Source organism: Streptomyces sp. RKAG290, assembly GCF_023701695.1.
In the GTDB taxonomy this organism is placed as follows: Bacteria; Actinomycetota; Actinomycetes; order Streptomycetales; family Streptomycetaceae; genus Streptomyces.
Genome location: NZ_JAJOZC010000001.1, coordinates 1723474 through 1838816 on the forward strand (window position 1 = coordinate 1723474; position 115343 = coordinate 1838816).

At 71.6% G+C, this 115343-nt stretch carries 59 protein-coding genes, 7 pseudogenes and 1 riboswitch (2 of these 67 only partly in view); of the genes and pseudogenes, 25 read left to right on the forward strand and 41 right to left on the reverse strand.

Features of this window, described 5'->3' with window-relative positions; all coding sequences use genetic code 11:
* Both LNW71_RS07340 and LNW71_RS07345 read right to left on the reverse strand, forming a co-directional pair.
* Positions 1–159 carry the 5' portion of an enhanced serine sensitivity protein SseB gene (locus tag LNW71_RS07340; RefSeq protein ID WP_250967489.1) on the reverse strand. Its footprint begins 612 nt before the window's first position, so the window shows 159 of its 771 coding nt (coding positions 1–159); it begins with the start codon at positions 157–159; the stop codon falls past the left edge of the window.
* A 79-nt stretch (positions 160–238) separates the two neighbouring features.
* Entirely contained in the window at positions 239–925 is a 687-nt protein-coding gene (locus LNW71_RS07345) for an AAA family ATPase (RefSeq protein WP_250967490.1), read from the reverse strand.
* A 155-nt stretch (positions 926–1080) separates the two neighbouring features.
* Positions 1081–1174, forward strand: a riboswitch (glycine riboswitch).
* Positions 1175–1263: 89 nt separating this feature from the next.
* Here LNW71_RS07345 and gcvT point away from each other — a divergent pair.
* From gcvT to LNW71_RS07395, 10 genes are all read left to right on the forward strand, one after another.
* Positions 1264–2430 (forward strand): glycine cleavage system aminomethyltransferase GcvT, encoded by a 1167-nt coding sequence (gene gcvT / locus LNW71_RS07350; RefSeq protein WP_374119361.1) that lies wholly within the window; start codon positions 1264–1266, stop codon positions 2428–2430.
* Positions 2431–2531: 101 nt separating this feature from the next.
* Positions 2532–2909 (forward strand): glycine cleavage system protein GcvH, encoded by a 378-nt coding sequence (gene gcvH, locus LNW71_RS07355; protein WP_250967492.1) that lies wholly within the window; start codon positions 2532–2534, stop codon positions 2907–2909.
* Between the two features lie 19 nt (positions 2910–2928).
* Positions 2929–4188 (forward strand): serine hydroxymethyltransferase, encoded by a 1260-nt coding sequence (glyA, locus tag LNW71_RS07360; RefSeq protein ID WP_250967493.1) that lies wholly within the window; start codon positions 2929–2931, stop codon positions 4186–4188.
* Positions 4189–4342: 154 nt separating this feature from the next.
* Entirely contained in the window at positions 4343–5725 is a 1383-nt protein-coding gene (locus tag LNW71_RS07365) for an L-serine ammonia-lyase (RefSeq protein WP_250967494.1), read from the forward strand.
* 249 nt (positions 5726–5974) lie between these two features.
* Complete coding sequence (locus tag LNW71_RS07370) at positions 5975–6247, forward strand: hypothetical protein (RefSeq protein ID WP_250967495.1); 273 nt, start codon at positions 5975–5977, stop codon at positions 6245–6247.
* Positions 6244–6636 (forward strand): PIN domain-containing protein, encoded by a 393-nt coding sequence (locus tag LNW71_RS07375; protein WP_250967496.1) that lies wholly within the window; start codon positions 6244–6246, stop codon positions 6634–6636. Before LNW71_RS07370 ends, LNW71_RS07375 begins: the two co-directional genes overlap by 4 nt.
* Before the next feature lie 324 nt (positions 6637–6960).
* Positions 6961–7974: an alpha/beta hydrolase gene (locus LNW71_RS07380; RefSeq protein ID WP_250967497.1), complete on the forward strand. Its 1014-nt coding sequence runs from the start codon at positions 6961–6963 to the stop codon at positions 7972–7974.
* A 627-nt stretch (positions 7975–8601) separates the two neighbouring features.
* Complete coding sequence (locus LNW71_RS07385; RefSeq protein WP_250971924.1) at positions 8602–9582, forward strand: terpene synthase family protein; 981 nt, start codon at positions 8602–8604, stop codon at positions 9580–9582.
* Positions 9583–9868: 286 nt separating this feature from the next.
* Positions 9869–11374, forward strand: a complete 1506-nt coding sequence (locus LNW71_RS07390; RefSeq protein WP_250967498.1) for a carboxylesterase/lipase family protein — start codon at positions 9869–9871, stop codon at positions 11372–11374.
* A gap of 317 nt (positions 11375–11691) precedes the next feature.
* A complete protein-coding gene (locus LNW71_RS07395) occupies positions 11692–12144 on the forward strand; it encodes an STAS domain-containing protein (protein WP_250967499.1) in 453 nt (150 codons plus the stop codon).
* A 49-nt stretch (positions 12145–12193) separates the two neighbouring features.
* Here the strand turns inward: LNW71_RS07395 and LNW71_RS07400 are convergent, their stop codons facing one another.
* A complete protein-coding gene (locus LNW71_RS07400) occupies positions 12194–12409 on the reverse strand; it encodes an EF-hand domain-containing protein (protein ID WP_250967500.1) in 216 nt (71 codons plus the stop codon).
* Between the two features lie 141 nt (positions 12410–12550).
* On the opposite strand from LNW71_RS07400, the gene LNW71_RS07405 reads away from it, so the two are divergent.
* Positions 12551–13189, forward strand: coding sequence for a GNAT family N-acetyltransferase (locus tag LNW71_RS07405; protein WP_250971925.1), 639 nt, complete (start codon positions 12551–12553; stop codon positions 13187–13189).
* Between the two features lie 31 nt (positions 13190–13220).
* On the opposite strand, the gene LNW71_RS07410 is transcribed toward LNW71_RS07405, so the two are convergent.
* From LNW71_RS07410 to LNW71_RS36450, 14 genes and pseudogenes are all read right to left on the reverse strand, one after another.
* Positions 13221–14411, reverse strand: coding sequence for a YncE family protein (locus LNW71_RS07410; RefSeq protein ID WP_250967501.1), 1191 nt, complete (start codon positions 14409–14411; stop codon positions 13221–13223).
* Positions 14411–15205, reverse strand: a complete 795-nt coding sequence (locus LNW71_RS07415) for a polysaccharide deacetylase family protein (protein ID WP_250967502.1) — start codon at positions 15203–15205, stop codon at positions 14411–14413. The genes LNW71_RS07410 and LNW71_RS07415 overlap by 1 nt, the downstream gene beginning before the upstream one ends.
* A 401-nt stretch (positions 15206–15606) precedes the next feature.
* On the reverse strand, positions 15607–16122 hold the full coding sequence (locus LNW71_RS07420) for an ATP-binding protein (protein ID WP_250967503.1): 516 nt from the start codon (positions 16120–16122) through the stop codon (positions 15607–15609).
* Positions 16123–16373: 251 nt separating this feature from the next.
* Complete coding sequence (locus LNW71_RS07425) at positions 16374–17141, reverse strand: enoyl-CoA hydratase/isomerase family protein (protein ID WP_250967504.1); 768 nt, start codon at positions 17139–17141, stop codon at positions 16374–16376.
* A 211-nt stretch (positions 17142–17352) separates the two neighbouring features.
* Positions 17353–17790: a cold shock domain-containing protein gene (locus LNW71_RS07430; RefSeq protein WP_250967505.1), complete on the reverse strand. Its 438-nt coding sequence runs from the start codon at positions 17788–17790 to the stop codon at positions 17353–17355.
* 310 nt (positions 17791–18100) lie between these two features.
* Positions 18101–19006 carry a proline iminopeptidase-family hydrolase gene (locus LNW71_RS07435; protein ID WP_250967506.1) on the reverse strand — a complete coding sequence of 302 codons (906 nt, stop codon included), beginning with the start codon at positions 19004–19006 and terminating at the stop codon, positions 18101–18103.
* A gap of 148 nt (positions 19007–19154) precedes the next feature.
* The gene (locus tag LNW71_RS07440; protein ID WP_250967507.1) at positions 19155–21293 is read right to left on the reverse strand and encodes a type I polyketide synthase; all 2139 of its coding nucleotides are present in this window, start codon (positions 21291–21293) and stop codon (positions 19155–19157) included.
* A 45-nt stretch (positions 21294–21338) separates the two neighbouring features.
* Positions 21339–21611 (reverse strand): annotated as a pseudogene (locus LNW71_RS36860) (hypothetical protein); the annotation flags it as partial.
* Positions 21497–26461 (reverse strand): type I polyketide synthase, encoded by a 4965-nt coding sequence (locus LNW71_RS36425; RefSeq protein WP_374119364.1) that lies wholly within the window; start codon positions 26459–26461, stop codon positions 21497–21499. The pseudogene LNW71_RS36860 and the gene LNW71_RS36425, both read right to left, overlap by 115 nt.
* Before the next feature lie 32 nt (positions 26462–26493).
* Positions 26494–30425: pseudogene (locus LNW71_RS36865) on the reverse strand (type I polyketide synthase); the annotation flags it as partial.
* An 8-nt stretch (positions 30426–30433) separates the two neighbouring features.
* Positions 30434–31219 (reverse strand): beta-ketoacyl reductase, encoded by a 786-nt coding sequence (locus LNW71_RS36440; protein ID WP_308294561.1) that lies wholly within the window; start codon positions 31217–31219, stop codon positions 30434–30436.
* A 66-nt stretch (positions 31220–31285) separates the two neighbouring features.
* Positions 31286–35760 (reverse strand): annotated as a pseudogene (locus LNW71_RS36445) (type I polyketide synthase); the annotation flags it as partial.
* Between the two features lie 162 nt (positions 35761–35922).
* Positions 35923–37344, reverse strand: a pseudogene (locus LNW71_RS36870) (beta-ketoacyl reductase); the annotation flags it as partial.
* A complete protein-coding gene (locus tag LNW71_RS36450; protein WP_374119512.1) occupies positions 37233–41204 on the reverse strand; it encodes a type I polyketide synthase in 3972 nt (1323 codons plus the stop codon). The gene LNW71_RS36450 and the pseudogene LNW71_RS36870, both read right to left, overlap by 112 nt.
* 78 nt (positions 41205–41282) lie before the next feature.
* Here LNW71_RS36450 and LNW71_RS07465 point away from each other — a divergent pair, with 78 nt between their 5' ends.
* Positions 41283–41432 (forward strand): hypothetical protein, encoded by a 150-nt coding sequence (locus LNW71_RS07465; protein WP_250967508.1) that lies wholly within the window; start codon positions 41283–41285, stop codon positions 41430–41432.
* A gap of 44 nt (positions 41433–41476) precedes the next feature.
* Here LNW71_RS07465 and LNW71_RS07470 read toward each other — a convergent pair whose 3' ends face one another.
* The 5 genes and pseudogenes from LNW71_RS07470 to LNW71_RS07490 form a co-directional block, all read right to left on the reverse strand.
* Positions 41477–42940 (reverse strand): beta-ketoacyl reductase, encoded by a 1464-nt coding sequence (locus tag LNW71_RS07470; protein WP_250967509.1) that lies wholly within the window; start codon positions 42938–42940, stop codon positions 41477–41479.
* Positions 42853–46146, reverse strand: coding sequence for a type I polyketide synthase (locus tag LNW71_RS07475; RefSeq protein ID WP_250967510.1), 3294 nt, complete (start codon positions 46144–46146; stop codon positions 42853–42855). Before LNW71_RS07475 ends, LNW71_RS07470 begins: the two co-directional genes overlap by 88 nt.
* A gap of 147 nt (positions 46147–46293) precedes the next feature.
* Positions 46294–46506, reverse strand: a complete 213-nt coding sequence (locus LNW71_RS07480) for a hypothetical protein (protein ID WP_250972260.1) — start codon at positions 46504–46506, stop codon at positions 46294–46296.
* Between the two features lie 117 nt (positions 46507–46623).
* Positions 46624–46884, reverse strand: a pseudogene (locus LNW71_RS07485) (acyl carrier protein); the annotation flags it as partial.
* 242 nt (positions 46885–47126) lie between these two features.
* Positions 47127–57014 (reverse strand): annotated as a pseudogene (locus LNW71_RS07490) (SDR family NAD(P)-dependent oxidoreductase); the annotation flags it as partial.
* A gap of 600 nt (positions 57015–57614) precedes the next feature.
* On the opposite strand from LNW71_RS07490, the gene LNW71_RS07495 reads away from it, so the two are divergent.
* The 4 genes from LNW71_RS07495 (at position 57615) to LNW71_RS07510 (ending at position 62153) form a co-directional block, all read left to right on the forward strand.
* A complete protein-coding gene (locus LNW71_RS07495) occupies positions 57615–57851 on the forward strand; it encodes a phosphopantetheine-binding protein (RefSeq protein WP_250967511.1) in 237 nt (78 codons plus the stop codon).
* Positions 57852–57860: 9 nt separating this feature from the next.
* Positions 57861–58913: a helix-turn-helix domain-containing protein gene (locus LNW71_RS07500; RefSeq protein ID WP_250967512.1), complete on the forward strand. Its 1053-nt coding sequence runs from the start codon at positions 57861–57863 to the stop codon at positions 58911–58913.
* A complete protein-coding gene (locus tag LNW71_RS07505; RefSeq protein ID WP_250967513.1) occupies positions 58882–60429 on the forward strand; it encodes an AMP-binding protein in 1548 nt (515 codons plus the stop codon). Before LNW71_RS07500 ends, LNW71_RS07505 begins: the two co-directional genes overlap by 32 nt.
* Positions 60430–60560: 131 nt before the next feature.
* On the forward strand, positions 60561–62153 hold the full coding sequence (locus tag LNW71_RS07510) for an MFS transporter (protein WP_250967514.1): 1593 nt from the start codon (positions 60561–60563) through the stop codon (positions 62151–62153).
* Between the two features lie 71 nt (positions 62154–62224).
* Here the strand turns inward: LNW71_RS07510 and LNW71_RS07515 are convergent, their stop codons facing one another.
* From LNW71_RS07515 to LNW71_RS07580, 12 genes are all read right to left on the reverse strand, one after another.
* Positions 62225–62986, reverse strand: a complete 762-nt coding sequence (locus tag LNW71_RS07515) for a TetR/AcrR family transcriptional regulator (protein ID WP_250967515.1) — start codon at positions 62984–62986, stop codon at positions 62225–62227.
* A 186-nt stretch (positions 62987–63172) separates the two neighbouring features.
* Positions 63173–64375: an NAD(P)/FAD-dependent oxidoreductase gene (locus LNW71_RS07520; protein ID WP_374119513.1), complete on the reverse strand. Its 1203-nt coding sequence runs from the start codon at positions 64373–64375 to the stop codon at positions 63173–63175.
* Between the two features lie 76 nt (positions 64376–64451).
* On the reverse strand, positions 64452–69644 hold the full coding sequence (locus LNW71_RS07525) for a type I polyketide synthase (RefSeq protein WP_374119514.1): 5193 nt from the start codon (positions 69642–69644) through the stop codon (positions 64452–64454).
* Between the two features lie 28 nt (positions 69645–69672).
* Positions 69673–86010: a type I polyketide synthase gene (locus tag LNW71_RS07530; protein ID WP_285802062.1), complete on the reverse strand. Its 16338-nt coding sequence runs from the start codon at positions 86008–86010 to the stop codon at positions 69673–69675.
* A gap of 118 nt (positions 86011–86128) precedes the next feature.
* Entirely contained in the window at positions 86129–87511 is a 1383-nt protein-coding gene (locus tag LNW71_RS07545; protein WP_250967518.1) for a methylaspartate mutase, read from the reverse strand.
* Positions 87508–88008 (reverse strand): cobalamin-dependent protein, encoded by a 501-nt coding sequence (locus LNW71_RS07550; protein ID WP_250967519.1) that lies wholly within the window; start codon positions 88006–88008, stop codon positions 87508–87510. The genes LNW71_RS07545 and LNW71_RS07550 overlap by 4 nt, the downstream gene beginning before the upstream one ends.
* Complete coding sequence (locus LNW71_RS07555; protein WP_250967520.1) at positions 88005–89267, reverse strand: type III PLP-dependent enzyme; 1263 nt, start codon at positions 89265–89267, stop codon at positions 88005–88007. The genes LNW71_RS07550 and LNW71_RS07555 overlap by 4 nt, the downstream gene beginning before the upstream one ends.
* Complete coding sequence (locus LNW71_RS07560; protein WP_250967521.1) at positions 89264–90799, reverse strand: AMP-binding protein; 1536 nt, start codon at positions 90797–90799, stop codon at positions 89264–89266. The genes LNW71_RS07555 and LNW71_RS07560 overlap by 4 nt, the downstream gene beginning before the upstream one ends.
* A gap of 179 nt (positions 90800–90978) precedes the next feature.
* Complete coding sequence (locus tag LNW71_RS07565) at positions 90979–91185, reverse strand: ferredoxin (protein WP_250967522.1); 207 nt, start codon at positions 91183–91185, stop codon at positions 90979–90981.
* Positions 91186–91196: 11 nt separating this feature from the next.
* Positions 91197–92426 (reverse strand): cytochrome P450, encoded by a 1230-nt coding sequence (locus LNW71_RS07570; RefSeq protein ID WP_250967523.1) that lies wholly within the window; start codon positions 92424–92426, stop codon positions 91197–91199.
* Between the two features lie 49 nt (positions 92427–92475).
* Positions 92476–93339 (reverse strand): sugar phosphate isomerase/epimerase, encoded by an 864-nt coding sequence (locus LNW71_RS07575; RefSeq protein ID WP_250967524.1) that lies wholly within the window; start codon positions 93337–93339, stop codon positions 92476–92478.
* 116 nt (positions 93340–93455) lie between these two features.
* Positions 93456–94322: an ACP S-malonyltransferase gene (locus tag LNW71_RS07580; RefSeq protein ID WP_250971928.1), complete on the reverse strand. Its 867-nt coding sequence runs from the start codon at positions 94320–94322 to the stop codon at positions 93456–93458.
* A gap of 500 nt (positions 94323–94822) precedes the next feature.
* On the opposite strand from LNW71_RS07580, the gene LNW71_RS07585 reads away from it, so the two are divergent.
* The 4 genes from LNW71_RS07585 to LNW71_RS07600 all read left to right on the forward strand — a co-directional run bounded on the left by LNW71_RS07585 (position 94823) and on the right by LNW71_RS07600 (position 98208).
* Entirely contained in the window at positions 94823–96433 is a 1611-nt protein-coding gene (locus tag LNW71_RS07585) for an acyl-CoA carboxylase subunit beta (RefSeq protein ID WP_250967525.1), read from the forward strand.
* A gap of 20 nt (positions 96434–96453) precedes the next feature.
* Complete coding sequence (locus LNW71_RS07590) at positions 96454–96687, forward strand: acyl-CoA carboxylase epsilon subunit (RefSeq protein ID WP_250967526.1); 234 nt, start codon at positions 96454–96456, stop codon at positions 96685–96687.
* A gap of 109 nt (positions 96688–96796) precedes the next feature.
* The gene (locus tag LNW71_RS07595; protein ID WP_250967527.1) at positions 96797–97561 is read left to right on the forward strand and encodes an alpha/beta fold hydrolase; all 765 of its coding nucleotides are present in this window, start codon (positions 96797–96799) and stop codon (positions 97559–97561) included.
* Positions 97562–97938: 377 nt separating this feature from the next.
* Positions 97939–98208 carry a PqqD family protein gene (locus tag LNW71_RS07600; protein WP_250967528.1) on the forward strand — a complete coding sequence of 90 codons (270 nt, stop codon included), beginning with the start codon at positions 97939–97941 and terminating at the stop codon, positions 98206–98208.
* Between the two features lie 89 nt (positions 98209–98297).
* On the opposite strand, the gene LNW71_RS07605 is transcribed toward LNW71_RS07600, so the two are convergent.
* Positions 98298–98912 (reverse strand): TetR/AcrR family transcriptional regulator, encoded by a 615-nt coding sequence (locus LNW71_RS07605; protein ID WP_250967529.1) that lies wholly within the window; start codon positions 98910–98912, stop codon positions 98298–98300.
* Positions 98913–99175: 263 nt separating this feature from the next.
* Between LNW71_RS07605 and LNW71_RS07610 the strand changes: the two genes are divergently transcribed.
* From LNW71_RS07610 to LNW71_RS07620, 3 genes are all read left to right on the forward strand, one after another.
* Positions 99176–101884: an AAA family ATPase gene (locus tag LNW71_RS07610; protein WP_250967530.1), complete on the forward strand. Its 2709-nt coding sequence runs from the start codon at positions 99176–99178 to the stop codon at positions 101882–101884.
* A gap of 307 nt (positions 101885–102191) precedes the next feature.
* Complete coding sequence (locus LNW71_RS07615; protein ID WP_250967531.1) at positions 102192–102854, forward strand: 4'-phosphopantetheinyl transferase superfamily protein; 663 nt, start codon at positions 102192–102194, stop codon at positions 102852–102854.
* Between the two features lie 438 nt (positions 102855–103292).
* The gene (locus tag LNW71_RS07620) at positions 103293–104246 is read left to right on the forward strand and encodes a hypothetical protein (RefSeq protein WP_250967532.1); all 954 of its coding nucleotides are present in this window, start codon (positions 103293–103295) and stop codon (positions 104244–104246) included.
* A gap of 269 nt (positions 104247–104515) precedes the next feature.
* On the opposite strand, the gene LNW71_RS07625 is transcribed toward LNW71_RS07620, so the two are convergent.
* Positions 104516–105766, reverse strand: coding sequence for an Ig-like domain-containing protein (locus LNW71_RS07625; protein WP_250967533.1), 1251 nt, complete (start codon positions 105764–105766; stop codon positions 104516–104518).
* Positions 105767–106032: 266 nt separating this feature from the next.
* Entirely contained in the window at positions 106033–107265 is a 1233-nt protein-coding gene (locus tag LNW71_RS07630; RefSeq protein ID WP_250967534.1) for an Ig-like domain-containing protein, read from the reverse strand.
* Between the two features lie 299 nt (positions 107266–107564).
* Between LNW71_RS07630 and glgX the strand changes: the two are divergent.
* Positions 107565–109696 (forward strand): annotated as a pseudogene (glgX, locus tag LNW71_RS07635) (glycogen debranching protein GlgX).
* 12 nt (positions 109697–109708) lie between these two features.
* On the opposite strand, the gene LNW71_RS07640 reads toward glgX, so the two are convergent.
* Genes LNW71_RS07640 through LNW71_RS07655 form a run of 4 tightly spaced genes read right to left on the reverse strand, consistent with a single transcriptional unit; the run spans position 109709 to position 113440 of the window.
* Positions 109709–110359 carry a response regulator transcription factor gene (locus LNW71_RS07640; protein WP_250967535.1) on the reverse strand — a complete coding sequence of 217 codons (651 nt, stop codon included), beginning with the start codon at positions 110357–110359 and terminating at the stop codon, positions 109709–109711.
* A gap of 48 nt (positions 110360–110407) precedes the next feature.
* A complete protein-coding gene (locus LNW71_RS07645; RefSeq protein ID WP_250967536.1) occupies positions 110408–111688 on the reverse strand; it encodes a sensor histidine kinase in 1281 nt (426 codons plus the stop codon).
* A gap of 23 nt (positions 111689–111711) precedes the next feature.
* Positions 111712–112500 carry an ABC transporter permease gene (locus LNW71_RS07650; RefSeq protein WP_250967537.1) on the reverse strand — a complete coding sequence of 263 codons (789 nt, stop codon included), beginning with the start codon at positions 112498–112500 and terminating at the stop codon, positions 111712–111714.
* A 1-nt stretch (position 112501) separates the two neighbouring features.
* On the reverse strand, positions 112502–113440 hold the full coding sequence (locus tag LNW71_RS07655) for an ABC transporter ATP-binding protein (protein WP_250967538.1): 939 nt from the start codon (positions 113438–113440) through the stop codon (positions 112502–112504).
* A 228-nt stretch (positions 113441–113668) separates the two neighbouring features.
* Between LNW71_RS07655 and LNW71_RS07660 the strand changes: the two genes are divergently transcribed.
* Positions 113669–115343, forward strand: the 5' portion of a protein-coding gene (locus LNW71_RS07660) for an ABC transporter ATP-binding protein (protein WP_250967539.1). 194 nt of this gene lie beyond the right edge of the window; the window shows 1675 of its 1869 coding nt (coding positions 1–1675); the start codon lies at positions 113669–113671; its stop codon lies beyond the right edge, outside the window.

Genomic DNA, 115343 nt, shown 5'->3' on the forward strand with positions numbered 1-115343 from the left:
GCCGTTGGGCAGGGGCACCCAGAGGTGGCTGCGGCCGAGCACCTCGATGAGCCGGCCGCCCGCTTCCGGGGTGCCGAGCGAGGCGCCCAGCACTTCTTCGAGCTCGTTGGCCGGCCATCCGCCCTGCGGATGGGTGTGGCCCTGTGCCGGAATGTCCACTGCTTCCCTCTCTCGCCCCATGCCCTGAGCAAGAGATTAACGCCGTGCCCCTGCTGTCCAGCCATCGGACAGCTGTCGCTCAGCCCTCACTCTGTGCGTCTGCGAATGTGATCCGCTTCAGCAGCGCCGCGGCCTCACGGTCCAGCAGCACCGCCGAGGCGCAGCCGAGCGGCAGCGTGCCGGTCTCGGTGTTCCGCAGCAGCTGCCGGACCGCCCTGCGGTGCCGGGCGAACGCGTATCCGGAGACGCCGCGCCCCCGCTCGCGCTGGCCCGCCCTGGCCGCCTGCGGGGTGACGTCGAGCAGGACGAGGTGCAGGATGCGGCCGCGCCGCCGGGCGTCGCGCGCCAGCCAGCCGCGCACCCAGGACTGGGTGCCGCAGTCATGGACGACGACGGACTCACCGGAGCGCAGCACCCGCCACAGCCCCCAGTAGTGGGCGACGCGGACGAGCGGGCGGTAGAGGGCGTACGGGACGGGGCGGGGCAGCAGTCCGGCCCAGCGGTCCCTGGTGTCCTGGGAGTCGATGGAGTGCGCGGACACGGCCCGCCTGATCAGGGTGGACTTGCCGCTGCCCGGCAGTCCGGAGACCACCACCACGTCACCCGCCGTGAAGTGCAGACTCCGCGGGCTGCATCCGGCCCGGTCCCGCAGGTCCCGCACGACGGGTGCGTGCGGGCCGAGCATCTCCCGGACCGGTGCACCCGGCTGTGCGGGAAGCGCGCCGTGCGCGACCCCCGCTGTCGTCGCGTACCGCTGCAACGTCATCGCCTCCCCTGCCGACTGACTCACACCTGCCCCTGAAGTGTAAAGAAAAGGTAATGCGATACAACGGTCCGACCCGCCGGATTCGGTGGGGTACCGGCGTCCCACTGTCCCGCAATGCGTGCGATGATGACCCGGCCAACTGCATATAGGCCGCTTGAATCCGCGCGGGAGAGTTCCGGCCACTGGGCCGGGCGCCGAAGGAGCAAGATCCTCCCTTGAATCTCTCAGGCCCCGTACCGCGTGGATGAGGCAGATCTGAAAAGCGAGTCGCTCTGCGGCTCCACCCAAGGTGCAAGCCGAACCCCTGCGGGGCCTCTCGGCGAACCTCTCAGGTTCCGATGACAGATGGGGAGGGATCGTCCTCGTCGTCATGCCCTGGGAGCCTTATCCATGAGCACCGCCCCCGCCTCACCGCCCTCGACGCGCTGCACCGTTCGCTGGGTGCGACCATGACCGACTTCGCGGGCTGGGACATGCCGCTGCGGTACGCCAGTGAGCGCGACGAGCACAACGCCGTGCGCACGAAGGCCGGCCTCTTCGACCTCTCCCACATGGGCGAGATCACCGTCACCGGCCCGCAGGCCGTGGACCTGCTGAACTTCGCACTGGTCGGCAACATCGGCACCGTCTCCGCGGGGCGGGCCCGCTACACGATGATCTGCGCCGAGGACGGCGGCATCATGGACGACCTGATCGTGTACCGGCTCGGAGAGACCGAGTACATGGTGGTCGCCAACGCGGGCAACGCCCAGATCGTGCTGGACGCGCTGACCGCCCGCGCCGGGGGCTTCGACGCCGAGGTGCGTGACGACCGGGACGCGTACGCGCTGCTCGCGGTGCAGGGCCCCGAGTCCCCCGCCATCCTGGCGGCCGTCACCGACGCCGACCTGGACGGGCTGAAGTACTACGCCGGCCTGCCGGGCACGGTCGCCGGGGTCCCCGCGCTGATCGCCCGCACCGGCTACACCGGCGAGGACGGCTTCGAGCTGTTCGTCGCGCCCGGGCACGCCGAGCAGCTGTGGCGGGCGCTCACCGAGGCGGGCGCCTCCCGCGGCCTCATCCCCTGCGGGCTCTCCTGCCGCGACACGCTGCGCCTGGAGGCGGGTATGCCGCTGTACGGGCACGAGCTCACCACCGGGCTGACCCCGTTCGACGCCGGTCTCGGCCGGGTCGTGAAGTTCGAGAAGGAGGGCGACTTCGTCGGGCGCAAGGCCCTGGAGGCCGCCGCGGAGCGGGCCGAGACCGCCCCGCCCCGCAAGCTCGTCGGGCTGGTCGCCGAGGGCCGCCGGGTCCCGCGGGCGGGCTTCCCGGTCACCGCGGCCGGCCAGGTCATCGGCGAGGTCACCTCGGGCGCCCCGTCGCCCACGCTCGGCAAGCCGATCGCCATGGCGTACGTCGACGCCGCGCACGCCACGCCCGGCACCGAGGGCGTCGCCGTGGACATCCGGGGCAGCCACGAGCCGTACGAGGTCGTGGCGCTGCCGTTCTACAAGCGCCGGAAGTAGACCACAGGCGGAGCACGGCACCGCGTACGTGACGCAGTCCTGTCTCACACCGTAAGACCATCGTTCATCAGCACTCCCCCGCGTACAGGAGAATTCAGGTCATGAGCAACCCCCAGCAGCTGCGGTACAGCAAGGAGCACGAGTGGCTGTCGGCCGTCGAGGACGGTGTGGCCACGATCGGCATCACGGAGTACGCGGCCAACGCGCTCGGTGACGTCGTCTACGCCCAGCTCCCCGAGGTCGGTGACACGGTGACCGCGGGCGAGACCTGCGGTGAGCTGGAGTCGACCAAGTCCGTGAGCGACCTGTACTCGCCGGTGACCGGCGAGGTCACGGCCGCGAACGCGGACGTCGTGGAAGACCCCTCGCTGGTGAACTCCGCACCGTTCGAAGGCGGCTGGCTGTTCAAGGTACGCATCGCGGAGGAGCCGAAGGATCTGCTCTCCGCCGACGAGTACACCGAGTTCTCCGGCAACTGAGACCCCAAGGGACCACCTGATGTCGCTTCTCAACTCCTCCCTCCACGAGCTGGACCCGGACGTCGCCGCCGCTGTCGACGCCGAGCTCCACCGCCAGCAGTCCACCCTCGAAATGATCGCCTCGGAGAACTTCGCTCCGGTCGCGGTCATGGAGGCCCAGGGCTCCGTCCTGACCAACAAGTACGCCGAGGGCTACCCCGGCCGCCGCTACTACGGCGGCTGTGAGCACGTCGACGTGGTCGAGCAGATCGCGATCGACCGCATCAAGGCGCTCTTCGGCGCCGAGGCCGCGAACGTGCAGCCGCACTCCGGTGCGCAGGCCAACGCCGCCGCGATGTTCGCGCTGCTGAAGCCGGGCGACACGATCATGGGCCTGAACCTGGCGCACGGCGGTCACCTGACCCACGGTATGAAGATCAACTTCTCCGGCAAGCTCTACAACGTGGTCCCGTACCACGTGGACGACACCGGTGTCGTGGACATGGCCGAGGTCGAGCGTCTCGCCAAGGAGTCCAAGCCGCAGCTGATCGTGGCCGGCTGGTCCGCGTACCCCCGCCAGCTGGACTTCGCCGCCTTCCGCCGCATCGCGGACGAGGTCGGCGCGTACCTGATGGTCGACATGGCGCACTTCGCCGGTCTGGTCGCCGCGGGCCTGCACCCCAACCCGGTGCCGCACGCCCACGTCGTCACGACCACCACGCACAAGACCCTCGGCGGTCCGCGCGGTGGTGTGATCCTCTCCACCCAGGAGCTCGCCAAGAAGATCAACTCGGCGGTCTTCCCGGGTCAGCAGGGCGGCCCGCTGGAGCACGTGATCGCGGCCAAGGCGGTCTCGTTCAAGGTGGCGGCGACGGAGGAGTTCAAGGAGCGCCAGCAGCGCACCCTGGACGGCGCCCGCATCCTCGCCGAGCGTCTGGTGCAGCCGGACGTCACCGAGGCCGGCGTCTCGGTCCTGTCCGGCGGCACGGACGTGCACCTGGTCCTGGTGGACCTGCGCAACTCCGAGCTGGACGGCCAGCAGGCCGAGGACCGGCTCCACGAGCTGGGCATCACGGTCAACCGGAACGCCATCCCGAACGACCCGCGGCCGCCGATGGTCACCTCGGGTCTGCGGATCGGCACGCCGGCCCTGGCCACCCGCGGATTCCAGACGGAGGACTTCACCGAGGTCGCGGAGATCATCGCGTCCGCCCTGAAGCCGTCCTACGACGCGGACGACCTGAAGGCCCGCGTCGTCGCGCTGGCCGAGAAGTTCCCGCTGTACTCCGGTCTCAAGTAGTCCGACCGGCGCGTTTGCGTATCGGGGAGGGGCACCGCGCACACTGAACAGTGAGCGCGGTGCCCCATCCCTTGTCCCCCGCTCTTCGGGCCCACCCCGCCCGTACCGCAGCACCCGGCAGACAACGGCGTCTACCAACCCTTAGGAGTCACCCGTGGCCATCTCGGTCTTCGACCTGTTCTCGATCGGCATCGGCCCGTCCAGCTCCCATACGGTCGGCCCCATGCGCGCCGCCCGTATGTTCGCGCGCCGGCTGAAGAACGAGGGCCTGCTCGCCCACACCGCCTCGATACGCGCCGAGCTCTTCGGCTCGCTCGGCGCCACCGGCCACGGCCACGGCACCCCCAAGGCCGTCCTGCTCGGCCTGGAGGGCGAGTCCCCCCGTACCGTCGACGTCGAGACGGCGGACGACCGGGTCGCCGCGATCCGCGCCACCGGCCGGATCAACCTCCTGGGCATGCACGAGATCCCCTTCGACGCCGACAAGCAACTGGTCCTGCACCGCCGCAAGAGGCTGCCGTACCACGCCAACGGCATGACCGTCTTCGCGTACGACCACGAGGGCGCGCCCCTCCTGGAGAAGACGTACTACTCGGTCGGCGGCGGCTTCGTCGTGGACGAGGACGCGGTGGGCGAGGACCGGATCGTCCCCGACGACACGGCACTCAAGCACCCCTTCCGCACCGGCGACGAGCTGCTGCGGCTCGCCCGGGACACCGGCCTGTCGATCTCCTCCCTGATGCTGGAGAACGAGCGGGCCTGGCGCACCGAGGACGAGATCCGCTCCGGCCTGCTGGACATCTGGCGCGCCATGCAGGCGTGCGTGTCGCGCGGCATGTCCCGCGAGGGCATCCTGCCCGGCGGCCTCAAGGTCCGCCGCCGCGCCGCGAACACCGCCCGCCAGCTGCGCGCCGAGGGCGATCCGCAGACCCACGCGATGGAGTGGATCACCCTCTACGCCATGGCGGTCAACGAGGAGAACGCCGCGGGCGGCCGCGTCGTCACCGCCCCGACCAACGGCGCCGCGGGCATCATCCCGGCCGTGCTGCACTACTACATGAACTTCGCGGCCGGCGGCGCGACCGAGGCGGAGAAGGACGACAGCATCGTCCGCTTCCTGCTGGCGGCCGGGGCCATCGGCATGCTGTTCAAGGAGAACGCCTCCATCTCCGGCGCCGAGGTCGGCTGCCAGGGCGAGGTCGGCTCCGCCTGCTCCATGGCCGCGGGCGCGCTGGCCGAGGTGCTGGGCGGCACCCCCGAGCAGGTCGAGAACGCCGCCGAGATCGGCATGGAACACAACCTGGGCCTGACCTGCGACCCGGTCGGCGGTCTCGTCCAGATCCCGTGCATCGAGCGCAACGGCATGGCGGCGGTCAAGGCCGTCACGGCGGCGAAGATGGCGCTGCGCGGCGACGGCAGCCACAAGGTCTCCCTCGACAAGGTCATCAAGACCATGAAGGAGACGGGCGCCGACATGAGCGTGAAGTACAAGGAGACGGCCCGGGGCGGGCTGGCGGTGAACATCATCGAGTGCTGACGCCGTAGGCCCTGACCAGCGCGTTTCCATCTTTCAGCGCGGTCAGGGCCTTCCCTGCCGGCACGGCGGAAAGTCCCTGGAATCTCCCCCGGGACAGACGTGAAAGGTCCCGAACAGTCCCTGGCGGGTCCCCCGCTGATGGGCGCATGACCTGCAGGTTCGCGAGACCCGCGCAGCGATGATGCCCTCGGGCACAGCGGATCGAACAGTCACCCCATCCAATAACAAGAGTCTTGTTAAACTGGGCCCATGGCTACCTCCCCGGCGCCCGGCGAAGGACCCGTCCGGCCCGTATCGGTCTCGCTCCACGAAGGCACCATCGCTGCCCTCAAGGCACGTACGGGCAGGCGAGGCATGTCTGCCTACGTCGAGTCCCTCATCCAGCGCCAACTGGAGCGGGACCGACTGCGCGAACTCATCGAGGACGCGGAAGCCGCGCATGGCCCGGTCGACCAGTCGGCCGTCGACGCCAAACGTGCGATCCTCCGCGGCGAGACGGCCGGCTCGGCGGACGCCGCGTGAGCGGCACGCTCGTCCTGGACTGCGAAGGCCTGTCCAAACTTGTACGGCGCACACCTGAGATCACCGAGTGGCTGACGGCAGCCGACGCCGAAGACATCCGCGTCGTCACCAGCTCCGTCACCCTCGTCGAAGCACGCGACCCCAAGGTCAGCCAAGCCCGCTTCGACTACGCCGTCTCCCGCGTGAACATCATCCCGCCCAACGAAGCCATCGCCCGCCATGCGAGCAGGCTCCTGGCCGCGGCCGGACTGCACGGCCACAAGTACGCCCTCGACGCCATCGTGGCCGCCACCGCGCTCACCTCGCCGACCCCAGTGACCGTCCTGACATCGGACCCCGAAGACCTGCTGATGCTCTACGGCCCCCGCGTCCGCATCATCAAGGTCTGACCGCGAGGGCGCGCCTCGATCCACCCCCTTGCGCGGATCAGAGCGCTCGTGCGAAGTACTGAGGAGACGGCCCGGGGCGGGCCGGCGGTGAACATCATCGAGTGCTGACGCCGTAGGCCCTGACCAGCGCGGTCGTGACGTTCTGCGCGGTCAGGGCCTTTCCTGTCCACGCGGCGGAAGGCCACTGGAACTTCCCGGATATCGGCCCGCCTGTTTGCCGAACCGGCAAGCGGACTCGCGGCGGATCCGGTGGGCGCTGCATGATCGGGGCCGAAGCCGGAACTGCGCGGCAGGCCGGCGCCGACCGACAGCGGTGGAGGAAACATGTCGCAGCCCGACCGGACCCCGGACGCCACAGACCGGCCGGCCCCCTCGCCGGCCGTCACACACCGCACGGTCCCCTCACCGGCCGGCCGGATCCACCTGGTGGAGCAGGGCACCGGCCCACTGGTGCTGCTGGTGCACGGCTTCCCGGAGTCCTGGTACTCCTGGCGCCACCAGTTGCCGGCGCTGGCGGCTGCCGGATACCGGGCGGCCGCCATCGACGTCCGCGGTTACGGCCGTTCCTCCCGGCCCGTGGACGTCGCCGCGTACCGGATGCTCGAACTGGTCGAGGACAACGCCGCCGTGGTGCACGCGCTCGGGGAGCGGAACGCGGTGATCGTCGGCCACGACTGGGGGGCGACGATCGCGGCGAACTCCGCACTGGTCAGGCCCGATGTCTTCCGCGCGGTCGGGCTGCTGAGCGTGCCGTACGCCCCGCGCGGCGGTCCGCGACCCAGCGAGATCTTCGCGCGGCTGGGCGGGGACGAGGAGTTCTACGTCTCCCGGTTCCAGGAGCCCGGCCGGGCCGAGGCGGAGATCGAGCCGGACGTGCGCGGCTGGCTCGCGGGCTTCTACGCGGCGTTCTCCGCCGACACCATGCCCGCGCCCGACGCCCCGGACCCGCACTTCGCCGCCCGTGGCGGAACGCTGCGAGAGCGGTTCCCCGAGCGGCGTCCGGGCTGGCTCGGCCCACGCGAACTCGACTTCTACGCCGGGGAGTTCGAGCGGACCGGGATGAGCGGCGCCCTCAACCGCTACCGCAACATGGACCGGGACTGGGCGGATCTGACCGACTTCGACGGCGCGCCGATCACCCAGCCTTCGCTCTTCCTCGGCGGATCGCTGGACGCCTCGACCACGTGGCTGGCCGATGCCGTCGCGGCGTACCCCACCACGCTGCCCGGTCTGGTCTCCTCGCAGATCCTGGACGGCTGCGGCCACTGGATCCAGCAGGAGCGCCCCGCGGAGGTCAGCCGGATCCTGACGGACTGGCTCGCCTCACTGTCCGCCTGAACTCGCCCCGCGGAAAGCCGAATCGGCCATCCGTACGCCAGCTGTCCTACGCCCCGATCAACACAGGAGTGCACCAACTGCTCATAACTGAGCAGGTGTTCATGGCGATCACGCATTTTCGGTCACAAGCCGCTTCCCTCGCCCGCATACTGGGAGTTCACTGGTTGTGACAAGTGGTGACGCGGTCGCCGTGCACGTCAGGCGGTCCGCTGCCATGGGGTGCCCGGGACCCGGCTCCGACGCCCGGGCCCCGGCGGAGGAAAGAGGACAGCGATGACAGCCGCCCCTCCCGTGACGCATCCCAGACGGGATCCGGCCGTCCGGTCCCGCCATGCCGTCCGAAGAGAGCCGGGCCCGCCGCGTACCGGCCGGCCGCCCCGCCGGCCCTGATCCGCTCCTGCGACGACCGCCGCCGCAGCCGGTTCGAGGTCTCACCGCACATGGTCGTGCCGGCGCGGCCGGCTGTCCCCGATGGCGCGGCCCCGCCGAGGCGCCGATCGGCGAAGCCGCGTTCACCGCTCACCGCACCGGCACCTGCGTGCGCGACTCGTTTCGCGCATCCCCTTCCCTGTTCGTATCGTCTCGACGAGGTGCACCATGAGCAAGATCGCGCTTCCAGAATTCCACATGCCGTTCGAGAGTGCTGGATGTAATCCGGGAATTGAGAAGACCAGGCAGGCCGCCTGGGAATGGGCCGAGTCCAGTGATCTCGTCCTGTCACCGGTGGCTCAGAAGAAGATGATCCGAACCCGCCCCGAGCTCTGGATCTCACTGATATTCCCCAGGGCCTCGCAGAAACATCTCGACCTGTTCTGCCAGTGGCTGTTCTGGGCCTTCCTCGTCGACGACGAATTCGACGACGGCCCGGCCGGCCGCGACCCGCGGCTGTGCGAAACGGCGATCGCACACCTGGTGGACGTGCTCGACGGCGCCCGGGCGCCCGTCGGCCCCATGGAGCACGCACTGGACGAACTACTGGTCCGGACCTGCACGGACAGGTCCGCGCGCTGGGTCCGGCAGTTCCGCCGGGACACGGCGGCCTGGCTGTGGACGTACTACGCCGAGGCTGTCGACCGGGCCGCCGGCCACGTGCCGAGCACCGCCGATTTCGTCAAGCACCGCCGCGATTCGGTGGCCATGCAGCCGTTCCTCGATCTGCACGAGATCACCGCCGGAATCGACCTGCCGGAATCCGCCCGGAGCCTTCCCGCCTATATCGCACTGCGCAATGCGGTGGCCGACCACTCGGGGCTCTGCAACGACATCTGTTCCTTCGAGAAGGAGGCCCTGCTCGGTTATGAACACAACACCGTGCGGCTGATCCAGCGGGACCGCGGAGGCACGCTCCAGGAAGCGGTGGACGAGGCCGGAATCCTGTTGGCCCGCATCGCCGACCGCGTGCAGCGGGCCGAGAAGGAACTCGTCGAGGAGCTGGAGGCAGCCGGGATCGAGGGGCTCCCCCGAGTCGCTCTGGAGCGGTGCGTCCAGGACTACCGGGGGCTCGTCCGCGGGGACTTCGACTACCACGCGCGGGCCGAGCGCTACACCCGGCCCGACCTCGTGGAGATCGACGAACAGGACTCCATGTCGCGGAACTTCGCCGCCTGACCGGCAGCCCGGCACGGCCCGAATGGACACCGTCGGCGGCGCACGGGCCGGGCAAGGCAGCGAATGACGCCGGAATGCGGGCCCACGGCGTCGATTTCCGGACATTCGTCACCGCACCTCAGTGGGTATCCGGCCGCCCCGTCGGCGGCCGGAAACCCGCGTTACCTGAAGTGGCGCTCCCCCGCACCGCAGACGGGAGGTCCGGCGTCCCACGAATGGTCGGCCGCTCCCGGCCGTGATCTGCTGGTGCACACGCCCGACGACCGCGGAAGGGCCGGAACCTCTCATGACAGCCGCACCTCCCCCGATATCCGCAGCCGGATCCCCCGCGAACCGGACCGCGCCGCTCGCCGGCACGGCTCACGGCACCGTCCGCGGCAGCCACGAACAGGGCGTCGCCGTCTTCCGCGGCATCCCGTACGCCGCCGCACCGGTGGGCGCCCGCCGGTTCCGGGCGCCGGAGCCGCCGGAGCCCTGGGCGGGGGTACGGGAGGCGGTGGCCTACGGTCCGACGGCACCCAAGCGGCCCTACGCCCCGCCGCTGGACCGGCTGCTGCCGGACCCCGACGTGCCCGGCGAGAACTGCCTCAACCTCAATGTGTGGACACCGTCGCCCGCCCGGACCGGGCTGCCCGTCCTCGTCTGGATCCACGGCGGCTCGCTGCTGCACGGCTCCTCCGCGGTGCCGCTGTACGACGGGACGGCCTTCGCGCGGGACCGCGTGGTGCTCGTGTCGGTGAACTACCGGCTCGGCATCGAGGGGTTCGGGGTGTTCCCGGACGCGCCGGCCAACCGGGGGCTGCTCGACCAGCTCGCGGCGCTCGGCTGGGTGCGGGACAACATCGCGGCGTTCGGCGGCGATCCGGACCGGGTGACGGTGTGCGGCGAGTCGGCGGGCGCGATCAGCATCGGCGCGCTGCTCGCCGCACCGCGGGCCCGGGGCCTGTTCCGGCGCGCGGTGCTGCAGAGCGGGGTCCCGGCCGCGCTGTCCGTGGCGGCGGGGCGCCGCACGACCGAGCTGATCGCGAAGCGGCTCGGGGTGGCGGCGACGGCCCGCGCCCTGGCCGCCGTGGACCCGGCCGCACTGCTCACCGCACAGAGCGAAGTGACCGCAGGCGGTTCCCCGTTGACCGGCGGGAACTCCTTCCAGATCGTGGTGGACGGCGACCTGCTGCCGCGTGATCCGGCCGAGGCGCTGCTGGCCGGCGCCGCGGCCGGTGTCGATCTGCTGGTGGGTTCGAACACCGAGGAGTACCGGCTCTGGTTCGTGCCCAGCGGGCTCACCGAACGGCTCTCCCGCACGAAGCTCCGGCTGGCCCTGCTGAAGTTCAAGGTGCCCCGCGCCACGGCCCGTACGTACCGCGCGAACCGCCCGGGGGCCACCCCCGGCGAGCTGCTCGGCGCGCTCGCCACCGACCTGCTGCTGCGCGTGCCGCTGAACCGGCTGGCCGATGCCCGCGCCGGTGCCGCCGGCAGCACCCACTTCTACGAGTTCGGCTGGCAGTCCCCCGTACTGCGGCTCGGCGCCTGTCACGGGCTGGAGATCGGCTTCGTCTTCGACAACCTGGACCGGCCGGACGCGGTGGCACTCGCGGGCGAGGCCGCCCCGCAGGAGCTGGCCGACGCGATGCACGCGGCATGGGTGCGGTTCGCCGGGACCGGCGACCCGGGCTGGCCCGCGTGGGACGAGTCGCGCCCGGTGATGCGCTTCGGTCCCGGCGCGCCCGCGACGGTGCGTGCCCCGCGCGACGACGAGCTGCGCGGCTGGGCGCCGTACCGCGAACATCGCTGAGCTGGGCGGCGGCCGGGCAGCGGGGCCGATGCGGTACGGGCAGGGCGCAGCGGCCGGGTGACGCGCGGGCGGCGCGGGTGGGCGCGGCCGCGTGCGGGATCACCGCTCGCCCTCCGGCCGGTCCTGCACACGCAGACGGCCTCCCAATGTGCATGCCAATGCCGGACGTTCACCCGGACGGGGCATTAGGGAAGGCGCGAACGTTTCTGCAGCACCGCTCGGCGGGACCCTCGGGTTAGGTTCACCGACTGTCACCTCACTGACGGCCACCCAGGCGCGGGTGCCTCCGTGCATCCGGCGCTGCGAGGAGAGGCACCATGACCGAGAGGCTGTCCCCCACGGCGTCCCCCGCGCTGGTCCCGCTGCCCGAACCGTGCGGCCGGGTGTACCGCAGGGACGGCCGTACGGTGGTGGCGCTGCGCGACGAGATCGACATCGCGACCGCGACCCTCATCGCGCCTGCTCTGGACGTCGCGACGTCGGACGGTTCACCGCATGTGGTGGTCGACCTGACCGAGGTGAGCTTCCTCGACTGCTCGGGGCTGACGCTGCTGCACCGGGCCCGGCGGCGCGCCCTGGACCGGGACGGGCGGTTCTGGCTCGTCTGCGACTGCCCGAGGATCCTGCGCCTGCTGCGGGCCGGCCGGCTGCACGACCTGTTCCGCCCGGTGGCGACGCCGGACGAGGCCTTCCGCGCAGAGGGGCCCCAGGACCCGTCCGGCTCGGGAGCGGGGGCGTGCCATCGGCCCCCGGACCCCTCCGGTTCCTGAGCGGGGGCGGGTCCTCGGCCCCCGGCCCGCCGGCCGGGGGTCCCGGACGTCAGCCCTTGTTCTGCGCGGCCCAGAACTCGTCGAACGTGAGGAGACCGTCCGCGTTCGCGTCGTGGGAGTTGATCACGGCCTGCGCGATCGGCTCGCTGACGTAGGGGTCACCCAGCTGAGCCATGACGCTCTTGTACTCGGCAGCCGAGATCAGCCCGTCGCCGTCCAGGTCGAACCGCTCGAATGCCTTGCGCGCCGACTCGATGTCCGCCACTGTTCCGCCCCTTCGTATACCTATCTGACGAAGCCAGATTAACGGGCGTGACGGATGGCCTCGGCGGCGGCCGGTAGTCGATCATGGGTGGGCCCGTCCGCCGCCCGGCGGCCGGTGATCCACGACTGGGAGCAGCTCGCGATGACCGAGGCACTGGCAGCGATCCTGGCAGCCGCGGCGCACGGACGGTTCCCGCCGCCGGACGGGTCCACGACGGTGGTGGGACAGCCGAACGCGCGGGATGCCGGGGTGCTGGCGTTCACCGCGCACTCGGTGGTGTTCACGGACGAGGACCCGCGGTGGGTACGGTCCGTCCTGGCCGCCACTCCCGGCGACGCGCTCGCCGCGACGATGAACCCGCACTTCCTGGGCGCGCTGCTGGCCCGCACCGGCCGGCACATGAACACGATCGACCTGCTCACGGTCGCGTCCGCGCTGCCGGGCGCGCCCGGACTTGAGCTGCGCGAGATCCGGGACCCCGGTCACCCTCGGGTGGTGCGGGCGATGAGGTTCCGCGACGAGGTACGGGTCTGGGGCACCGCCGGCGGGGTGCTGATCCTCGGCCGCGGGGTCGCGGGGCGCTGGGAGACCGCGATCGAGGTGGCCGAGGAGGCACGCGGACAGCGGCTCGGCGAACGGCTGGCACGGGCGGCCCGGCACCTGGTGCCGGACACGGTGGTGTGGGCGCAGCAGTCGCCGGGGAACGCCCGCAGCGTGCGGACGTTCCAGGCGGCGGGCTACCGGCCGGTGGGCTCGGAGGCCCTGCTGATCGAGGGGTGAGCCGCCGGCCGTCGCGGCGGGGACCTCCTGCTCAGCGGAAGACGCCGGTGTGGCCCAGCGAGTAGCGTCCAGGCTGCGGATAGACGGCGAGGCCGTGCGGCCCGTTGCCCACCGGGATCCGGGCGAGCTGCTTGCCCGTGGAGGTGTCGATGGCGTACACCTCGGCGTTGTAACGCCCGGACAGCCACAGGACCTTGCCGTCCGCCGAGACCCCGCCCATGTCGGGGCTGCCGCCGTTCGGCAGGTGCCACTTCTTCGCCAGCTTGTTCCGCGCGAAGTCGAAGACGGAGACGGAGCCCTCACCGCGGTTGGAGATGTACATCTCCTTGGCGTCGCGGCTGACGTAGAGGCCGTGGCAGCCCTTGCCGGTGGGCAGCAGCTTCGGGGTGGTGAACTTCTTTCCGTCCAGCACCCATACGCCGTTCGCCACCATGTCCGCGATGTAGAACGTGCCGCCGTCGGGCGACAGCTTCACGTCCTGCGGCATGGCTCCCTCGAAGGGCAGCTTCTGCTGTGCCACGACCTTCATCTTCGCGGTGTCGACCTTGAGGAGGTCGCCGGAGAACTCGCAGGAGACGATGAAGTACCGGCCGTCAGCCGAGAAGTCGGCGTGGTTCACGCCCGCGCAGCCGACCGGGACGGACTTGGCCGTCTTCATGGTGTGCGCGTCACGGAAGACCAGTTCGCGGTCCATCGAGGCCATCACGACGGCGTACTTGCCGTTCGGTGTGAAGTAGAGGTTGTACGGATCGGAGACGCCGACCGTCTTCCCCGCCTTCCCGGTCGCCGGGTCGATCGCGGTGAGGCTGTCGCCGACGTCGTTGTTGACCCAGAGGGTCTTCAGGTCCCAGGACGGGACGACGTGCTGCGGCTGCCGCCCGACCGGGATGGTCTCGATGACCTTGTACGTGGCGGGGTCGATGACCGACACCGTGTCGGAGTTGGTGTTGGGCACGTACACCCGGGACGGGAAGCCCTTCACGGCCGGTGACAGCTTTCCGGCACCGTCGGCCGCGTACACGTTCGCGGGATCGAGCACCGGCGGCATCCCGGCCAGTCCGGGCGGCGCGGGCGGGGTGACGTGCTTGGGTCGGGCCGGTGGCGCGGCGGCCTCGGTCGCGGCGTCGGACCCGTCCCTGGTGGCGGGGGTGGCGCAGCCGGTGAGCACGGCGAGCAGGACGCCCCCGAGCAGGGCCGCGGTGCGCGTGGTGGAGGGAAGCATCAGGTCAACAGCTCCGTGGTCGTCACCGCACGCAGTCCGCGGCGGTCGAGTTCGGTGAGAAGGAGGGGCAGCGCGGCGACCGTGTCCGCGTAACCGAAGTGCATGCTCACCACCGATCCGTTACGGACCTCCCCGGCCACCTTGCGGGTGACGGCCGTGGCTCCGGGCGAGGTGAAGTCGAGGGAGTCCACGTCGTAGGAGAGGACGTGCGGGTAGCCCGCCCGGACGGCGAGCCGCTGGACGAGTGGGGTGGCGTACTGGGTACGGGAGGGGCGGAACCAGGTGCCGATGGAGCCGGTGAGCCGGCGCAGCCGCTGGGCGCAGCCGGTGATCTCCGCGTAGGCCTGCGCCTCGCCCATCGAGGAGATGTCGATGTGGCGCTGGGTGTGATTGCCGAGGTCGTGGCCGCCGTCGAGGATCCGGCGGGCCATCCCGGGGTGCTCGTCGAGCCAGCTGCCCACGGCGAGGACGGTGACCCTGGCCCCGGCCCGTTCGGCCTCGGCCAGCACGGACCGGGCGACGGCGGGGTCGCCCTGGCCGTGGAAGGTGAGGGCGACGCGCGCCCGGTCGCGGGGGCCGTGGTCGATCTGTCCGGGCAGGCCGGGGAAGCGGTGCGGGGCGGGCGCGACGGCGGTGGCGGCCGGCTTGGTCGGTGCCGGGTGGGTGAGGGTCTTCGCCGATGTCCCGGCGGGGTCCCGGTCCCCGCAACCGGCGGCGAGGGCCGCGGTGAGGGCAGCCCCGGCTCCTGCGCGCAGGGCGCTGCGGCGGTGCACCGGTGGGTCGGAGGCGTTCATGTGCAGAACAGTAGGGGCGAAATGTCAGGAAAATAACAATTGACCCCAGGCGCGACTTTCACAGGTCACACGGATGCGCATCACCCACTCTTGCGGCGATCGATGAATCACCCGAGGAAGTTCGTTGATGCTCATGGATTTCCAGGCGAGTGACCCAGCCCACCTATGATTCATCGAAGAAACGTACAGGTATTACACGGATTGGGCGTTTTGTGGCTTTGGCGATGGAGTCGTCCGTCTGCCATAGTCGGGGACACGACCCCCATCGACCCGGGCCAGGTCGTCACAAGCGGCCGTGAACACACCCCCCACTTTCACGGCCCCCACCCAGCAGCCCCCGCAGTGCCGCACCACGGCAGACCGGGGGCTTCTGTGGATCCGGGCCCCTGAGGGGCGGCCGTTCAGCGGTCGGAGATCCGCATCTCGAACCAGGTGGTCTTGCCGCGCGGCAGCAGATCGACGCCCCACCGGTCGGAGAGCTTGTCGACGAGGAAGAGACCCCGCCCGCTGATGTCCATCGCCTGGACGGGCATGAGACACGGCAGTCCGCGCGAGGGGTCGCGCACCTCGATCCTGATCCAGCCGCGCCTGCGTAACATCCGCAGGCCGAAGACCCTGGCGCCGGTGTGCCGTACCGCGTTGCCGACGAGTTCCGACACGAGCAGCACGGCATGTTCGGCGGTCTGCGGGGAGAGTGCCCACTGGCGCAGCACCACGCACGAGGTGAGCCGCCGCGCGGTGGCCGCGGACTCCGGACGGGAGGGCAGCCGGACCTCGTCCTCCGTCGGGTTTCCGAACAACTCCAGCGCCTTGAACGCCTGTTCGTCCTCGACGGCCGGCATCCTACGTTCCGCTGTCGCGCTGCTGCGCTGTCGCGGCTGCTCCACACCCTCCAGGCCCGCCATGGACACCATCATGGCCGCAAGGCGAGCGCTCCGGGGCCGTTCCGGTGGAATCCCTGACCCGGAATCAGCAGTTCCGCAGATGCCTGCTGGCATATGCCGTTGGCAGAATGCGGCCGCGCACACCCCTTCGGACCTGCGCGAACACCCGCCCTGGGCGGGTTTGCCCGGGCCGGTGCGGTGCTGGGCCTTAAGGTTGCCTTAAGGCCCAGCTAATCCGCCCGCACGGATGAACGCGCCCCGCTCTGTTCCCAACTGGCGTTCGGTCAGAGGAATTTGGCCTTGCCGGGCCCTTCTTCCACAAAGCTGCGCATACCGCGCTCCCGGTCCTCCGTGGCGAAGAGCCCGGCGAACCAGGTCCGCTCGATCGTGAGGCCGGTGTCGATGTCCGTCTCCAGTCCGGCGTCGACCGCTTCCTTGGCGGCCCGCAGGGCGAGGGCCGGGCCCTTCGCCAGCTTGGCCGCCCAGGCGTGCGCGTGCTCGTACACCTCGGCGGCGGGCACCACACGGTCCACCAGGCCCATGATGAGGGCCTCGTCGGCCTTCACGTGGCGGCCCGTGAAGATCAGGTCCTTGGCCTTGGCGGGGCCGACCAGGCGGGCGAGCCGCTGGGTGCCGCCCGCGCCCGGGATCAGCCCGAGCATGATCTCCGGCTGCCCCAGCTTGGCGTTGTCGCCGGCGATCCGGAAGTCCGCACAGAGGGCCAGCTCGCAGCCGCCGCCGAGCGCGTAGCCGGTGACGGCCGCGACGACGGGCTTGGGAATCCTGGCCACCGCGGTGAAGGAGTCCTGCAGGGCCTTGGACCGTACGACCATGGCCGGGTGGTCCATCGCCTGCATCTCCTTGATGTCCGCGCCCGCCGCGAACACCTTCTCGCCGCCGTAGAGCACCACGGCGCGCACGTCGTCGCGCACGGAGGCCTCTTCGGCGAGCTCGCGCAGCCGGTCCTGGGTGGCGACGTCCAGGGCGTTCATGGGCGGCCGGTCCAGCCGGATCGTGCCGACGCCGCCGCTTACTTCGAGGGTTACGGTCATGGGAGGCAGGTTAACCGGCGCTAACGCGGGGCCGGACAGGCCCGGGGCCGGTGCCGTTCGTCACAGCCGAGGGTGACGGGGCCCGCGGCGGCCGCCGGACGGCGCGAGTGCCCGCACGCATCGTGTCGCGCGTCGGCCTGCCGGACCGGCAGAGGAGGCCGCATGGCCCGGGTTCGGTACCCGGGCCATGGCGCAGGGCGGCGCTACCTGCTCAGCCCTCGACCCATCCGTGATTCTTGGCGAACTGCAGCAGCCCTTGGCGTACCTGAAGGATGTGCGTCGCGGTGAGGGCCGGCGCAGATTCCAGCAGGACTTCCGTGACGTCGCGCACGAACTCGTCCGAGTTGAGCACATCGCACAACACGTCGTCGCCGTCCACGACCTGCCTGCTCGGGGACTCGGTGCGCCCCGGGAACACGGCGGCCGGACCCTCCGTCGCCCCGCTGCCGGGGGCGAGTCGCACCGAGGACGCCTTCAGACCCCGGTCACCCTGCTCGATCTCGAACTCCACCATCAGACCGGGCCTGAGGGCGGCCTCGGGAATCCGAAGGTCGTTCACGTGCAGGAAGACGTCCTCGCCGCCATGGTCGGGGGTGATGAACCCGTAACCCTTCGCGCTGTCGAACCGCACCACTCGACCGACGACCATGTGAACCACCCTCTCAACGAGTCCCGGACCCGTGCCCGGGACATACCCCTGCGCCGCGGCAGGCGGCCCGGACTTCGTACACCCACTCCGGACACGCCTCGCGACCACCTGACCACCACCGGCCCAGCCGTCATCGCCACAGGCGTGACACCTGGGCCTGCGCACCGGTGGCTCGGCATGTCGGCAGCACTCTATGCAACCCGCGCGGCGCAGGCCCGCTGTCCCACGAACCGCTCGGCCACCGGCCCCGAGGAGCTGCCCACCGCCGGGGCCGGACACCCCGGCTTCTCCCGCCTCTCCGCGTCGGGAGTCAGCGGGGGTCCACCTCCTGGAGGAACGACCGCATGACCTCACGGAAGCGGTCCGGTTCCTCCAGGTGCGGCAGGTGGCTGGACTCCTCGAAGATCTCCCAGCGTGCTCCGGGAATCAGGTCCTGGAACGGCTGCACCGTCGCGGGGGTGGCTTCGTCATGGCGCCCGGAGATCAGCAGGGTGGGCACGTCGACGTCGGGGCAGAGGTCGGTGACCGACCAGTCCCGCAGGGTGCCGTTCACATGGAACTCGCTCGGGCCGTTCATCGCGTAGTAGACCGTGGGGTCGTTGTACACCTCGTAGAACGACGCCAAGTAGTCGCGGGGCCAGGGCGTGAGGCGGCAGACGTGGCGCTCGTAGAAGGTGCGCATGGCCGCGTGGTACTCGTCCGTCTCGGTGGTCCCCGCTGCCTCGTGCCGGAGCAGTGTGTCGTTGACGCCCGGCGGCAGTCCGTCCCGGAGGATCTTGGCCTCCTGGAGCCAGAGCGGGTAGGAGGCGGGCGAGTTGGCGATGACGAGGCCGCGCAGGCCAGCCGGGCGTGCCGCGGCGTGGTGGGTGATGAGCATGCCGCCCCAGGACTGGCCGAACAGCACGTAGTTGTCCGCGATCCCGAGACCCGTGAGCAGGTTGTCGAGTTCGGCGGCGAACAGGTCCACCGTCCAGAAGTCCGCTCCCCGGTCGGGCAGATGGGTCGAACCGCCGTTCCCGATCTGGTCGTAGTGCACGACGGACCAGCCGTCCTCGGCCAGGTCGGAGAGGTTCTGCAGGTAGTCGTGGGTGGATCCCGGACCGCCGTGCACGACGACGAGAGTGGGCCGGTCGGAGCGGAGGTCGCCCGTCACCCGGTACCACGTCTCGTGCTCGCCGAACGGCAGGGTCCCCTTCGCGCTGGGTGCCACGGTCACGTCTCTTCGCCTCGCTTCGCGTCGCTCACGCTGTTTTCGGATGGGAGCTGTGGGTCTTGCGCTCTGTCGCCGCGGCCCGTCCCGGCGATCGGGTCCGGCCCCTGTGGTGCTGCGGCTCGGCCGGCCCGTCGGGGCCGGACGCCTTCGGTCATTCGGTCGCTACGGCGTCGGCCGCCGTCTCGTTCGAGGCCAGCCACTCGTCGATGACGTGCGCGGTCTCCTCGGCACGGTCCTCGACGAGGGTGAAGTGGTTGGCGCGCACGGTCCGCAGGCTGTGGGTGGGCTCCCAGGGCTCTGCACGGCCACTGACCAGGTCGGGGGACGCGTCGTCCCCGTCCGGCACGAACGACTGGGTGCACTGGACGAAGAGCACGGGGGCCTCGACCGGGGTGAGGGGGAGCTGCGGGACCAGTTCGACCCAGCGGCCCATCGCGGAGAGCCTGCTGCTGTCGAACCGGCCGAACACCGCTTCCTTGTCGAACATGCCGAGTGCGAGGCCGTCGAGGGGGACGCCGTCACTCCCGCCGTCGTGGACCTTGAACGTGTCCAGCAGGATGACGCCCGCCGGGCGCACCCCGCACTCCCGTTCCAGGTATCCGGCGGTGGCGTAGGCGAGGGTGCCTCCGGACGAGTACCCGAGCAGGAAGAACGGTTTCCCGTCCGCCGTGTCCAGCACGCTCTTGGCGAGTGCCTGGACGGCCGCGGTGGACGAGGTGGGCAGGCTCTCGCCCGCGTGGAATCCGGGGACGGGCAGCGCGGAGATCTTGTGCCTGCCTCCGAAGTGGGACACCAGACGCGCGTGCTGGTGGACACCGCCCGTGGCCATCGGTGTGCTGAGGCAGATGAGATGCGGCCCCTCGGCGGCGTCCGCGAGACGGACCGCCGCGGGCAGCCGGTCGATCTCGTCCACCGAGCCGAAGCCGGGCCGGACGTCGGCGGCCGCCTGGAGGAGCGCGAACCCCTTGTCCGCGCGGCCCGAGACGACGGCGGAATGGAACAGGTCGCGGAGCGTCTCGGGCTCCCGGCCGGCCGAGGCTCCCCCGGCCCCGCCGGGTACGCCTCCGCTCTCCGTCCCGCGGGGCCCCTCGGGCGCCGCCGCTGCGGAGGACCTCGCCGCGTCGGCGTCGTCGGCCGGGACGGGGCCTGCCGCCAGGAGTTCCGTATGAAGCAGCCGGGCGAGCTCCGCCGGGCTCTTGCTGTCGAAGACCACCATCGGAGGAAGGCGCAGTCCGGTGTCCTTCATCAGCGTGTTACGGAGTTCCATCGCGCTCAGCGAGTCGAATCCGGTCTCCAGGAAGTCCCGTTCCGCGTCGAGGGCGTCCGCGCTGCTGTGGCCGAGAAGCGCGGCCGCGCGCTCCATGACGAGCGTCCTGAGGAGTGCCTCCTGCCCGGCCTGATCGGCCTGCGCGAATCGCTGCCGCAGAGACGTCGCATCCGTCCTGCTCCCGGCACTGCGCCGCCTGGTGGCGGTGGGGGCGAGGTCGCGCAGGAGTGCGGGGATGGTGTCGGTACGGGTACGGAGTGCGGCCACATCGATCGGCAACGGGACCAGAGCGGCCCGGCCGGAAGCCAGCCCCGCATCGAACAACGCCAGACCCTGCGCCGGCTCCAACGCCGGCAAACCCTGACGCCTCATCCGCTCAAGATCAGCCTCACCCAACCACTCCCCCATCCCCGCACCAGCCCACAACCCGTAGGCGAGAGACGTGGCCGGCAGACCTTCCGACCGGCGCTGCACGGCCAGCGCGTCCAGGAACACATTCGCCGCCGCATAATTCGCCTGCCCCGCCGCCAGGACCGAACCACCCGCCGACGAGAACAACACGAAGAACGCCAACTCACGCCCACGCGTCAACTCATGCAAATACCACGCACCATCCGCCTTCGCACCCAACACCCGATCCAACCGGGCCCCATCCATCGACCCCACCAAACCGTTGTCCCCGGCGCCAGCCGCATGCACCACACCCACCAGATCCGCACCCACACCCTCCACCAGACCGGCCACCGCGTCACGGTCGGACATGTCACACGCCACCACCGACGCCTCGGCGCCCAACTCCGCCAGTTCAGTGAGTAGTTCATCAACGCCGGGGGCTCCCAGGCCGCGACGGCCCGCCAGCACCAGACGCCGCACCCCATGCGTCTCCACCAGATGCCGGGCCACCAGGCCACCCAAACCGCCCGTACCACCCGTCACCAATACGACACCCTCGCCCACACCAGCCGGCAGCGCCTGCGCCTTCGTGTCACCCGCGGGCACCTCCACGAGACGCGGAACCAGCACTTCACCTCCACGCACCGCGACCTCAGGCTCACCCGAAGCCAGCACCACACCCGCAACATCCCCGAACACACCACCCGCAGGATCCACATCCACCAGCACGAACCGCCCCGGATTCTCCGCCTGAGCCGCCCGCACCAAACCCCACACCGGCGCCACACACACATCCACACCCGTGTCCGTGCCCACCGACACACCACCCCGGGTCACCACCACGAGTGGGCCGTCCCCAGCCTTCTCATCAGCCAGCCACCCCTGCACCGCCTCAAGCACCCCACCCAACACCGACCGCACACCCACCACCGGATCCACACCCACCACCGGCACCTCAAACACCACCGGCTCCACCACACCAGCACCCTCAACCGCCCCAACCCCGGCCGCCACCAAAGGCCGCCACACCACCTCATGCAACCCACCACCCCACCCGACCCAGCCAACTGCTCCACCGACACCGGACGCAGTGTCAGTCCGTCAACCGACAGGACCGGTGCTCCGGCGGCGTCAGCCATCGCCAGGGACACGGTGTCGACGCCGGACCCTGTGAGGCGTACGCGCAGCGCGGTCGGACCGGACGCGAAGAGGCGGACGCCCTCCCAGAAGAAGGGAAGCGCGGGACGGTCGTCACCCGCCGAACCGGATTCGAGCTCGGCCGCTCGGAGTCCGAGGGCATGCATGGTGGAGTCGAGAAGCGCGGGGTGCAGCCCGAACCGCTTGGCATCCGCGTGTGCGGAGTCGTCAAGTTCGACCTCGGCGAAGATGTCCTCTCCGACGGTCCAGGCCGCCTTGAGCCCCTGGAACACCGGCCCGTAACCGTAGCCACGCTCGAACAGGAGGTCGTACATGTCGGCGACCTCCACCCGGGTCGCGCCGGGCGGGGGCCATTCGGTGAGGTCGAACGCCGGCACCGACCCGCCCGAACCACCACCCAGCACACCATCCGCATGCAACATCCACCCCGCACCCGCCCCAGCACTCTCCCGACGCGAATGCACCCGCACCGAACGACCACCCACCTCATCCGGACCACCCACCACCACCTGCAACGCCACCCCACCACGCTCCGGAAGCACCAACGGCGCCCGCAACGTCAACTCCTCCACCACCCCACAACCCACCTCATCCCCAGCCCGCACCACCAACTCCACAAAAGCCGCACCCGGCAACAACACCGACCCCAACACCACATGATCCGCCAACCACCCCATCCCCTCCACCGACAACCGACCCGTCAACACCACACCACCCGAATCCGGCAACGCCACCGCAGCCCCCAACACCGGATGATCAACCACCACCTGACCCAAACCACCCGCATCACCACCACCCACACACTCCAACCAAAAACGCTCACGCTGAAACGCATACGTCGGCAGATCAACGCGACGCGCACCCGAACCCTCGAAGAACCGGGCCCATTCCACCGGAACACCGCCCACGTGCAACTGACCCAGCGCCGTCACGGCCGTGGCCACCTCGGGACGGCCCTTGCGCACCAACGGCACGAAGAGAGCTGACTCCGAGCGTGCGGACTGCTGCGCCATTCCGCTCAGGACACCATCGGGGCCGAGCTCGACGTAGGAGGTGACGCCCTGGTCCTCCAGGAAGCGGACCGCGTCCGCGAACCGCACCGCTTCCCGGACATGCCGCACCCAGTACGACGGCGTCGCGACCTCCTGCGACACCTCACCCGTCACGTTCGACACCACCGGAATCGACGGGGCACCGAACGACAAGCCGGCCACCACCGCCCCGAACTCCGCCAACATCGGTTCCATCAAAGGCGAATGGAAGGCGTGCGACACCCGCAGCGTGCTCGTCCGACGGCCTTGGTCCACGAACGTCGCAACCAGCTCGGCAACCGCCCGCTCCGTACCCGAGACAACCACCGCACGCGGACCGTTCACAGCAGCCACGGCGACGCCGTCATTCAGCAGCGGAAGCACCTCGGCCTCCGTCGCCTCGACCGCCACCATCGAGCCACCAGCCGGCAACGCCTGCATCAACCGACCACGCGCCACGACCAGTTCAGCGGCGTCCGCCAGGGGCAGCACGCCTGCCACGTGCGCGGCCGCGATCTCACCGACCGAGTGACCCACCAGGAAGTCCGGACGCACGCCCCACGACTCCGCCAGCCGGAACAACGCCGTCTCCACCGCGAACAACCCCGCCTGAGCGAACATCGTCCCGTTCAACAGGTCAGCGTCCTCGCCCCAGACCACGGCACGCAGTGAACGCCCCAACCGGGCGTCCAGCTCGCCGACCACCGCATCGAACGCCTCCGCGAACACCGGAAACGCCTCGTACAACTCCCGGCCCATCCCCAACCGCTGCGCACCCTGCCCCGTGAACAGGAACGCCATGGCACCCGTCGGCCGCACGGAGCCCCGCACCACCGACGGCGACGGCTCGCCATCGACCAGCGCGGTCAGGCCCCGTATCAGCTCCTCACGATCCGCCGCCGCGACCACCGCACGATGCTCCAGCACCGCACGCGACACCAACGACGAGAAACCCAGATCCAGCAGCGAAGAGGAAGCCCCTATCTGCTCCAGCAACTTCCCGGCCTGCGCCGACAGCCCGGCCTCACTCCGCGCGGACAACACCACCGGAACCACCGGCAGCTCAGCGACGGTCACCGCCTCCGGCTCCTCCAGCACCGGAGCCTGCTCCACGATCACATGCACGTTCGTCCCACTCAGCCCGAACGACGACACACCCACACGCCTCGGCCGATCCCGCTCCGGCCACACCCGCGACTCCGTCAACAACTCCACCGCACCCGCAGCCCAATCCACCTGCGGCGTCGGCACATCCACATGCAACGTCCTCGGCAACACACCATGCCGAATCGCCTGCACCGCCTTGATCACACCACCCACACCCGCAGCAGCCTGCGCATGCCCCAGGTTCGACTTCAACGACCCCAGCCACAACGGATCACCCTCAGGGCGCCCCTGCCCATACGTCGCCAGCAACGCCTGCGCCTCGATCGGGTCACCCAACCGGGTCCCCGTCCCATGCGCCTCCACCAGATCCACATCGGCGGACGACAGCCCGGCACTCTCCAACGCCGCACGGATCACCCGCTGCTGCGACGGACCATTCGGCGCCGTCATGCCATTACTCGCCCCGTCCTGGTTGACGGCGCTGCCCCGCACCACGGCCAGGACTTCGTGCCCGAGCCGCCGGGCGTCCGACAGCCGCTCGACCAGCAGCACACCGACACCCTCGGACCACGCGGCACCGTCCGCGGCACCCGCGAACGACTTGCACCGGCCGTCCTTCGCCAACCCGCGCTGACGGCTGAACTCCACGAACATGTCCGGGGTGGACATCACGGCCACACCGCCTGCCAGCGCCATCGAGCACTCGCCCGAACGCAGCGCCTGAGCCGCCAGATGCAGCGCCACCAGTGACGACGAGCACGCCGTATCGACCGTCAGAGAAGGCCCTTCAAGGCCCAGCGTGTAGGAGATGCGACCGGACACCAGGCTGCCGCCCATGGTCGCGGCGGCCTCCGTTCCCTGGCCGTAGTCGTGGTACATGAGGCCCGCGAAGACGCCGGTCCGGGTGCCCTTCAGGGAGCGGGGATCGATCGCCGCGCGTTCCAGGACCTCCCATGACGCCTCCAGCAGCAGCCGCTGCTGCGGGTCCATGATCAGGGCCTCGTTCGGGCTGATACCGAAGAACGCCGGGTCGAAGTCGCCGGCCTCGTAGAGGAAGCCTCCCTCGTTCGCGTAGGTCTTGCCCGGCACACCCGGCTCGGGGTCGTACACACCCTCGACGTCCCAGCCCCGGTCGCGCGGGAAGCCCGAAACCGCGTCGCGGCCTTCGGCGACCAGGTCCCACAGGTCGTCGGGCGAGGTCACTCCGCCCGGGTAGCGGCACGCCATGCCCACGATGACGATCGGCTCGTCGTCCAGTTCGCGGGCGGCGGGACTGCTGCTCGGCTGCTCGGCCTCCCGCGCCCCGCTTCCGTCGAGCTCGCCGTCGATGTACCCCGCCACGGCCCGTGAGGTCGGGTAGTCGAAGACCAGCGTCGCGGGGAGCCGGAGCGCGGTCGTCAGGTTCAGTTCGTTACGGAGTTCCACCGCGCTGAGCGAGTCGAAGCCGAGCTCCTGGAAGGGCCGATCCGCCTCGATGGCATGGGCCGACGCATGGCCCAGCACCTTGGCCACGCGGCCGCGGACCATGTCGAGCAGCTTGCGGGACCGCTCGTCGTCCGCGAGCCCCGCCAGACTGCGCAGCAGCTCCTGCCCGTCACCGGCTCCGGCCACCGCACGCACAGCGGGTCGCCTGCTGGTGGGGGCGAGGTCGCGCAGGAGTGCGGGGATGGTGTCGGTACGGGTACGGAGTGCGGCCACATCGATCGGCAACGGGACCAGAGCGGCCCGGCCGGAAGCCAGCCCCGCATCGAACAACGCCAGACCCTGCGCCGGCTCCAACGCCGGCAAACCCTGACGCCTCATCCGCTCAAGATCAGCCTCACCCAACCACTCCCCCATCCCCGCACCAGCCCACAACCCGTACGCCAGAGACGTGGCCGGCAGACCTTCCGCGCGGCGCTGCACGGCCAGCGCGTCCAGGAACACATTCGCCGCCGCATAATTCGCCTGCCCCGCCGCCAGGACCGAACCACCCGCCGACGAGAACAACACGAAGAACGCCAACTCACGCCCACGCGTCAACTCATGCAAATACCACGCACCATCCGCCTTCGCACCCAACACCCGATCCAACCGGGCCCCATCCATCGACCCCACCAGACCGTTGTCACCCGCGCCCGCCGCATGCACCACACCCACCAGATCCGCACCCACACCCTCGACCAGACCGGCCACCGCGTCACGGTCGGACATGTCACACGCCACCACCGACACCTCGGCACCCAACTCAGCGAGCTCGGCCAGCAGTTCCTCGACCCCGGGAGCCTCCAGGCCGCGACGGCCCGCCAGCACCAGACGCCGCACCCCATGCGTCTCCACCAGATGCCGGGCCACCAGACCACCCAGACCACCGGTACCACCCGTCACCAGCACCACACCGTCACCCACAACGGCCGGCAGCGCCTGCGCCTTCGTGTCACCAGCGGGCACCTCCACCAGACGCGGAACCAGCACCTCACCCCCACGCACCGCAACCTCAGGCTCACCCGAAGCCAGCACCACACCCGCAACATCCCGAACACACCACCCGCAGGATCCACATCCACCAGCACGAACCGCCCCGGATTCTCCGCCTGAGCCGCCCGCACCAAACCCCACACCGGCGCCACACACACATCCACACCCGTGTCCGTGCCCACCGACACACCACCCCGGGTCACCACCACCAACGGACCGTCCCCAGCCCTCTCATCAGCCAGCCACCCCTGCACCACCTCAAGCACCCCACCCAACACCGACCGCACACCCACCACCGGATCCACACCCACCACCGGCACCTCAAACACCACCGGCACCTCAAACACCACCGGCTCCACCACACCGGCACCCTCACCAACCCCAACCCCGGCCGCCGCCAAAGGCCGCCACACCACCTCATGCAACCCACCACCCCCACCCGACCCAGCCAACTGCTCCACCGACACCGGACGGGAGACCAACGCCCCGACGCTGAGAACCGGCCGGCCTGCCCCGTCGGCCACCAGGACCGACACGCTGTCCTGCCCGGCCGGCGCGATCCGTACGCGAAGAGCCGATGCCCCCGCCGCGTGAAGAGCCACGTTGGTCCAGGCAAAAGGCAGCACGGTCGACTCGTCGGTACCCGAACCGTCATCGATGAGCGCCACGTGCATGGCGGCGTCGAGCAGAGCGGGGTGCAAGCCGAAGCGACGGGCGTCGTCGTGCGCCGAGTCCGGCAGTGCGACCTCCGCGTACAGCTCCTCGCCTGAGGTCCAGGCGGCCTTGAGCCCCTGGAACACCGGCCCGTAGCCGTAGCCGCGCTCAGAGAGGAGGCCGTAGGCGCCCTCGACGCTGATCGCCGTAGCGCTCTTCGGCGGCCACTCGGACAGGTCCGCGACCGGCGTCTCCGCGCCCGTGGCGAGGATGCCTTCCGCGTGACGGGTCCACGGTCCGTACCCGGCGCCGCCGCCGTCGCCTCGTGAGTACACGCCGACCGAACGTCGCCCCGTCGGATCGGCTGCGCCGATCGCCACCTGAATCGCGACGCCGCCCTGCTCGGGAATCACGAGTGGCGCCTGCAACGTCAGCTCTTCCAGGAGGTCGCATCCGACCTCGTCGCCTGCTCTGACCGCCAGCTCGACGAAGGCTGTGCCGGGCAGCAGCACGCTCCCCAGCACGCCGTGATCGGCGATCCAGGCCTGGGTGGCAAGAGAGAGCCTTCCGGTGAGCACCATCTCGTCGGCTTCCGCCAGAGCGATGGAGGCACCGAGGAGCGGGTGATCAGTGATGCCCAGGCCGAGCGAGCCGGCGTCGAGTCCGCCGAGTTCCGCTTCCATCCAGTACCGCTCGCGCTGGAAGGCGTACGTCGGCAGCTCGACGCGGCGCGCACCAGAGCCCTCGAAGAACCTGGCCCAGTCCACCGCGACGCCGCCCACGTGCAACTGACCCAGCGCCGTGACGGCCGTGGCCACCTCGGGACGCCCCTTACGCACCAACGGCACGAAGACCGTCGCCGACTCCGGGTCCACCGACTGCTGCGCCATCCCGCTCAGCACACCGTCCGGACCCACCTCCACGAACGACGTCACACCCCGCGACACCACGAACGAGACCGCGTCCGCGAACCGCACCGCTTCCCGCACATGCCGCACCCAGTACTCCGGCGTGCCCCAACCCTCCGACAGGTCCCGGACACACCCGACACCACTGGGATCGACGGGGCACCGAACTCCAGCCCGGCCACCACCGCCCCGAACTCCGCCAACATCGGCTCCATCAAAGGCGAATGGAAGGCGTGCGACACCCGCAGCGTGCTCGTCCGACGGCCTTGGTCCTCGAACGTCGCAACCAGCTCGCGAACCGCGGACTCCTTGCCCGAGACGACCACGGAACGCGGACCGTTGAGCGCCGCAATGCCCACCTCGCCACTCAGCAGCGGAAGCACCTCAGCCTCCGTCGCCTCCACCGCCACCATCGATCCACCGACGGGAAGCGCCTGCATCAACCGGCCACGCGCCACGACCAGTTCAGCAGCATCCGCCAGAGAAAGCACGCCTGCCACGTGCGCGGCCGCGATCTCGCCGACCGAGTGACCCACCAGGAAGTCCGGACGCATGCCCCACGACTCCGCCAGCCGGAACAACGCCGTCTCCACCGCGAACAACCCCGCCTGAGCGAACATCGTCCCGTTCAACAGACCGGCGTCCTCACCCCAGACCACGTCACGCAACGAACGCCCCAACCGGGCATCCAACTCCACGAGCACCGCATCGAACGCCGCCGCGAACACCGGAAACGCCTCATACAGCTCACGGCCCATGCCGAGTCGCTGCGCACCCTGACCCGTGAACAGGAACGCGACCTTGCCCGTCGGCCGCACCGACCCGCGCACCACCGACGCCGCGACACCACCCTCCGCCAGCGCCGTCAGACCCCGCACCAACTCCTCACGGTCCGCCGCCGCGACCACCGCACGATGCTCCAGCGCCGCACGCGACACCACCGACGAAAAACCCACATCCAGCAGAGAGGGAGAGTTGGACTCTCCCAGCCGGGCCAGCAACTTCCCGGCCTGCGCCGACAGCCCCGCCTCGCTCCGCGCCGACAGCACCACCGGAACCACCGGCAGCTCAGCGACGGCGTCCACCTCCGGCTCCTCCACCACCGGAGCCTGCTCCACGATCACATGCGCGTTCGTCCCGCTCAGCCCGAACGAGGACACACCCACCCGACGCGGCCGATCCCGCTCCGGCCACGCACGCGACTCCGTCAACAACTCCACCGCACCCGCAGCCCAATCCACCTGCGGCGTCGGCACATCCACATGCAACGTCCTCGGCAACACACCATGCCGAATCGCCTGCACCGCCTTGATCACACCACCCACACCCGCAGCAGCCTGGGCGTGACCCAGGTTCGACTTCAACGAGCCCAGCCACAAGGGATCGTTCTCCGCCCGGCCCTGCCCATACGTCGCCAGCAGCGCCTGCGCCTCGATCGGGTCACCCAACCGCGTCCCCGTCCCATGCGCCTCCACCAGATCCACCTGATCCGACGAAATCTGCGCATCAGCCAACGCCGCACGAATCACCCGCTGCTGCGACGGACCATTCGGAGCCGTCAGCCCATTACTCGCCCCGTCCTGATTCACCGCGCTGCCCCGCAGCACGGCCAGCACCGGGTGGCCGTTGCTGCGAGCGTCGGAGAGCTTCTCCAGGAGCAGGACGCCGGCCCCCTCCGACCAGCTCGTGCCGTCGGTGGACCCAGCGAAGGACTTGCAGCGGCCGTCCTTGGACAGGCCGCCTTGCCGGCTGAACTCGACGAAGACCTCAGGCGTCGACATGACCGCCACGCCGCCTGCCAGCGCCATCGAGCACTCGCCGGAACGCAGCGCCTGAGCCGCCAGGTGCAATGCGACCAGCGACGACGAGCACGCCGTGTCCAGCGTCATCGACGGCCCCTCGAAGCCGAAGACGTACGAGACACGGCCCGACGCGATGGAACCCGTAGCGCTGTTGTGGACGTAGTCGTGGTACATCATCCCCGCGAAGACGCCGGTCTTGCTGCCCTTCAATGTGGCGGGGTCGATTCCGGCCCGCTCGAACGCCTCCCACGAGCATTCCAGCAGCAGCCGCTGCTGCGGGTCCATGATCAGGGCCTCGTTCGGACTGATGCCGAACGGAACCGGGTCGAACGTGTCCGCGGAGTGGAGGAATCCGCCCTTGTTGACGTAACTGGTGTTCTGTCGTTCGCCGTCCGGATCATAAAGAGAACCGAGGTTCCAGCCGCGGTTCTCCGGGAACTCGGAAATGGCGTCCATGCCGTCGTCCACCAGCTGCCACAGAGCCTCCGGTGATTCGACACCGCCGGGAAAACGGCAGCTCATCGCGACGATGGCGATGGGTTCGCGGGCCGCGGACGACAGTTTCCTGTTGTGGGCCCGCAGACGGTCGTTCTCCTTGAGCGACGCCCGCAGCGCGGCGACCAGTTTCTCGTCAGAATTACTCATCGGGGCACTCACATTCCCTGCGTCGCGTCGTCAAGGCCGGAACCGTCGAGCGCCATGCTGATCAGGCTCTCGGCATCCATCGAGTCGATGGATTCGGGCGAAGGATCATCCATGCCCACTGTCGGATTGACCGGCTCGTCATGAGCGCCGGCGAGTTCGAAGAGGACTTCCATCAGTCCCGCGTCCCTGAGCCGGCTCAGCGGAATTCCCTGCAGAATGCGTCGGACCCGCTCCTCCCCCACCGCCTCTTCGTCCGTGGGGGAATCGGGACGCAGTTCGTCCGCGAGGTACTGGGCGAGCGCGCGCGAGTTCGGATAGTCGAAGACCAGCGTGGCCGGTGGGCGCAGCCCTGTGGCCTGGGCCAGGCCGTTACGGAACTCCACCGCCGCCAGCGAGTCGAACCCGAGCTCCTTGAACGCCCGGTCCGGCTCGATGGCCGAGGGGCCCGCGTACCCGAGAATGGCGGCCGCGTGGGCGCGTACGAGGTCGAGCACCTGTTCCGCGCGCTCGTTGTCGGTCAGGGCGGTCATCCGCCGGCGGAACGCCGCAGCGCCGGATGCCGACGCGTCGGTGGTTCTGTGGGCACCCTGCCGTACCAGTCCTCGGAAGAGGTCGGGCAGGTCGTCCGGCTCCGGGGCCCCCGGTCCGGTGAGATCGACGCGCATGGTGACGAGTGCGGCCCTGCCGGAGGTCTCGGCCGCGTCGAAGAGGGCGGTCCCTTCCTCGCCCGACAGGGTGTCGATGCCGGTCCGGAGCATCCGCTGGGCGTCGGCGCTCTGCAGGCTGTCCGCCATGCCGCCGTCCGCCCAGGGCCCCCAGGCGAGGGACTGGGCGGGGAGCCCTTCTGCTCTGCGGTACGCGGCCAGCGCGTCCAAGAACGCGTTCGCCGCGGCGTAGTTGCCCTGACCCGGGTTGCCGAGGACTCCGGCAGCCGAGGAGAAGAGGACGAAGGCCGCGAGGTCCATGCCCCGCGTCAGCTCGTGCAGGTTCAAGGCCGCGTCCACCTTCGGACGCAGCACCGCCCCACCCGCTCCGGCGTCAGCGAACCGATCACCCCGTCGTCCAGCACACCCGCCAGGTGCACCACACCCACCAACGGCCGATCCGCCGGAATAGCCCCCAGCACACCCGCCAACGCCTCCCGGTCAGCCGCATCACACGCCTCGACCACCACCTCGGCACCCCGACCGGCCAACTCCTCGACCAGCTCCGCCACGCCCTCGGCCCCGGCACCGCGCCGGCTCGTCAGCACCAGCCGCCGCACCCCGCGCTCCGCCACCAGGTGACGTGCGAACACCCGGCCCAGCGTCCCCGTACCGCCCGTAAGCAACACCGTCCCGGCTGAACCGAACTGCACGCCTCCCGTGTCCTCCGCAGACGGCAGGGCACGTTCCAGCCGCCCCACATGCGCACGGCTCCCTCGCACCACCACCTGGGACTCGCTCAGCGCCACCACCCGTGCCACGCCGGCCAGACCACTCACGTCGTCCGGCTCGCCGTCCAGCAGCACCACACGTCCCGGGTTCTCCGACTGAGCCGACCGCACCAACCCCCACACAGCCGCACCCGCCACGTCCGCCAGACCTTCGCCCGGCAGCGCCACGGCACCTACCGTCCGCACCACCAACCGCGCCTCACCAAAACGCTCATCGCTCAACCACTCCTGCACCACCGCCAACGCCTCGCACACCGCATCCCGCACCACACCCGCGGATCCAACCCCCACCTCACCGGCGCCGCCGCGGGTCGAATCGAACACCACCACATCCGGCACCACGACACTCGACGAGCCCGCCACCTCGCTCCAACGACCCACCGAGAGAACCTCGACGGCTCCCGTGTCCGGCAGCGCCACCTCGGGCCACTCCACCCCGAACAGCGACCCCCGGACGCCCGACTCCGCCACCGCACGCCGCTGCCCCTCCACCGCACGCAACGCCAGCGAACCCACCGACGCCACCACACCACCACCCGCATCGGCCAACACCACCGACACCCGGCCCTCACCCACCACCGACACCCGAACCCGCACCACCGACGCACCCACCACACCCAACGACACACCCGACCACGCAAACGGCAACGCAGCCCCCTCACCCACCGCACCCGACAACGCCACCCCATGCAACGCCGCATCGAACAGCGCGGGATGCAGTGCGTAGGTTCCCGGCTCGATGCCTTCGGGGAGACCGACCTCGGCGAAGACGTGCTCGTCGGTCCGCCAGGCTTCACTCAGCCCGCGGAAGGACGGACCGTAGCGCAGCCCCGCTTCCGCCATGCCGTCGTAGAAGTCGTCCAGCTCCACCGGTTCCGCGCCCGCCGGCGGCCACTGCCCCGCGCTCCACGCCACGTCCTCGACGCCTACGGCATCGGCCACGACGGCGAGCGAACCGGTGGCGTGCCGCACCCACGGCAGGTCCGTCGCCTCGCCGCGCGAGTGAATGGTGACCGCTCGCCGGCCGGACTCATCGGGCGAGCCGACGACGACCTGGAGGGCGACGCCGCCATGGTCCGGAAGAACCAGCGGTGTTTCGAGGGTCAGCTCTTCCAGAGTGGTGCAGCCGACCTCGTGTGCCGCTCTCAGCGCAAGTTCCACGAAACCGGTGCCGGGAAAGAGCGTGGTGTCACCGACTGCGTGATCCGCGAGCCAGAGCTGCGATTCGGTGGACAGGCGACCGGTCAGCACCACGCTGTCCGATTCGGGCGACGACACCACCGCGCTCAGAAGGGGGTGGCCGGCAGATTCCTGTCCGATGGACTCGAGGTCCGTACCGCGCTGCTCGCCGACGATCCAGTAGTTCTGGTGCTGGAAGGCGTACGTCGGCAGATCGACGCGACGCGCACCCGAACCCTCGAAGAACCGGGCCCACTCCACCGGAACACCGCCCACGTGCAACTGACCCAGCGCCGTGACGGCCGTTGACACCTCGGGGCGGCCCTTACGCACCAACGGCACGAACAGCGACGTCGATTCCGGGTCCACCGACTGCTGCGCCATCCCGCTCAGCACACCGTCCGGACCCACCTCCACGAACGACGTCACACCCCGCGACACGACAAACGACACCGCGTCCGCGAACCGCACCGCTTCACGGACATGCCGCACCCAGTACTCCGGCGTGCCCCAACCCTCCGACAGGTCCCCGGACACACCCGACACGACAGGAATCGACGGGGCACCGAACTCCAGCCCGGCCACCACCGCCCCGAACTCCGCCAACATCGGCTCCATCAAAGGCGAATGGAAGGCGTGCGACACCCGCAGCGCGCTCGTCCGACGCCCCTGACCGGCGAACTTCTCCACCAGATCAGCAACCGCCGCCTCCGCGCCCGAGACGACCACGGAACGCGGACCGTTGAGCGCCGCAATGCCCACCTCACCGCTCAGCAGCGGAAGCACCTCAGCCTCCGTCGCCTCCACCGCCACCATCGAGCCGCCGGCGGGAAGCGCCTGCATCAACCGGCCACGCGCCACCACCAGCTCAGCCGCATCCGCCAGCGACACCGCACCCGCCACATGCGCGGCTGCGATCTCACCCACGGAATGACCCACCAGGAAATCCGGACGCACACCCCACGACTCCGCCAGCCGGAACAACGCCGTCTCCACCGCGAACAACCCCGCCTGAGCGAACATCGTCCCGTTCAACAGGTCAGCGTCCTCGCCCCAGACCACGTCACGCAGCGAACGCCCCAACCGGGCGTCCAGCTCGCCGACCACCGCATCGAACGCCTCCGCGAACACCGGAAACGCCTCGTACAACTCCCGGCCCATCCCGAGCCGCTGCGCACCCTGCCCTGTGAACAGGAACGCGACCTTGCCCGCCGGCCGCACGGAGCCCCGCACCACCGACGGCGACGGCTCGCCATCGACCAGCGCGGTCAGGCCCCGCACCAACTCCTCACGGCCCGAAGCCGCCACCACCGCACGGTGCTCCAGCACCGCACGCGACACCACCGACGAGAAACCCAGATCCAGCAGCGAAGAGGAAGCCCGTATCTGCTCCAGCAACTTCCCGGCCTGACCAGACAGGCCCGCCTCGCTCCGCGCCGACAGCACGACCGGCACCACCGGCAGCTCAGCGACGGTCCCCGTCTCCGGCTCCGCCACCACCGGAGCCTGCTCCACGATCACATGCGCGTTCGTGCCACTCAGCCCGAACGACGACACACCCGCACGCCTCGGCCGATCCCGCTCCGGCCAATCCCGCGACTCCGTCAACAACTCCACCGCACCCGCAGCCCAGTCCACCTGCGGCGTCGGCACATCCACATGCAACGTCCTCGGCAACACACCATGCCGAATCGCCTGCACCGCCTTGATCACACCACCCACACCCGCAGCAGCCTGCGCATGCCCAAGATTCGACTTCAACGACCCAAGCCACAGCGGATCACCCTCCGGGCGCCCCTGCCCATACGTCGCCAGCAGCGCCTGCGCCTCGATCGGGTCACCCAACCGGGTCCCCGTCCCATGCGCCTCCACCAGATCCACCTGATCCGACGAAATCTGCGCATCAGCCAACGCCGCACGAATCACCCGCTGCTGCGAGGGACCATTCGGAGCCGTCAGCCCATTACTCGCCCCGTCCTGATTCACCGCGCTGCCCCGCACCACGGCCAGGACGTCGTGTCCGAGCCGCCGGGCGTCCGACAGTCGCTCGACCAGCAGCACGCCGACACCCTCGGACCAGGCGGCACCGTCCGCGGCACCCGCGAACGACTTGCACCGGCCGTCCTTCGCCAACCCGCGCTGACGGCTGAACTCCACGAAGACCTCGGGCTCCGACATGACGGCGACGCCGCCCGCCAGCGCGAGGGAGCACTCCCCCGAACGCAGCGCCTGGATCGCGAGGTGCAGGGCCACCAGCGACGACGAGCACGCGGTGTCCACCGTCATCGACGGGCCTTCGAGGCCGAGTACGTAGGAGATCCGGCCGGAGGCGATACCGCCCGTGCTCGCGTTGTGTGCGTAGTCGTGGTACATCATTCCGGCGAAGACGCCGGTCCGGCTCTCCTTGAGGGAGAGCGGGTCGATGCCGGCCCGTTCGAACGCCTCCCAGGACGTCTCCAGCAGCAGCCGCTGCTGCGGGTCCATGATCAGGGCCTCGTTCGGGCTGATGCCGAAGAACGCCGGGTCGAATCCAGGGGCGTCGTCCAGGAACCCGCCGCGGGCGACGTAGCTGGTGTCCGGCCGTATGCCTTCCGGGTCGTAGATCTTCCGCAGGTCCCAGCCCCGGTCGGTCGGGAAGTCGGAGATGAGGTCGGCGCCCTCGGTCACGGCCTGCCAGAGGTCTTCGGGTGAGCCGACGTTGCCCGGGTAGCGGCACGCCATGCCCACGATCACGATCGGGTCGTCGGCGTGAGCGGCGAGGCCAGGACTCACCGCGGCGACGGGGGCCGTCGCGGGAGCGTCGGAACCGGCCACCTCGCTCAGCAGGTGGCGGGCCAGGGCCACCGGGGTGGGGTAGTCGAAGACGACCGTGGCGGGGAGACGGAGCCCAGCGGCCTCGGCCAGCGCGTTACGGAACTCCACCGCCCGCAGGGAGTCGAAGCCGAGGTCCTTGAACGCCTTCTCCGGCTCGATGGCCTGGAGTGAGCTGTAGCCGAGGACGGAGGCGACCTGTTCGAGGACGACCTCCAGCACGGCGGCTTCCCGCTCGGGCTCGGCGAGGCGCGCGAGCCGCTGCTGAAGGCCGTTCGCCTCGACGTGCCCCGTGGCCCTGCGCCGGGTGACGACCGGGACCAGGGTGCGGAAGAGTTCGCGGCTGCTGTCGCCCTGGGCCCGTACGGCGGCGAGGTCGAGGTGCACCGGGACGATCACCGGTGCGGTCATCCGTAGCGCGGCGTCGAACAGCGCCACACCGCTCTCCGAGGAGATCGGGAAGACGCCGCCGACGGAGGAGATACGGGAGCGTTCCGCGCCGGACAGTTTGCCGGTCATCCCGCTGGCCTCGTCCCAGAAGCCCCAGGCGAGGGAGTGGGCGGGTAGTCCTTCTGCTCTGCGGTACGTGGCCAGCGCGTCCAGGAACGCGTTCGCCGCGGCGTAGTTGCCCTGGCCCGCGTTGCCGAAGGTGCCGGCCACCGAGGAGAAGAGGACGAAGGCCGCGAGGTCCATGCCCCGCGTCAGCTCGTGCAGGTTCAGCGCCGCGTCCACCTTCGGATGCAGCACCGCCTCCACCCGCTCCGGCGTCAGCGAACCGATCACCCCGTCATCCAGCACACCAGCCAGATGCACCACCCCCACCAACGGCCGATCCGCCGGAATCGCCCCCAACAGGCTTTCCAGGGAAGCCCGGTCGGCGGCATCGCACGCCTCCACCACGACCTCGGCGCCCCAGCCCGCGAGCTCCTCCACCAGCTCCGCCACGCCCTCGGCCGCGCCACCGCGCCGACTCGTCAGCACCAGCCGCCGGACCCCGCGCTCCACCACCAGGTGACGTGCGAACACCCGGCCCAGCGTCCCCGTACCGCCCGTAAGCAGCACCGTCCCGGCTGAACCGAACTCCACGCCCTCGTTCTCGTCCTCATCGGCCGGCTGCGCCGCGCGCACCAGCCGGCCCACGTGGGCGCGGCCCTCGCGCACCACCACCTGCGATTCGCCCAGGGCCACCACCCGTACCGCTTCGTCGGCGGTGGTACCCGAGGCGCTGTCCAGCAGGACCAGGCGTCCCGGGTTCTCCGACTGAGCGGACCGCACCAATCCCCACACCGCAGCACCCGCCACGTCCGCCAGACCTTCGCCCGGCAGCGCCACGGCACCTACCGTCCGCACCACCAACCGCGCCTCACCAAAACGCTCATCGCTCAACCACTCCTGCACCACCGCCAACGCCTCGCACACCGCATCCCGCACACCACCCGCCGAACCAACCCCCACCTCAACAGCGCCGCCGCGGGTCGAATCGAACACCACCACATCCGGCACCACGACACTCGACGAGTCCGACGAGCCCGCCACCTCGCTCCAACGCCCCACCGAGAGAACCTCGACGGCTCCCGTATCCGGCAGCGCCACCTCGGGCCACTCCACCCCGAACAACGATCCCCGGACGCCCGACTCCGCCACCGCACGCCGCTGCCCGTCCACCGCACGCAACGCCAGCGAACCCACCGACGCCACCACACCACCACCCGCATCGGCCAACACCACCGACACCCGGCCCTCACCCACCACCGACACCCGAACCCGCACCACCGACGCACCCACCACACCCAACGACACACCCGACCACGCAAACGGCAACGCAGCCCCTCACCCACCGCACCCGACAACGCCACCCCATGCAACGCCGCATCGAGAAGGGCAGGGTGGAGCTGGAAGTCGGTCGCCGGGGTTCCTGCGTGCAGGGCGACCTCCGCGTAGAGGTCGCCGTCCGAGCGCCAGGCCGCGTTCAGTCCGCGGAAGGCGGGCCCGTACCGCAGGCCCTCCTCGGCCATGCCGTCGTAGAACCCGTCCAGGTCGACCGGCTCCGCACCGGCGGGCGGCCACTGGCCCGAGGCCCAGTCGGCGCTCTCGGAGCCGTTCGCCCCCGAGGCCGCGGGCGCAGGCGCGAGGATGCCGGTCGCGTGGCGGGTCCACGGTTGGTCGCCGTCCTCCGGGCGGGCGTGCACGGTCACCTGGCGGCGGCCGTCGTCACCTGCCGTGCCGACCGTGACGCGTACCGCCGCGCCGCCCCGTTCGGGGACGATCAGCGGGGTCTCCAGCGTCAGTTCGTCGATGACCGGGCAGCCGACCTGGTCACCGGCGTAGATCGCGAGCTCCACATGTCCGGTGCCGGGGAAGAACGCGTCATCGCCCACGCGGTGGTCGCCGAGCCACGGGTGCGCGCCGAGGGACAGGCGGCCCGTCAGGCTGAGCGCGTCCGTGTCCGGGGCCGAGACCCGGGCGCCGAGCAGCGGGTGGCCGGCCGGTTCGAGACCTGCGGTCAGCACGTCGCCGGCGCCGGCGGGCGCGGTGACCCAGTAGCGCTCGCGCTGGAAGGCGTACGTCGGCAGCTCCACGCGGGTGGTGGGCGCGGCGTCGTGGAACAGGCTCCAGTCGACCGGGGCGCCGTGCACGTAGGCCTCGGCCAGTGACAGGGCGAAGCGGTCCGGCCCGCCGCTGTGCCGGCGCAGCGAGCCGACGGCGGTGGCGGTGGCCGAGGTGGCGGCGACGGTCTCGCCGAGGGCGATGAAGAGGCCCGGGTGGGGGCTGGCCTCCACGAAGAGGGTGAACCCGTCGTCGAGCATGGCGCGGGTGGTGTCCTCGAAGCGCACGGTGCGGCGCAGGTTCTCGTACCAGTAGCCGGCGTCGAGTGCGGTGGTGTCGAGGGGGCCGCCGGTGACCGTGGAGTAGAAGGTCGTGGTGGAGGGGCGCGGTGTCACCTCGGCTATCTCGGCCAGGAGGCGGTCGCGGATCTCCTCGACGAACACCGAGTGCGAGGCGTAGTCCACCGGTATCCGGCGGGCCTGCACGCCCTGGGCATCCAGGTGGGCGTACAGCTCGTCGAGGGCTTCCGTCTCGCCGCACACGACGGTGGAGGCGGGGCTGTTGACCACGGCGATCTGGAGCCGGTCGCCCCAGCCGCTCAGCACCGACTCGGCCTCAGCGGAGGGCAGTGCGACCGACATCATGCCGCCGCGCCCCGCGAGGTCCTGGCGGATGATCCTGCTGCGGAGCGCGACGACGCGCGCGCCGTCCTCCAGTGAGAGGGCCCCGGCGACGCAGGCGGCCGCGATCTCTCCCTGGGAGTGGCCGACGACGGCGGCGGGCTCCACACCGCACGCACGCCAGAGGCCCGCGAGGGAGACCATGACGGCCCACAGGACGGGCTGGACGACATCGACCTCGTCGAAGGTGGGTGCTCCCGGGCGCTGGTGGACGACGTCGAGGAGGTCCCAGTCGGTGAAGGGGGCCAGCGCGTCGGCGCACTCGCGCATCCGGTCGGCGAACACCGGGGAGGACGCGAGGAGTTCGACGGCCATGCCGACCCACTGGGAGCCCTGGCCGGGGAAGACGAAGGCGACCTGGGCGGGGCCGGTGGCGGTGCCCCGGATCACGTGCGGTGCCTTGGTGCCGTCCGCGAGTGCGTCCAGGCCGGTGAGCAAGGGGGTGGGCTCGCTCCCGTCCGTGCCGGAGAGTGCTCCGGTGTCCAGGACGACGGCACGGTGCTCGAACGCGGTGCGGGTGGCGATCAGGGCGTGGCCGATGTCCTCGGGCCTGGCTGCGGCGCCGGCTCCGTCACGTACGAAGGAGGCCAGCCGGTCCGCCTGGGCGCGCAGAGAGGCGGCGCTGCGTCCGGAGACGAGGTACGGGGTGACGGGCGCGGTGAAGGGGACCGTCCGGCTGTCCGTGGCCGGCTGTCCCTCGACCGGTTGCGCGGTGTTCCCTTCGCTCGTCGCGGTGGTCGCACCCGGCCCGTTGTCGGTGCCCGTCGCGGCGGGTTCCGGCGCCGGTGCCTCCTGGAGGATCACGTGGGCGTTGGTGCCGCTGAGCCCGAACGCGGAGATGCCGGCCGTGCGCGGGTGGCCGTGCTGCGTCCAGGGTTCGGCTTCGGTGAGCAGGCTGACGTGGCCGGAGGTCCAGTCGACGTGGGTGGAGGGTTGGTCGACGTGCAGGGTCCTGGGCAGCACGCCGTTGCGCAGGGCCATCACCATCTTGATGACGCCGCCGACGCCCGCCGCCGCCTGGGCGTGGCCGATGTTGGCCTTGAGTGAGCCGAGCCGCAGCGGCTGTTCGGCGGTGCGGTCCTGGCCGTACGTGGCGAGCAGGGCCTGCGCCTCGATGGGGTCGCCGAGTGTGGTGCCGGTGCCGTGCGCCTCGACGACGTCGACGTGGGCGCCGGGCACGCGTGCGTTGGCGAGCGCCTGGCGGATGACGCGTTGCTGGGACGGGCCGCTGGGGGCGGTGAGGCCGTTGGAGGCCCCGTCGGAGTTGATGGCCGATCCCCGGACGACGGCGAGCACGGGGTGACCGTTGCGGCGGGCGTCGGAGAGGCGCTCCAGCAGGACGATGCCCGCGCCCTCCGACCAGCCGGTGCCGTCGGCGGTGTCGGAGAACGCCTTGCACCGCCCGTCGGGCGCGAGGCCGCGCTGCTTGCTGAAGGCGACGAAGGGCGCGGGCGTCGACATGACCATGACGCCACCGGCCAGTGCGAGGCTGCATTCGTCCTGGCGCAGGGCCTGTGCGGCGAGGTGCAGGGCGACGAGCGACGACGAGCAGGCGGTGTCGACGGTGAAGGAGGGGCCTTCGAGGCCGAGGGTGTAGGAGATGCGGCCGGAGATGACGGAGGCGGCCCGCGCGGTGGCCATGTAGGCCTCGACGGCCTCGGGTACGCCTTCGGGGAAGTCTCCGTAGTCCTGGATGCCGGATCCCATGTAGACGCCGACGCGGCCGCCGCGCAGGGTCTCCGGATCGATTCCGGCGCGTTCGAAGGCTTCCCAGGCGACTTCGAGGGTGAGGCGCTGCTGCGGGTCGGTGGCCTCCGCCTCCATGGGGCCGATGCCGAAGAACCCGGCGTCGAAGTCGCCCGCGCCCTGGAGGAATCCGCCCTGGTGCACGTAACTGGTGCCCGGCTGGGAGGCGTCCTCGCCCATGAGCTGGTCGAGGTCCCAGCCCCGGTCGTCCGGCATGCCCGACACGGCGTCGCGGCCCTCGGCGACCAGCTGCCACAGTTCCTCGGGGGTGCTCACCCCGCCGGGGAAGCGGCAGCCCATGGCCACGACGGCGATGGGTTCCTGCGCGGCGGCCTGGGCGTCCTGGAGGCGGCGCCGGGTGCGGTGCAGGTCTGCGGTCACCTTTTTGAGGTAGTCGAGGATCTTCTCGTCGTTGGCCATATCGGTCTCACCGAGTCCTTTAGGTCAGATGCCGGCAGCGTGCCCGTGTCAGGCGAGGCCGAGTTCCTGGTCGATGAAGGCGAGGACGTCGTCGGCGGAGGCCTCGTCGAGCGAGTCCCGCACGGCGGCCACCCCCGTTTCGCCGCTCTGGAGGGTGGTCAGGGTGTCGAGGAGGGTCTGCAGCCGTGAGGTGATGCGGCTGCTGCGGATCTCCTCGATGTCCAGCGCCCCGATCAGTTCCTCGAACCGGTCGACCTCGGCGAGGACCGGCGTCGCGGTGTCGTCGCTGTCGGGGAAGAGCCGGGTGTGCAGGTGGTCCGCGAGCGCGGTGGGGTGGCGTAGTCGAAGACCAGCGTCGCGGGCAGCTTGGTGCCGGTGGCGGCGGTCAGGGCCTGGCGGAGTTCCACGGCGGCGACGGAGTCGAAGCCGAGGTCCTCGAAGGCGCGTTGCGGGTCGAGTTGGGAGGGCGCGTCGTAGCCGAGCAGGGTCGCGACGCGGGTGCGTACGAGGTCGAGCAGCGCCCGGCCGCGCTCGGCGGCGGAGAGGCCGGCGAGCCGTGCCATCAGACCGTCGGCGTCGGAGGTCGCGGAGTCCGGTTCGGCGGCGAGGATCTCGCGCACGTCGTCGAGTGCGTCGAGCAGTGGACGGGGGCGGGCGAGCGTGTACGTGGGGGCGAAGCGGGACCAGTCGAACTCGGCGACGACGAGATGGCTCTCGTCGTGCTCCAGGGCCTGCTTCAGTGCGCCGATGGCGAGGTGGGGGTCCATGGCGGGTGCGCCGATGCGTTCCATCACGGCGCTGAGTTCGGCGTCGACCATGCCGCCCTGCCAGGAACTCCAGGCCACGGAGGTGGCGGTGAGTCCGCGGGCGCGGCGGCGGTGTGCGAGGGCGTCGAGGTGGGCGTTGGCGGCGGCGTAGGCGGCCTGTCCGGCGCTGCCCCAGACGGCGGCGCCGGAGGAGAAGAGGACGAAGGCGTCGAGGGGGCGGTCACCGAGGAGGTCGTCGAGGTGGTGGGCACCGGTGACCTTGGCGTGGCCGACGGCTGCGAACTCGTCCTCGGTCAGTTCGGTGAGCGGTGCCATGCGCTGCATGGCACCGGCGGCGTGCACGACGGTGGTCAGGGGCAGTTCCTCAGGTACGGCGTCGAGGACCCGGGCGAGTGCGGCGCGGTCGGTGACGTCGCAGGCGGCGAGGGTCACCCGGGTGCCGGCCGCCTCCAGTTCGCCGGCGAGTTCGCGGGCTCCGGCGGCCGCGTCGCCGTGCCGGCTGAGGAGGAGCAGGTGCGGGATGCCGTCGGCGGCGAGCATGCGGGCGACGTGTGCGCCGAGGCCGCCGGTGCCGCCGGTGATCAGCGCGGTGCCGTGCGAGGGGCGGGCCCGGAGCGGGGTGCGGTCGCCGAGGGGGGCGCGGACCAGGCGGCGGGCGAGGATGTGGTCGGCGCGCAGGGCCACCGCGTCCTCGCCGGTGGCGCCCGAGAGCACGTCGCAGAGTCGGTGCAGGTCGGCGGCGCCCGGTTCGGCGGGGAGGTCGACGGTGCCGCCCCAGGTGTCGGGGTGGTCGAGGGCGAGGCCGCCGCCGAGCCCCCAGAGCTGGCTCTGTGCCGGTGCGGTCAGCTCGGTGGAACGGGAGGTGGCGACGGCTGACTGCGTGACGCACCAGAGACGGGGGGCGTCCGGGGTGTCGGCGAGCGCCTGCACGAGAGTGACGGTGGCCGTGAGGCCCCTGGTGAGGTGGGGGTGAGCAGGTACGGGGCGCTCGTCGAGGGCGAGCAGCGAGACGACCCCGGCGGCGGGCTGTGCGGCGAGCCGGGCGGCGAGGTCGGCGCGGCTCTGTCCGGGGACGGCCTCGATGACGTACGGGGAGGCGCCGCGTTCGATGAGTGCGGCCAGGATCGCGGTGACCGTGGGGTGTCGGCCTGTCCTTCGGGGACGGCGACGAGCCAGGGGGCGTCGAGCGCGGTGGCGGCGGCGGCCGGCGTGGTGACGGGCTGCCAGACGACGCGGTAGCGGAGGTTGTCGAGGGCGGCCCTCTCCTGGTGGAGCCGGCGCCAGCGTGCCATCGCGGGCAGGACCTCGCCCAGTGCGGTCTCGGTGACCGAGAGCCGGTCGGCGAGGGCGGCGACGTCCTGCCGGTCGACGGCCTCCCAGAAGGCGGCTCCGGCCGGGTCGGCGGCGCTGTCTGCGGTGTGCTGGGCCTCGGGGCGCTCCAGCCAGTGGCTGCGGCGCTGGAAGGGGTAGGTGGGGAGAGGGACGCGCTGGGCGCCCCGGCCCGCGAAGAGGCCGTTCCAGTCGACGGCACTGCCGTGCGCGTGGGCGTGGGCAACGGCGGTGACCAGGGTGCGTTCCTCGCCGCGGGCCCGGCGCATGACGGGGACGCACAGGGTCTCGTCGACGGGTGTCAGGCAGTCGGCCGCCATGGGGGTGAGCGCGGCGTCCGGGCCGATCTCGATGAGAACACGGACCCCTTCGGCGTGCAGGGTGCGTACGCCGTCGCGGAAGCGGACCGCTTCGCGGACGTGGCGGACCCAGTAGTCGGCCGAGGTCAGTTCGTCGGGTCCGGCGAGCCGGCCCGTCAGGTGGGAGACGACGGGCAGCCGGGGTGCGTGATACGTCAGCCGGGCGGCCACGTCCCGGAATTCGTCGAGCATGGGTTCCATGAGCGGCGAGTGGAAGGCGTGCGACACGTTCAGCCGCTTCGTCCGGCGCCCCAGCGCGGCGAAGTGCTCCGCGACCGCGAGCGTCTGCGCCTCCGCCCCCGACACCACCACGGCCGACGGGCCGTTCACCGCGGCCAGCCCCACCTCACCGCCCAGCAGCGGGAGCACTTCCGCCTCCGACGCGGCCACCGCCACCATCGCCCCGCCCGAGGGCAGCGCCTGCATCAACCGACCGCGTGCCACCACCAGTTCAGCCGCGTCCGCCAATGACAGCACGCCCACCACATGCGCGGCCGTGATCTCACCGATCGAGTGTCCCGCCACCACATCGGCGCGCACACCCCACGACTCCACCAGCCGGAACAACGCCGTCTCCACCGCGAACAACCCCGCCTGAGCGAACATCGTCCCGTTCAGCAGACCGGCGTCCTCGCCCCAGACCACGTCACGGAGCGAACGCCCCAACCGGGCGTCCAGCTCGGCGACCACCGCGTCGAACGCCGCCGCGAACACCGGAAACGCCTCATACAGCTCCCGGCCCATCCCGAGCCGCTGCGCACCCTGACCCGTGAACAGAAAGGCCGTCAGACCCTCCGCGGCAGGACCCGCCGACGTGACCACATCGGCACTCTCCCGGCCCGCCACCAGGTCGGACAACGCGCGCAGCGCCGCCTCACGGTCCGCGGGGAGCACCACCGCGCGGTGGTCCAGCACGGCCCGCGTCGTCGCCAGCGAGTAGCCGACATCCGCCAGCGACTCGTCCGGGTGGGACTCCACATGGGCGAGGACGCGAGCCGCCTGCGCGGTGAGGGCGTCGGGGGTCTTGGCGGAGAGCGGCAGCGGGATCAGCGAGGACGTCACGGTGGGCGGGGCCTCCGGTTCGCCCTCCTCGGCCGCGGGCGCCTGCTCGATGATGACGTGGGCGTTGGTGCCGCTGAGCCCGAAGGCGGAGACGGCGGCGCGGCGGGGGCGTCCGCGGTCCGGCCAGGCGATGGCGTCGGTGAGCAGGGAGATGTTGCCGGTGGACCAGTCGACCTTCGGCGTCGGGCCGTCCACGTGGAGGGTGCGGGGCAGGATGCCGTGCCGCATGGCCTGCACCATCTTGATGATTCCGCCGACACCGGCGGCGGCCTGGGCGTGCCCGATGTTCGACTTGACCGAGCCGAGCCACAGCGGCTGGTCGGCGGGGCGGCCCTGGCCGTACGTGGCCAGCAGGGCCTGCGCCTCGATCGGGTCGCCGAGTGTGGTGCCGGTGCCGTGCGCCTCCACCGCGTCGACCTGGTCGGCGGTGAGCTGGGCGGCTGCGAGGGCCTGGTGGATGAGGCGTTGCTGTGCGGGGCCGTTGGGCGCGGTGAGGCCGTTGCTGGCTCCGTCGGAGTTGACGGCGCTGCCCCGGACCACGGCGAGCACGCGGTGTCCGTTGCGCCGGGCTTCGCTGAGCCGTTCGACGACGAGCATGCCGACGCCTTCGCCCCAGCCGGTGCCGTCGGCGGCCGCCGCGAAGGACTTGCACCGGCCGTCGGGGGCAAGGCCGCGTTCCTGGCTGAAGCCGACGAAGGAGGTGGGTGTGGCCATCACGGTGACGCCGCCGACCAGGGCCAGGTCGCACTCGCCGGTGCGTAGCGACTTGACCGCCCAGTCGAGGGCGACGAGGGAGGACGAGCAGGCGGTGTCGACGGTGACGGCCGGCCCCTGGAGCCCGAGGGTGTAGGAGACCCGGCCGGAGGCGACGCTGGCCAGGCCGCCGGTGCCGCCGTCGGTGGCGTAGTCGTGGTAGACGACGCCGGCGAACACCCCGGTGAGGGAGCCCTTCAGGGAGAGCGGGTCCACTCCGGCGTGCTCCAGCGCCTCCCATGACGTCTCCAGCAGCAGGCGCTGCTGGGGGTCGGTCTCCCGGGCGTCCTTGGGGCTCATCTTGAAGAAGTCGGCGTCGAACCGGTCGGCCTCGTGGAGGAAGCCGCCCTCGCGGGCGTACGTCCGTCCGGGCGTGGCGGGTTCGGGGTCGTACAGCCCGTCCACGTCCCAGCCCCGGTTGACCGGAAAGGCCGTGATGCCGTCGCGGCCCTCGGCCACGAGTTCCCACAGCTGGTCGGGCGAGGTCACGCCGCCCGGGTAGCGGCAGCTCATGCCGACGATCGCGATCGGCTCGTGCTCCTTGGCCTCGGCTTCCCGCAGACGGCGCTTCACCTGCCGCAGGTCGGCCGTGGCCCGCTGGAGGTAGTCGCGAAGCTTGTCCTGGGTTGCCATCTGTACCTCAACCAATCTCGGTGCGGGTGTCAGCCGTGCCGGGCGGAGCCGGTGCTGTGAAGGCCGGTGTGCGCGAAGGGGCAGAACGTGCGTGGTGGGGCCGGTGGACCTGCCGGGCGGGGCTCCGGCGTGCTGGCGGTGGGGGCGCTAGAGGAGGCCGATCTCCTGGTCCAGTACGTCGAACAGCTCGTCGTCGGTGACCGAGTCGAGGGCGTCGTCCTCGTGCGCGGTGCTGCTGAAGTCGTCGCCGTGGGTGTCCTGCCAGCGGCGCAGCAGCGCTTCCAGGCGGGAGGTGATGCGCGGGCGGTCCCCGGCATCGGGATGAGCGGCGGTGAGGGTCGCGTCGAGCTGGTCGAGCATCCCCAACAGGGCGCTGGTGTCGTCCTGTTCATCGGATCCGTCGCCGATCAGTCCGGCGAGGTGTGCCGCGGTGGCACGGGAGTCCGGGTGGTCGAAGACGAGGCTGGCGGGGAGGCTGAGGCCGGTGGCACTGCCGAGCCTGCGGCGCAGTTCGACGGCGGCCAGTGAGTCGAAGCCGAGGTCCTGGAAGGCCCGGTCGGGGCCGACCGCCTCGGGGGTGGGGTGGCCCAGCAGGGTGGCGACGTGTGAGCGGACCAGTTCGAGCAGGATGCGGACCCGTTCGTCCTCGCCCCGCCCGGCGAGGCGTCGGTGCAGGTCGGCGGCGGCGGAGAGGCCGGTGCCCGGACGGGTTCCGGGGCGGCCGGGCGTGCGCGCCAGTGTGTCGAGTACGGGGGCAGGTGGCCGGCCAGGGAGCGCAGGACGCCCTGGTCGGGGTGGAGGGCGAGCAGGGAGGCGGCCGGGGTGCGCAGCGCGTCGTCGAGGAGCGCTGTGGTGCGCGCGGCGGTCAGCGGCAGGAGTCCGGTACCGGCCTCGCCCGTGGGGCCGGTGCCGGCCGCCCCCGGAGTGAGTGCGACGGCTGTGGCGGGGAGGCCCAGGGTGTGCCGGTGCCGGGCGAGGGCGTCCAGGAAGGTGTGCGTGGCGGCGGTGTGGGCGGCGCCGGCTCCGTGGACGAGGCCGTCGGTCGAGGTAAGCAGGACGAAGGCCGCCAGGTCGAGGCCGGCGGTGAGTTCGTGGAGGTTCCAGGCGGCGTCGGCGTTCCTGCGCAGGCCTTCGTCGAGGAGGTGCGGGGTGCGTGCGCCGATCGGTGCGCTCTCCCCGACGGGGCCCGTGTGGACGACCGCGCAGAGCGGCCGGCTGTCGGGGAGGCCGGCCAGCAGGGCGGCGAGCGCGTCGCGGTCGGCGGGGTCGCAGTCGCTGACGACCAGTTCGGCGTCGGTGCCCTCCGTGAGCGCGTCCGTCGCCGCCGAGGCGGTGGCTCCGCCGGCGACGAGGACGCGGGCGGCGCCGTGTGCGGTGACGAGGTGGCGGGCCAGTGCGGCGCCGGTCGGCGAGAGCCCACCGGTCAGGAGCACGGTGCCCCCGGGCGTGAGCGTGGTCGCGTTGCCGCCCGGTTGGGCCGGGACCAGCTTCGGCAGGAGAACGGTGCCGCCCCGGACGGCGAGTTCGTCGGCGCCGGTGGCGAGCGCGTCCGGCAGTGCGGTCGCCGAGGCGTCCAGCCCGTCCACGTCGGCGAGGACGAACCGCCCGGGGTGCTCGCTCTGCGCCGCCCGCACGAGACCCCATACGGCTGTGTGCCGGATGTCCGGTGTCCCGTCCCCCGCCTCGACGGCGTGGCGGGTGACGACGACCAGTCTGGTCGCTCCTGCCTCCGGTGCGTGGCGCTCCGGTGCGTGGCGCAGGAACTCCCGCAGGTGCTCCAGGATCTCGCCGCTGTGGGTACGCACGGCCTGCGGCACGTCGCCGGTGGAGTCGGGCAGGGGAAGCAGTACGAAGTCGGGGGCGGCCCCGGCCGAGGGGTCGCGCGGGTCGTAGACGGGGAAGGGGAGGCCGGTACGCGGGTCTTCCAGGGGGCCGGCGGCGGCAAGCACGGCCGTCGTGGATCCGAGGCGGGTGATGTCGACGGGCGCGGGCGCCCACTCCAGCCGGTACAGCGCGCCCGCGGGTGCGCCGGTGGCCAGTTCGGCCGGGGCGACGGGCAGCCACGCGATGTCGGTCGCCGTCAGCACGGGCCGCCCCTGGCCGTCCGCGAGGTCGAACGACGCATGGTCCTGGCCGGTCGCCCCGACCCGGATCCGCAGCTCGGTGGCGCCGGTGCGGTGCACCTGCACACCGGTCCAGGTCGCGGGGCTCAGCGGCGCGTCACCGGCCGGTTCCGTGCCGTCCGGCAGGGCCCCGAAGCGGGCGAGCTGGACGGCGGCGTCGAGCAGGGCCGGGTGCAGCGCCCACTGCTCGCCGCCGGTGCTGTCGTCGAGTACGGCCTCGGCGAAGAGTTCGTCCCCGCGCCGCCAGGCGGCGTGGAGGGTACGGAAGGCCGGGCCGTGGCCGTGGCCGAGGGTGAACAGCCGGTCGTAGAGGGCGCCCGGGTCCACCGGCGTGGCGCCGGGCGGCGGCCAGGCGGTCGCTCCCTGCGCCGGGTCGGCGGCGGGCGGGGCGAGGACGCCCCGGGCGTGCCGCACCCATGACGCGTCGTCGTCTCCCGGCCGCGCGCCCTGTGACCTGGAGTGGATGTCGACCGTACGGCGGCCGTCGTCCGTCTCCGGGCCGACGGTGACGCGCAGCTCGGCGCCGGGGCCCGCCGGGAGCGGCAGCTGCGCCGTCACGGTCAGCTCGTCCAGGCGGGGGCAGCCCGTCTCCCTCCCGGCGTTCAGGGCGAGGTCCGTGAAGGCGGCGGCGGGCAGGACGGGGGTCCCCATCAGGTCGTGGTCGTCGAGCCAGGGCAGTTCGGCACGGTCCAGCCGGCCGGTCAGGACGGCTCCGCCGTCGGGGAGCGCGACGACCGCGCCGAGCAGCGGGTGTCGCGTCGCGCCGATTCCGGCGGCGGTGAGGTCGGCCCCGCCCCGCTCGGGCAGTGCCCAGAACGGCTCACGCCGGAACGCGTACGTCGGCAGGTCGATGCGGCTCGCCCCGCTGCCGGCGAAGAACTCCGCCCAGGCGACCGGGACATGGCGGCTGTGGACGAGAGCGAGGGCCCGCACGAGCTCCGCCGGCTCGTCGCGGTCGCGGCGGGAGAGCGGCACGAACGCGGCGCCGGTCGACTCGGGCAGGCAGGCGGGCCCGAGGGCGGACAGCGCCGCGTCCGGACCGATCTCCAGGTACGTGGTGACGCCCGCCTCGTCCAGGGTGCGTACGGCGTCGGCGAACCGTACGGCTTCACGCACGTGCCTGACCCAGTGGGCGGGGTCTGCGAGGTCGGCGGCCGTGACGACGCGTCCGGTCAGGGTCGAGACGAGCGGCACGGACGGCTCGCTCGCCGTCAGCCCGGCGGCGGCGCGCGCGAAGTCGGCCAGCATGGGCTCCATCAGCGGCGAGTGGAAGGCGTGCGACACCCGCAGCGGCTTGGCCGAGCGGCCCAGCATCGCGAAGTGGTCCGTCACGGCTCGCACGGCGGCGACGGTGCCCGACACGACCACGGATTGGGGTCCGTTGACGGCGGCGACGGTCACCTCGTCGGTGAGCAGGGGCGCCACCTGGTCCTCGCTCGCCCGCAGGGCGGCCATGGCCCCGCCCTCCGGCAGCGCCTGCATCAGCCGGCCGCGTGCGGCGACCAGACGTGCGGCGTCCGTCAGCGACAGGGCCCCGCAGACATGGGCGGCGGCCAGTTCGCCGATGGAGTGTCCGGCGAGGAAGTCGGGGCGGACGCCCCAGGACTCCAGCAGCCGGAACTGGGCCACCTCGAAGGCGAAGAGTGCCGCCTGCGTGTACGCGGTGCGGTTCAGGGCGGCCTCGTCCTCGCGGACGACGGCGGCGAGCGGCCGGTCGAGGTGGGCGTCGAGCGCGCCCACCGCCTCGTCGAAGGCCTGCGCGAACACGGGGTAGGTCCGGTGGAGCCCCCCGCCCATGCCGAGGCGCTGGGCGCCCTGGCCGGAGAAGAGGAAGGCGGTCGGTCCGCCGCCGGGCCGTCCGGTGTCCTGCGCGGCCACGAGTGCGGCCGGGGAGCCGCCGTCCGCGAGCACGGCCAGGTCACGCAGGGCCTGTGCCCGGTCGGTGACCAGGAGCGCCGCGCGCTGGTCCAGGGGGGTGCGGGTGGTGGCCAGGGAGTGGGCGACGTCGAGTGTGCCCGCGCCGGGCCGGGACTCCAGGTGCGCCAGGAGCCGCCCGGCCTGACGGGCTATGCCCTCGGGGTCGCGCGCCGACAGGAGCCACGGCACGGGGGCGCTGTGCTCGGCGGTGGGCGCGGTGCCCGCCGCCGCGCCGGGGGCCGGCTCTCCGCCGGTGTCCGCCGCCACGCCGGGGCCGGCCGCGGGCGCCTCGATGATCACGTGGGCGTTGGTGCCGCTGATACCGAACGACGACACTCCGGCACGGCGCGGCCGGTCCACCTCGGGCCACGGGGTCGGCGCCGTCAGCAGGGTGACGTCACCGGTCTCCCAGTCGACCCGGGGCGAGGGCTCGTCCAGGTGGAGGGAGGCCGGCAGGACGCCGTGCCGCATCGCCTCGACCATCTTGATCACCCCTGCGATGCCGGCGGCGGCCTGGGCGTGACCGATGTTCGACTTGATCGAGCCGAGGTACAGCGGCCTGCCCTCGACACGGTCCTGGCCGTAGGTGGCGAGCAAGGCCTGCGCCTCGATGGGATCGCCCAGGGTGGTTCCGGTGCCGTGGGCCTCTACGGCGTCCACGTCGGCGGCGCCCAGTCCCGCGTTCGCGAGTGCCTGCCGGATGACGCGCTGCTGGGACGGCCCGTTGGGGGCCATGAGCCCGTTGCTGGCACCGTCCTGGTTGACGGCGCTGCCGCGCAGGACCGCCAGGACCGGATGGCCGTTGCGGCGGGCGTCGGAGAGCCGCTCGATCACGAGCATGCCCGCACCCTCGGACCATGCGGCGCCGTCCGCGGCCGACGAGAACGAGCGGCACCGGCCGTCCCGGGACAGTCCGCGCTGCCGGGCGAACTCGACGAACGTCTCCGGGGTCGACATCACGGTCACGCCGCCGACCAGGGCCATCCCGCACTCGCCGGACCGCACAGCCTGCGCGGCGAGGTGCAGGGCGACCAGGGACGACGAGCACGCGGTGTCGACGGCCAGCGAGGGGCCCTCAAGACCGAAGGTGTACGAGACGCGGCCGGGGCCGAGCGATCCGGCGGCGCTGTTGCCCGCGTAGTCGTGGTACATCGTGCCGGTGAAGACGCCGGTCGCGGTGCCCTTGAGTGACGTCGGATCGATCGTCGCCCGCTCCATCGCCTCCCACGCCACCTCCAGCAGCAGCCGGTGCTGGGGGTCGGTGGTCAGCGCGTCGTTCGGGCTGATTCCGAAGAAGCCGGGATCGAAGTCGGCGGCGTCGTGCAGGAATCCACCGTGCCGTACGTAGCAGGTGCCGGGCCGGGTGGACTCCGGGTCGTAGAGCCCCTCCAGATCCCAGCCCCGGTTGCGGGGAAACTCGGTGATGGCGTCGACACCGTCGTCGACGAGCTGCCACAGGTCCTCGGGCGAGCGGACTCCGCCCGGATAGCGGCAGGCCATGGAGACGATGACCACGGGGTCGCCGTCGGCGGACGGCGTGGTGGCCGTGGCGGCGGCGACGGCGCTGTCGCCCGAGAGCAGGGTGTCCAGATGCCCGGCGACCGCGCGGGCGTTGGGGTGGTCGAAGACCAGCGTGGCGGGCAGCCGCAACCCGGTCGCGGAGGCGAGCAGGTTGCGCAGTTCCATCGCGGTCAGCGAATCGAACCCGATCTCGGTGAAGGCCCGGTCGGGCTCCACGTCGGCCGCGGAACCGTGGCCGAGCACGGACGCCACCTGGGCCCGTACGAGGTCGAGCAGGGCCCGCAGCCGCTCCTTCGGCGCCAGGGCGGCGAGGCCGGACCGGGGCTGCCGAGCGGTGGGAGCGGAGGCGGCGCGCGCCTTGCGGCGGACCAGACCGGACATGATCGGCGACGGCGGCTCCGCCGACCGCAGGGTCTTCAGGTCGAGGCGGACCGGCAGGAGCACCGCATCTGCCGACTGCCCGGCCTCGTCCAGCAGTGCCAGTGCGTGGGCCGGCACGAGCGGTTCCACACCGGAGCGGCTCATGCGCCGCAGATCGGTGTCGTCGAGCGCGCTCGCCATGCCGTCGCCGTCGGCCCACAGACCCCACGCGAGCGACTGGCCCGGGAGGCCGAGCCCCTGCCGCAGGACGGCGAGGGCGTCCAGGAACGCGTTGCCGGCTGCGTAGTTGGCCTGGCCGGGATTGCCGAGGACGCCTGCGACGGACGAGAAGAGGACGAAGCTGGAGAGGTCCAGATGTGCCGTCAGTTCGTGCAGGTTCCATGCCGCGTCGATCTTCGGCCGCAGTACCCCGGCCAGCCGGGCGGGAGTGAGCGAGCCGAGGGTGGCGTCGTCCAGCACCCCGGCGCAGTGGACGACCGCGGTCGGCGGGTGCGCGGTCAGCAGGGCCCGCACGGCCTCCCGGTCGGCGAGGTCGCACGCGGCGACGGTCACCTCGGCGCCCAGGCCGGACAGTTCGGCGCGCAGCTCGGCCGCTCCCGGTGCGTCGAGTCCTCGGCGGCCGGTGAGCACCAGCCGCCGGACGCCGTGCCCGGTGACGAGATGACGTGCGACGAGGGCGCCGAGGGTGCCCGTACCGCCCGTGACCAGCACGGTCGTGTCGTCGCCTGCGAACGGGGAGCGGGGCGGGGCATCGGACGGGCGCGGTTCGTTCGCGTCGTTCGCGCGGTGCACTCCGGCGGTGGCGTCCGTGGCCCGGGGCCGCCGGTCCGCCGTGTCCGGTGCGGGCAGGACGCGGGCCAGCCGGGGCACCCACACGCCGCTGTCGCGGACCACCGTCTCGGGTTCGCCGGCAGCGGCCGACGCGGCGACATAAAGACGGGTGTCGGTGTCGGTGTCGGTGTCGGTGTCGGTGTCGGTGTCGGTGAGGAGAATACGTCCGGGGTTCTCCGTCTGAGCGGACCGCACAAGACCTGCGACGGCCGCGGCTGCCGGATGCCTGAGCGTCTCGCCCGGCAGGGCGACCGCGCCCCGGGTGACCACGAGCAGTCTGCTGGACGCGAACCGCTCGTCCGTCAGCCACTCCTGTACGACAGCGAGGGCGCGGGCGGTCAGTTCGTGGGCCCCGGACACCACGTCGGCGACGGGTGGCGGGCACTCCCAGACGAGGACGGCGGCCTCGGGCACGGAGCCGTTGTTCCGGTTGTCCCAGTTCACGGCGGCAACTTCGGGCGCGGCCGGAACGGGAGCCGGCGTGAGCGGCATCCATCGCACGGAGTACAGGGAACCGCGCTGTGCCGTGCCGGCCGTGGCCGCGACGGCCACCGGCCGAGTGACGAGGGCGCCCACGGAGAACACCGGGCGTCCTTCCGTGTCGGCTCCGTCCACGGTGATGCTGTCGGGTCCCGCCGGTGCGATTCTCACCCGGAGTCGGGCGGCGCCCGTGGCGTGGAGGCGGACGCCCTTCCATGCGAAGGGGAGCCGCGCCGTTCCCTCCCCGACGGGCGTCGCGTCGGGTCCGTCGAGAAGTGAGGCGTGCAGCGCGGCGTCGAGCAGCGCGGGGTGCAGGCCGTAGTGCTCGGCATCGGTGGCCGCCACCTCCGGCAGGGCCACCTCGGCGAATATCTCGCCGTCGCGCCGCCAGGCCGCGCGGAGCCCCTGGAATGCGGGGCCGTATCCGTACCCCTCTCCTGCCAACTGTCCGTACACATCGTCGAGTTCGATGGGCGACGCGCCTCGCGGGGGCCAGTGGGTGGCGTCGAGGACGGGGGCCGGCGAGTCCGGGAGCAGCACACCGTCGGCGTGCAGGGTCCACGGCGCGTCGCTCGCCTCGTCGTCCTCGTCCCGCGCGTGCACGGTGACGCTCCTGGCACCGGTGCCGTCGTCGGCCCCGACCACGATCCTGAGCTGGACGCCGCCGTGGGGCGGCAGCACCAGGGGGGCCTGGAGGGTCAGCTCGTCGAGCACGTCACATCCGACCCGCGCGCCGGCGCAGAGTGCCAGCTCCACCAGGCCCGTGCCGGGGAACAGTACGGAGCTGCCCATGCGGTGGTCGGCAAGCCACGGCTGACTTTCGAGGGACAGCCGGCCCGTCAGCACGGGCCCGTCCGAGCCGGGAAGAGCGACGGCGGCACCGAGGAGCGGGTGACCGGTGATGCCCAGGCCGAGCGAACCGGCGTCGAGTCCGCCGAGTTCCGCCTCCATCCAGTACCGCTCGCGCTGGAAGGCGTACGTCGGCAGCTCGACGCGGCGCGCACCCGAACCCTCGAAGAACCGGGCCCACTCCACCGGAACACCGCCCACGTGCAACTGACCCAGCGCTGTGACGGCCGTGGTCACCTCGGGGCGGCCCTTGCGCACCAACGGCACGAAGAGAGCTGACTCCGAGCGTGCGGACTGCTGCGCCATTCCGCTCAGGACGCCATCGGGGCCGAGCTCGACGTAGGAGGTGACGCCCTGGTCCTCCAGGAAGCGGACCGCGTCCGCGAACCGCACCGCTTCACGGACATGCCGCACCCAGTACTCCGGCGTGCCCCAACCCTCCGACAGGTCCCCGGACACACCCGACACGACGGGAATCGACGGAGCGCCGAACTCCAGCCCGGCCACGACCGCCCCGAACTCCGCCAACATCGGTTCCATCAACGGCGAATGGAAGGCGTGCGACACCCGCAGCGTGCTCGTCCGACGGCCCTGACCGGCGAACTTCTCCACCAGATCAGCAACCGCCGCCTCCGCGCCCGAAACAACGACAGAACGCGGACCGTTGAGCGCCGCGATGCCCACCTCGCGACTCAGCAGCGGAAGCACCTCGGCCTCCGTCGCCTCCACCGCCACCATCGAGCCGCCGGCGGGAAGCGCCTGCATCAACCGGCCCCGCGCCACCACCAGCTCAGCCGCATCTGCCAGAGACACCGCACCCGCCACATGCGCGGCCGCGATCTCACCGACCGAGTGACCCACCAGGAAGTCGGGACGCATGCCCCACGACTCCACCAGCCGGAACAACGCCGTCTCCACCGCGAACAACCCCGCCTGAGCGAACATCGTCCCGTTCAACAGGCCGGCGTCCTCACCCCACACCACGTCACGCAACGAACGCCCCAACCGGGCATCCAGCTCGGCGACCACCGCGTCGAACGCCTCCGCGAACACCGGGAACGCCTCATGCAGCTCCCGGCCCATGCCGAGCCGCTGCGCACCCTGCCCCGTGAACAGGAACGCGACCTTGCCCGCCGACCGCACCGATCCACGCACCACCGAAGCCGCGACACCGCCCTCCGCCAGCGCCGTCAGACCCCGCACCAACTCCTCACGACCCGACGCCGCCACCACCGCACGGTGCTCCAGCACCGCACGCGACACCACCGATGAAAAGCCCACATCCAGCAGCGAAGAAGCAGAGGACCCCAACCGGGCCAGCAACCGCGACGCCTGACCCGACAGCCCGGCCTCGCTCCGCGCCGACAACATCACCGGAACCACCGGCAGCTCAGCGACGGTCACCGCCTCCGGCTCCTCCACCACCGGAGCCTGCTCCACGATCACATGCGCGTTCGTACCACTCAGCCCGAACGACGACACACCCGCACGCCTCGGCCGATCCCGCTCCGGCCACACCCGCGACTCCGTCAACAACTCCACCGCACCCGCAGCCCAATCCACCTGCGGCGTCGGCACATCCACATGCAACGTCCTCGGCAACACACCATGCCGAATCGCCTGCACCGCCTTGATCACACCACCCACACCCGCAGCTGCCTGGGTGTGACCCAGGTTCGACTTCAACGAGCCCAGCCACAAGGGATCGTTGTCCGCCCGGCCCTGCCCATACGTGGCCAGCAGCGCCTGCGCCTCGATCGGGTCACCCAGCCGGGTCCCCGTCCCGTGCGCCTCCACCAGATCCACATCGGCGGCGGACAGCCCGGCGCTCTCCAGCGCCGCACGGATCACCCGCTGCTGCGACGGACCGTTCGGAGCCGTCATGCTGCTGGAGGCACCGTCCTGGTTGATCGCGCTGCCGCGGATCACCGCAAGCACCGGGTGACCGTTCCGCTGGGCGTCCGACAGGCGCTCCAGCATGAGCACGCCGACGCCCTCCGAGCAGCCGGTCCCATCGGCGTCGGCGGCGAAGGACTTGCAGCGGCCGTCCTTCGCCATGCCCCGCTGGTGGCTGAAGTACAGGAACATGTCCGGCGTCGTCATCACCGTCACGCCGCCGACCAGCGCCATCGAGCACTCGTCGGAGCGCAGTGCCTGGGCACCGAGGTGCATGGCCACGAGTGACGACGAGCACGCGGTGTCCACCGTGACCGACGGGCCTTCGAGGCCGAGGGTGTAGGAGACACGGCCCGAGACCAGGCTGCCGCCGGTCGTGGCGGCTGCCTCGGTGCCCAGTGCGTAGTCGTGGTACATCAGGCCGGCGAAGACGCCGGTCCGGCTGCCCTTCAGGGAGAGGGGATCGATCCCCGCACTCTCCACGGCCTCCCAGGACGCCTCCAGCAACAACCGCTGCTGCGGATCCATCCCCAACGCCTCACGCGGCGAGATCCCGAACAACCCGGCATCGAAATCAGCCGCGTCATAAAGGAAACCACCCTCACGCGTCACCGTCCGATTCGGCTTCCCCGGCTCCGGATCATAGAGCCCCTCCACATCCCACCCACGGTCCACCGGGAACCCCGAAACACCATCCCGGCCCTCCACCACCAAATCCCACAACTCATCCGGAGAACCCACCCCACCCGGATAACGACACGCCATCCCCACGATCGCGATCGGCTCACCGCTGCTCTTGCGTTCGGCGGCAGCGAGCCTTTTGCGCGTGTCACGCAAGTCGGCTGTCGCCCGGCGCAGATACTCGAGAAGTTTTTCCTCGTTACTCACCGAGCATGCCCTCCTGTGTCATGACGTTCAGCGGACCGCGGACCAGAGCAGACGGCGGAATGAAGAAAGAAGAGTGGGACGGCTCGAAAATTACGTGTCGGCGGACGTGTTGCCCACCCCTTAGTCGTGCCCGGGGTCCCCACAATCGGGCCCCTGCCCCGACCGGGCCACCCCAGAGCCGAGCTGGGTCCCCGGCCCTGGCGCGGTGGGTGGTGCGGGGCGGACCGGGGTGCGGCCAGGCCGTCCGACCTGCGCGGAAGGGTGCGTGCCTGATCGGTGCGCGCTGCGCCCACGGTTGATGGGCCTCTCGGTGCGGTGCCTTCATAGGGGCGGGTAGGGGTACTGGTTCGGGCCCGCCGGGGCTAGCGTCGGGGCCCGGTACCCCGTACTGCCGGGCACGTGGGCTGCCGGCTGTTTCCCGTCTCCGTTCCGGCCCGTCCATTTGTTTCCGCACTGCCACCCCTCGGGCGGGCAGCGCGGTCTTCCGTCGCTGTCCGCAGGCGGTTCGGTTTCTGCGGCACCGATGCGGTCCGGCGAGCCCGGAACACCCATCCACCCCTTCGCGCCTGAACCGGAGTCATCATGTGGGATGAACAGTTCGACATTCTCCTTCGGAAGCAGTTGTCATTCCTTCCCCCGGACGAGCCGATCACCGGGGACATGAAGCTGCGCGATTTCGGTCTCGACTCACTCGGGATGATCGAGCTGCTCGCGGGCCTCGAATCCACGTATGACGTGCACTTCCGTGACGAGGCTCTCTCGCTGGAGATATTCGAGAGCCCGGAAATTCTCTGGAACTCGCTGCAACGTCTGCGCTGAGGGCCGGACATGCATAGCGTCCCGGCGCTGCGTCTGCATGAGGGCGACCGGGCCCGGCTGGAGGCGCTGACCCGCATGTCGACCGCGCCGGCCGGGCTCGTACGGCGGGCGCGGATCGTACTGCTCGCCGCAGGGGGCGCCTCGAACACGGAGGTCGCCGCCCTGCTGCGGGTGTCCCGTCCGACCGTTCTCAAGTGGCGTTCACGGTATGAGGAGTCGGGCATCGCGGCCCTGGGTGACCTTCCCCGGCCGGGCCGCCCGGCGACGGTGGACGAGGTGGCGGTGCTCGTCGCCACGCTCTGCGAAGGCGGGATGCCGCCGTCCCGGTTGCGGGCGCCGTTCTGGTCGTCGCGGCTGCTCGCCGGTGAGCTGGGGATCGCCCACTCCACGGTCTCGCGGGTGTGGCGCAGGTGGGGGGTGCAGCCGCATCGGCCCGAGTCCTTCCAGCTGCCCGCCGTGCCGCCCCTGCCGCCCGGCGCCCATCGCGGTGTCGTCGGTGTCTGTCGCGCGGCACCGTGGAACGCCGTGGTCCTGCGGGCGGACGGCCGGACCGGACAGCGGCCCGAGGAACGGCTCCGCCCCCTGCTCCTCGACCGCGCCGGGGCCGACAGGCCCTGCACGGCTGCCGCCTTCCTGAATCTCCTGGACGCGGTTGCTCAGGCCCATCCCTACCCACGGCTGCACGTACTCCTGGAGGGGACGGGAGCGGCGCGGTCCCGCGACGTACGCGAGTGGCTCGCGAGGAATCCCCGGGTCACCCTGCACCACGCCCCGGCCGGCCGCTCCTGGGCCGAGCTCACCGAGGTCCTCCTGCGCATCGCGGGCCCGTCGCCGCGCACCGGTGCGGCCGGGCCCGAGCCGTCGTCCGAACCTTCGCGCGCCCTTGTCGGAGCCCGGTCGACGCGCCCCCTCACGGAGCTGCGCCGCGGCACCCCCTACGAGCCGTTCGGCGCCCTGGTGTCCGACGGGGGCCTCGCGGGCATCGCGCACCGCTCCACCTCATCCATCCATCGCCACCAGGGGAACACCTATGGACCAGACGTCGGCCCACGCGCTCTATGACCGTTTCCTGCGCGGACTCGCGCGGTCCCCGCAGGGGGTGGCGATCCGCGTCGGCGATGCCGCGCTGACGTACCAGGAGCTGTACGACCGGGCGCTGACCTGGGCGGGGTCCTTGCTGGCCGCGCTCCCGGAGCGTCCGTCCGCGGTGGGTGTGCTGGCGGGCAAGGGGCTCGACGCCTACACGGGCATCCTGGCCTGCCTGTTCACCGGGGTACCGATGGTCCCGTTGCAGCCGTCCTTCCCGGTGCTCCGCACCCTCCAGATGCTGGAGGCGGCGGGGGTGGAGGCGCTGATCGTGGACGCCGAGGCGGCCGCGGTGCTGGAGAAGCTGCGCGCGGAGGGGCTCGGGCTGCCCGCCCTGCTGGACGGGGACGCGTACGGCACCGAAGGGGTGATCGCGCCCGATCCTGCGTCACGCCTGAGGCACCCCCGCCCGGTCGCGCCCGACGACACCGCCTACGTGCTCTTCACCTCCGGTTCCACGGGCCGGCCGAAGGGCGTGCCGGTCACGCACGCCAACGGCGCCCACTACTTCGGTCTCCTCGACGCGCGGTACGACTTCGGTCCGCACGACGTGTTCTCCCAGACCTTCGACCTGAACTTCGACTGCGCGATGTTCGACCTGTTCTGCGCCTGGGGCGCCGGCGCACCGCTGGTGGCCGTTCCGGCGGGCGCCTACCGCGACCTCCCCGGCTTCGTCGCCGCACAGGGCATCACCGTCTGGTTCTCCACCCCCAGTGTCATCAGCCTGATCCGGCGCACCGGTCAACTCGCGGAAGGCGTCTTGCCGTCGCTGCGCTGGAGCTTCTTCGCGGGCGAGGCGGTGACCTGCCAGGACGTGACGGACTGGCAGCGCGCGGCGACGGGGTCGGCCATCGAGAACCTCTACGGCCCCACCGAACTGACCATCACCATCACCCGGCACCGCTGGTCGGAGACGTCGCCGCGGATCGCGGTCGCGGGTGTCGTCCCGATCGGGCCGGTACACGAGGGGCACGAGTGGATGCTCCTGGGCGACGACGGCGAACCGGACTCCGCGGAGGGCGAGTTGTGCGTCGCGGGACCGCAGCTGACCGCCGGCTATCTGGATCCGGCCGATGACGCGGGCCGGTTCCTCGACCGGGAAGGAGCGCGCTACTACCGGACGGGCGACCGGGTCCGGCTGGGCGACGGCGGGCAGCTGCTGTATCTCGGCCGGCTGGACCAGCAGGTCCAGGTGCGGGGTCTGCGGATCGAGCTGGCCGAGATCGACGAGGCGTTGCGCCGGTGCCCAGGGGTGGAGGACGGCGTCGCGGTGCCGGTGCCCTCCGAGCAGGGCCTCACCCTGGCCGCCTTCCACACCGGAGAGCGGGTGCCGCCCGTCGTCCTGGCGCGGGAGCTGAGCCGCACGCTTCCCCGGGCCGTCCTCCCCGGGCATTTCTTCCACATAGCGGAGTTCCCGCTCAACGCCAACCGGAAGATCGACCGCCGCGAGCTACTGCGCCGAGCCCAGGAACTGCTCGGCGGAACACCCTGAAACCGAGGCGGGGCAAGGCTTCGGAGCCCTCGCCCGCCACCGATGAGTACGCGACACGCCAACGCGTACCTGATACGCTCTGCGTGTTACGTACTCACCGTCATGACGCAGGAAGGCATGGGACGTTTGCCATGACAGAGAACAAGCCCCAAGCGGGGCTCAAGGAATGGCTCGGCCTCGTAGTGATCGTCCTGGTCACCCTGCTGATCGCCATTGACATCTCGGTACTCGGCTTCGCGATCACACCCATCAGCGAGTCACTGAAGCCGAGCGCCACCCAACTGCTGTGGATCATGGACATCTACAGCTTCGTGCTGGCCGGCGCCCTGATCACCATGGGGTGGGTGGGTGACCGCTTCGGGCGGCGGAAGCTGCTGATCATCGGCGCCCTGGTCTTCGGCGTCGCCTCCGCGCTCGCCGCGACGGCGGACAGTCCCGAGATGCTCATCGGCTCGCGCGCCCTGCTGGGGCTCGGCGCCGCGACGCTGACGCCGACCTCGCTCGCCCTGATCCGCAACATGTTCCACGACTCCAAGCAGCGCAAGTCGGCCATCGCCGCCTGGAGCGGCACCCTCGCCACCGGCGCTGCCCTCGGCCCGGTCGTGGGCGGCCTGCTGCTGAACAACTTCTGGTGGGGCTCGGTCTTCATGATCAACACCCCGGTGATGGTGCTGGTGCTGATCCTGGCGCCGATCCTGCTGCCGGAGCGGCGCGACCCCTCGCGCGGCAAGCTGGACGTGCTCGGAGCGGTCCTGTCGATGGCGGGCATCATGCCGTTCATCTACGGCCTCAAGGAGCTGGCCGTCGACGGCTGGTCCCGCAACGCCGCGATCTGGGCCGCGGTCGGTCTCGTGCTGCTCATCGCCTTCGTGCAGCGTCAGCGCACGACGCCGCACCCGCTCATCGACATCTCACTGTTCCGCTACGGCGGCTTCACCGGGGCGATCCTGACCAACCTGATGGTGATGTTCTCGTTCATGGGCGTCAGCATCCTCACCAACCAGTTCCTCCAGATGGTGCTGGGCATGTCGCCCTTCCGGGCGGCCCTCTGGTCCATGGCGGTGATGCCGGCGATCGGGGTGGCGGTCGCCCTCGTCTCGACCCTGTCCCGCAAGGTCAAGCCCGTCTACCTGGTCGCCAGCGGCATGCTGGTGATGGCCATCGGCTTCGGCGTGCTCAGCCGCCTCACGGTGGACTCGAACGTCGCCGTCCTGCTGGTGGGCGTGGGACTGATGGCGGCCGGCATGACGGCCTCCAAGACGCTCACGGCGGAGATCGTCGTCACCTCGGCACCGAAGGAACATGCCGGTTCGTCCACAGCCACGTCGGAGACGTTCACCGAGTTCGGCAGCGCGTTCGGCTTCGCGGTCATCGGGAGCATCGGTTCCGCCATCTACCGGCATGACATGGACGCCGTGAACCCGGCCGGTCTCGGCGGCGAGGCGCTGGGCGCGGTCCGCAACACCATCGGCGGTGCCGCCACGGTCGCCGCCCAGCAGCCGGCCTCGATCGGCGCCGAACTGCTCTCCACCAGCCGCGAGGCCTTCACCCACGGTCTCCAGGTGGCCGCGCTCTCGGGTGCCGTCGCCATGGTCGTGATGGCACTGATCGTCGCCGCGCTGCTGCGCAAGGTACCGATCGAGACGGGCGAGCCGATCGACCCGTACGACCTCGACGCACCGGCGACCGTCCCCGCTCCGGGACGCATGCAGCCCGCGGGCTGAGCGCCACGCACATGGGAAAAGGGGCTGGTGCTCCACCCGGTCGGGTGGAGCACCAGCCCCTTTCTCGTCCGTCAGGTGAGCGGCTTCTCGCCGTTGCGGATGCGGACCAGCACCTCGACCCCGTCCAGGACCCGCTGAAGGCCGAAGGTGAAGTCGTCTTCGGGCTCGTCGAACGCGCCGGCCTCCAGCAGCTCGGCGAGGGCGGGGAACGACGCGGAGTCTGCGTACTTCGCCAGCGCGCGACCGTAGTTGGCCATCAGGTCGGCCTCGCTGATGCCCTGGGTGACGACGCCGAGCGACATCTGCACGTTGTTGCGCACATAGCCGATCATCAGCATCATCACGGAGAGCTTCTCGTCGGGCCTCAGGGCCGTGCCGCCCAGGGTGCGCAGGCCGCACTCCAGCCAGCTGAGCTGTCCGGGCTCCAGGGGCGGTCCGCTGACCGAGATCTGAAGCATCCAGGGGTGCCGGTGGAAGACCTCCAGGAAGGCGCGGGCCCACTGCTCCAGCCCGTCCCGCCAGTCCCCCTCGGCCGTGTCGATGCGCGGCGGAGTGCCGTAAGCCATGTCCAGCATCAGCTGTCGCAGCTCGTCCTTGCTCGACACGTGGCGGTACAGCGACATGGTGCCGAAGTCGAGACTCTTGGCCACACGGGACATCGACAGCCCCGCGAGGCCGTCGGCGTCCGCCGACTCGATCGCGGCCGTCACGATGCGCTCGACGCTCAGGCCGGTACGCGCGGTGCGCTGCTCCCGGTTCCGCAGTTCCCAGAGCACCTCGATGCTGTTCGGCAGGCCGATGCCTTCCGTGCTCGTTCCTTCACCAGTAGTCATCTCGTGCCCTGCCTTCATCGGAAGCCTTCCCATGCGTATCACGCACGCATAGAGCATTGCATACGCCTCGGGTCCGCGGTACGCGCGGAGCAGGTGCTGTAGCCGAGGTGGGGAGACGGTACGACACCGCTCCCGGTGAGGACCGGAGGAGGGCGGGACTCGGTTGCCCGCGCCCTGGTTCGGACGTCAGACACCTGCCGCCGCGGCGGCCAGCTCCGCCGACGGCCGGCCGAGCAGGAGCCGGCACTGCCGCAGCCCGCGCGCGCTGTTCCAGCCCAGCCCACCGACGAGAATCCCGTCGCGATGGTACGCGGCGACGAACTCCCGGCCCGCGGTGGATCCGCTGACGATCTCCGTCCGTGCGTCCGGAGGGCACCAGCCGACGGTCTGGATCTTCTGCCCGAACTGGTGGGTCCAGCCGAAGGGCACGGGTGCGTACGGCTGCCCGCCCGCATCACCGGCCAGCAGGTTGGCGGCGACCGCCATGGCCTGCTGGGCGGCGTTGGTCCGCTGTTCGAGCCTGACCCGGGCCCCGGCCACCATCGGATGCGGCCAGTTGGCGACGTCTCCCGCGGCCCACACCCCGGGGGCGGCCCGGCAGAAGGCGTCGCACAGGACCCCGTCGCCCAGGGGCAGTCCGGAGCCGGCGAGCCAGTCCACGGCGGGCACCGAGCCGATGGCGACGACGACCAGATCGGCATCGACGGTGCTGCCGTCCGCCAGCAGGACCCCGCGAACGCCGACGCCGTCCCGGGCCATCCCCACGACATCGGCGCCGAGGACGAGCCGCACGCCGTGGTCACGGTGCAGGTCGGCCACGAGCCCGCCGATCTCCACCCCGACCTGGCGCTCCAGGGGCTGGGCGTTCGTGTCGATCAGCGTCACGTCGAGCCCGGCCCCGCGCGCCGTGGCGGCGATCTCCGCACCGAGGAAACCGGCCCCGATCACCGCGACCTTGGGACGCTTGGCAAGCGCCTCGCGCAGACGGATCGCGTCGTCCAGCGAACGCAGGACGTGGACGCCGCGGAGGCCGTCCCCGAACGGCAGGGCGCGCGGCCGGAGTCCGGTCGCGATGATCGCCGCGTCATAGGGCAGTTCCTCGCCGGTGGAGAGGGTGATGGACCGGGCGGCCTGGTCCAGGCCGGTGGCCCGGCAGCCGAGGCGCAGGTCGACGTCGACGGCGGCCATCACCTCCTGCTTGCGCAACCAGGTGCTCGGGGGTTCCCAGCCCTCTGTCAGCAGTTCCTTGGAGAGGGGCGGCCGGTCGTAGGGCGGGTGGGGCTCGTCGCCGACGAGCGTCAGCCCGCCCGCGTAGCCCTTGGCGCGCAGCGTCTCCACCGCCGTCAGTCCTGCGGCCGCCGCGCCCACGACGACTATCCGGTTCAGCACACTCGTTCCTCGTCTCCGGTCGGTGCTCACTCGAACTCCTTGTGCCAGGCCCGGCAAGGCCGGCCGGGCCCGGGCACTACGCTTCGCCGTCGAGAATGTCGAACAGCTCGTCCGCGGTGGCCGCGCTGAGGTCATCCGCGGGGGTGTCCTCGCCGAAGAGGGTCTGCCGCAGGTGCGTGGCAAGCTCGGCGGCCGAGGGGTAGTCGAAGATCAGGGTGGGCGCCAGCCGGCAGCCGGTCACCTCGCCCAGCCGGTTCCTGAGCTCCAGGGCCGTCAGCGAGTCGAATCCGATGTCGAGGAATCCGCGCTCGGCCGGGACCGCTTCGGCACCGGAGTGCCCCAGAACGGCAGCGGCGTGACCGCGTACCAGGTCCAGCAGGGCCCGTTCGCGGTCGTCGGCGCTCAGCTCGGTGAGGCGGGCGACCAGCGCGGCGGGATCGGCGCCCTTCGTGCGGCTGCGGACCACGGGACCCGTCTCGGTGAGGACCAGGTCCCGCAGCAGGGAGTGCAGCACGCCGGGGTGTGCCTTCAAGGTCGGCACGTCGATCGCGAGCGGTACCAGCGCCGGCCGGCCGGAGCGCAGGCCGGCGTCGAAGAGCCGGAGCGCGTCGGCAGGGGCGAGTGCCGGCAGGCCGCGTGCGGCCATGAGACGGGCGTCGTCGTCGATGGCCTCGGTCAGGCCGGTGGCTACGTCCCACAGCCCGTAGGCGAGAGACGTGGCCGGCAGGCCCTCCGCGCGGCGCTGCACGGCCAGCGCGTCCAGGAACACATTCGCCGCCGCATAATTCGCCTGCCCCGCCGCCAGGACCGAACCACCCGCCGACGAGAACAACACGAAGAACGCCAACTCACGCCCACGCGTCAGCTCATGCAAATACCACGCACCATCCGCCTTCGCACCCAACACCCGATCCAACCGGGCCCCATCCATCGACCCCACCAAACCGTTGTCCCCGGCGCCAGCCGCATGCACCACACCCACCAGATCCGCACCCACACCCTCCACCAGACCGGCCACCGCGACACGGTCCGACATGTCACACGCCACCACCGACACCTCGGCACCCAACTCAGCGAGCTCGGCCAGCAGTTCCTCGACCCCGGGAGCCTCCAGGCCGCGACGGCCCGCCAGCACCAGACGCCGCACCCCATGCGTCTCCACGAGATGCCGGGCCACCAGGCCACCCAGGCCGCCGGTACCACCCGTCACCAGCACCACACCGTCACCCACACCAGCCGACAGCGCCTGCGCCTTCGTGTCACCGGCAGGCACCTCCACCAGACGCGGAACCAGCACCTCACCCCCACGCACCGCAACCTCAGGCTCACCCGAAGCCAGCACCACACCCGCAACATCCCCGAACACCCCACCCGCAGGATCCACATCCACCAGCACGAACCGCCCCGGATTCTCCGCCTGAGCCGCCCGCACCAAACCCCACACCGGCGCCACACACACATCCACACCCGTGTCCGTGCCCACCGACACACCACCCCGGGTCACCACCACGAGTGGGCCGTCCCCAGCCCTCTCATCAGCCAGCCACCCCTGCACCACCTCAAGCACCCCACCCAACACCGACCGCACACCCACCACCGGATCCACACCCACCACCGGCACCTCAAACACCACCGGCTCCACCACACCGGCACCCTCACCAACCCCAACCCCGGCCGCCAAAGGCCGCCACACCACCTCATGCAACCCACCACCCCCACCCGACCCAGCCAACTGCTCCACCGACACCGGACGGAACATGAGTCCGCCGACCGTGGCCACAGGGGCGCCGTCCTGGTTCGCCAGGCTCAGCGAGCGACTGCTGACGCCCTGCGGCGACAGTCTTACGCGCAGCGCGCGGGCGCCGGCGGCGTGCAGGGACACGTTCGTCCAGGAGAAGGGAAGCTCGGTCGGCTCGTCACCCGTGACGTCCTCACCGACCCCCAGGGCGTGCATGGTCGCGTCGAGCAGGGCGGGGTGGAGACCGAATCGTTCGGCGTCCCCGTGTGCCTGCTCGGGCAGTTCGACCTCTGCGAAGACATCGTCCCCGCGGCGCCACACGGCTTTGAGCCCCCGGAATACGGGACCGTAGACGTAGCCCTGCTCGTGGAGAAGCTCGTAGGCATCGTCCGTCCGTACGGCGGTCGCGCCGGGCGGGGGCCATTCGGTGAGGTCGAACGCCGCCACCACCTCACCCGAACCACCACCCAGCACACCATCCGCATGCAACACCCACCCCGCACCCGCCCCAGCACTCTCCCGACGCGAATGCACCCGCACCGAACGACCACCCACCTCATCCGGACCACCCACCACCACCTGCAACGCCACCCCACCACGCTCCGGAAGCACCAACGGCGCCCGCAACGTCAACTCCTCCACCACCCCACAACCCACCTCATCCCCAGCCCGCACCACCAACTCCACAAAAGCCGCACCCGGCAACAACACCGACCCCAACACCACATGATCCGCCAACCACCCCATCCCCTCCACCGACAACCGACCCGTCAACACCACACCACCCGAATCCGGCAACGCCACCGCAGCCCCCAACACCGGATGATCAACCACCACCTGACCCAAACCACCCGCATCACCACCACCCACACACTCCAACCAAAAACGCTCACGCTGAAACGCATACGTCGGCAGATCAACGCGACGCGCACCCGAACCCTCGAAGAACCGGGCCCACTCCACCGGAACACCGCCCACATGCAACTGACCCAGCGCCGTCACGGCCGTAGCCACCTCCGGACGCCCCTTACGCACCAACGGCACGAACACCGTCGCCGACTCCGGGTCCACCGACTGCTGCGCCATCCCGCTCAGCACACCGTCCGGACCCACCTCCACGAACGACGTCACACCCCGCGACACCACGAACGACACCGCATCCGCGAACCGCACCGCTTCCCGCACATGCCGCACCCAGTACTCCGGCGTGCCCCAACCCTCCGACAGGTCCCCGGACACACCCGACACGACAGGAATCGACGGGGCACCGAACGACAGCCCAGCCACCACCGCCCCGAACTCCGCCAACATCGGCTCCATCAAAGGCGAATGGAACGCATGCGACACCCGCAACACACTCGTCCGACGCCCCTGACCGGCGAACTTCTCCACCAGATCAGCAACCGCCGCCTCCGCGCCCGAAACAACGACAGAACGCGGACCATTGACCGCCGCGATGCCCACCTCACCACTCAGCAACGGAAGCACCTCAGCCTCCGACGCCTCCACCGCCACCATCGACCCACCAGCCGGCAACGCCTGCATCAACCGACCACGCGCCACCACCAACTCAGCAGCATCCGCCAGAGACACCGCACCCGCCACATGCGCGGCCGCGATCTCACCCACGGAATGACCCACCAGGAAATCCGGACGCACACCCCACGACTCCACCAGCCGGAACAACGCCGTCTCCACCGCGAACAACCCCGCCTGAGCGAACATCGTCCCGTTCAACAGGTCGACATCCTCACCCCACACCACGTCACGCAACGAACGCCCCAACCGGGCATCCAACTCCACCAGCACCGCGTCGAACGCCTCCGCGAACACCGGAAACGCCTCATACAGCTCCCGGCCCATCCCCAACCGCTGCGCACCCTGCCCCGTGAACAGGAACGCCGTAGCACCAGTCGGCCGCACGGAGCCCCGCACCACCGACGGCGACGGCTCGCCATCGACCAGCGCGGTCAGGCCCCGCACCAACTCCTCACGGTCCGACACGACCACCACCGCACGATGGTCCAGCCCGGCACGCGACACCACCGACGAGAAACCCACATCCAGCACGGAAGGAGAGGAGGACTCCCCCAGCCGGGCCAGCAGCTTCCCGGCCTGTGCCGACAGCCCGGCATCGCTCCGCGCGGACAACACCACCGGAACCACCGGCAGCTCAGCGGCGGTCACCGTCGCCGGCTCCTCCAGCACCGGAGCCTGCTCCACAATCACATGCGCGTTCGTCCCACTCAGCCCGAACGACGACACACCCGCACGCCTCGGCCGATCCCGCTCCGGCCAATCCCGCGACTCCGTCAGCAGCTCCACCGCACCCGCGTCCCAGTCCACGTGCGGCGAACGCGTCTGTGAGTGGAGGGACTTCGGCAGCACGCCATGCCGGATCGCCTGTACCGCCTTGATCACACCACCCACACCCGCAGCGGCCTGGGTGTGCCCAAGATTCGACTTCAACGAGCCCAGCCACAGCGGATCGTTGTCCGCCCGGCCCTGGCCATACGTGGCCAGCAGCGCCTGCGCCTCGATCGGGTCACCCAGCCGGGTCCCCGTCCCGTGCGCCTCCACCAGGTCCACATCGGCGGCGGACAGCCCGGCGCTCTCCAGCGCCGCACGGATCACCCGCTGCTGCGACGGACCGTTGGGGGTGGTCATCCCGCTGGAGGCGCCGTCCTGGTTGATCGCGCTGCCGCGGATCACCGCGAGCACCGGGTGACCGTTCCGCTGGGCGTCCGACAGGCGCTCCAGCATGAGCACGCCGACACCCTCCGAGCAGCCGGTCCCATCGGCATCCGCCGCGAAGGACTTGCAGCGGCCGTCCTTCGCCATGCCCCGCTGGTGGCTGAAGTACAGGAACATGTCCGGCGTCGTCATCACCGTCACGCCGCCGACCAGCGCCATCGAGCAGTCGCCCCGGCGCAGGGCCTGTCCCGCCCAGTGGAGGGCGACGAGCGAGGACGAGCATGCGGTGTCGATGGTGACGGCGGGGCCTTCGAGGCCGAGGGTGAATGCCACGCGACCGGTGACGAGGCTGCCGTCGCTCGTGCCCGGCCCGTAGTCGTGGTACATGACGCCGGCGAAGACGCCGGTCCGGCTGCCTTTCAGGGAGTGGGGATCGATCCCCGCACTCTCCACGGCCTCCCAGGACGCCTCCAGCAACAACCGCTGCTGCGGATCCATCCCCAACGCCTCACGCGGCGAGATCCCGAACAACCCGGCATCGAAATCAGCCGCGTCATAAAGGAAACCACCCTCACGCGTCACCGTACGATTCGGCTTCCCCGGCTCCGGATCATAGAGCCCCTCCACATCCCACCCACGGTCCACCGGGAACCCCGAAACACCGTCCCGGCCCTCCACCACCAAATCCCACAACTCATCCGGAGAACCCACCCCACCCGGATAACGGCACGCCATCCCCACGATCGCGATCGGCTCGGTGGCGTCCTCGGTGAGGCGGTCGTTGGCCGAGCGGAGGCGTTCGTTCTCGACCATGGTCGCGCGGAGGGCGGCGACCAACTGCTCTACAGATGTTTCCATGATGTCCTCAGCCCTCGCTCGGGTTCCGGGTCGGGTCGGCGGACGCGAGCGCGGCGCGCACCAGGTCGTCGACGTCCATGGTCCTGATCGCTTCGCCGGCCTGCGCGGTCTCGCCCTGTGGGGCACCGGTGCGGGATTCGGTGGCGGACGCGGGTGCCGCGGGCCGGTCGGCGAGTTCCAGCAGTGCGTCCAGCAGGCCGGACTCCCGGAGCGCGTCGACCGGGATGTCCGCGAGGGACTGCCGGATGGCGGCGTCGGTCCGCGCGGTTCCCGGGCCGTTCTGTGCGGCTGCGGTGCCGGCAGCCGCGTCCGGCGTGTTCTCCTCGATGCCTGCCGGGAGTTCCTCCAGGAGGAAGTCGGCCAGCACCATGGGGCTGGGGTAGTCGAACATGAGGGTGGCCGGGAGCCGGAGGCCGGTGGCCTTCTGGAGCCGGTTCCGGAGGTCGATCGCGGCGAGCGAGTCGAGGCCGAGCTCGGTGAAGCCCTTCGAGACATCGACAGTGGCCGGGACGCTGTGGCTGACCGCGGCGACCTGTTCCCGCACGACGTCCAGGACAGTGCGCTTGCGTTCGGCCGCCTTCATGCCGGACAGCCTTTGTTCCAGGGTGAGTTCGGTGGCGGCTGCGGCCACCGTGGTGACGGCGGGCGCCCGCACCTCCTTGCGTGCGGCGGGCCGTTCCGGCGCGCCGAGCACCTCCTTCAGCAGGTGCGAAGGTTCGGCCGTGGCGTGGCGATCGCGCTCCACCCGGATCGGTACGAGCACGGGCTGGTCGAGTTCGAGGGCCTCGTCGAGGAGGGCGAGGCCCTCGGCGGTCGGCAGGGCCGGCATGCCCATGGCGCGCATGCGCCGCAGGTCGGCGTGGGTGACTCCGCCCCCCAGGCCGGTCTTGGTCTCCCAGAGGCCGAACGCCAGTGACGTGGCGGGGAGTCCGGCGCTTCGGCGGTGGGCGGAGAGCGCGTCCAGGAAGCGGTTGGCGGCGGCGTAGTTGCCCTGGCCCACACCGACGACCAGTCCGGCGCAGGAGGAGAAGAGGATGAACGCCTTCAGGTCCAGGCCGCGTGTCGCCTCGTGCAGGTTCCATGCCGCGTCCACCTTGGGGCGCATCACCGTGTCGACCTGCGCGGGGGTGAGGGCGGCGAGCAGTGCGTTGTCCATGACCGCGGCCGCGTGGACCACCGCCGTGAGCGGGTGTGCGGCCGGTATCGCCGCGAGCAGCCCGTCGACAGCCGCGCGGTCGGACGTGTCGCAGGCCGCGAGGGTGACGCGTGCTCCGAGTCCGTTCAGCGCGTCGCGCAGTTCCGTGGCACCGGGCGCGTCCTGGCCACGTCGTCCCGCGAGCAGGAGATGACGTACGCCGTGCGTTTCCACCAGGTGGCGGGCGACGACGGCGCCGAGGCCGCTGGTTCCTCCGGTGATCAGTACGGTCCCCTCGGCGTCCCAGGGCAGGGGCGCGGTGGGTGCCGACGCTGCCACCCGGGCCAGCCGGGGCACCCGCACCTCGGCGCCGCGGAGGATCGCTTCGGGTTCGCCGGACGCGGCCACGGCGGGCAGCGACTCGCGGGCCGCGGCCGTGCCGTCGGAGTCGACGAGGACGAACCGGCCGGGGTATTCCTCCTGGGCGGAGCGCAGCAGCCCCCATACCGGTGCCTGCACGAGGTCCACGCCGGCGGGCTCGCTCTCCTTGAGCGGAAGGGCGTTGCGGGTGACCACCATGAGGCGGGAGTGGGCGTACCGCTCGTCCGCGAGCCAGGACTGCAGCGTGGTGAGGATCCCGCCGGTCACCGAGCGGACGGCCGCCGGGATGTCGTCGTGGTCCGTGGCGGTCGGCACGGGCAGGAGGACGACGTCGGGGACCGGAGCGCCGCCGGTCAGCGCGGCGCCCAGGGCGAGGAGGTCCGGGTAGGCGGCGCCGGGTCCGGCGGCGGAAGCGCCGTCGGGGGCGGTGCCGAGCACCGCCCAGCGGTCCGTGGCGGCGGAGACGGCCGCGCCGAGTGGCAGTTGCTGGGTGACCAGCTGGAACACGGTCTCGTGCTCGCCGCCTCCTGCGGCGGCCGCCGCGTTGACCTTGGCCGCGGTGACGGGGCGCACCACGAGGGAGTCGATGGTGGCGACCGGGGTGCCGCCGGGGTCGGTGAGTTCGAGGCGTACCGCGTCCGAGCCCTGTGACCGGTGGGATTCGACGGCGGTGATGCGCACCCGCAGCCGGGACGAACCGGCGGCGTGCAGGGTGACGCCGGACCACGCGAACGGCAGCTGGGTGCCGCCGACGTCCTGGGGCCGGCGGCCGTCCATGAAGTCGGTCGCGCTCAGTGCCGCGTCGAGGATGGAGGGGTGGAGACGGAAGTCCTTGCCGACGTCCAGGGAGTCCTCCGGCAGGGACACCTCCGCGAACGTCTCCCGGCCCCGCGACCAGATGCCGCGCAGGCCCCGGAACATGGGGCCGTAGCCGTAGCCCTGGCCGGTGAGGTAGTCGTACACACCGGAGATGTCGACCTCGGTCGCACCCGTGGGCGGCCAGTCGGCCGGGGCGGGGGCGAATGCGTCGGGCGGCGGCGCCTGTCCCGTTCCCGGGGCGAGTACGCCGCTGGCGTGCTTGCTCCAGGGTGCGCCGGCGGGGGCGTCGTCGGCGCGCGAGTAGACGGCGAGTGAGCAGCGCCCGCCCGCGTCGGGTGCGTCGACGACGACCTGGACGGCGAGTCCGCCGTGCGGCGGGAGCGGCATCAGCGCCTCGATGGTGAGCTCCTCCACCACCTCGCAGCCCACTTCCTCACCTGCCCGGATGGCCAGTTCGATGTAGCCGGTGCCGGGCAGCAGCACGGTCCCCAGGACGTCGTGGTCGGCGAGCCAGGGGTGGGTGCGGACGGAGAGGCGTCCGGTGAGCACCACGCCGCCGGCCTCCGGGGAGGCGACCACGGCGCTGAGCAGCGGGTGCGCGGCGGCGGTCTGGCCGAGTCCGGTGACATCGCCACCGACGGGGTCGGGGGCGTCGAGCCAGTACGTGGTGCGGTCGAAGGCGTACGTGGGCAGCTCCACCTTGCGGCCGCCGCGGCCGTCGAGGACTTCGGCCCAGCGGACGCCGGGGCCGCCGGCGACGTGCAGTCGGGCAAGGGCGGCGAGCAGGGTGGAGACCTCGGGCCGGCCCTTGCGCAGGACGGGCACGGTGAGGGGGTCGGGCGAGTGGTGCGGGGCGGCCTCGGTGAGTGCGGTGAGCACCGCGTCGGGACCGAGTTCCACGAAGCGGGTGACGCCCTTGCCCGAGAGGTGGGCGACGCCGTCGGCGAACCGTACGGCTTCGCGGACGTGGCGTACCCAGTACTCGGGCGAGGTCAGCTGCTCGGCGGTCGCTTCCGCGCCGGTCACGTGGGACATGACGCGCATCGAGGGAGCGGTGTACGAGAGCGTCTCCGCGACCTTTCGGAACGCGTCGAGCATGGGTTCCATGAGGGGTGAGTGGAAGGCGTGCGACACGTTCAGCCGCTTCGTGCGACGCCCCAATCCGGCGAAGTGCTCCGCCACGGCGAGCGTCGGCGCCTGCGCACCCGACAGCACCACGGCCGAGGGACCGTTGACCGCCGCGAGCCCCACCCCCTCACCCAGCAGCGGAAGCACCTCGTCCTCCGACGCGGCCACCGCCACCATCACTCCGCCCACCGGCAGTGCCTGCATCAACCGCCCGCGTGCGACGACCAGTTCGGCCGCGTCCGCCGGCGAGAGCACCCCCGCCACATGGGCCGCCGTGATCTCTCCGATCGAGTGACCCGCCAGGAAGTCCGCACGCACCCCCCAGGACGCCACCAGCCGGAACAACGCCGTCTCCACCGCGAACAGCGCGGCCTGGGCGAACATCGTCCCGTTGAGCAGTTCGGCGTCCTCGCCCCACATCACCTCACGCAGCGAACGTCCCAGCCGGGCGTCCAGCTCGGCGACCACCGCGTCGAACGCCTCGGCGAACACCGGGAACACCTCGTACAGCTCGCGGCCCATCCCGAGCCGCTGCGCACCCTGCCCCGTGAACAGGAACGCGGTCAGACCCTCCGGGGAGGTACCCGCCGACACGACGGCATCCGCACTCTCCCGGCCCGCCGCCAGATCGGTCAGCGCGCGCACCGCACCCGCACGGTCCGCGGACACCACCACGGCACGGTGGTCCAGCACCGCACGCGTCGTCGCCAGCGAATAGCCCACGTCCGCCAACGACTCACCCGGGTGGGACTCCACGTGAGCGAGCAGACGTCCCGCCTGCGCAGCCAGCGCATCGGTGGTCCTGGCAGACAGGGGCAGCGGCAGGACGGGCAGTGGTCCGGCGGGAGCGGCGGAGCCGTGCGGGCCGTGCGGCGCGGAGGTCGCGGTGTCGTCCTGGGGTGCTTCCTCGATGATGACGTGGGCGTTCGTGCCGCTGAGCCCGAAGGAGGAGACTCCCGCGCGCCGGGGCCGGTCGTGCGCCTCCCAGCTGACCGGTTCGGTCAGCAGTCGTACGCCGCCGGCCTCCCAGTCCACCTCGGGTGACGGCTCGTCGACGTGCAGGGTGCGGGGCAGCAGCCCGTTGCGCAGGGCCATCACCATCTTGATCACTCCGCTGACACCCGCGGCGGCCTGGGCGTGCCCGATGTTCGACTTGACCGAGCCGAGCCACAGCGGGCGGTCGGCGGGGCGGTCCTGGCCGTACGTGGCCAGCAGGGCCTGCGCCTCGATCGGGTCGCCCAGCCGGGTGCCGGTGCCGTGCCCCTCCACCGCGTCCACATCGGCCGGGACCAGGCCGGCGGCCGACAGTGCCTTTCGGATGACGCGCTGCTGGGAGGGGCCGTTGGGGGCGGTCAGTCCGTTGGAGGCGCCGTCCTGGTTGATGGCGCTGCCCCGGACCACCGCGAGGACGGGGTGTCCGTTGCGACGGGCGTCGGAGAGGCGCTCCACCAGCAGGAGGCCGACTCCCTCGGCCCAGCTCGTGCCGTCGGCGGCGCCCGCGAACGCCTTGGACCGCCCGTCGGCGGCGAGACCGCGCTGCCGGCTGAAGTCGATGAAGATCTCCGGGGTCGGCATGACGGTGACACCACCCGCCAGGGCCAGGTCGATCTCTCCGGTGCGCAGCGCCTGGCAGGCCATGTGGAGGCTGACGAGGGAGGAGGAGCAGGCGGTGTCCACCGTGACGGCGGGCCCTTCGAGGCCCAGCGCGTAGGCGACGCGGCCGGAGGCGATGCTGCCCGCGCTGCCGTTGCCGAGGTAGCCGGCCAGGTCGTCGGGGACGTCCGTGACCCGGCTGCCGTACTCGTGGTACATCACTCCGGCGTAGACACCGGTCTGGCTGCCGCGCAGCGTGTCCGGGTCGATTCCGGCGCGCTCGAACGTCTCCCACGCGGACTGCAGCAGCAGGCGTTGCTGCGGGTCCATCGCGAGGGCCTCCCGCGGCATGATGCCGAAGAACGCGGGGTCGAACTCGGCCGCGTCGTAGAGGAATCCGCCTTCGCGCACGTAGGTGCGGCCGGGGAGCCCCGGCTCCGGGTCGTAGAGGGCGTCGGCGTCCCAGCCCCGGTCGGCGGGGAAGTCGCCGATGGCGTCGACGCCGTCCGCGACGAGGTCCCACAGGTCCTCGGGCGACCGGACGCCTCCGGGGAAGCGGCAGCTGATGGCCACCACCGCGATCGGGTCGTCGTCGACGGCCGCGAGCGGGGTGGCGGTGGGAGCGGTGCGGGTCATGCCGGTGAGCAGGGTGTCGAGGTACCCGGCCACGGCACGGGAGTTGGGGTAGTCGAAGACCAGTGTCGCGGGCAGTCGGAGCCCGGTGGAGCCGACCAGCAGGTTGCGCAGTTCCACGGCGGCGAGGGAGTCGAATCCCTGGTCGCGGAAGGCCGAGTCGGGGCCGACGGCCTCGGAGGACGGCTGGCCGAGCACGGAGGCGACCTGGGTGCGGACCGTGTCCAGCAGGATGCGGGCCCGCTCGTCGGGGGTCGCGCCGGCCAGGCGGCGTTCCAGTGCGGAGCCGGTGGCGGCCGCGCTGACGGTGCGGCGCGCGGGAGCACGGACCCGGCCGCGCAGGAGTGCGGGCACGTCGTCGCTGCGGGCGGCGAGCGCTGCCGCGTCGATGGTGAGGGGGACGACGGCGGCTTCCTCGGCGACGAGGGCGGCGTCGAAGAGCTCCAGGCCCCGGTGGGCGGGGATAGCCGGCAGGCCGAGCCGCCGCATCCGGTCCAGGTCGGCTTCGGTGAGGTCGCCGCCGAGCCCGGTACTGACGTCCCACATGCCGAAGGCGATGGATGTCGCGGGCAGTCCGGCCGCCGCGCGGTGGGTGGCGAGAGCGTCCAGGAAGACGTTGGCCGCCGCGTAGTCGGCCTGTCCGGCCGCGAGGACGAGGCCGCCCGCCGAGGAGAACATGACGAACGCGGTGAGGTCGGTGTCCCTGGTCAGTTCGTGCAGGTTCCAGGCGCCCTCGGCCTTGGGGCGCAGGACGGCGTCGAACCGTTCGGGTGTGAGGCTGCCGACCAGTCCGCCGTCGGCGACGGCCGCCGCGTGCACGACGGCGCGCAGCGGGTGCCCGGCGTCGATCCCGGCGAGCAGGGAGGCCAGTCCGGCACGGTCGGCGACGTCGCACGCGGCTATCGCGACCTCGGCACCGAGACCCGTCAGTTCCGCGGCGAGGTCCTTCGCGCCGGGGGCGTCGATGCCGCGCCGGCCGGCCAGCAGGAGATGCCGTACGCCGTGCTCGGTGACGAGGTGACGTGCGGTGAGTGCCCCGAGGCCGCTGGTGCCTCCGGTGATCAGCACCGTGCCGGTGGTGTCCCAGGGGGCGGACGGTGCAGGCTCGGGCGCGGTGACCGGGCCCAGCCGTGGCACCCACAAGGCGCCGTCACGCAGCGCGGCCTCGGGTTCGCCGGCCGCGACGGCAGCGGACAGGGCTGCATCGCCCGCGTCGGATTCGCTGTCTGTGTCGATCAGTTGGAACCGGCCCGGGTTCTCGGCCTGCGCGGCACGCACCAGACCCCATACGGGTGCCTGGACCGGGTCCACGTCGTCGCCGGGCCGCACGGGCACGGCGCGCCGGGTGACCACGACGAGGGTACGGGCGGCCGCCTCGGGGTCGGCGAGCCGGTCGCGCACCTCGCCGAGGACGTGGTGGGCGAGGGCGCGCACGGCGGCCGGGACGTCCTGGCCCTCGGGTGACGCCGGGCAGTGCAGGACGGTGAAGGCGGGAGTGGCGTCGGCCGTCGCGGTGGCCGGCTCCGTCCGCTGCCAGACGATGCGGTGGAGGGAGGGGGACGGTGTGCCCGAGGCCGCCGCGATCTGCTCCGGCGAGACCGGGCGGGAGACGAGCGACTCCACCGTGGCCACCGGGGCGCCGCTCTCGTCGGCGACCATGATGGCGGACACCTCGTCGCCGCGGATCCGCTGGATGTGGACGCGCAGCGACGGGGTTCCGGCGGCGTGCAGGGTGACGCCGTTCCACGAGAAGGGCAGCAGGGTGGCCGCGTCGGCGGCCGGGTCCGTCAGCAGGTCGGCGTGCATGGCCGCGTCGAGGAGTGCGGGGTGCAGCCCGAAGGCGGCCGCCTCGTCGCGGGCGGGGCCGTCGAGGGCGACCTCGGCGAACACGTCGTCGCCGCGCCGCCAGGCCGCGCGCAGGCCCTGGAAGGCGGGGCCGTAGGCGTAGGCGCGCTCACGCAGCCGCTCGTAGGCGGACTCCGTGTCGACCGGGGTGGCGCCTGGCGGCGGCCACTGGGTCAGGTCGAAGGCGGGTGCGGGTGCTTCGCGGGTCAGGGTGCCGTGGGCGTGCCTGGTCCATGCGGCGTCGGGGTCCGTGGAGCCGCGCGAGTGGATGCTGACCGCGCAGGCGCCGGAGGGGTCCGGTGCGCCGACGACGACGCGCAGGGCGACACCTCCCCGGGCCGGCAGTGTCAGCGGCGCTTCGAGGAGCAGTTCCTCGATCCGGCCGCAGCCGACGTGGTCGCCCGCCCGGATCGCCAGCTCGACGAAGCCGGTGCCCGGCAGCAGCACGCTGCCCAGTACCCCGTGGTCCGCGAGCCAGGGCTGGGTACCGGTGGCGAGACGCCCGGTGAGGACCACCCCGCCGTCGTCCGGCGTCGCCACGGCGGCGCTCAGCAGGGGGTGGGTGACCGCTTCGAGACCGACCGCGTCCAGGTCGCCGGGGGCGGTGGCCAGGTCGAGCCAGTAGCGCTGGTGCTGGAAGGCGTAGGTGGGCAGGTCCGGGCCCTGTCCGATGCCGTGGAGGCCGAAGAGGGCGTCCCATGCGACGGTGACGCCGCGCGCGTGGGCACGGCCGACGGCGGCCAGGAGTTCGCGGGCCTCGGGCCGGTTCCGTCGCAGCGAGGGGACGAACGCCGCCCCGTCCGCGTCCTGGACACAGTCCTGGCCCATGCCGCTGAGCACGGCGTCGGGGCCTATCTCGATGTACGAGGTGACACCACGGTCCTCCAGGAACCTGACCACGTCCGAGAAGCGCACCGCTTCACGGACGTGCCGCACCCAGTACGACGCCGAACCCCAGTTCTCCGCCAGGTCCCCGGACACACCCGACACCACCGGGATCGACGGGGCGCCGAACGACAGCCCGGCCACCACCGCCCCGAACTCCGCCAGCATCGGCTCCATCAACGGCGAATGGAAGGCGTGCGACACCCGCAGCGTGCTCGTCCGACGGCCCTGCGCCTCGAACGTCGCAACCAGCTCGGCGACCGCCGCTTCCGTACCCGAGACGACGACGGACCGCGGACCGTTCACGGCGGCGACCGCGACCCCGTCGTTCAGCAGCGGAAGCACCTCGGCCTCCGAGGCCTCCACCGCCACCATCGACCCTCCGGCGGGCAGTGCCTGCATCAACCGGCCACGCGCCACGACCAGTTCGGCCGCGTCCGCCAGCGACAGCACCCCCGTCACATGGGCGGCCGCTATCTCACCCACGGAGTGCCCCGCCAGGAAGTCCGGACGCACGCCCCAGGACTCCACCAGCCGGAACAACGCCGTCTCCACCGCGAACAGCGCGGCCTGGGCGAACATCGTGCCGTTCAGCAGGCCGGCGTCCTCACCCCAGACCACGTCACGCAACGAACGCCCCAACCGGGCGTCCAGCTCCACCAGCACCGCGTCGAAAGCGTCCGCGAACACCGGATATGTCTCGTGCAGCTCCCGGCCCATCCCGAGCCGCTGCGCACCCTGCCCCGTGAACAGGAACGCGACCTTGCCCTCGCCGGCCGTGTCCCGCACCGGCCCGGCGCCGGAGGCCAACGCCTCCAGCGCGGCGGCGAGTTCCGTGCGGTCGGCGCCGAGCGCGACGGCGCGGTGGTCCAGAGCGGCGCGGGTCGTCGCCAGGGCGTGGCCCGTCGCGGCGAGTGCGTCGTCGGGGACGGTCGCGAGGTGACTGACCAGACGCGTCGCCTGGGCACTCAACGCGTCCGGGGTCTTCGCCGAGAGCGGCCAGGCGACCAGGCCGGACGTCGGCCCGGCGGGCTCGGGCGCGTCCTGGGGAGCGGCGGCGGGAGGCTCTTCGATGATCACGTGCGCGTTGGTGCCGCTGATACCGAACGACGACACCCCGGCACGACGCGGACGGCCGTGCGCGGGCCAGGCGGTGGGCCCGGTCAGCAGTGCGACGGCGCCGGAGTCCCAGTCCACCTGGGGTGACGGCTCGTCGGCGTGCAGGGTCGCGGGCAGGGTGCCGTGGCGCATCGCCTGCACCATCTTGATGATGCCCGCCACCCCGGCCGCCGCCTGGGTGTGGCCCATGTTGGACTTGATGGATCCGAGCAGCAGCGGGCTGTTGTCGGCCGGGCGCTCCTGCCCGTAGGTGTCCAGCAGCGCCTGGGCCTCGATCGGGTCGCCCAGGACGGTACCGGTGCCGTGGCCCTCGACGGCGTCGACGTCGGCGGGGGTGAGGCCGGCGACGCTGAGCGCGCGTCGGATGACGCGCTGCTGGGACGGGCCGTTGGGCGCCGTGAGCCCGTTGGAGGCGCCGTCGGAGTTGACGGCCGAGCCGCGGACGATGCCGAGTACGCGGTGGCCGTTGCGCTCGGCGTCGGAGAGCCGCTCCAGCAGGAGCATGCCGACGCCCTCGCCCCAGCCGGTGCCGTCGGCACCGCTGCCGAACGACTTGCACCGCCCGTCGGTGGCCAGGCCGCGCTGCCGGCTCATGTCGACGAACGTGTCGGGGGTGGACATGACGGTGACGCCGCCCGCCAGCGCGAGGGCGCAGTCGCCCCGGCGCAGCGCCTGGGCGGCCCAGTGCAGGGCGACCAGGGAGGACGAGCACGCGGTGTCGACGGTGACGGCGGGGCCTTCGATGCCGAGGGTGTACGCGACCCGCCCGGACACCACGCTGGCGAGGCTTCCGTTGCCGTGGTAGCCCGCCACGTGCTCGGGCAGCGGGCCGAGCCGCAGTCCCCAGTCGTGGTACATCACACCGGCGAACACACCGGTGTCGCTGCCGCGCAGGGTGTGCGGGTCGATGCCCGCGCGTTCGACGGTCTCCCAGGCGATCTCCAGCAGCAGCCGCTGCTGCGGATCCATGGCCTGGGCCTCGCGGGGGCTGATGCCGAAGAACTCGGCGTCGAAGTCGGCCGCCTGGTAGAGGAATCCGCCCTGGTCGGTGAGGCTCTTGCCCGGTGCGCCGGGCTCGGCGTCGTGGATGTCGGTGGCCCAGCCGCGGTCGGTGGGGAACGCCGAGACGACGTCGCGTCCCTCCTCGACGAGCTGCCACAGCTCCTCGGGCGACGTCACCCCGCCCGGGTAGCGGCAGGCCATGGAGACGATGGCGATGGGGTCGTCGTCGGTCGCGGCGGCGGCAGCCGGCGCGCGCCGCCCGGCTTGCTGTTCCGCGTCGCCGCCGAGCCGGGAGGCCAGGTGGTCGGCGAGGGCGCCGGGCGAGGGGTAGTCGAAGACGAGTGTGGCCGCCAGTGGCAGTCCGGTGGCCGATCCGAGCCGGTTGCGGAGTTCGACGGCCGCGAGGGAGTCGAACCCCATCTCGTTGAACGCCCGTGTGATGACGACGCGTTCGGGGCCCTCGTGGCCGAGGACGGCGGCCACCTGGGTACGGACCAGGTCCAGGAGGGCCTCGCCGCGCTCCGAGCGGGTCAGCCCGCTCAGGCTGCGCGCGAGGGACTGCTCGACGCTGACCCCGCCGCCGCCCACGGCACGGCGCGGGGGACGGACCAGGGCCCGCAGGAGGGCCGGGACGTCGCCGGCGCGGGCGTTGAGCGTGCGCAGGTTCAGCCGTACGGGCACGACGGCCGGGTGGGCCCCGGTGGTGATCGCACGGTCCAGGAGCGCGAGGTTCTCCGCGACGGACAGGGGCTGGAGGCCGAGGCGTTCGATGCGCCGCAGCGCCGCCTCGTCGAGGGTGCCGCCCATGCCGCCGGTGCCGGTCCACAGCCCCCAGGCGAGTGAGGTCGCGGGGAGACCGAGGGCGGCTCGGTGGGTGGCCAGGGCGTCGAGGAAGACGTTGGCTGCGGCGTAGTTGCCCTGTCCCGCGCCGTCCAGGAGGGTGGCGGTGGAGGAGAAGAGGACGAACGCCGACAGGTCGCTGTCCCGGGTGAGCTCGTGCAGGTTCCAGGCCCCGTCCGCCTTGGGCCGCAGGACGGTGTCCAGCCGGGCGTCGTCCAGGGAGTCGACGAGTGCGTCGTCGAGTACCCCCGCCGCGTGCACCACCGCGCTCAGCGGCAACCGCTCGGGTACGGCGGCCAGGACCTGGGCCAGCGCGTCGCGGTCGGCGGCGTCGCAGGCGGCGACCGTGACCTCTGCGCCGAGTGCGGTCAGCTCGGCGCGCAGCTCCTCGGCGCCGGGGGCGTCCGCGCCCCGGCGGCCGGTGAGCAGCAGGCCGCGTACGCCGTGTGCGGTGACCAGGTGCCGGGCGAGCGTGGCGCCGACGCCGCCGGTGCCGCCCGTGATCAGGACGGTGCCTTCGGTGCGCCAGGGGGTGGCTCCGGTGTCCGGTGCCTGCGTGGTGCGGGTCAGCCGGGGAGCGTGCAACTGGCCGTCGCGCAGCGCGATTTCGGGTTCGTCCGACTCGGCCACCAGGCGCAGCAGTTCATCGGCGGGCAGGGAGCCGTCGGTGTCCAAGAGGCGGAAGCGGCCCGGGTGTTCGGCCTGGGCGGAGCGCACCAGGCCCCAGACGGGTGCCTGGGCCAGTGCGGCCTGCTCCCCCGGGGCGGCGGCGACCGCGCCCTGGGTGAGGACGGTGAGCCGCGCGGTGGCGGACCGCTCGTCGGCGAGCCGGTCCTGTACGGCCGTGAGCGTGGCGCCGAGGACGGTGCGGACGTCGGCGGCGATGTCGGGGCCGGTCGGTGCGGCGCAGACGTGGACGGCGTCGTCCGGGTCCGACGGGGAGGCGGCGGGGGCCGGCAGCGGGGTCCACCGCACGTGGTGGAGTGCGTCGGGGTGGGCCGTGGCTGCCAGCCCGCCGGCCGCGAGGGGGCGGACGAGGAAGGAGTCGACGGAGGCCACCGGGGCGCCCGTGGCATCGGCCAGTTCGAGGGCGACCTCGTCGGTGCCGGTGGCGGTGACGCGTACCCGCAAGGTGGTCGCGCCTGCGGCGTGCAGGGTGACGCCGGTCCAGGCGAAGGGCAGCAGGACGCGGTCCTGCGGGCTGTCCGTGCCGGCCGCCGTGGCGAAGTCGGTGGCGTGCAGCACGGCATCGAGCAGCGCGGGGTGGAGTCCGTAGGCGGAGGCCGGATCGCCGGCCGTTTCGGGCAGCCGCACCTCGGCGAACACCTCACCCTCCGCGCCCTTCCAGACCGCCCGCAGGCCGTGGAAGGCGGGGCCGTATCCGTAGCCCTGCGTGGCGAGGTCGCCGTAGAGGCCGGTGATGTCGACGGGCTCGGCAAGGGGTGGCGGCCAGGCGCCCGCCGCGAAGTCCGTGGTCCGGGGCGCGGACAGGTCCCTGGGGGCCAGGAGGCCGGTGGCGTGGCGGATCCAGGGGGCGTCGGCGGGTGCGTCCTCGTCGCGTGAGTAGAAGGCGACGGCGCGCCGGCCGTTGGTGTCGGGGGCGTCGACGACGATCTGGAGGGCGACGCCGCCGGTGGTGGGCAGGGTCAGCGGGGCCGCCATGACCAGTTCGTCGAGGCGCTCGCAGCCGGTCTGTTCACCGGCCCGGACCGCGAGGTCGACGAACGCGGTGCCGGGCAGCAGGACATGGCCGGCGATCACGTGGTCGGCGAGCCAGGGGTGCGAGCGCAGCGAGACCCGTCCGGTGAGGACGGCGCCGCCGGTGTCGGCGAGGCCCACCACCGCGCCCAGCAGCGGGTGGTCGGCGGCCATCTGGCCGAGCGCCGTGGCGTCCTGGGCGGCGGCGGGGGCGCTGAGCCAGAACCGCTCGCGCTGGAAGGCGTAGGTGGGCAGTTCGACGCGGTGCGCTCCGGCGCCGGCGAAGAAGGCGTGCCAGTCGACGGGGGTGCCTCGCGTGTGGGCGACGGCCAGGGCGCTGAGCAGCTGGTACGGCTCGTCGTGCCCGCGCCGCAGGACCGGGCTGAACACCGCCGCCGGGCCGGAGCTCTCGCGCCCCATGGCGCAGAGCACCGCGTCGGGTCCGAGTTCCAGGAAGGTGGCGACGCCACGGTCCGTGAGGGAGGTGACGGCGTCGTGGAAGCGTACGGGCTCGCAGATGTGCCGCACCCAGTACTCGGGGTCGGTGAGTTCCTCGGCGGTCGCGAGCTCCCCGGTGAGGGCCGAGACGACGGGGAGCTCGGGCGCGGCGTAGCTGAGGATCCGGGCGATCTGCCGGAAGTCGTCGAGCATGGGTGCCATCAGCGGCGAGTGGAACGCGTGGCTGACCCGGAGCCGCTTGGTCCGGTGGCCGTCGGCCTCCAGCCGGGCGGCGAGGGCGGTGACCGTCTCCTCGTCCCCGGACAGCACGACGGAGCGGGGGCCGTTGACGGCGGCGATGCTCACCGTGTCCCGGCAGTGCGCGAGGAGCGGCTGCACCGTCTCCTCGGCCGCCTCCACGGCGATCATGGCGCCGCCTTCGGGCAGTGCCTGCATCAGGCGGCCGCGCGCGGCGACGAGGGTGGCGGCGTCGTCGAGTGAGAGCACACCGGCGACGTGGGCGGCGGTCAGCTCGCCGATGGAGTGCCCGGCCACGTAGTCCGGACGCACGCCCCAGGACTCCAGGAGCCGGAACAGGGCGACCTCGACGGCGAAGAGGGCCGGCTGCGCGTACCCGGTGCCGTCCAGCAGGGCCGCCTCGGGGCTGCCCTCGTCGGCGAACAGGACGTCCCACAGGGAGCGGTCGAGCTGGAGGTCCAGGTAGCCGATGGCGTTGTCGAGGGCCTTGGCGTAGACCGGGTAGGCCTCGTACAGCCGCCGTCCCATGGCGAGGCGCTGGCTGCCCTGGCCGGTGAAGAGGAAGGCGGTGCCGCCGCCGGTGACCGAGGTGAACACGCCGGGGGCGTCGCGGCCGTCCGCCACGGCCCGCAGCCCGTCGAGGAGGCCCGCGCGGTCGCCGGCGAGCACGACGGCCCGGTGGGACAGCGCGGAGCGGGTGGTCGCCAATGAGTGGGCGAGGTCGAGGGGGCGGGCGTCGGGGGTGTTCTCGACGTGTGCCAGCAGGCGTCGCGCCTGGTCGCGCAGGGCGGCCTCGCTCCTGGCGGAGAGCGTCGCCGGCAGTGGCCGTCCGTCTTCGGCCGGGGCGCCGTCGCCCTCGGCCGCGGCGCTGCCGGCGGTCTCGGCCGGCGGCTCCTCGACGACGATGTGGGCGTTGGTGCCACTGACACCGAAGGAGGACACGGCGGCCCTGCGGGGGCGCTCGCCCGGGGCCCACGGCACGGCTTCGGTGAGCAGGCGGGCCTCCCCCGCCGACCAGTCGACGTTGGGCGACGGGGCGTCCACGTGCAGCGTCGCGGGCAGCACGCCGTGCCGCATCGCCATGATCATCTTGATGACGCCGGCCGAGCCGGCGGCCGCCTGGGTGTGCCCGATGTTGGACTTCACCGACCCGAGCCAGACCGGGCCCTCGGTGCGCTCCTGCCCGTAGGTGGCGATCAGCGCCTGGGCCTCGATGGGGTCGCCGAGCGTGGTGCCGGTGCCGTGTGCCTCGACGGCGTCGACCTCGCCGGCGGTGAGTCCGGCGTCCGCGAGTGCCTGTCGGATGACCTGGCGCTGGGCCCGGCCGCTCGGCGCGGTCAGGCCGTTCGAGGCGCCGTCCTGGTTGATGGCCGTACCGCGCACGACGGCAAGGACCGGGTGGTTGTTGGCCCGTGCGTCGGAGAGGCGCTCCAGGACGAATATCCCGGCGCCCTCGGCGAACGCGGTGCCGTCGGCGGCGGCGGCGAACGCCTTCACCGTGCCGTCGGCCGCGAGTCCGCGTTGCCGGCTGAACGCGGTGAACACGCCGGGGCTGCCCATCACGGCGACCCCGCCCGCCAGCGCCAGGGTGCACTCGCCGCGCCGGAGTGACTGCACGGCGAGGTGGAGGCCGACCAGTGAGCCCGAGCATGCGGTGTCCACCGTCAGCGCGGGGCCTTCCAGGCCGAGCGTGTAGGCGACCCGGCCGGAGACCACGCTGGGAGCGTTGCCGCTGAGCAGGTATCCGTCCAGGCCGTCCGGCGCCTCGTGCAGGCGCATCGCGTACTCCTGCGGCTCGGCGGCGACGAAGACGCCGGTCCGGCTGGAGCGCAGCGTCCGCGCGTCGATCCCGGCCCGCTCCACCGCCTCCCACACCGTCTCCAGCACGAGGCGCTGCTGCGGGTCCATCGCGAGGGCTTCACGGGGGCTGATGGAGAAGAAGTCCGCGTCGAACTCGGCCGCACCGGAGAGGAATCCGCCGTGCCGGGCGTAGGTGGTGCCAGGGGTGGTGGGGTCGTCGTCGAAGAGCCGGTCGAGGTCCCAGCCACGGTCGGTGGGGAACTCGTCGCGGATGTGGGTGCCGTCGGCGACCAGTTGCCACAGGTCCTCGGGGGACGACACGTCGCCGGGGTAGCGGCAGCCGATGCCGACGACGGCGATCGGGTCGTCGGTGGCGATGCCCGGTGCGACGACGGGGTCGGGCAGGTCGGGCAGGCCGAGGGCCCCGGTGCGCAGATGGGCGGCGAGGGCGGCCGGTGAGGGGTGGTCGAAGGCGACGGTAGGGGGCAGCGGGAGGCCGGTGGCCGCGGTCAGCCGGGCGTGCAGGGCCACCAGCGCCACGGAGTCGAGCCCCAGCTCCCGGAAGGCCCGTGCCGGGTCCACGGTCTGCCCGGCGTCCGGCCGGGTCTGGCGCAGTACGGCAGCGGTGCTCTCCCGGACCAGGTCCAGCAGCACCCGGTTCTGCTCCGAGGTGGGGAGGGATTCCAGCTCACGCACGAGCGCGGTCTGCCGCACCGTGTCCCCGTCCGGCACACCGTCCGTGCCAGAGACGAGGTTTTCCGACTCAGTCATCTGCACTCCACACAATTGTCGCCCGTGACCGGACGGAAACCACCAGGGAACCGCACCACTGCGGGTCACGCTATGAAGGCGAAAGGGCGGCACACAGCCCCTAGAGCCCCCCTAAGACCTAAAACCTTTTCCGCGATTCGCCGCCGGGCAGGGACCGGAGTCCGGCCGGCGCGATATCCGCACCGTCGCGGTGCCGGGCGTCGCCGGATTCCATCGCCGCGCGGTCGAACGCCCTTTGTACGTAGGAGAGATCGGTGATCAGTCCCGCCGAGGTGACCTCCCGGGCCCGGCCCCGGCCGACGAGCCCGGCCAGCGGCAGCCGCCCCGTCCCGGCCCACCGCAGCCGCCCGTCGCCGTCGATGTAGCTGCGGGCCCGGCCGTGGTTGTCCGGGTGCAGGCAGTAGGGGATGTCCAGAGCGCCCTGCCTGAAGGCGAGGGTGAGGGCGTGCCCGATGTCCGGGGAGAGTGCGAGTACGCCCTCGACCAGGGCTCTGGCCTCGGCGTACGTCTGGGAGTCGGCCTCCGTGGGGGCCTGGCCGCCCGTCGGGGCCGTCCTGGCCGTCCGGGCCGCGGACTCCAGCGCGGCGATGTTCTCCGCCACGGTCGGTATCCGGCGGGACTCCGCCACGGTCTTCACGATGAGCCGCTCCGAGCCGGAGTCGACGGCGAGGCGCGTCGCCTGGTCGAGCAGCAGATAGGCGCCGTCGTCCGTGGTCGGGTACACGCCCATGTAGGCGTAGATGACCACGTGCCAGTTGGACGTCGGAAGCAGTTCGGCACAGAGCCGCCTCAGCGCCGCGACCGCTTCCCGGTCCTGTTCCGGGTGGGTCTGCTGGGCATAACTGAGCGACACACTGCGTATTCCGTGCTGGCAGAAGAAAAGGGCTTCGAGCACACTGATCGCCACCAGCTGGCTCGGTGGGCACAATTGCCCGAGCATGCAGCCGCCGAAAGTCTCCAGATGCGGTTCCACACCCGATTCCCGCAGCTGTGCGAAATCCTCGGTGCAGCGGACCCAGTTCCGTACGGACTCGTCCAGCGGAGTGCGTCCGTACGGAAGGCAGTAGGAGACGGGGCCGCCCTCGGTGGCGTTGATCAGGGTCCTGCGCAGCGCGGCGAAGATGTCCCCGGGGACGGCCGATCCGTGCCGGACCTGGACCGGGAAGGTCTCGTCCCTGATGCCGGCGAGGACCTGCCCGGTCACGGCCGGGTCGTAGCTGACGATGGGGTAACCGTTGAGATCGGCCCCGGCGCGCAACGCCGCGTCGACGGAGTCGAGTTCGCCGACCCTCGTGTAGCTGTCGAGGGTGAGGGTGCCGACGGTCGCGGCGTCGGCGGCGCGGGTGGCGGCCAGTCCCGCGCGCATGGTGGCGGGGTCGCTGAACCCCATACGGGGCTGCACCACCAGGTCTCCGGCACGGCTCCTCGCCCGGACGAAGGCGCCGAAGTCCACCGGGCGCGCCTCGGCCCTCCGGCGGGGCGGGCGCGCGCCCGGTCTCACGCCACGACCTCGGTGCGCTCCAGGGCGCGGGTGACGCGGGGCAGTGTGCCGACGAACCGGCTGAACTCCCCGGTGGCGGTGGAGGCGTCGTCGAAGACGGCGTCGAACCCGGCGGAGATCAGCTCACCGATCGCCGCGTCGCTCTGCTGCCCGGCCACACCGAGCTTGCCCCCGATGACCACCGGCACCGAGGCCAGCTCACCGCACGCGCGCAGCGCGTCGATGACGCGCAGGCCGTCCTGGTGTCCGTGCCCGTTGACACTGCTGATCACCACCAGGTCGGGGACGTTCTCCCGGCAGGCGTCGACGAGGACCTGGTCCGGGACGCACGGCCCCAGGTTCATCACCTCGTACCCCAGCTCCTCGACGAGCAGTTGCAGGAAGACGAGGTTCCAGGTGTGCGAGTCGGAGGCCACGGTCGTGACGACGACCGTGCCGCGCCGGGCGCCCGCCGGACTCGCGGTGCCCGGGGCGACGTGTGTGAGGCCGGCGCTCATTCGGTCTCCTCCGCAGCGGTGTCCGCGGCCGGTCCTTCCACGGCCGCGTAGGTGCGGCTGTGTTCGATCCGGGAGACGGACAGCACGGTGTCACCCCGTACGACCACCTCGGTGGGGGCCGGGCGGCCCAGGAACATCAGCAGGCTGGCGGTCGGCCCGTACGCACCGGCGTTGGGAATCGTCACCAGGTCCCCGGGGGCCAGGGCGGGCAGCTCGATCTCGCGGCCGAGGATGTCCCCGGGCGTGCACAGCGGGCCGACCAGGCTGGCCGACTCGACGCATTCCCCCGATTCGGTCCCGACGGCGACGGGCATCAGGCGGCCCAGGCCGGACATTCCGCCGAAGGTGTTGATGCCGGCGTCCAGAACGACGAACTTGCGGCCGCGGCTGACCTTGACGTTGCTGACGGAGGCGACCAGTGTGCCGCTCGCCCCGACGAGGTAGCGGCCCGACTCGCAGGCGATCTCGGGACCCTCGGTCCGCCACTTCGGGAAGTGGGTGTCCAGCGCGGCCGCGAGCTCGCCGCGCAGCTTGGGGTACGTGCCCCGGCTGCCGGGCACGGCGTAGGGCACGGTGAAGCCGCCGCCGATGTCGAGGAAGCGCAGGGGGAGGTCCAGTTCGCTCTGGAGGCGGGCAGCCAGCTCGATGGTGTGCTGGAACTCGCCGACGAGGCTGGCCTCGTCCCTGGCATTGCTCAGCGGGAAGAAGTGCATGCCGGTGATGCGGACCCCCGCGATCGTGCGCAGCTCGGGGACGACGTCGGCGAGGGTCTCGCTGTCGAACCCGAACTGCGAGGGGGTGCCGGTCATCCGGATGCTGCTGGTGGCGCTGGCCGTCGCGCTGTTGACGCGCAGCAGGCAGTCGGCGCGCACCCCGTTCGCCAGCGCGGCGTCGGCCACGTGGCGGACGTCGGTGACCGAGTCGGTGGAGAAGCAGCGGACGCCCAGCCGGATCGCCTCGTCCAGCTCGCCCGGGGTCTTGCCGGGGCCGGTGTAGAGGCAGTCCTCGCCGCTGAAACCGGCGGCGAGGGCGGACTCCAGCTCGCCGGTGGAACTGATCTCGGGCCGGCAGTGGCGGCCCTCCCCCTCGCGCAGGGCCCGGACCAGATCCGGGTGGGGGTTGGCCTTGAGGGCGTAGAAGAGGGTGAACTCCTCGGGCAGCGATTCGAACAGCTGCCGCCGGGCCGCATCGGTCTCGTCGAGGTCGTACACGTACAGCGGTGTGCCGAAGCGTTCGGCCAGTGCCTGGTAGCGGCTCATCGCCCTTCCCCGTCGATCATCTCGGTCAGTACCTGCCGGGCGTTCTTCCCGTGCAGGCTCAGCGGCAGTTCGTCCAGGACGCGGCACAGTGCGGGCACCTTCGCCCGCTCCAGGCGCTCGGCCAGTTCCTTCAGGACGGTGTGCGGGGGCAGGTCGGTCTCGGCGAAGATGACCAGGTCGCGGGTGTCGGTGGGCGGCAGCGCGGTGGCGGTGCGCACACCGGGGATGTCCATGGCGGCGGCCTCGATCTCGACCGTGCTCATCCGGATGCCCTTGCGCTTGAACATGTCGTCGCGGCGGCCCTCGAAGTAGAGGTAGCCGTCCTCGTCGAGCCGGCCGTAGTCGCCGGTGTGCAGCCGCAGCGCCCCGGTCTCGGGGTCGGGGCGGAAGGTGCGGGCCGAGAGTTCGGGGCGGCGCCAGTAGCCGGGCATGACGTGCGGGCCCACGGCGACGATCTCACCGGTCTCACCGGCCGGCAGGGACCTGCCCTCGGCGTCGAGGATGAGGACGGTGGTGCCGGGCAGGGGCAGGCCGACCGACTGCGGCCGCTCGTACTCCTGGTCCGGCGGCATGATGGTGACGCGCTTGCATTCGGTCTGCCCGAACTGGCGCACCACCCGCACACCGGGGAAGGCCTCCCGCAGGGCGGTGACCGCGTGGTCGGGCAGCGCGGCGCCCGTGTTGGTGAACATGCGCACCGGGGCCGGGGCCTCGTCGTCCCGCCGGGCCCGGGTACCGATCATCGCGGCCAGCGACGGCACGATGGGCACCACGGTGGCGCCGGTCTCGCGCATCCGCCGCAGCAGTACGAGGTCGGACTCACCGCCGTCCAGGACCAGTTGGGATCGTCCCAGGCAGGCGAGCAGCACCTTGTACAGGCCGTAGTCCCAGGAGATCGGGAAGCGGCAGAAGACGACGTCGTCCGGGCGGTAGCCCAGCACGGCCTGGATGGCGCGGGAGGCGAAGGTGACCTGCGCGTGCGGGCACACGACCGCCTTGGGTGCCGCGGTACTTCCGGAGGTGTAGACGAGGAACGCGGTTTCCCCGGTGCCGATGTCGAGGGCCGGGGGCGCCGGGCGTCCGGCGGCCTCTTCGACGCGGGGCCAGATCGCCGCGAGGTCGTGCGCGGTGAGGCCGGCGGCCCGGCCGAGCACCTCGGTGGTGGGGCCGTCGCCGATGATCAGGGAGGGTTCGGCGTCTGCGATGACGGAGCGGAGGTGGTACTCCTTCATCGCCGGGTTGAGCGGCACCAGGATCACACCGAGGCGCGAGGCCCCGTAGACCATGGCCACCAGCTCGCGCCGGCTGGGAAGCTGGACGAGCAGCCGGTCACCGCGGGCCGCGCCCTGCTCGTCGAGCCAGGCCGCGAAGCCGTGGCTGAGTTCTGACATCCGCCGGTACGTCACCTCGCCGGCGGAGTCGCGCAGGCACTGCCCGTCCGGGGTGTCCGCGGTCGCCTCGTCGAGCAGGGAATGGACCGTCCCGCCGTTCCCGAGCGCCGTCGGCGCGTAAGTGGTGTTCGGATTCTCCACGGTTCCAACGTCGCTTTCGGGTGTGGGTGGCGAGCCGGCCGGCGTCGTGCCGCGACGCGGGGGCGGGCTCTTGGGGAGTGGGGAGGTCCGGCGCGGCCGGGGCACGAAACCTGAGGGGGTGGGTTCCGTGCCCCGGCCTCCGGGGGGCATTGCCCCGGTCCGGGACGTGTGCGCTGCCTTCAGGACACGTCCTGGCCGGCGACGCTCAGCGCCCCGACCGGGCAGACGTTGACGGACTCCAGGACTTCGTCGCGGAGCTTCTCGTCCGGCGTCTCGATCAGCAGCACGACCTTGCCGTCCTCGTCGTTCTGGTCGAAGACGGCGGGCGAGGTGATCACACAGGAACCGGCCGCGACACAACGTTCTTTGTCGACGATCACACGCATGGGAAACTCCTTTACCAGGTCACCGGAAGCTCGTGGACGCCGTCGATGAGGGCGTTGGCCTTGAAGGGCAGTTCGTCCAGGGGCGCGTCGAGACGCAGCCCCGGGATGCGCCGCAGCAGGGTCGTGAAGACGACCTCCAGCTGCATGCGGACGAGCATCTGGCCTGCGCACTGGTGGCGTCCGAAGCCGAACGCGACGTTGTGGCGCGCCTCGCGACGGGTCAGGTCCAGGGTGTTGGGGTCCTTGAAGACCGCCGGGTCGTGGTTGGAGGCGGAGAGCGAGCAGATGACGCCCTCGCCCTTGCGGATCAGCTGGCCGCCGATCTCGGCGTCCGCCAGTGCGACCCGGACGGTGCCGTGGTCGGAGATGCTGGAGTAACGCGACAGCTCGTCGACGGCCTGGCCCGAGAGTTCGGGGTGGGCGCGGAGCCAGTCGGCCTGTTCGGGGTGCTGGAGGAGGACGAGGGTGCCGATGGTGATGCCGTTGACGGTGCTCTCGTGGCCGGCGGCGATCATGGCCCGTACCAGGGCGATGATGTCGGACGGCTCCAGCTCGTTCTTCTCTCCGTTGCGCTGGAGGAGGCTGCTGATCAGGTCGTCGCCGGGGTTCTTCTGCCGCTCGGCGACGAGCTGGTAGAGCAGCATCTCGACCTCGGCGTTGGCCGAGGCGTGCTCCTCGGCGCTGCCCTGGGTAACGAGGAGGGTGACCCAGCGGTGGAACAGGTCGCGGGACTCGTGCGGAACGCCGGTCATCTCGCACATGCCGATGGACGGCACGGGCATCGACAGCATGGTGACCAGGTCCACCGGGCCGCCCTGGGCGAGCATCGCGTCGATGCAGTCGTCGACGATCTCCTGGGTGCGCGGCCGCAGCGCCTCGACGCGCTTCACGCTGAGCTCCGGCATCAGCATCATGCGGTGCGCGGTGTGCTCCGGCGGGTCCATGTGCAGGAGGGCGGGCTTGACCTTGCCGAGCAGTTCCATGGGGAAGTGGAACTGGAGCGGGTAGCCGGGGTCGGCCATGTTGGCGCTGAACCGGGGGTCGACCAGCATCTGCCGGACGTCCTCGTACCGGGTGAGGAGCCAGGCCTCACGGCCGTTGAACTTGAGCTTGACCCGGGAGACCGGCTCGGTCTCGCGCAGCACCGCGTACTCCGGTGCGGGGTCGAGGGGGCAGCCGGTGCGCTCCAGTGGGAAGGGGCGGGGCTGGGCGTGCGGGCATGTGTCGACGAGATCGGACATGGTTCCTTCTCCAGAGGTCTCTGCGCTCGGGGGGTGCGGGGCGGCGCTCTCAGCCACGGGCCTTCTCGAGGGAGGCGCGCACGGCTGCGGCGGTGCGGGCGATGTTCTCGCTGAGCGGCAGGGCGCGCAGGTCGGCGGAGAGGACCTCCACCGACGGGGTCAGGTCGACGCCCTTGGCGTCCAGTGTGTGCAGCAGCCCGGTGATGTCGCAGTCGCCTTCGCCGGGGAGCAGACGGCCGCTGAGGACTTCGTTCATGACGTCGGGCGACGGGGTGCTCGGGGCGTCCGCGAACTCCACGGCCGCGATCTGCGCGCCCGTGAGCTGGTCGAGCGAGCCGACGCCCGTCGGGTCGCGGAAGAGGTGCCACATGTCGATGAGCAGCCCGGCGTTGGGGCGGTCGGCGGCGACGATGATGTCGGAGGCGACCTGGTAGGTGAAGCCGGGCATCACGGCCATGGCTTCGAGGGAGATGTCCAGCCCGCGCGCGGCGGCACGGTCGCACATCGCGCCGAAGCGCTCGGCCAGCACCTCGGTGGGGGGCATCTCCACACCCGGCGGGTAGACGGCACAGGACTTGACGGAGGGAATGCCGGCCAGCTCGGCCAGTTCGAAGAGGCGTGTCTCCGATTCCAGGGCGGGGCCGCTCTCCTCCGGTCCGGCGTTCCAGCCGAAGTGGACCTCCAGCTCGTGCAGCCGGATCCCGTACTCGGAGAGCAGGCCGCGCAGCTTGTCCGCCGAGTGGTCGGCGAGGAACGTCTCCAGCTCCTCGACGCTCATGCCCATCGAGACGCAGTTGTTCTCGGCCAGCGCCGCGAGCCGCTCCTCCAGCGTGTACCGCACCGGCTCCTGCCAGACCGACCCGGTCAGCTGCAGATAGGCGAATCCCAGGTCGGTCCTGGTCAGAAGGGTCATGGTGTACCTCTCGCTCGGAAGTCCGCGGCCGGTCCTGGTGCCCGGTGGCAGGGACACGGCGCCGGCCTGGGCGCGTCCCACCGGAGGTGCGTTGGGTCGGGGCGATCGGGCCGCGCTCAGGCGGCGAGGCTCCGGCGGACGGGCTGGAGCGCCGTCCGCGGGTCCACGGCGACGACGTCGAAGTTCCTGGTGGTGACGGGGACCCGGCCGAAGAGGCTGTCCGGACCGGCGACGTAGAGCCTGCCGACGCCGTGACTGCGCAGGGCTTCGACGACGACGGGCCAGCGGACCGGGCGGACGAAGCCGTCCAGCAGCATCGTGCGGACCTGGTCGCCGGTGGTCAGCAGGGAGCCGTCCTGGTCGGCGATCACCGGGATCCGGGGGTCGTGGAAGGTCAGCGGGGCGAACAGTTCCTGCTCGGCCCGCTCACGCAGCGGGGCGAAGACGCTCGCGTGCATGGGAGGGCGCATCGTGTACAGCGGCAGGCCCCCGACCGAACGCAGCCGCTTGCCGAGCCAGTCCAGCACGGTCGCGCGCAGCGACACCATGTGGAAGTCCTCGTCGACCTGGCAGGAGATCTCGTACCACTCGCCGCGCTCGTCGAGTTCGGCGAGCACCCGGTCCAGTTCGGGGCGCGGTACGCGGGTGAAGGAGTGGGTGACGACGTCGTGGTGGTTCTCGGCGAACCAGGACTCCAGGAGCCTGGCCCAGCCGGCGGTCAGGCGGACCGCGTCGGCGAAGTCCAGGACGCCGGTGTGGGCGGCCGCGGTCTTCCCGCCGAAGCTGGGCCCCACGCAGAGCCCGGGTTCCGGGTCGAACCGGTCCTGCGCCCACGCGGCGAGCGCCAGGCAGTTGACGAGGAACGCGACCTGCGCGTACTCGCTGTAGTCCCCGTCGGCCTCGCGGTAGCGGTCGACGAGGGAGTAGCCGAGCGCATCGTCGGCCTCGGCGACCAGCCGCCGGGCAACCGGGTTGACCAGCATGAACTTGGCCGAGTCCTGGAAGCGCGTGGGGCTCATGCCGGGGAAGACCAGCGCACCGCCGGCGCGGAAGTCGTCTCTCATGGTGTTCCTGCCCTTCAGCACGTCGTCCCGGCGTGATCGAGCCCGTCGGGCGCTTCGTTTCCGAACCGGTCGGGACCCAGGCTGAGGTCTGCCCGCCGCCGCCAAAACCCCTAAGGTTGCGGGTCCCAATTCCGTTGACGCCGCTGGGTCGTGGAGGGATGGCGCCCTGAGCTCCGGTCGGCGTAAAGGGACTTCGCTTCCACCTGTCGCTCCCCCGTAGAGCCCCTAAGGGTCATGCGCCCCGGGTGGCCGGGCGGGTCGGCGGGAACGGGCGGCCGACGAAGTGTCTAGGGGGGTGCCGGGCAACTTAGGGGAGGGCACGGGGGTCGCGCCGGGTCTTCAATGAGTGACTGTTATCCGGATTCCGGCGCCGACGGTGGAAGCCGCCGCGCACCGTCGAGCCATGGATGGGTGGGACCATGACAGCGATTCAGGACGCCCCGTCGAACAGCGTGGGCGAGAGCTCCGCGGCACCCCGGCCGGATCTGCGCTCGCTCGTGGCCCAGGCGGCGGAGCTGAAGAGCGCGGCACGCGAGGGAATGGGCCCGCGCTCCACCGAACAGCAGCACGCGCGGGGGAAGCTGACCGCGCCGGAGCGCCTGGAACTGCTGTTCGACGCGGGCACGTTCCAGGAGGTGGAGCCGCTGCGGCGGCACCGTTCCACCGGCTTCGGCCTGGAGCACCGGCGGCCGAGCGGCGACGGGGTGATCACCGGTTGGGGCCAGGTCCACGGCCGTACCGTGTTCGCGTACGCGCATGACTTCAGGGTCTTCGGCGGCTCGCTGGGCGAGGCCCACGCGCAGAAGATCCACAAGGTGATGGATCTGGCGCTCTCGTCCGGCGCGCCGTTGGTGGGGCTGAGCGACGGCGCCGGGGCACGGATCCAGGAGGGTGTGACGGCACTCGCCGGGTACGGCGGGATCTTCCGTCGCAATGTGCGGGCGTCCGGGGTGATTCCCCAGATCAGTGTGATTCTCGGGCCGTGCGCGGGCGGTGCCACCTACTCGCCGGCGCTGACCGACTTCGTCTTCATGGTGCGGGACATCTCGCAGATGTACATCACCGGCCCGGATGTGGTCCAAGCCGTCACCAACGAGCGGGTGACGCACGAACAGCTCGGCGGAGCGGAGGTGCACGCGACGGTCTCCGGTGCGGCCGGCTTCGTGTACGACGACGAGGCGGAGTGCCTGGAGGAGGTCAGGCACCTGCTTTCGCTGCTGCCGGCCAACAACCGCGAACTACCGCCCGAGGCACCGACCGACGACCCCGCGGACCGGCGGTGCGAGAGCCTGCTCAGCCTGGTGCCGCACCACGCCAACCAGTCGTACGACATGCGCGCGGTGATCCGGGAGATCGTCGACGACGAGGACTTCTTCGAGGTCCACGCGCGGTGGGCCACCAACATCATCTGCGCGCTCGCCCGGCTGGACGGTCACACCGTCGGCATCGTGGCGAACCAGCCCGCCTCGCAGGCCGGGGTGCTGGACATCCACGCCTCGGAGAAGGCGGCGCGGTTCGTCCAGACCTGCGACGCGTTCAGCATCCCCCTGGTCACACTGGTGGACGTGCCGGGCTTCCTGCCTGGCACCGACCAGGAGCACCGGGGCATCATCCGGCACGGCGCCAAGCTGCTCTACGCCTACTGCGACGCGACCGTCCCCCGCGTCCAGGTCATCCTGCGCAAGGCGTACGGCGGCGCGTACATCGTGATGGACTCGCGCTCCATCGGGGCCGACCTGTCCTTCGCGTGGCCCACCAACGAGATCGCCGTGATGGGCGCGGAGGGCGCGGCGAACATCGTCTTCCGCCGGGAGATCGCGGCCGCGCCCGATCCCGCGGCGGCCCGCGAGCAGCGGATCAAGGAGTACCAGCAGGAGCTGATGCACCCTTACTACGCGGCGGAGCGCGGCCTGGTCGACGACGTGATCGATCCGGCCGAGACCCGTGCGGTGCTGGCGCGCTCCCTGGCGATGCTGCGGACCAAGGACGCGCCGGTCCCGGCCCGCAAGCACGGCAACCCCCCGACCTGAGCTGTGAGGAGCGAAGGACCATGACCTCTCCCCCGCACGCCCCGGCGGCCCGGCCCACCGGCCCGGACCGCTCCGGACCGGCGCTGCGTTTCCTCGGCGGCGTGCCGTCCAGCGAGGAGATCGCCGCGGTGACCGCGGCGCTGCTGAGCCTGCGCCGCGCCCCGGCTGCCGGGCCGGACAACCGCCTTGCCACCGCGCCCCGGTGGAGCACGGCGCCTCGCCACCGCCCACCCGGAAGCTGGGCGGCGCGATGAGGCACCCGGGCGACGTGACGGCCGGGCGGGTGCCGCCCGCAGGCCGCGTCGAGGGCGTCGGCGCCGCGGCAGACCTGGACCGACAGCGACAGAAGGATGTAGAGCACTGATGACGGACGACTCCCGGGAGACCGGACCCTGGATCCGGCGTTTCCATCCGGCACCCGAGGCACGCGCCCGCCTGGTCTGCTTCCCGCACGCGGGCGGATCGGCCACCTACTACTTCCCGGTGTCGCGTGCGCTGTCCCCGGCGATCGACGTTCTCGCGATCCAGTATCCGGGCCGCCAGGACCGCAGGAACGAACCCTGTGTCGAGGACATCGAGCAGCTGGCCGATCTCGTCGTCGAGGAGCTGCGGCCCTGGGGGGACGTGCCCCTGACCCTGTTCGGCCACAGCATGGGAGCCACTCTCGCCTTCGAGGTGGCCCGCAGGCTGGAGGCGTCGGGAACACCGCCGCGCACGCTCTTCGCCTCCGGCCGCCGGGCGCCGTCCCGGGTACGTGAGGAGACCGTGCACCTGGCGGACGACGACCGCCTCATCGCCGACATCGCCCAGCTGAGCGGGACGGATTCCGCGGTGCTGGGCGACCCCGAGATCCTGCGCATGATCCTCCCGGCGATCCGCAGCGACTACAAGGCCGCGGAGACCTACCGCTTCCGGCCCGGGCCGCCGCTCGGCCTGGACGTCGTGACGCTGGTCGGTGACGACGACCAGCAGGTGACCGTCGAGGAGGCCGCGTCGTGGCGTACGCACACCACGGCGTCCTTCGAGCTGAAGGTGTTCCCCGGGGGCCACTTCTACCTGGACTCCCAGGTGGCTCCGGTCCTCGACCTGATCCGCTCCCGCATGAGTGCGGCGACGGTGGGATCGTGAACGGGCCGGGCGCGCGGGCCGGGCGGCCCGCGTGCCCGGCCACCCACGGGTGAGGGCGCCGGGACCGGCGTCCGTCCCGGGAAGTCCGCTGCCGCATGCCCCGGAGTCATCTCCGGGGCATGCGTGCTTCATGTCCACGGGCAATGCAATCCGGACAGAGTTGCGCTTCCCTCACCAGAATCTAGACGACCGTACTAGACTAACGTCTATCGCGGCATCGGGCAGCCTGCCCTCATGAGCCGATGTGCGAGGCAGTCCCGGTCGGCGCCCTGACGCACCGACCCGACAGACATCCCATCCCCCGCCCCGCGTACACGGTCACGCCTCCTTCTCACGGTTGGCCGTCACCGACCGGCTAGTCGACTACGGAGGCCAGAGTGCCGGTACGACCAGAACACGGCGTCACCTCACGCGTCACCGAGGACGGGTACCTCGAATTCCTCACCTCGGCGGACGGCGCCAGCTACCGGTGCAGCCCCGTCGCCGCAGCCATGTGGATCGCGCTGCGCCAGCACAACGGCCAACTCGGCCCGGCGGCCGAGATGCTGGCCGAGCTGTGGTGTACGGACCCGGAGAACACCCGCACCGACATGGACATCTGGGTCAGCGAACTGCGGGACGCCGGACTCATCCGCGACGAGCCCTGAGCGGGCGGCGCGCGGCAGCGGCCCGTTCCCGGGCAGCCGATCGCCCGTCGAACCCTGCCGCACCCCGGACCGTCGCGCCGCCGTCGCCTTCAGGCGGCCGGGCCCGAGCCGGCGACCGCACCCTGGTGCAGCACCAGGATGGACCGCATCGCCTCGGCCAGGTCACGGCCGGAGGGCGCGGTCTCCGGCGAGAACAGCCAGAGTGACATCACCCCGTTGAGCAACGCGGCGTAGAACCGGCCGAGGGTGTCCGCCATCTGCTCGTCGACCTCACTCTCGTCCACGCCGTGGAAGAGCGCCACCAACGCCGACCAGCCGAACGGCTGCGCCCGGGAGAGCCCCTCGCGCATCTGGGGCAGATCCTCCGCATGCACGGCGACCTCCACGCTCAGCGCCCACAGCGGTTTGCGCTCCGGGAAGATCTCGACGATGCGGTTCCAGACCATCTCGAAGCGCTCGATCGTCGACGTCGCGGATTCGAGGTCGGCCCCGATCGCGGTGCCCGGCCCGAACTCGTCCGCCCACTCCTGCATCGCCTGGACGTAGGCCTGCACCAGCAGGGCGTCCTTGGAACCGTAGTGGTAACCGATGGACGCCAGAGCGGTTCCGGACGCCGCCACGATGTCCCGCGCGCTGGTACGGGCGAAACCCTTCTCAAGGAGACAGCGCTTCGCGCCTTCCAGAAGATCTTCACGGTGACCCACAGCACCACCCTTGCCTAGAAGTCGTCGGGGCATCTTAGACCGCCCGAACTCCCCTGGAACTGACATGCGTTGACTCGTGACCGCCGATCACACGCCGCCTCGCCGAGCGTGCAGCTTGTGGCCACTAGAGGATGAGTCGAGCGTGCGCCACACTCATGAGCGTGTAGCGTACGCACACGCGTTCCATATACGCCGCACGTGTTCCAACGGGGCTTTCCCCTCTGACGGGGGAGCCGGTCCACAGCTTGGGTACGGGGGACAGAGTGGAATTTGCCGAAAGAGAGCCGGAGCTCCGGGCACTGCGCACCGCGCTCGGCGAGTGCAGGAGTGGCGCGGCCCGCATCGTCCTCATCGAGGGCGCCGCCGGATGCGGCAAGAGTGAACTCATCGACACGCTCGCCGAATGGACCGGCGAGGGCGACGACTTGGAGCTGCGGGCGTTCGGTTCACCGACCGAGCGGGAACTGCCGCTCGGCCTGATGCGGCAGCTGACCGGGGACGCACCGGCCGGCGCGCTCCCCGAGGTCTCCACCGCCCCTGACGGCCAGCCGCAGGTCAGCGCGATGCGGGAGTTCCAGGCGGCGCTGGAGCGGCTGAGCGCCGACACTCCGCTCGTCATCACGGTCGACGACGTGCACCACGCGGACAGCGCGTCACTGCGCTACCTCCAGCACATCGTCCGGCACGGCCGCTCCACCAGGATGCTGCTGGTACTCACGACCCCCCTCCACCAGGACGGCCAGGACGCCTCCTTCGGTACGGAGCTGCTGCGCAGCCGCAACGTGCGGCGCCTGCGGCTGCGCCGGCTCAGCCCCGAGGGTTGCGTGCGGGTCGCGGCCGGCTTCCAGGGCCCCACACCGCGCGAGGCGCTCTCGGGTGAGCTGCACGCGATCAGCGGGGGCAACCCGCTGCTGCTGCGCGCGCTCCTGGAGGAGTACCGCTCCGCTCCGGCCGGCACCGACACCTTCCGCCCCGAGCAGGGCGGGCTGTTCGGGCAAGCGGTCCTGACCTGCCTGCGGCACAGCGGACCGCACATGCTGGATCTCGGGGCGGCACTCGCCGTACTGGGCGAGGCGTACACGCCGGAACGGGCCGGCCGGCTCCTGGGCGTCCCGGCGTTCGCCGCCGCGCAGTCGGTCGCCTCGCTGTCGGCCTCCGGAATTCTCGACGGTCACCGCTTCCCGCACCCGCACACAAAGACGGCGGTCCTGGACCAGGTGCCCGCCGACGTGCTGGCCGGCCTGCACCTGCGTACCGCCGAACTCCTCCACCCGGAAGGCCGGTCCGTCACCCAGGTCGCCGGGCACCTCCTCGCCGCCGCCCAACTGGGTGGATCGCTGACCGGCATCCCCTGGGCCGTGGACGTGCTGCGGGAGGCCACCGAGGATCTGCTCACGCACGGCGACCCCGCCCGCGCCACGGAGACGCTCGAACTCGCCCACGAGCTGAGCCGGGACGAGCAGCAGCGCGCCGACATCAAGACGCGGCTCGCGGCCGTCACCTGGCGGGTCAATCCCGGGCGGGCGGAGAAGCACCTGTCCGCCCCGCTCGCGGTGCTGCGCTCCGGCCGCCTGGCCGCCGAGCGCCTGGCCCCCCTGGCCGAACTCCTCACCTCCCAGGGCCGGATCGCCGAGGCCGCCGAGGTGATGTCCATGATCCTCACGGAGACCGCGGCGAGCGACTCCGGCGGCCAGGAGGGGACCGCGAACGGGTCCCGTCCGGCCGGGGCACCGGGCACGCCCGGGGTCCGGACCGAGCATCCGCGCGGACCCGGCGGGGGAAGACCCGCGGCCGAACCCGAGGACAGCGCGGAGACCAACGCCGCCGAGCGCCTCCTGCGTACGACCGTCCTCACCGACGGGACGCTGGAACCCGTCATGCGCGCTCTGCGCTCCCTCACCTACTTCGGTCACCCCGAGCGGGCCGCCGTCTGCTGCCGTGAGCTGATCACCGAGGCCGAGCGGCAGAAGGCCCCCGCGTGGCAGGCCCTGTTCTCCTCGGTACTCGCGGCGGTGCTGCTCCGCATGAGTGATCTGCACGCCGCCGAGGAGTACGCGCGCCGGTCGCTGGACTGTCTGCCCGAGCAGAGCAGCAGCGCGTTCATCGGGAGCCCGGTCGCCATTCTGATCCGGGCGCGCACCCTGATGGGTGACCATGCCTCCGTCGCCCGCCAGCTCCACCAGCCCGTCGCGGAAACACTGTTCAAGAGCACCCACGGCCTCGCCTACCTGCGTGCCCGCGGGCTCTACCTCACGGCGACACATCAACTCCACGCCGCACTGGGTGACTTCATGGAGGCGGGGCGGCTGGCCAAGAGCTGGGGTGTGGACCGTCCGGCCATGCTGCCCTGGCGTACGGACGCGGCCGACGTACTGTTCCGGCTCGGTGAGACGCAGCGGGCCAAGGCGCTCGTGGAGCAGCAGTTCGCCGACCCGGACGCCCGTCGGCCGTGGGTGCGTGGCATCAGCCTGCGTCTACGCGCGGTGACCTCGGATCCGCGTCAGCAGCTGGCCCTGCTCAACCAGTCGGTCGACGAACTGAGCCGCTCCGGCGACCGGGTGGAGCTGGCCCGCTCGCTGGCCGCGCTGGGCCGCGCGCTGCGGGCGGTCGCCGAGCCGGCCCGGGCGGACGCGGTGATCCGCAGGGCCTGGAACCTGGCCAGGGAGTGCGGGGCCGAGCCGCTGTGCGAGGAGATCTCCCCGGAACTCGGCCCGGAGGACCGGATGCGCCGGGGCGGTTCCCCGGATGAGTACCGCTCCGATCTCGACACGAAGCTGAGCGACTCCGAGCGCCGGGTGGCCACCCTCGCGGCGAGCGGTTACACCAACCGCGAGGTCTCCCTGAAGCTGCACATCACCGTCAGCACCGTCGAGCAGCACCTCACTCGCGTCTACCGCAAGCTCAACATCACGCGCCGGCAGGATCTGCCGGTGGACCTGCACCTCGCGGTCTCCACAGCCGAACGTGTCTGACCAGGGCTTTCCGGGCGCCGTGTGAAACCCGGCATCGGCCCCGGCCGGCCGCGGACCTCACACCGCCCCGCCATGACGCACCCTTGGCGAGACCCGGCACCCGGAGGCGGCCCGCCGCGAAGCGTGCGCCACCCGACGGCGGGACGGAAGCCGGGGCACCCACTCCCCACGGCGCACCACCGCTCCCCTGCACCACGTCGGAAGGACTGACCTCCGTGACCCATGGAAAGCTGCGCGCGCTCGGCGAGCGGTACGTCGCCGATGGAAAGATCCGGCGCATCACGCCGTCACCCCGGCGGCACGCGGCATGATCGAAACCCTGCTCCCGCCGGGGGTCGCCACCGTCAGCGCCTTCGGCGACCTGTCGCCCGGCGAGGACCGCGGGCTCTTCCCGGCAGAGGCGGCGGTGGTCGCCCGGTCGGTGGCGCGCCGGCGCGCCGAGTTCACCACCGTACGGCTGTGCGCCCGGCGGGCCATGGACCAACTCGGTCTGGAACCGGTTCCCCTGCTGAACGGGAAGCGGGGTGCGATCCGCTGGCCGGACGGCGTGAGCGGCAGCATGACCCACTGCCTGGGTTTCCGCGCGGCGGCGGTCGCCCGCACCGAGGTCGCCGTGTCGCTGGGCATCGACGCGGAACCGAATCTGCCGTTGCCGGACGGCGTCCTGGAGACGGTCTCGCTGCCGCGGGAGAGAGCCGGGCTCACCGAACTGTCCTGGCGGCGCCCGGACGTGCACGGGGACCGGTTGCTCTTCAGCGCCAAGGAGTCGGTGTTCAAGACCTGGTATCCGCTGACCGGGCTGGAGCTCGACTTCATGGAGGCGGAGCTCGCCTTCGACTCGGCGGGTACGTTCTCGGCGCGGCTGCTGGTACCCGGGCCCGAAGTGGCCGGGCGGCGTCACAGCACGTTCGCCGGGCGCTGGGCGGTGGGGCGCGGCTTCGTCCTGACCGCGATCGCACTGCGGGGATGAACTGAACGACCGGTCCACGCGGTGAAAACCGGGCGAATCTTCAACTAACCCCTTCGCTTCACAGGGCCGTCCACATACGTGGAACGGCCCGAACTGGAGTAAAGGGGAAGTAAATGAAACGCATTAATTGAGTAAATACTCTTCTATGAGCAACCCTCTCGGTTACGCTCGTGACCGACCAAGCCCCACTCCGATTTGCTTTACCAGCAATTCAACGCGTGGTGAGTTCTTACTGATTCAGCGCCACCCATACGACTTCTCGGGCACTTCTGTGTCTTTTTTCGTCGACCGCTCCAAAGGTTTAGGCTCTTCCTTCTCCACCGCACGGCCGTACCCTCGGATAACTCGTGAGCGAATTCATGCTTTATTTCTCTTCACGAAATCCAGATACCTTAGAGTTGACGCCCAATGATCTGCGGGTACAAGGGGGAACAGCGCATGCCGGCAGCCAGAGGGTCCCACTCGGTGGGGGAATGCACACCGCTCGATCACGGCGGGTCGACGCATCGGTTCACCGAGGAGAGCCGGTTCGAGCGCGAGGACGTCGCCGCACTCATCGCCCAGGTGGGCGCGGAGGAGACCGGGGCGATGCTGGCCAGGGTCCTCGGAGCGCAGCTGCGCCGACGTCGCGCGGAGGGCGCCCGCGGGGAGGACCGGCCGGATCCGGCGGGTTCGCCCTCCTCCGTCACTCCTCCCCCGGCGGACGGCCCCGGGGACGACACGTCGGCGCTGCACGCGCTGATCACCGGCATGAGCACGCGCTGCCAGGAGGAACTCCTCCTGGTCCTGCCCAGTGGCGCCCGCCCCTGCCGGGCCTTTCCGGCGGCCCGGACCATCGCCCTGGACCTGCTCGACCGCGGGGTGCGGGCGCGGCTGATCTACCAGCACGCCATCCGCGGCGACCTGGTCACCCGAGCCCTGGTACGTGAACTGACCCAGCACGGGGCCGAGGTCAGGACCAGCGCGGAACTGATCGATCCGCTTTTCGCCTTCGACCGGCAGGCACTCGTCCTGCCCCGCTCCCCCGATGCGCACCGGGAGGCCGGCGTGGCGACGGCGGTCGCGGTGCGGGACCCGGCCGTGGTCGCGTTCGGCTGCGCCGCTTTCGAGAACCTGTGGAACACCGCGAGCCCGTTCAATCCCGACGCAAAGAACACCTCGCACACAACGGATGACTTGAAGAAGTCGATAGTGCGCCTTTTAGCGAGGGGCCACAAGGACGAGATGGTGGCTCGCCGGCTCGGCATATCGGTCCGTACGTGCCGTCGCCATATCGCTGAAATAATGGACGAACAGGGAGCCCTCAGCCGCTTTCAGGCGGGCGTTCGCCTGACCCGTGCGGGGCTGGTCGACGAACCCTTTCCGTCGCATCTGACAGCCGACCCGGAATGAAGCCCTAGCCGCCGGATAAACCCCGGCCCGCAGAGGGATCTGCGCACTCGACATACGCGGCCGGAACATCATCCACGTAACGAAACGGACTGTCGCGCACGTACCGAATAGGTGCCGAAATGCGGCTCCACGGCACCCTGCGTTTCTCCCACATGACAACGTCGGCCTCCCGGGCCGTCCAAGGGCTGGGAAGCCGACGTCTCACGGGCCCGTCGCCAACGGAGTCCGTCCGTCGGCGGCGGGCCCGTCCGCGGTCGGTGGAGCAGGACCTACTTGGTCCACTCCGACCAGTTCATGTTCCAGCCGTTGAGGCCGTTGTCCGGCGGGATCGTGCTGTCGTGGGAGTTCTTCACGACCACCACGTCGCCGATGAGCGAATGGTCGAAGAACCAGGCCGCCGGGGTGCCCGGGTCACCGCCGCCGCGAGCGTCCAGCATGCCGACGCAGCCGTGGCTGGTGTTGGTCGAGCCGAAGACACCCGGACCGCCCCAGTAGTTGCCGTGGATGAAGGTGCCCGACGTGGACAGGCGCATCGCGTGCGGCACGTCCTTGATGTCGTACTCACCGCCGAAGCCGACGGTGTCCCCGTTCATCCGCGTCACCCGGAGCTTCTCGCTGATGACCATCTGGCCGTTGTACGTGGTGGTGGCCGGGGCCCCCGCGGAGATCGCGATGTCCTTGATCTGCTTGCCGTCACGGACGACCTTCATCCGGTGCGAGCTCGCGTCCACGGTGCTGACCTGCCGGCGGCCGACGGTGAACGACACCGTCCTGACCTGCTTGCCGTAGACCCCCGGACGCCCCTCGACACCGTCGAGGTTGAGCTTCACGGTCACCTTGGTCCCCGCGGCCCAGTAGTCCTCGGGCCGGAAGTCCAGACGGTCGTTGCCGAACCAGTGGCCCTCGACCTGGACGGCCGGCTCGGCCGTCACCTTGATGGCCTTCTCGACGGCCTCCGGGTCGGTGATGCCGCGGGTGAAGTGGATCGAGACCGGCATGCCGACGCCGACCGTGGAACCGTCCTCCGGGGTGTACTGCCCGATGAAGGTGTTCTGCGGGACCAGCGTGGTGAAGGTGGTGTCCTTCGCCGACTCACGGCCCTTATCGTCCTTCGCCACCGCGTGGACCTTGTACTTGGTCGCCGAGGCCAGGTGCTGGTCAGGCTCCCAGCTCGTGCCGTCCGCGCCGATCTTCCCCTCGACCTCGGCCCCCTTGGGGTCGGAGACCTTGACCGTCGCCAGCTTCCCCTGCTCGGCCGAGATCTTCAGCGCGCCGCTGGTGGCGACGGAGTCGGCACCGTCCTTCGGCGCGACAGTCACCACGGCCTGCGAGGCGCTGGTGTCGTCGGTCTTCGCCGTGTCCTTGCTGCCCTTGCTCCCGCCGTCGGTGTCCCCGCCGCCGCATGCCGTCACCAGCAACAGCAGCGCGCCCAGTACCAGAGCCAGCAGTCCGGTGGCCCCGCGCCCACGCCGCCTGCTGTCCGCCCCTGCCGGTGCCCCCGATATCGGCTGCCCGTTCAATGTGGTCGTCTCCCCTCGCAGGGCCTGGCCCCGCCAAGACCCTGGGAACCCGCAGGCTCCCGCCCCCGCGCGCTACACATGCGCGCTCAGCGAAAGATAATCACACCGACTGCGGGCATCTCTCCCCGGGAATGTCACCGTTCAGTCCCAACTGATGCCCGGACTTCGCCTGGTCACGGGCGGTAGCGGCGGGGTGGGGCCGGGACGGCGGACGGCGCGGCCGCGGTGGCCGCGCCGTCCGGGGCTCGTGGCGGGCCGCCTCGCCGTCAGCGCAGGGCGGAGCCCGCCTTCCACTGGGCCCAGTTGAGATTCCAGCCGCTCAGCCCGTTGTCCGGGGCGACCTTCTTGTCCTTGGAGTTGACGACCTCGACGACGTCCCCGATGAGCGTGCGGTCGAAGAACCAGCCGGCCGGGGTGGACCCGCTGCCGCCCTGCTCGTCACGGAGCCCGATGCAGCCGTGGCTGACGTTGGTCGAACCGAAGACGTCGTCGTCCGACCAGTAGTTGCCGTGCAGGAAGGTCCCCGACTCGGTGAGCCGGATGGCGTGCGGGACGTCCTTGATGTCGTACTCGCCGCCGTAGCCGACGGTCCGCCCGTCCATCCGGGTCACCTCGTGCATCTCGCTGACCACCATCTTGCCGTTGTACGTGGTCGTCGTCGGGGAACCGGCGGTGACGGGGACGGTGGAGACGAGCTGCCCGTCCTGGCGCACCTGCATCGTGTGCGCGGCCGAGTCCACCAGGGACACCTGCTCCCGGCCCACCGTGAACCGGACCGTCTTGTGCTGGGTGCCGTACACCTTCGGCGCCCCCTCCACATCGCGCAGCTTCACCTCGACGGTGACCCGGGTGCCCGGCTGCCAGTAGGCGGCCGGGCGGAAGTCCAGCCGGTCGTCGCCGAACCAGTGCCCGGCCACCTCGACCGCCGGATCGCTGGTCACCCGGATGGCCCGCTGCACCGCCGCCCGGCGGGTGACCGGGCGGTTGAACTCGAAGGACACGATCATGCCGGTGCCCACCGTGGACCGGTTCTCCGGTTTGAAGTACCCGATGAAGCGGTGTTCGGGCACCGCCGTGGTGAAGGTGGTGTGGCGGGCCGAACGGTGCCCCGCACCGTCCACCGCCACCGCGTCGACGCTGTACTTGGCGGCGAGCCCGAGGCGGCCCGCCGCCCCCTGCGGGGTCCAGGAACGGCCGTCCTTCGCGATCAGGCCCCGCACCTCCTGTGCCTGCGCGTCCTCGATCCGGACCACCCTGACGCTCTCCAGCCTTCCGTCGGGGACCTTCACCTCGACCCGGCTGTCCGGTCCGACGTCCTCGGCCCTGTCCTGCGGCGTGATCCGGATCGCCTCCTGCGGCGACCGCGGCTTCCCGCCGATGATCGAATCCGTGCCTGAACAGCCGGTCAGAACAGCCAGTGCGGCCAGTACGGCGAGCAGTCCGGACCGTGACAGCACGGTGGCCGCATGCGCCCCTGCCTTCTTCGCTACGTGGTTCACATACCGCCCAACGACGGGGGCGGGCCGGGGGAAACGTGAGTGCGGGCCCCGTCGTGGGCAGAACAGAGGGGACGACCACACTCGGGGAGCCACGGCCGGGACGCCGCGTGCTCCCTTTCGGTGCCGGTCCCCCACGAGCCGCGGGAGGCGAGCAGGTGTCGAGCGCAGCCGAGCAGGAGGCAGTACCGAAGACAGTGCAGGGATCGGCCGGACATGCGGTGGAGCGGATCCCCGTCACCGGATCCGGGCAGTCCGTCGAGCAGGGACAGCGGCCGCCGGCCGTGTGGCCGGGTACGCCCATGCCGCTCGGAGCCCGTTACCGGGTGGGGCCCGACGGGGTGGCGGGCACCAACTTCGCGCTCTGGGCCGGCGGGGCGGAGGCCGTCGAGCTCTGCCTCTTCGACGAGGACGGCAGCGGGCGGGAGGCGGAGACCCGCCTCCCGCTGACCGAGCTGACCCACGAGATCTGGCACGGCTTCGTGCCCGGGGTACGGCCGGGGACGCGGTACGGCTACCGGGTGCACGGCCGCTGGGACCCGTGGACGGGCGCCCGCTGGAACGCGGCGAAGCTGCTCCTCGATCCGTACGCACGTGCCGTGGACGGCTCCTTCACCCTTCCGGCCGAGGTGTACGGCCATGTGAGGGACTGGCCGCAGCAGCAGGTCGCCGACACCGTCCGCGACGAGCGGGACTCCGCTCCGTACGTCCCCAAGGGGTGGTCGTCCACGACGACGACGACTGGGCCGAGGACCGCCGGCCCAAGACCCCCTGGGCCGACTCCGTCATCTACGAACTGCACGTCCGCGGCTTCACCAAGCGCCACCCCGGCATCCCCGAGGAGCTGCGGGGCACGTACGCCGGTCTCGCGCACCCCGCGGCCATCGACCATCTCAAGCGCCTCGGGGTGACGGCCGTGGAGCTGCTGCCGGTGCATCAGTTCGCCCACGAGGACCATCTGCTGAGGCGCGGGCTGCACAACTACTGGGGCTACAACTCGATCGGCTACTTCGCCCCGCACGCCGCGTACTCCGCGAGCGGCACCGCGGGCCAGCAGGTCGGCGAGTTCAAGCGGATGGTCCGCGCCCTGCACGACGCGGGCATCGAGGTGATCCTCGACGTGGTCTACAACCACACGGCGGAGGCGAGCGAGCTCGGCCCGATGCTGTCGTTGCGCGGCATCGACAACCGCGGCTACTACCGGCTCCAGTCCGACGCCCGCAGATACGCGGACTACACCGGGTGCGGCAACACCCTGCACGTGGTGCAGCCGAACGTCCTGCGGCTGATCACCGACTCGCTGCGGTACTGGGTGACCGAGATGGGCGTCGACGGGTTCCGCTTCGACCTGGCGGCGGCGCTCGCCCGCTCGATGCACGACGTCGACATGCTGTCCCCGTTCCTCGCGGTGATCGCCCAGGACCCGGTGCTGCGCCGGGTGAAGCTGATCGCCGAGCCGTGGGACGTCGGCAACGGCGGCTATCAGGTCGGGGCCTTCCCGCCGCTGTGGACCGAGTGGAACGACCGCTACCGCGACGCCGTACGGGACTTCTGGCGCGGCGCGCTGCCCGACGTGCGCGACCTCGGATACCGGCTCACCGGATCGAGCGATCTGTACGCGTGGGGCGGCCGCCGCCCGTACGCCTCGGTCAACTTCATCACCGCGCACGACGGCTTCACCCTGCGGGACCTGGTGAGTTACGAGCAGAAGCACAACGAGGCCAACGGCGAGGGCAACCGGGACGGCACCTCGGACAACCGGGCCTGGAACTGCGGCGCCGAGGGCGAGAGCGACGACGCCGGGGTCAACGCGCTGCGCCGCCGCCAGCTGCGCAACCTCCTCACCACCCTGCTGCTGTCGACCGGCGTGCCGATGCTGGTCGCGGGCGACGAGATGGGCCGCACCCAGGGCGGCAACAACAACGCCTACTGCCAGGACAACGAGGTCAGCTGGGTCGACTGGACGCTGCTGGAGCAGCCGCAGTGGCGGGGGCTGACCGAGCTGACGGCCCGCGTGCTGGCGCTGCGCCACACCCATCCGGTGCTGCGCAGGCGGGCGTTCTTCTCCGGCCGGGCGCAGGCCCCGGACGGGCTGCGGGACCTGGCGTGGTTCACCTCGCAGGGGGCCGAGATGACGGAGGAGGACTGGTACGCCCCGGCCTCGACGGTCGGACTCTACCTCTCCGGGCGCGACATCCCGGGCCGGGACGCCCGGGGCGAACCGGTGACCGACGACAGCTTCCTCGCGGTCCTGCACGCCGGTGGCCGGCCGGCCGGCTTCCGGCTGCCCGGGCCGCCGTGGGCGGACGCGTACGAGCTGGTCCTGGACACCTCACGGGAGGACCAGTCCGCCGCACCGGGCACGGTCCACCGGGGCGACACGGGCCTCACGGTGCCGGCGAGGTCGCTGCTGCTGCTGCGGGTCCGGGAGTGAACCGCGGGGCGGTCAGCCGAGGATGCCGCGGTCGTACGCCACGGCGACGGCGGCCGCGCGGTCCTTGGCGCCCAGCTTGGCGAAGATGTGGGTGAGGTGCGTCTTCACCGTGGCCTCGCTGATGAAGAGGTTGGCGGCGATCTCCCGGTTCGAGGTCCCCTTGGCGACGAGTCCGAGCACCTCGCGCTCGCGCGTGGACAGCGTCTCGCTGCCGGGCGGGACGGGTGTGCGCACCCGCGAGACGAGCCGCGAGGCGACGGCGGGTGACAGCACGGTGCGGCCGTCGGCGGCGGCGCGCACCGCGTTGAACAGCTCCTCGCGCGGCGCGTCCTTGAGCAGGTACCCGGTCGCACCGGCCTCGATCGCGGGCAGCGTGTCGGAGTCGGTGTCGTAGGTGGTGAGGACCAGGACCCTGGACCGGGCGCCGCGCCGGGTCAGTTCGGTGATCGCCGCCACTCCGCCGCCGCCCGGCATGCGCAGGTCCATCAGGACGACGTCGGGATCGAGCCGGAGGGCCATCTCGGCGCCCTCGACGCCGTCGGCCGCCTCGCCGAGCACCCGGAACTCGGCCGCCGAGTCGAACATGCCACGCAGCCCGTTCCGTACGACGGGGTGGTCGTCCACGACGATCAGCGTGATGACGCGTGCGGGTTCCTGGGCCATAGCGGCCCACCGTACTGTGCCGGTGCGGGTCCGGGCGGCCGCGCCCTGTCAGTCGTGACGGACCAGCGGGACCCGGGCGCTGACCGCCGTGCCGAGGCCGGGTCCGGTCTCCACCTCGACGGTGCCGGCGATGCGTTCGGCGCGTGCCCGCATCCCGCCGAGGCCGAAGCCGCCGGCGCCCCCGTGGGGCGGCAGCGCGTCGGGGTCGAAGCCGCGGCCGTCGTCCCGCACGTCCAGCGTGATCTCGTCGCCCATGTAGGACAGGGTGATGCCGGTCCGGGACGCACCGGCATGGCGGCCGGCGTTGGCGAGCGCCTCCTCGGCGATCCGGAGGAGGGTGGCACCGACCTCGTCGTGCAGCGGCTCGACCGTGCCGGTGACGGTGAACTCGGCGCGCACGCCGGTCCGCTCCGACCAGGTGGTGACCGTCTTCCCGAGTGCGCCGGGCAGGTCGTCGTGCTCCAGTGCGGCGGGCACCAGGTTGTGCACCGAGCGGCGGGCCTCGCCCAGACTGTGCCGGGCGAGGGCGGCGGCCCGCACGAGGTGTTCCCTGGCGAGGCCGGGGTCGGTGTCCGCGGTCGAGGCCACGGCCTGGAGCTGGGCGATGATGCCGGTCAGGCCCTGCGCGATGGTGTCGTGGATCTCGGCGGCCAGCCGGCTCCGCTCGTCGGCCACCCCGGCCTCCCGTGCCTGGACGAGGAGTTGGGCGTGCAGACCGGCGTTCTCCGCCATGGCCCGTTCGAGACGGGCGTTGGCGGACTCCAGCTCGGCGATGGTGTCGACCTGGGTACGGGACTGCTCGGCCTCCCGGTTGCCGATCTGGGCGAAGACCATGGTGAGGGTCCCGTGCAGGGCGAGAAGGATGACGAAGGCGATCCAGTTCATGAGGGTGACGGGCGGCATCCCGCTGCCGGACTGCGAGCCCGCCAGGATGACCGCGGTGGCCAGCAGCCCGGGCCGCACGCCCCGTTGCGGAAGCAGCCGGGCGGAGTCGAAGTAGCCGAGCGTCGCGAAGACGGCGTAGAAGGGGTTGCACCAGGTCAGCCCGAAGGCGAGGAGCGTGCGGGCGACGAAGTAGCACTGCGCCGCCCGCGATGCCGCTCCCGCCGTCGCCGCGACCCGCCCCCACCAGAGCTGGAGGGCGAGGGCCAGCGGCACCATCACCATGGCGGCGTACACGTCCGACCGGGACATGATGAGGTCGCCGGTCACCGCCGAGACCGCCGTGGCCAGGCCGAGCAGCCCGTACGGTCCGTACCGGAAGAACAGTTCCCACCACTGCTCGGCCGTCGTCACACCGGCCGCGCCCTGCCTCTCCCCCGCACTCATGGGTGAAGTCTCCCCCGGATCGGCTACTCCCACCGGAACGTCCGGATCGCCACCCCCGCCGCCAGGACGGTCCACAGCGCCATCACACCCAGATACGCCCAGCTGGGCCAGGATCCGGACGCCGCCCGGTCCAGCGCCTGGGAGGCCGCGCCGAACGGGGTGACCTGGACGATGCGCCGGAGTGTGTCGGGCATGGTCTGGACCGGCACCCATACCCCGGCGGTGAACATCATCACGAGGTAGACCACCGAGCCGACCGCGGCCGACACCTTGGTCGTCCGCGAGACCGCGCAGACCAGCGCGCCCAGCGCCAGGACACTGGCGACGGCCAGCAGCAGCGCCAGCAGATAGCCGAACGGCTGCCCCGGCAGCGGCACGTCGAAGGCGATCCGGCCGGCCGCCATGACCAGCAGCGCGGAGCCGGCGGCCGCGGTACCGTGCAGCGCTATCTGGGCGCTGAGCAGGGCGGAGGGCCGTACCGGCGTGGTGGACATGCGGCGCAGGATGCCGCGCTCGCGGTAGCCGGTGAGTACGGGCGGCATGGCCTGCAGACCGGCCATGATCATGGCGAGCAGTACCGAGACGGGCACGTACAGGTCGATGACGCGCCGGCCGCCGAGCGCGTCGTCGGGGTGCCGGAAGGACGGGATCAGCCCGAGGATCGTCATCAGTGCGGTCGGGAAGACCAGGATCCAGAACAGGCTGCCGGGTTCGCGGAGGAAGAGCCTGGTCTCGGACCTGAGGACCGCGAGCCAGGCGCCCGCGGGCGCGGTCCGGGACTCGTGGCCGGTCAGGGTGTTCGCTGTGGCCATCTCAGGCTGCCCGTTCTGTGAGTGCGCGCGGGTCGGTGGGGTCGGTGTGCTCTGTGAGGTCGAGGAAGGCGTCGTCCAGGGTGGCTTCGGCGACGCGCAGCTGGTGCGCGGTGATGCGCAGCCGGGCCAGCAGCGAGATCACGGCGTTGACGGTCTCGTCGGTGCCGTTGATGACGATCCGCCCGTTGCGGCTCTCGCACGAGGCGGCGCCGGGCAGCCGCGTCAGGTCGGCGTCGGCGAGCGGCTGCGAGGGCGTGAACGAGATGACCGTGGAACTCCCGGCCTTGGCGATCAGCCCGGACGGGGTGTCGAGGGCGACGACCCTGCCCTTGTCGATCACGGCGACCCGGTCGCAGAGGCGTTGGGCCTCCTCCATGAAGTGGGTGACCAGCAGGACCGTGACCCCGCTGTCCCGTACCTCCTCGATCAGCTGCCAGGTGTCGCGCCGCGCACGCGGATCCAGTCCGGTGGTCAACTCGTCGAGGACCACGACCCGGGGGTTGCCGACGAGGGCGAGCGCGATGGACAGCCGTTGCTTCTGTCCGCCGGAGAGCTGCGCGAACCGGGTGCCGAGCACGGCGCGCAGCCCGAGCCGCTCCACCTGCGACCGCCAGTCGGCGGGGTCCGGGTAGAACGCGCTGTACAGCTCCAGCGCCTCGCCCACCGTGATTTTGGGCTGCAGTTCGCTCTCCTGGAGCTGGGCGCCCAGCAGCAGGGTCACCCGGTCGTGGTCGGCGACGGGATCGAGCCCGGCGACCCGGACCGTGCCGGCGTCGGGGACCCGGAGCCCCTCGACGCATTCGACGGTGGTGGTCTTGCCCGCACCGTTGGGACCGAGAATCCCGAAGATCTCCCCCTCGTCGACGGCGAAGCTGACGCCGTCGACCGCGGGGCGTCCGGCGTAGGACTTGTGCACCCCGTTCACTTCGATGATTGCCATGTCTGCGAGCATCCCGGCGGACGGCCGCCCGCGGCATCCGCCATCGCGCTCGAACCCGCATCAGCCGATCGGTTGATGCCGCGCTACGACCCTCGCCCGGCCGGGCCCGTCGGGGGCCGCCGTCGGTGGCGGCGGACGCTGTCCCCCGCGTGGCTTTGCGTCAAGCCTCGGTCGGGAGACGGAAAAGCAGATGAGCGATGTCAGTGGTGAAACGTAGGCTCGCCCCTGATGCCCGAAGAACATGCAGAGCCCAAGGACCGGTCCGCCGCGCGCTCCCTGGTACGGCTGTGGCCGTATGTGAAGCCGGTACGGACGCGGCTGTCCGGCGCGGCCCTGATCGCGGTCGTCGCCTCGTGCCTCGGCCTGGTGATCCCGCTCGTGCTGAAGTGGATCGTCGACGGCCCGGTCGCCCACCACGACCCGGGCGGTGTCTGGCTCGGGGCGCTGTACCTCCTGCTGCTCGGGATCGCCGAGGCGGTCCTGTTCGGGATGCGGCGGTGGCTGGTGGCGCGTCCGCTGGCCGGGGTCGAGGCGTCGATGCGGGCCGATCTCTACCGGCATCTGCAGCGCCTGCCGGTGGCCTTCCACGACCGCTGGTCGTCGGGCCAGCTGCTGTCGCGCGGGACCACGGACCTGATGCTGCTGCGGATGTTCCTGGCCTTCCCCCTGACCTTCCTGCTGGTCAACTCCACCACGATCCTGATCGGTTTCGTGATCCTGCTGGCCCAGGAGTGGACGCTCGGCCTGGTGCTGCTCGCCCCGGTCGTGCCGCTGATGATCGTCTGCTCGGTCTTCGAGACGAAGTACGCGGTGGTGGCGCGCAGGGCCCAGGACCAGGTCGGCGATCTGACGACGGTGGTCGAGGAGAGCGTGCTCGGCATCCGCATCGTCAAGGGCTTCGGCCGGCACCGCAGCCAGGCCCTGGCCTTCCGGGCCCTCTCGCAGCAGCTGCGCACCACGGAGCTCGGCAAGGCGCGGCTGCTCGCGGGCATCTGGGCCCTCATCACGACGATCCCCGAACTCGCCATCGGGGCGGCGCTGGTGCTCGGCACGATCGAGGTCGCGGACGGCGGTCTGTCCGCGGGCACGCTGGTCGCCTTCCTCTCCACCGCGCTGGCGCTGCGGTGGCCGGTCGAGTCGATCGGCTTCCTGCTGGCGATGAGTCAGGAGTCGGCGACGGCGACCGAGCGGTTCTTCGAGGTGATGGATGTCGCCGAGGAGCAGGAGACGGCCGGCGAAGCCACCTCCGGAGTCTCTCCCGGCGGGTCCGGCGGCATGGTCTTCGAGGGGGTGGTGTTCCGCTATCCCGACGCGGACGCGGACTCCGCGCCCGTGCTGGCCCGGATCGATCTGCGGATCCGTCCCGGCGAGACGATGGCCCTGGTCGGGGCGACGGGCTCCGGCAAGACCACGCTCACCGCGCTCGTTCCCCGGCTGCACGACGCCACTTCGGGGCGGATCACCCTGGACGGCGAGGACATCACCGCCATGCCGCGCGAACGGCTGCGGGAGCTGGTGTCCGTGGCGTTCGAGGAGCCGACGCTCTTCTCCGCGAGCGTCGGGGAGAACGTGCTGATGGGCGCGGAAGGCGCCGGCGAGGAGGAGTTGCGGCGGGCGCTCTCGGTCGCGCAGGCCGATTTCGTCCACGATCTGCCGCACGGGATCGACACCCAGGTCGGCGAGCAGGGGCTGAGCCTCTCCGGCGGTCAGCGCCAACGCCTCGCGCTGGCCCGCGCCGTCGTCGGCCGGCCGCGCTTCCTGGTGCTCGACGACCCGCTCTCCGCGCTGGACGTGCACACGGAGACGCTGGTCGAGGCCGCGCTGCGACGCGTGCTGCAGGAGACCACCGCGGTGGTGGTCGCCCACCGGCCGTCCACCGTGATGCTCGCGGACCGGGTGGCTC

Bases quoted from the DNA above. Each gene is read 5' to 3' on its own strand.
- LNW71_RS07515 (WP_250967515.1), bottom strand. From the start codon at position 62,986: ATGACTACTGGTGAAGGAACGAGCACGGAAGGCATCGGCCTGCCGAAC.
- LNW71_RS07390 (WP_250967498.1), top strand. From the start codon at position 9,869: ATGACAGCCGCACCTCCCCCGATATCCGCAGCCGGATCCCCCGCGAAC.
- LNW71_RS07420 (WP_250967503.1), bottom strand. From the start codon at position 16,122: ATGATGGTGTCCATGGCGGGCCTGGAGGGTGTGGAGCAGCCGCGACAG.
- LNW71_RS07370 (WP_250967495.1), top strand. From the start codon at position 5,975: ATGGCTACCTCCCCGGCGCCCGGCGAAGGACCCGTCCGGCCCGTATCG.
- LNW71_RS07380 (WP_250967497.1), top strand. From the start codon at position 6,961: ATGTCGCAGCCCGACCGGACCCCGGACGCCACAGACCGGCCGGCCCCC.
- LNW71_RS07415 (WP_250967502.1), bottom strand. From the start codon at position 15,205: ATGAACGCCTCCGACCCACCGGTGCACCGCCGCAGCGCCCTGCGCGCA.
- LNW71_RS07595 (WP_250967527.1), top strand. From the start codon at position 96,797: ATGACGGACGACTCCCGGGAGACCGGACCCTGGATCCGGCGTTTCCAT.
- LNW71_RS36440 (WP_308294561.1), bottom strand. From the start codon at position 31,219: ATGGCGGACAGCCTGCAGAGCGCCGACGCCCAGCGGATGCTCCGGACC.
- LNW71_RS07475 (WP_250967510.1), bottom strand. From the start codon at position 46,146: ATGGCAACCCAGGACAAGCTTCGCGACTACCTCCAGCGGGCCACGGCC.
- LNW71_RS07395 (WP_250967499.1), top strand. From the start codon at position 11,692: ATGACCGAGAGGCTGTCCCCCACGGCGTCCCCCGCGCTGGTCCCGCTG.
- LNW71_RS07575 (WP_250967524.1), bottom strand. From the start codon at position 93,339: ATGACCCTTCTGACCAGGACCGACCTGGGATTCGCCTATCTGCAGCTG.
- LNW71_RS07620 (WP_250967532.1), top strand. From the start codon at position 103,293: ATGCCGGCAGCCAGAGGGTCCCACTCGGTGGGGGAATGCACACCGCTC.
- LNW71_RS07405 (WP_250971925.1), top strand. From the start codon at position 12,551: ATGACCGAGGCACTGGCAGCGATCCTGGCAGCCGCGGCGCACGGACGG.
- LNW71_RS07495 (WP_250967511.1), top strand. From the start codon at position 57,615: ATGTGGGATGAACAGTTCGACATTCTCCTTCGGAAGCAGTTGTCATTC.
- LNW71_RS07345 (WP_250967490.1), bottom strand. From the start codon at position 925: ATGACGTTGCAGCGGTACGCGACGACAGCGGGGGTCGCGCACGGCGCG.
- LNW71_RS07385 (WP_250971924.1), top strand. From the start codon at position 8,602: ATGCCGTTCGAGAGTGCTGGATGTAATCCGGGAATTGAGAAGACCAGG.
- LNW71_RS07580 (WP_250971928.1), bottom strand. From the start codon at position 94,322: ATGCTGGTCAACCCGGTTGCCCGGCGGCTGGTCGCCGAGGCCGACGAT.
- LNW71_RS07505 (WP_250967513.1), top strand. From the start codon at position 58,882: ATGGACCAGACGTCGGCCCACGCGCTCTATGACCGTTTCCTGCGCGGA.
- gcvT (WP_374119361.1), top strand. From the start codon at position 1,264: ATGACAGATGGGGAGGGATCGTCCTCGTCGTCATGCCCTGGGAGCCTT.
- LNW71_RS07615 (WP_250967531.1), top strand. From the start codon at position 102,192: ATGATCGAAACCCTGCTCCCGCCGGGGGTCGCCACCGTCAGCGCCTTC.
- LNW71_RS07550 (WP_250967519.1), bottom strand. From the start codon at position 88,008: ATGAGCGCCGGCCTCACACACGTCGCCCCGGGCACCGCGAGTCCGGCG.
- LNW71_RS07590 (WP_250967526.1), top strand. From the start codon at position 96,454: ATGACCTCTCCCCCGCACGCCCCGGCGGCCCGGCCCACCGGCCCGGAC.
- LNW71_RS07640 (WP_250967535.1), bottom strand. From the start codon at position 110,359: ATGGCCCAGGAACCCGCACGCGTCATCACGCTGATCGTCGTGGACGAC.
- LNW71_RS07555 (WP_250967520.1), bottom strand. From the start codon at position 89,267: ATGAGCCGCTACCAGGCACTGGCCGAACGCTTCGGCACACCGCTGTAC.
- LNW71_RS07510 (WP_250967514.1), top strand. From the start codon at position 60,561: ATGACAGAGAACAAGCCCCAAGCGGGGCTCAAGGAATGGCTCGGCCTC.
- LNW71_RS07430 (WP_250967505.1), bottom strand. From the start codon at position 17,790: ATGGTCGTCGGTCGAGTGGTGCGGTTCGACAGCGCGAAGGGTTACGGG.
- LNW71_RS07500 (WP_250967512.1), top strand. From the start codon at position 57,861: ATGCATAGCGTCCCGGCGCTGCGTCTGCATGAGGGCGACCGGGCCCGG.
- LNW71_RS07655 (WP_250967538.1), bottom strand. From the start codon at position 113,440: ATGGCAATCATCGAAGTGAACGGGGTGCACAAGTCCTACGCCGGACGC.
- LNW71_RS07530 (WP_285802062.1), bottom strand. From the start codon at position 86,010: ATGACTGAGTCGGAAAACCTCGTCTCTGGCACGGACGGTGTGCCGGAC.
- LNW71_RS07425 (WP_250967504.1), bottom strand. From the start codon at position 17,141: ATGACCGTAACCCTCGAAGTAAGCGGCGGCGTCGGCACGATCCGGCTG.
- LNW71_RS07565 (WP_250967522.1), bottom strand. From the start codon at position 91,185: ATGCGTGTGATCGTCGACAAAGAACGTTGTGTCGCGGCCGGTTCCTGT.
- LNW71_RS07570 (WP_250967523.1), bottom strand. From the start codon at position 92,426: ATGTCCGATCTCGTCGACACATGCCCGCACGCCCAGCCCCGCCCCTTC.
- LNW71_RS07585 (WP_250967525.1), top strand. From the start codon at position 94,823: ATGACAGCGATTCAGGACGCCCCGTCGAACAGCGTGGGCGAGAGCTCC.
- glyA (WP_250967493.1), top strand. From the start codon at position 2,929: ATGTCGCTTCTCAACTCCTCCCTCCACGAGCTGGACCCGGACGTCGCC.
- gcvH (WP_250967492.1), top strand. From the start codon at position 2,532: ATGAGCAACCCCCAGCAGCTGCGGTACAGCAAGGAGCACGAGTGGCTG.
- LNW71_RS07645 (WP_250967536.1), bottom strand. From the start codon at position 111,688: ATGAGTGCGGGGGAGAGGCAGGGCGCGGCCGGTGTGACGACGGCCGAG.
- LNW71_RS07480 (WP_250972260.1), bottom strand. From the start codon at position 46,506: ATGCTCGACCAGCTCGACGCGACCCTCACCGCCGCTCATCCCGATGCC.
- LNW71_RS07650 (WP_250967537.1), bottom strand. From the start codon at position 112,500: ATGGCCACAGCGAACACCCTGACCGGCCACGAGTCCCGGACCGCGCCC.
- LNW71_RS07410 (WP_250967501.1), bottom strand. From the start codon at position 14,411: ATGCTTCCCTCCACCACGCGCACCGCGGCCCTGCTCGGGGGCGTCCTG.